72 protein-coding genes, 3 tRNA genes and 1 pseudogene are annotated in these 87,535 nt (G+C 34.9%); 39 read left to right on the top strand and 37 right to left on the bottom strand.

Annotation, left to right across the window (positions count from 1 at the left end):
- Positions 1-34 precede the first annotated feature (34 nt).
- From BKH43_RS05650 to BKH43_RS05620, 7 genes are all read right to left on the bottom strand, one after another.
- On the bottom strand, positions 35-430 hold the full coding sequence (locus BKH43_RS05650) for a hypothetical protein (protein ID WP_095229478.1): 396 nt from the start codon (positions 428-430) through the stop codon (positions 35-37).
- Between the two features lie 384 nt (positions 431-814).
- A complete protein-coding gene (locus tag BKH43_RS05645; RefSeq protein ID WP_095229476.1) occupies positions 815-2,368 on the bottom strand; it encodes a DNA recombination protein RecN in 1,554 nt (517 codons plus the stop codon).
- Positions 2,365-3,294, bottom strand: coding sequence for an NAD(+)/NADH kinase (locus BKH43_RS05640; protein ID WP_095229474.1), 930 nt, complete (start codon positions 3,292-3,294; stop codon positions 2,365-2,367). Before BKH43_RS05640 ends, BKH43_RS05645 begins: the two co-directional genes overlap by 4 nt.
- The gene (locus BKH43_RS05635; RefSeq protein ID WP_253248059.1) at positions 3,295-4,128 is read right to left on the bottom strand and encodes a J domain-containing protein; all 834 of its coding nucleotides are present in this window, start codon (positions 4,126-4,128) and stop codon (positions 3,295-3,297) included.
- A 10-nt stretch (positions 4,129-4,138) separates the two neighbouring features.
- Positions 4,139-5,524 (bottom strand): aminotransferase class V-fold PLP-dependent enzyme, encoded by a 1,386-nt coding sequence (locus tag BKH43_RS05630; RefSeq protein ID WP_095229472.1) that lies wholly within the window; start codon positions 5,522-5,524, stop codon positions 4,139-4,141.
- Positions 5,525-5,538: 14 nt separating this feature from the next.
- Positions 5,539-6,723, bottom strand: coding sequence for a cation:proton antiporter (locus BKH43_RS05625; protein WP_095229470.1), 1,185 nt, complete (start codon positions 6,721-6,723; stop codon positions 5,539-5,541).
- Positions 6,724-6,744: 21 nt separating this feature from the next.
- Entirely contained in the window at positions 6,745-7,587 is an 843-nt protein-coding gene (locus tag BKH43_RS05620; RefSeq protein ID WP_095229468.1) for a biotin synthase, read from the bottom strand.
- A 207-nt stretch (positions 7,588-7,794) separates the two neighbouring features.
- On the opposite strand from BKH43_RS05620, the gene BKH43_RS05615 reads away from it, so the two are divergent.
- Together BKH43_RS05615 and gmd are read left to right on the top strand one after the other, a co-directional pair.
- Complete coding sequence (locus BKH43_RS05615; RefSeq protein ID WP_095229492.1) at positions 7,795-8,391, top strand: endonuclease; 597 nt, start codon at positions 7,795-7,797, stop codon at positions 8,389-8,391.
- 95 nt (positions 8,392-8,486) lie between these two features.
- On the top strand, positions 8,487-9,599 hold the full coding sequence (gene gmd, locus BKH43_RS05610; RefSeq protein ID WP_095229466.1) for a GDP-mannose 4,6-dehydratase: 1,113 nt from the start codon (positions 8,487-8,489) through the stop codon (positions 9,597-9,599).
- 305 nt (positions 9,600-9,904) lie between these two features.
- Here the strand turns inward: gmd and rmuC are convergent, their stop codons facing one another.
- The 9 genes from rmuC to BKH43_RS05565 all read right to left on the bottom strand — a co-directional run bounded on the left by rmuC (position 9,905) and on the right by BKH43_RS05565 (position 24,510).
- Positions 9,905-11,323, bottom strand: a complete 1,419-nt coding sequence (rmuC, locus tag BKH43_RS05605) for a DNA recombination protein RmuC (RefSeq protein WP_095229464.1) — start codon at positions 11,321-11,323, stop codon at positions 9,905-9,907.
- Entirely contained in the window at positions 11,324-11,749 is a 426-nt protein-coding gene (locus BKH43_RS05600) for a PaaI family thioesterase (protein ID WP_253248058.1), read from the bottom strand.
- A gap of 18 nt (positions 11,750-11,767) precedes the next feature.
- Positions 11,768-12,655 (bottom strand): tRNA 5-methoxyuridine(34)/uridine 5-oxyacetic acid(34) synthase CmoB, encoded by an 888-nt coding sequence (gene cmoB / locus BKH43_RS05595; RefSeq protein ID WP_095229460.1) that lies wholly within the window; start codon positions 12,653-12,655, stop codon positions 11,768-11,770.
- A gap of 4 nt (positions 12,656-12,659) precedes the next feature.
- Entirely contained in the window at positions 12,660-13,664 is a 1,005-nt protein-coding gene (locus BKH43_RS05590; protein WP_095229458.1) for a hypothetical protein, read from the bottom strand.
- Positions 13,665-13,749: 85 nt separating this feature from the next.
- Positions 13,750-15,243, bottom strand: a complete 1,494-nt coding sequence (gene nhaA, locus BKH43_RS05585) for a Na+/H+ antiporter NhaA (RefSeq protein WP_095229456.1) — start codon at positions 15,241-15,243, stop codon at positions 13,750-13,752.
- Positions 15,240-18,272 carry a UvrD-helicase domain-containing protein gene (locus tag BKH43_RS05580; protein WP_095229454.1) on the bottom strand — a complete coding sequence of 1,011 codons (3,033 nt, stop codon included), beginning with the start codon at positions 18,270-18,272 and terminating at the stop codon, positions 15,240-15,242. Before BKH43_RS05580 ends, nhaA begins: the two co-directional genes overlap by 4 nt.
- Before the next feature lie 196 nt (positions 18,273-18,468).
- Complete coding sequence (locus tag BKH43_RS05575) at positions 18,469-22,737, bottom strand: S6 family peptidase (protein WP_095229452.1); 4,269 nt, start codon at positions 22,735-22,737, stop codon at positions 18,469-18,471.
- A gap of 202 nt (positions 22,738-22,939) precedes the next feature.
- A complete protein-coding gene (locus BKH43_RS05570) occupies positions 22,940-23,713 on the bottom strand; it encodes a hypothetical protein (RefSeq protein ID WP_095229448.1) in 774 nt (257 codons plus the stop codon).
- An 86-nt stretch (positions 23,714-23,799) separates the two neighbouring features.
- Positions 23,800-24,510: a hypothetical protein gene (locus BKH43_RS05565; protein ID WP_095229446.1), complete on the bottom strand. Its 711-nt coding sequence runs from the start codon at positions 24,508-24,510 to the stop codon at positions 23,800-23,802.
- Positions 24,511-24,661: 151 nt separating this feature from the next.
- On the opposite strand from BKH43_RS05565, the gene BKH43_RS05560 reads away from it, so the two are divergent.
- The 9 genes from BKH43_RS05560 to BKH43_RS05520 all read left to right on the top strand — a co-directional run bounded on the left by BKH43_RS05560 (position 24,662) and on the right by BKH43_RS05520 (position 36,378).
- The gene (locus tag BKH43_RS05560) at positions 24,662-26,191 is read left to right on the top strand and encodes a hypothetical protein (protein ID WP_095229444.1); all 1,530 of its coding nucleotides are present in this window, start codon (positions 24,662-24,664) and stop codon (positions 26,189-26,191) included.
- On the top strand, positions 26,178-26,906 hold the full coding sequence (locus tag BKH43_RS05555; RefSeq protein WP_095229442.1) for a lysophospholipid acyltransferase family protein: 729 nt from the start codon (positions 26,178-26,180) through the stop codon (positions 26,904-26,906). Before BKH43_RS05560 ends, BKH43_RS05555 begins: the two co-directional genes overlap by 14 nt.
- A gap of 180 nt (positions 26,907-27,086) precedes the next feature.
- Positions 27,087-27,821 carry a disulfide isomerase gene (locus tag BKH43_RS05550; RefSeq protein ID WP_095229440.1) on the top strand — a complete coding sequence of 245 codons (735 nt, stop codon included), beginning with the start codon at positions 27,087-27,089 and terminating at the stop codon, positions 27,819-27,821.
- Between the two features lies 1 nt (position 27,822).
- A complete protein-coding gene (hisH, locus tag BKH43_RS05545; RefSeq protein WP_095229438.1) occupies positions 27,823-28,449 on the top strand; it encodes an imidazole glycerol phosphate synthase subunit HisH in 627 nt (208 codons plus the stop codon).
- 42 nt (positions 28,450-28,491) lie between these two features.
- Complete coding sequence (locus BKH43_RS05540; protein WP_095229435.1) at positions 28,492-29,991, top strand: TolC family protein; 1,500 nt, start codon at positions 28,492-28,494, stop codon at positions 29,989-29,991.
- Positions 29,992-30,001: 10 nt separating this feature from the next.
- Positions 30,002-30,739 (top strand): HlyD family efflux transporter periplasmic adaptor subunit, encoded by a 738-nt coding sequence (locus BKH43_RS05535; RefSeq protein ID WP_095229433.1) that lies wholly within the window; start codon positions 30,002-30,004, stop codon positions 30,737-30,739.
- A 12-nt stretch (positions 30,740-30,751) separates the two neighbouring features.
- Positions 30,752-33,838 (top strand): efflux RND transporter permease subunit, encoded by a 3,087-nt coding sequence (locus tag BKH43_RS05530; RefSeq protein ID WP_095229431.1) that lies wholly within the window; start codon positions 30,752-30,754, stop codon positions 33,836-33,838.
- A 522-nt stretch (positions 33,839-34,360) separates the two neighbouring features.
- Positions 34,361-35,188, top strand: a complete 828-nt coding sequence (locus BKH43_RS05525; RefSeq protein WP_095229490.1) for a DUF5718 family protein — start codon at positions 34,361-34,363, stop codon at positions 35,186-35,188.
- Between the two features lie 863 nt (positions 35,189-36,051).
- The gene (locus tag BKH43_RS05520; protein WP_095229429.1) at positions 36,052-36,378 is read left to right on the top strand and encodes a hypothetical protein; all 327 of its coding nucleotides are present in this window, start codon (positions 36,052-36,054) and stop codon (positions 36,376-36,378) included.
- Here the strand turns inward: BKH43_RS05520 and BKH43_RS05515 are convergent.
- The 5 genes from BKH43_RS05515 to BKH43_RS05495 form a co-directional block, all read right to left on the bottom strand.
- The gene (locus tag BKH43_RS05515; RefSeq protein WP_095229427.1) at positions 36,375-36,827 is read right to left on the bottom strand and encodes a hypothetical protein; all 453 of its coding nucleotides are present in this window, start codon (positions 36,825-36,827) and stop codon (positions 36,375-36,377) included. The two genes, BKH43_RS05520 and BKH43_RS05515, sit on opposite strands and share 4 nt — an antisense overlap.
- Positions 36,828-36,951: 124 nt before the next feature.
- Positions 36,952-37,479 (bottom strand): BspA family leucine-rich repeat surface protein, encoded by a 528-nt coding sequence (locus BKH43_RS05510; RefSeq protein ID WP_216358496.1) that lies wholly within the window; start codon positions 37,477-37,479, stop codon positions 36,952-36,954.
- A 63-nt stretch (positions 37,480-37,542) separates the two neighbouring features.
- Entirely contained in the window at positions 37,543-38,619 is a 1,077-nt protein-coding gene (locus tag BKH43_RS05505; protein ID WP_095229424.1) for a HAMP domain-containing sensor histidine kinase, read from the bottom strand.
- Complete coding sequence (locus BKH43_RS05500; protein WP_172402325.1) at positions 38,619-38,933, bottom strand: hypothetical protein; 315 nt, start codon at positions 38,931-38,933, stop codon at positions 38,619-38,621. The genes BKH43_RS05505 and BKH43_RS05500 overlap by 1 nt, the downstream gene beginning before the upstream one ends.
- A gap of 14 nt (positions 38,934-38,947) precedes the next feature.
- Positions 38,948-39,967 (bottom strand): flagellar basal body P-ring protein FlgI, encoded by a 1,020-nt coding sequence (locus tag BKH43_RS05495; RefSeq protein ID WP_095229420.1) that lies wholly within the window; start codon positions 39,965-39,967, stop codon positions 38,948-38,950.
- Positions 39,968-40,105: 138 nt separating this feature from the next.
- Here BKH43_RS05495 and BKH43_RS05490 point away from each other — a divergent pair, with 138 nt between their 5' ends.
- Both BKH43_RS05490 and BKH43_RS05485 read left to right on the top strand, forming a co-directional pair.
- Positions 40,106-40,396, top strand: a complete 291-nt coding sequence (locus BKH43_RS05490) for a hypothetical protein (RefSeq protein WP_095229418.1) — start codon at positions 40,106-40,108, stop codon at positions 40,394-40,396.
- Positions 40,397-40,538: 142 nt separating this feature from the next.
- Positions 40,539-40,856 carry a hypothetical protein gene (locus BKH43_RS05485; protein ID WP_095229416.1) on the top strand — a complete coding sequence of 106 codons (318 nt, stop codon included), beginning with the start codon at positions 40,539-40,541 and terminating at the stop codon, positions 40,854-40,856.
- A gap of 430 nt (positions 40,857-41,286) precedes the next feature.
- Here BKH43_RS05485 and BKH43_RS05480 read toward each other — a convergent pair whose 3' ends face one another.
- Positions 41,287-41,490, bottom strand: a complete 204-nt coding sequence (locus BKH43_RS05480) for a hypothetical protein (RefSeq protein ID WP_095229414.1) — start codon at positions 41,488-41,490, stop codon at positions 41,287-41,289.
- Between the two features lie 474 nt (positions 41,491-41,964).
- Positions 41,965-42,039: transfer RNA gene (locus BKH43_RS05475), tRNA-Asn, on the bottom strand.
- 230 nt (positions 42,040-42,269) lie between these two features.
- On the opposite strand from BKH43_RS05475, the pseudogene BKH43_RS05470 reads away from it, so the two are divergent.
- From BKH43_RS05470 to rpmB, 10 genes and pseudogenes are all read left to right on the top strand, one after another.
- Positions 42,270-43,562: pseudogene (locus BKH43_RS05470) on the top strand (DEAD/DEAH box helicase); the annotation flags it as partial.
- Positions 43,563-43,799: 237 nt separating this feature from the next.
- Positions 43,800-44,615, top strand: a complete 816-nt coding sequence (locus BKH43_RS05465; protein ID WP_095229410.1) for a pseudouridine synthase — start codon at positions 43,800-43,802, stop codon at positions 44,613-44,615.
- 54 nt (positions 44,616-44,669) lie between these two features.
- Positions 44,670-44,744, top strand: a tRNA-Val gene (locus BKH43_RS05460).
- A 24-nt stretch (positions 44,745-44,768) separates the two neighbouring features.
- Positions 44,769-46,619: a threonine--tRNA ligase gene (thrS, locus tag BKH43_RS05455; protein ID WP_095229408.1), complete on the top strand. Its 1,851-nt coding sequence runs from the start codon at positions 44,769-44,771 to the stop codon at positions 46,617-46,619.
- Entirely contained in the window at positions 46,616-47,221 is a 606-nt protein-coding gene (gene infC, locus BKH43_RS05450) for a translation initiation factor IF-3 (protein ID WP_095229406.1), read from the top strand. Before thrS ends, infC begins: the two co-directional genes overlap by 4 nt.
- Positions 47,202-47,396, top strand: coding sequence for a 50S ribosomal protein L35 (rpmI, locus tag BKH43_RS05445; protein WP_095229404.1), 195 nt, complete (start codon positions 47,202-47,204; stop codon positions 47,394-47,396). The genes infC and rpmI overlap by 20 nt, the downstream gene beginning before the upstream one ends.
- Positions 47,397-47,506: 110 nt before the next feature.
- A complete protein-coding gene (gene rplT, locus BKH43_RS05440; protein WP_095229402.1) occupies positions 47,507-47,860 on the top strand; it encodes a 50S ribosomal protein L20 in 354 nt (117 codons plus the stop codon).
- Positions 47,861-48,701: 841 nt separating this feature from the next.
- Complete coding sequence (locus BKH43_RS05430) at positions 48,702-50,285, top strand: amidase (RefSeq protein WP_172402324.1); 1,584 nt, start codon at positions 48,702-48,704, stop codon at positions 50,283-50,285.
- A 185-nt stretch (positions 50,286-50,470) separates the two neighbouring features.
- The gene (gene def / locus BKH43_RS05425) at positions 50,471-51,001 is read left to right on the top strand and encodes a peptide deformylase (protein ID WP_095229396.1); all 531 of its coding nucleotides are present in this window, start codon (positions 50,471-50,473) and stop codon (positions 50,999-51,001) included.
- A gap of 51 nt (positions 51,002-51,052) precedes the next feature.
- Positions 51,053-51,250, top strand: coding sequence for a 50S ribosomal protein L28 (rpmB, locus tag BKH43_RS05420; RefSeq protein WP_095229394.1), 198 nt, complete (start codon positions 51,053-51,055; stop codon positions 51,248-51,250).
- A 272-nt stretch (positions 51,251-51,522) separates the two neighbouring features.
- Here the strand turns inward: rpmB and BKH43_RS05415 are convergent, their stop codons facing one another.
- Genes BKH43_RS05415 through BKH43_RS05405 form a run of 3 tightly spaced genes read right to left on the bottom strand, consistent with a single transcriptional unit; the run spans position 51,523 to position 52,423 of the window.
- The gene (locus BKH43_RS05415) at positions 51,523-51,948 is read right to left on the bottom strand and encodes a hypothetical protein (RefSeq protein WP_095229392.1); all 426 of its coding nucleotides are present in this window, start codon (positions 51,946-51,948) and stop codon (positions 51,523-51,525) included.
- Between the two features lie 23 nt (positions 51,949-51,971).
- Entirely contained in the window at positions 51,972-52,199 is a 228-nt protein-coding gene (locus BKH43_RS05410; RefSeq protein WP_095229390.1) for a flagellar biosynthesis anti-sigma factor FlgM, read from the bottom strand.
- Positions 52,200-52,243: 44 nt separating this feature from the next.
- The gene (locus BKH43_RS05405; protein WP_095229387.1) at positions 52,244-52,423 is read right to left on the bottom strand and encodes a hypothetical protein; all 180 of its coding nucleotides are present in this window, start codon (positions 52,421-52,423) and stop codon (positions 52,244-52,246) included.
- A 161-nt stretch (positions 52,424-52,584) separates the two neighbouring features.
- Between BKH43_RS05405 and BKH43_RS05400 the strand changes: the two genes are divergently transcribed.
- The 10 genes from BKH43_RS05400 to BKH43_RS05355 all read left to right on the top strand — a co-directional run bounded on the left by BKH43_RS05400 (position 52,585) and on the right by BKH43_RS05355 (position 67,399).
- On the top strand, positions 52,585-53,859 hold the full coding sequence (locus BKH43_RS05400; RefSeq protein WP_253248056.1) for a peptidoglycan DD-metalloendopeptidase family protein: 1,275 nt from the start codon (positions 52,585-52,587) through the stop codon (positions 53,857-53,859).
- A 20-nt stretch (positions 53,860-53,879) separates the two neighbouring features.
- Positions 53,880-54,500, top strand: a complete 621-nt coding sequence (locus BKH43_RS05395; RefSeq protein ID WP_095229384.1) for an NUDIX domain-containing protein — start codon at positions 53,880-53,882, stop codon at positions 54,498-54,500.
- Positions 54,501-54,528: 28 nt separating this feature from the next.
- Positions 54,529-55,326, top strand: a complete 798-nt coding sequence (locus BKH43_RS05390; RefSeq protein ID WP_095229381.1) for a plasminogen-binding N-terminal domain-containing protein — start codon at positions 54,529-54,531, stop codon at positions 55,324-55,326.
- A gap of 4 nt (positions 55,327-55,330) precedes the next feature.
- Positions 55,331-56,722, top strand: a complete 1,392-nt coding sequence (locus BKH43_RS05385) for an FAD-linked oxidase C-terminal domain-containing protein (protein WP_095229377.1) — start codon at positions 55,331-55,333, stop codon at positions 56,720-56,722.
- Positions 56,723-56,725: 3 nt separating this feature from the next.
- The gene (gene leuS, locus BKH43_RS05380) at positions 56,726-59,170 is read left to right on the top strand and encodes a leucine--tRNA ligase (RefSeq protein ID WP_095229373.1); all 2,445 of its coding nucleotides are present in this window, start codon (positions 56,726-56,728) and stop codon (positions 59,168-59,170) included.
- A gap of 79 nt (positions 59,171-59,249) precedes the next feature.
- Positions 59,250-62,081 carry an FAD-binding and (Fe-S)-binding domain-containing protein gene (locus BKH43_RS05375; RefSeq protein WP_095229371.1) on the top strand — a complete coding sequence of 944 codons (2,832 nt, stop codon included), beginning with the start codon at positions 59,250-59,252 and terminating at the stop codon, positions 62,079-62,081.
- 292 nt (positions 62,082-62,373) lie between these two features.
- Positions 62,374-63,411 carry an alpha-2,3-sialyltransferase gene (locus BKH43_RS05370; RefSeq protein WP_172402323.1) on the top strand — a complete coding sequence of 346 codons (1,038 nt, stop codon included), beginning with the start codon at positions 62,374-62,376 and terminating at the stop codon, positions 63,409-63,411.
- Positions 63,412-63,436: 25 nt separating this feature from the next.
- Positions 63,437-64,483, top strand: a complete 1,047-nt coding sequence (locus BKH43_RS05365; RefSeq protein WP_095229367.1) for an N-acetylneuraminate synthase family protein — start codon at positions 63,437-63,439, stop codon at positions 64,481-64,483.
- Positions 64,484-64,532: 49 nt separating this feature from the next.
- Positions 64,533-65,849, top strand: coding sequence for a histidine--tRNA ligase (gene hisS / locus BKH43_RS05360; protein WP_095229365.1), 1,317 nt, complete (start codon positions 64,533-64,535; stop codon positions 65,847-65,849).
- A gap of 20 nt (positions 65,850-65,869) precedes the next feature.
- Positions 65,870-67,399, top strand: a complete 1,530-nt coding sequence (locus BKH43_RS05355) for an ABC transporter ATP-binding protein (protein WP_253248055.1) — start codon at positions 65,870-65,872, stop codon at positions 67,397-67,399.
- A 3-nt stretch (positions 67,400-67,402) separates the two neighbouring features.
- Here the strand turns inward: BKH43_RS05355 and BKH43_RS05350 are convergent, their stop codons facing one another.
- Both BKH43_RS05350 and BKH43_RS05345 read right to left on the bottom strand, forming a co-directional pair.
- A complete protein-coding gene (locus tag BKH43_RS05350; RefSeq protein ID WP_095229363.1) occupies positions 67,403-67,597 on the bottom strand; it encodes a hypothetical protein in 195 nt (64 codons plus the stop codon).
- Between the two features lie 162 nt (positions 67,598-67,759).
- Positions 67,760-67,836: transfer RNA gene (locus tag BKH43_RS05345), tRNA-Met, on the bottom strand.
- A gap of 129 nt (positions 67,837-67,965) precedes the next feature.
- Between BKH43_RS05345 and uvrC the strand changes: the two genes are divergently transcribed.
- On the top strand, positions 67,966-69,636 hold the full coding sequence (gene uvrC, locus BKH43_RS05340) for an excinuclease ABC subunit UvrC (RefSeq protein ID WP_095229361.1): 1,671 nt from the start codon (positions 67,966-67,968) through the stop codon (positions 69,634-69,636).
- A gap of 186 nt (positions 69,637-69,822) precedes the next feature.
- Here uvrC and BKH43_RS05335 read toward each other — a convergent pair whose 3' ends face one another.
- The 4 genes from BKH43_RS05335 to BKH43_RS05320 form a co-directional block, all read right to left on the bottom strand.
- A complete protein-coding gene (locus BKH43_RS05335; protein ID WP_253248054.1) occupies positions 69,823-70,170 on the bottom strand; it encodes a TM2 domain-containing protein in 348 nt (115 codons plus the stop codon).
- A 387-nt stretch (positions 70,171-70,557) separates the two neighbouring features.
- The gene (locus BKH43_RS05330) at positions 70,558-71,469 is read right to left on the bottom strand and encodes an aldo/keto reductase (RefSeq protein ID WP_216358495.1); all 912 of its coding nucleotides are present in this window, start codon (positions 71,467-71,469) and stop codon (positions 70,558-70,560) included.
- A gap of 188 nt (positions 71,470-71,657) precedes the next feature.
- Positions 71,658-72,659, bottom strand: a complete 1,002-nt coding sequence (locus BKH43_RS05325; RefSeq protein WP_172402322.1) for a catalase — start codon at positions 72,657-72,659, stop codon at positions 71,658-71,660.
- A gap of 36 nt (positions 72,660-72,695) precedes the next feature.
- Positions 72,696-73,856, bottom strand: coding sequence for an FtsW/RodA/SpoVE family cell cycle protein (locus BKH43_RS05320; RefSeq protein ID WP_095229354.1), 1,161 nt, complete (start codon positions 73,854-73,856; stop codon positions 72,696-72,698).
- A 105-nt stretch (positions 73,857-73,961) separates the two neighbouring features.
- On the opposite strand from BKH43_RS05320, the gene topA reads away from it, so the two are divergent.
- Positions 73,962-76,319 carry a type I DNA topoisomerase gene (gene topA / locus BKH43_RS05315; RefSeq protein ID WP_095229352.1) on the top strand — a complete coding sequence of 786 codons (2,358 nt, stop codon included), beginning with the start codon at positions 73,962-73,964 and terminating at the stop codon, positions 76,317-76,319.
- Between the two features lie 46 nt (positions 76,320-76,365).
- Here the strand turns inward: topA and BKH43_RS05310 are convergent, their stop codons facing one another.
- Entirely contained in the window at positions 76,366-76,947 is a 582-nt protein-coding gene (locus tag BKH43_RS05310) for a hypothetical protein (protein WP_095229350.1), read from the bottom strand.
- A 111-nt stretch (positions 76,948-77,058) separates the two neighbouring features.
- Here BKH43_RS05310 and BKH43_RS05305 point away from each other — a divergent pair, with 111 nt between their 5' ends.
- From BKH43_RS05305 to BKH43_RS05295, 3 genes are all read left to right on the top strand, one after another.
- On the top strand, positions 77,059-77,808 hold the full coding sequence (locus tag BKH43_RS05305) for a glycosyltransferase family 25 protein (protein ID WP_095229347.1): 750 nt from the start codon (positions 77,059-77,061) through the stop codon (positions 77,806-77,808).
- Between the two features lie 171 nt (positions 77,809-77,979).
- Complete coding sequence (locus BKH43_RS05300) at positions 77,980-79,122, top strand: sulfite exporter TauE/SafE family protein (RefSeq protein WP_095229345.1); 1,143 nt, start codon at positions 77,980-77,982, stop codon at positions 79,120-79,122.
- A gap of 47 nt (positions 79,123-79,169) precedes the next feature.
- Entirely contained in the window at positions 79,170-80,516 is a 1,347-nt protein-coding gene (locus BKH43_RS05295; protein WP_095229343.1) for a ComEC/Rec2 family competence protein, read from the top strand.
- A 26-nt stretch (positions 80,517-80,542) separates the two neighbouring features.
- On the opposite strand, the gene lspA is transcribed toward BKH43_RS05295, so the two are convergent.
- Positions 80,543-81,058 carry a signal peptidase II gene (lspA, locus tag BKH43_RS05290; protein ID WP_095229341.1) on the bottom strand — a complete coding sequence of 172 codons (516 nt, stop codon included), beginning with the start codon at positions 81,056-81,058 and terminating at the stop codon, positions 80,543-80,545.
- Positions 81,059-81,149: 91 nt separating this feature from the next.
- Here lspA and carB point away from each other — a divergent pair, with 91 nt between their 5' ends.
- Positions 81,150-84,452, top strand: a complete 3,303-nt coding sequence (gene carB / locus BKH43_RS05285; protein ID WP_095229338.1) for a carbamoyl-phosphate synthase large subunit — start codon at positions 81,150-81,152, stop codon at positions 84,450-84,452.
- 41 nt (positions 84,453-84,493) lie between these two features.
- Here the strand turns inward: carB and BKH43_RS05280 are convergent, their stop codons facing one another.
- The 3 genes from BKH43_RS05280 to BKH43_RS05270 form a co-directional block, all read right to left on the bottom strand.
- Complete coding sequence (locus tag BKH43_RS05280) at positions 84,494-84,733, bottom strand: DUF2443 family protein (protein ID WP_095229336.1); 240 nt, start codon at positions 84,731-84,733, stop codon at positions 84,494-84,496.
- 147 nt (positions 84,734-84,880) lie between these two features.
- Positions 84,881-86,629 carry a pilus (MSHA type) biogenesis protein MshL gene (locus tag BKH43_RS05275; RefSeq protein WP_095229334.1) on the bottom strand — a complete coding sequence of 583 codons (1,749 nt, stop codon included), beginning with the start codon at positions 86,627-86,629 and terminating at the stop codon, positions 84,881-84,883.
- A 126-nt stretch (positions 86,630-86,755) separates the two neighbouring features.
- Positions 86,756-87,022, bottom strand: coding sequence for a ComEA family DNA-binding protein (locus BKH43_RS05270; protein WP_095229332.1), 267 nt, complete (start codon positions 87,020-87,022; stop codon positions 86,756-86,758).
- Positions 87,023-87,535 lie beyond the last annotated feature (513 nt).

Genomic DNA, 87,535 nt, shown 5'->3' with positions numbered 1-87,535 from the left:
CCCTTAAAACCTTTTTTGTTTAACTTTTTTATTTTTAATGGCCATTTTTCGCTTTTAAATAATTTTGGTTTTTTCCACCCAAGTCGGGTTGTCTTTGATATATTAGTGGGTTTGGATCTTTTTGTCCAAAATAATACCCTTCCCCCCCCCCCCCCCCCCCCCCAAGTCTGATATCATTGACGCCATTGATGGCTTTAGATATGAGGGCTAATTGATCTTTTTCATCCATACCTTTTACTAGACTACCTAGAGAATCTGCCATAGAATCTATAGTGGTTTTTAATGTCTTATCTGCGTTTTCATAATAGGCTTTAGTTAAACCATCTTGAAAAAGATTTATTTGATACTTGTTGTTGTAGAAGAAGAGTATAAAAACGACTATGAAGATTATAAATATAAAAGACATGAAAGATATAAGTTTTAATTTCATAAGTGGAAGTTCCTTTTCTTTGTAAGATAAAAATGGTCAAGACTTAGTTAAATATAGTTTAACTTATGAGACTGAGAAGTGTTATTTAAACATAAATACCACTCAAATGTAAAGTTTACTTGATGAATTAGTCACATTTTTATACATATAAGGTTTTAGTTTTTATGAAAAGTTGATGTAAAAAGCTTATGGTGGTTTTTATTATCTACATTATCACTATAAATGACTACTAAGTAAGTTATGTGGAAGTTGAAATGAGAAAAGATAGAATCTAAATTTTAACACTAGATTATCTTAGGCTACCTTACAACTTGCGCAAGGATATATGAAGAGATTCTAATAAGCCTCTTGCGGCTTACTTTTATAAACTCTTTCCCCGAACTCTTATTTCCCTAAACTTTTTCTTGCAAACTCAAGAGCTTCTTTGCTTGGAGTATCACCACTTATCATGCGCGCTATCTCATCTACTTTTCCTTCAAAGTCAAGCAATTTTATCTCTGAGTTATCTTTGTTTTTTAAGACTTTATAGTGGCTATCACTTAGTAAGGGCATATGAGGTTGGTGGGATATAGCAAAGATTTGATACTTAGTGCTTAGTGTTTTTAGTAAGGCTGCTACCCCTTGGCTTTCAACTCCACTTAAGTTAGCATCTATCTCGTCTAATACTAATACATGCTCGCCCTTATCAGCCTTGCTTTTATCTATGCTAGTAGAAGCACAAAGCATGCAAAGCCTTAGCCTGTTATACTCCCCACTACTTAAGTTTTGTTTATCAGTTTTATTTAGAAAGATATAAAGCATATCTTCACCTTGGGTGTTTAAGCTTGCTTTTTCTAGCCTTAGTTCTATCTTATCAAGATGCACACTTTTAGCATAGCTAGTAAGTAAGTCACTAAGACTAGGGAGGCTAGCCTTTCTTAGGGCGCTTATCTTGCTAGCTTTATCTTTTAAGGCCTTATCTAAAGTACTAAGTTTTTTTTGCATAGATTCTATATTAAAGCTTATGTTGTTATATTTATCTAAGTTTTGTTTTTGGATGTTTAGGTGGGAGAGGGCTTCTTCTATGCTTCCATAACGGCGTTTTAAGTCACCTAGGGCTTCAAGGCGAGTTAGAGTTTTTTCAGTATCAAGCTCTAAGTTTTCATACTCATCTATAGCTCTTTCTATCTCTACTCTTAACTCAGTAGCACTTTCTAAGAAAGCACTAGTTTCTATCCCTACGTTTTCACAAAACTTCACTACAGAATCTAGCCCATCTAAAGTATGTAAAACTGGCTGCGCGCTTGAAAGAATCTTATCTTTAAAAGAAAGCTTTTTTTTAAGACTTAAAAGCTCTTCATACTCGCCTACTTTTGGGTTTATGGCTTCTATCTTTTGTATCTCAAAGTTAGCAAACTCTTTTAAGTTGGCTATATTTTGTTCTTCTTCGCGTAAAACTTCTAGCTCTTTTAGTACTAACTTATAGTCTTTATAGTCTTGCTTGTAGTTTTCTAAAAGCATCTCATAGTCACTAGTTTTAGTAGCTATTAAAGAATCTAGTACATTTAGTGCGTGTTCGCTTTCTAGTTCGCTTGCATTTTTAGCACTTATATATTTAGCAAACTTTGAAGTAAGCTCATTTACTTTTTTCTTTGACACTGCTTGGTTGTTTATGAAGTAGCGCATACCATTAAGACGCTTTATGCTTATAGTTAGTAAGTCTTTATCTTCTGAGAGTATGCCTAGGCTTTCAAGCTCTTTATCTATATCTTTTATAGTTATATCTGCTTCAACCAAATCAGCATTTGGCTCTTTTAGCCCAAAGATAGCAAGGATAGATTCTAAAAAAACTGACTTACCACTCCCGCTAGCACCACTTATGACATTAAAGCCCATTTTTAAGTCTAGCTCTAGGCTTTTAAAGGTAGGAGAGTTTTTTATAAAGATCCTATCTATCATGCGCCCCAGCCAAACTTTTCTCTTAAGGTGTCAAAGTAGTTTTCACCTAGGTTTACAAGATAGGCTTTGTGTTTTGCACTATGGACTATAAAAACTTCTTCTTTTAAAACTTCTAGCCTTTCTTGACCATCACAAACCACGCAGCTATCTTTGTTAAACTTAAAAGCTAGGTAGAAACTATCATCAAGGATTAATGGGCGTTGGGTTAGTGAGTGGGCACAAACTGGAGTTAAAAGTATATTTTTGCAGTAAGGATACACGACACTTCCACCAGCTGAGATGTTATAAGCACTAGAGCCTGTAGGAGTAGCTACTAGTAAGGAATCTAATCTATACTCATTTATGAGCTTGCAAGAGCTATCTTTTTGAAAAAGTATGTCTTTTTTGCTACTGCTTATATAGGCTCTTATATCTGTCATGGAGTAGTCTTTTTTGCCTAGCAAGAACTCATTTAAGCAATAGACTTTTTTACTTTTTTTTATGATTTTCCCGTTGCTATCTACTCTAAGAACAAAGCCTTCTAACATCATATGTTCATTTAAGTCATATTCATTAGTCTTTAAACGCTTTGCCATCATCTCTATCTTATCTGGCAGGATAGTTGTTAGAAAGCCTAAGTGGCCTGTGTGTATACCAAGTATGGGTAGGTTGCTAGAGTAGCTTCTTCTAGCTAGGGATATAAGCGTGCCATCTCCCCCTATACTTATTAACAAGTCTGCTTCTTTAAGGATAGAATCTAAACTAACTCCATCTTTACTGCCTAGCATGTTAGCGCCGTCTTCTTCCAAAAAGGTTTTTATGCCAACTTTTGCTAAGGCATCTACTAGAGCATCATAGATAGGCTTTATAGAGGGGCTATTAGGCCTTAGGGATATGCCTACTTTTTTTATGGGTTTTTTAGTCTTACTAGACTTGGTGCTTTGCATCTAGCTTGCTACTTTACAAGAGTTTTTCACAACTTCATAAGCTTCTTTTATAGCTATAAAACGCGTTATATAAGCATCAACTATCTCTTTGTTTTTGCCATAAACCATATCTGGATGGTAGGTTCTAACTAGCTTTAAGTAGCGTGATTTAACAACTCCAAAGTCATCACCTATATTAGAATCTAAAAGCGAGTAGCTTCTTCTAAGCTCTCTTTCTTCTCTTGTTAAAAAGCTTTGAGCGCTAGCACTTTCAAACTTCTCTTTACTCATGAAGTCGTTAAACTCAAAAACTAGCATGACGTTGTGGATGATCTTAAAACTTATTAGATTAATGATCTTATCCCAAAACTCTTGACCTACTGCATTTAGATAGATCTCATTACCCTTATCGCTAAGGCAGTATTTTTGAAAAAAGAGCTTTATATATCTTTTTGCTACAAAATTTTCTTTTTCCATCTTTAAAAGCACACGGTTTATGCCTATAACGCTTGCTTTTATGCGGACTTGTTCTAATAAGTCATCTTCACTAGTTATCTTTATATGCAAAGGTAGGTGAGCACGATCTAGTGCTTCTTTGATTATAGAATCTAAGGCTTTAGTCTCAAGACTTGGCGCACTTGCATGTATACACCACTGCAGCAAGTACTCCTTCTTATAAGTTTCTCCATCATCTAAGATTAAAACTGATGAAGATAGTTTGATGTTTTGGCTAAAGTGTTTATTAGCGTAGTTTATAACCTTCCTTAAGAGAAGGGAGTTTTTTGGTAGTCTAACTTGTACGTATTTATCACAATATGAAATCATGCTAGGTTCTATGATCTGCCTCCTAATCAAGGTTCTTGCCTTAAGCCATTTTATTACGTAAGATTCTAACACTTTTAGTAAGAGAATCTAAAAAATAGTATATATTTTCCAAACTTTCACAAAAGTGAGGACTTACTCTTAACCAGCCTGGTTTTTCATCTAAGTCTTTAAAACTTTTAGCCTTTAGGCCTAAAAGCTCATGGCCATAAGGGCCTGCACAAGAGCAGCCTGCACGCGTTTGGATATTATACTCACTGCTTAGCATATAGCTTAGAGAGTAAGGTGAGATGCCTGCTACATTAAAGCTTATGCAAGCTGTTGCAGATTTGTAACTTTCTCCATAGATGCTAATAGCTGGGATATTTTTTAACTCGTAAAGTAAAACTTGTCTAAGTGCTTGTTCTTTTAGTTCTATATAACTAAAGCCTACCTCATCTACTAGCTGGAAGGCTAGGGCAGTTCTTACTAGGCCTAAGATATCTAAAGTGCCTGCTTCTTCCCTTCTTTCTATATCTAAGAAGTACTCTTGTGTAAGGCTATTAGCATATTTTATACTCCCGCCACCTGCAAAACTTGGAGGCAGTGTTGCATCATAAAGCCTTGTATCAAAAGCTAAAAGTGAGCTAGCACTAGCTGCACCTAGGAGTTTATGGCTTGCATAGCTTGCTATATCAAAGTATCTACCTTCTACTAGGAGGTGGGGCGCGCTTGCTGCTAGGTCATACATAACTATAAAGTCTTCTTTTCTTAAAAGAGGGCTAAGATCTTTAAAAGGGGCTATAAGGCCAGTGACGTTGCTTGCTAGATTAAAACTTGCTAGTTTTATCCCCTTTAAAGCACCCTTATTTTTAAGGGTATCAATCTTTGCTTGAGTGTTTTCTAAACTAAACTCTAAGTTAGTATCTAAACTTACTCCTTCACTTTTAAGTAGGCTTTCCCTCCATGAGATCTCATTAGAATGATGTTCAAATCCACCATGGAGGCATACACCTAGTGGTTTTGGATGCAGTATCTCTTTTAGTTTTGGTGGAATATAAACTCCTAGTATCTCTTGAGCCCTTTTTATAGCAGAGCTTGAGTTAGGGAAGTTACAAAGCAGGGCAAAGTTTGCTTCAAGTTTTAGAATCTTTTTTAATCTAGTCTTAGCTTCATCATAGATTAAACTCATAAGTTGTGCGTGAGTGCTTGAGTTTGAGTGGGTATTAGCAAGATAGGGCAGGAGTTCACGTATGCGTTTTTCTATAGGCCCAAAAGCTAAAGCGCTTGCTGAGTAGTCTAAGTAGACATGGCCTTTATTAAGGATGATATTTTCTCTTATATATTTAAGTGCGTCTGTGTAGTCAAGCCTTGCATCTAGCTTAGAGCTGCTTTTAAACTTTTGCAAAAATGGAGCATAAAGTCTACTTAGAATCTTATCTTGGGTCATGTTGTTTTTAGTCCTTAGGGTTTATCTTGTTTTATCTTGTGGCTTTTAAAGTTGTAGATAAACTTTATGGCCATATTAAAAAGTATACCTTCTAAAATCGCAGCTATTATAAAAGCATAGTAGGTTTTTTCATCTATGGCTTCTAGGGAGTAGCCTAGTGAAGCAGTAGCTACTAGAAAAGTTAAAGGCATACAGTCACTAAAGGCATAAAGCATAGTGTTTTTTACACTCTTAAAGTAGCTTTTAAAAACTATGGTAGCTGAAAGCATCCTTATAGCAAGCATGCCAAGTATGATTAAGATTCCATGTACTAAGACACTATAATCAGCAAAGACTTTAGTTAGATCTAGGGTTGAACCTACGTGTATGAAAAAAGCTGGTACAAAAAAGCCAAAGCCTACGTCATTAAGCTTGTGTATCATATCTGTCTTGTAGGCAAAAAAAGTTGCCACTATCATGCCTGCTAAAAATGCCCCTAAAACTAGCTCTAAACTTAAAAGCCCAACTACCATTATAAGCACGAAAAAAAGCATCATAGAAAAGCGTATATCTTGCGAGTTAGAATCACTAGGTGGCATAAACCAAAGTCTAAGTTTAGGCTTCCACCATATAGCTATCTTACCTACCCTAAAAAGCACAGCTATAACTACTATAAAGCCTATTAAGATGCCTAAAGTTTTATAAAGACTAAGGCTTGTAAGACCATAACTATAAACACCATTAACTATAACTAGTGCTACTATGCTTACAAGCTCGCCCACTATGCCAATTTTTAGGGCTATATTTAGCCACTCATTATCCTTGCCATAGGTTCTAATAAGCGTTATTATCACGCCTACACTCATAACTGGAAAAGTAGCTATATATAAAAAAGGTAGATTTAAGACTACTACTATAACTGTTGCAAAACCATAAAGTAATACAAAGTAAAAAAATGCACGTTTATAGAATCTTTTTCCAAGTTGTAAAAAGCCTCTTAAGTCTACTTCCATGCCCGCTAAAAACATTAGGTACAAAAAGCCAATTTGAGCAAGGATTTCTAACTCGTGAGAGTTTTTTAAGATCCCACTATAAAAAGCTAGTGCGCCTAGGACCATCTCAGAGACTATGATAGGTATCTTAAATAATCTACCTATATAAGGTGCTATAACTATGAGAAAGGCTAGGACTGCGAAGTTAACAAGGTTAAGCTCCTCCATATCACTTCTTAACTCAAGTTACTACATAGCATGGCAGCTAGTAGCTATATCTAAGTCATAAGACTTTAACATACCTATATCGCGTGCTGGAGAAGCCCCTTTAGTAGTTAGGTAGTTACCTAGTACTATGGCATTAACCCCATATCTAAAAAGATCTGCTTGATCTTCCCCAAAGACTGCTTCCCTCCCACCTGAAATCATCAAGCGTGAGTTAGGCAAAAACTCATGAGTTAAGACCACACACTCTAGGGCTTCTTTTTTGTCCATAACTTTAGTTTCTATGGGCAAGGCAGGATTAGGCATATAAAAGTTAAGTGAGATAGTGTGAGGGCTAAGCTCACGCAAGGCTTTTAAAAACTCTATCCTTTGAGAAAAACTCTCCCCTAGACCATAGATCCCACCACAACAAAGCCCAAGTCCAGCCCTAAGAGAATCTTCACAAGTTTGATATCTTTCTTCCCAAGTATGGGTTGAACAGATGCGAGGAAAAAAGCTTTGTGCAGTTTCTAAGTTATGGTTATAGCTATCTACACCATGTTCTTTTAAGTACTTTAAAGATTCTAAAGAAGCACTCCCACAACAAGCTATTAAGTGTAAATCTAAATCCTCTTTTTTTAAAGCATAACTTGCGCGTGCTATGTAGTCTAGCTTATCATCATCTAAGCTTCGTCCTGAAGTCACTAAACAAAAACCTAGCATGCCAAAACTTTTAAGATACTTTGCTTCTTTGATAATAGTTTCAATTGGCTTAAACTTATAAGTATCAACCTTAGTTTTATAGTGCACGCTTTGAGTGCAGTAAGCACAGTCTTCAGGGCAGTTACCACTACTTACATTTGATATAGAACAAAGAAATATAGACATGACACTTCTCCTTATAAGTTTGGCTGGGTGGTTATAATATGTCTTAATTTATATCATATACGCTTACTTAAAGCAAGCACTTAGAATCTAGGATAACTTTTAATGAAACTAAGACTTCTATCACTAATGTTTATTGCAAGCTTAAGCTTAGTTTTTGGAGCTTCAAGTACTAAGTCTCACTCACCTTTAAGCTCTTTTCCTCTTAATATGCATGCTTCAAACTTTGCAGAAGCTAAAAGGGAACTTACTAAATACTATGCTAGTTTACCTAAAGACAAAGAGATAGACTTTTACTGTCAAGTGCCATTTCATGCAGTTTATAAAGGCAAGCGTGTAAGTTTAGAGCTGCTTCCTAGTAGCAACTACACCCCGCGTAATAAGTACACAAAAAAAGGCAAGCTTAACTTAAGGGCTAGACGTATAGAGTGGGAACACATCATGCCAGCTTACAACTTTGGAAGGCACTTAGAATGCTGGAGGGAGGGCGGCAGAAAGGCATGCCAAAAAGATCCTACTTTTCAAAAGATGGAAGGTGATATGCATAATCTAGTGCCTGCAGTTGGCGAGATAAATGGAGATAGAAGTAACTTTAGATATGCACAAGCTCCAAAAGATTTGAAGTACACAGAGTATGGAAACTGCAAAGTTTATACAGACTTTAAGGCTAGAAAGTTTTACCCAGCTAACTACTCTAAAGGAAAGATTGGCAGGACTTATCTTTATATGAGCAAGACTTATCACATCAACCTAAACCCAAAAGAAAAAGCCATGATGGAAGAGTGGGCTAAAAAGTATCTAGACTAAATAAGTTTTTATATCATTTGGCTTTTTCATTTCTTGTAGATAAGAAGGTTGCACTTTGTTATAATCTCACTTAAGACAACACTTTAGGAAAGCACATGGAAAAAGTAGCATTAATCACAGGTATAACAGGGCAAGATGGCGCATACCTTGCAGAGTATTTATTAAATAAGGGCTATATGGTTTATGGCATCAAACGGAGAAGCTCACTTTTTAACACAGATAGGATAGACCACCTTTATAAAGACCCCCACGCTAAAGATTCTAAGTTTAAACTTTTTTATGGTGACTTGACAGATTCAACTAACCTTATACGTATAGTTCAAGAAACCAAACCTCATGAGATTTACAACCTTGCAGCTATGAGCCACGTTGCAGTTAGTTTTGATACACCAGAATATACGGCTAATGCTGACGCACTAGGCACTTTAAGATTGCTAGAGGCCATTAGAATCTTAAAGCTTGAAAGCCACACTAAGATTTATCAAGCAAGCACAAGCGAGCTTTATGGACTAGTGCAAGCTGTACCTCAAAGTGAAACTACTCCTTTTTATCCACGTAGTCCTTATGCTGTAGCTAAGCTTTACTCTTACTGGATAACAGTGAACTATAGAGAGGCTTATAATATTTTTGCGAGTAATGGAATCTTATTTAACCATGAAAGTCCTATAAGGGGGGAGACCTTTGTTACGCGTAAAATCACTCGCGGGGTGTCAAAAATCGCCCTAGGCCTTCAAGATAAACTCTACCTTGGGAATCTAAGCGCAAAAAGAGACTGGGGACATGCAAAAGACTATGTGCGCGCTATGTATCTAATACTCCAACAAGATACTCCAAGTGACTTTGTTATAGCTACGGGCGTTACTACTGAAGTTAGAGAGTTTGTAAGGTTAAGCTTTAAAGAGTTAGGGATAACAGTAGAGTTTAAGGGTGAAGGCATAAATGAAGTAGGAGTAGTTACAAAGTGTGAAGGAGACTACAAGATAAAGCCTGGCACTGAAGTAGTAGCAGTTGATAAACGCTACTTTAGACCAACAGAAGTTGAGCTTTTGCTAGGGGATCCAAGCAAGGCTAAAAACTTACTTAACTGGGAACCAGAGTATGACTTAAAGGCTTTAGTAAAAGATATGATGAAAAGTGATATTAAGCTAATGCAAAAAGATAAGTATCTTCAAGATGGCGGCTATAAGACTTTTTCGTATTTTGAGTAAAGGCATGAGTTAGCTTGGGCTTAAATTAAATACAAAACGATAAATAGTCTTACTTAAAAAGAAGGGGTGAAGTTTAAGCCTTGTGACTAAAGCTTAAACTAGGAGTTTTTAAGTGGAAGTAACTACTTTCTAAAGTGAAGTCTTATTGCAAGAACTATAGAGGTTTTGTTTACAAGGCAAGATGCAGTAGATCGTGAAAGCGTGCCATGAGATTAAGCCTTGCTTCAAAAGTGTAAGTGTTACTTAGTGCTTATGGTTTGACTGCTTTTATAAAGCTTTTTATCTTCTAGCTTAAAAACCTTTGCTTACTTTGAAAAATCTAAACTCATATCATCTTTAGAATCTGCTTTTATATCTACTAGTCCTTCACTAGTTTTAAGCTTTTTAAGCGTAGTGATACTACTTTTTATAGAGCCCTTGCCAGCTACTTTTATAAAGGCTTTTTCATACTCGCTTTTTGCCCTATCTAGATTTTTCCCAACAGCTTCTAAGTCATTTTCAAAGTTTTCAAACTTAGTTATGATGTTATTAACTTGCTTTATTATCTCATTAATATTTTTATCACGTGCTGCATCTTGCCAAATCTTAGCGATGATAGAAAGTATAGGCATAAGGGTACTGCTAGAAGCTAAAAGGATCTTTTTCTCATAAGCCTTTGCTATAAGGCTAGAATCTTTTCTAAGTGCTTCTATGTAGGCCCCTTCTACAGGGATAAACATGATGACATACTGGAAGCTACTTTGTTCTATCTTAAAGCCTAGTTTTTCTTTACTAAGAGTGTCATTATAGATATCTAAGTCTTGATAGCTTTTTTTAGAAAGTCCTTCTATATGGTTTTTTATACTAGAAAGATTCTCATCTAAAAAGCTTGCATCTTGTGTTTCACAGTAGTTTACATAAGCCTTTAGGCTAACTTTAGAATCTATAATCACTACTTTTTCATCAGGCAGTTTTATGATGACATCAGGACGCAAGTTATTACTAGCTTCATCTTTAATATTTGTCTGCACGAAAAACTCCCTATCTTTTTGAAGCCCACTTGCTTCAAGCATACGCTCTAGTATCATCTCTCCCCAGTCACCTTGTACCTTGCTATCCCCTTTTAAAGCCTTTGTTAGTGCTTTAGTCTCAGTGCTCATGGCAGCATGAAGCTCATTTAAATGTCTAAGACTAGTAGTAAGCTCGGTTTGCTTGGTGTGGGTTTCTTTAGTGGAGTTTAAAAGCTCAGTTTTAAAGTGTTCTATGGCTTGTTTTAGTGGATTTAAAGTTTGGATTTGTTTTTCTTCTAAGTCTTTTTCTCTTTTTTCTAAGATATTAGCACTTATACTTTCAAACTGTGCTTTTAGGTTTGCTTCATGCTCTTTTCTTTGGGAATCTAGTGCGGCTTTATTATCTTTTAAAGTTTGCTCATAGATAGCATGCTGCCTTTGCAACTCACCTTCAAAGCTTTTTTGCAAGGCAAGTTTTTCTTGCTTAAAGTTTAAAGCCTCACTTTCTAGTCTTTGTTTTAACTCATCTATTTGCTCTTCTTTTTGTGTCTTATAAGACTTATATATCTCATCTTGAGAAACTAGCTTAGAGGCTAGATCATTAAACTTTAACTCTAAGGCGTGCATCTTTTGAAAGTCTTGGGACTGAAGCTCTTTAAGAGCTTTGCTCTTAAAAGCTAAGAAGATAGAAAGTAGTATAAAAACTACGCAAAGTATGATTAAAGCTATAAGCATCTAGCTTTCTCCTTTTTTAAGCTTAAATATCCCCTTATCAAACACAGCTATATAAAACATGCCGTAAAAAACTTTAATATCAAGCAAGTAGCCTTCAACTTGCACTTCGATCTTTTTAGTGTCATCTTGTAAGGCATTAGCCTTAAAGTTTATAGTGTAGCCTAGTTCTATGGGTGCAAGGAACTTTATATCAGCGCCTATAACTAGGCTATTTTTCTTATTAACCGCAACTAGGGCACAAAAGCTAGCTGAGTTAAAGATAAAGCCACTGCTTATAAGTCTATTATCTAGCCTCATGTCTTCAGTTGGTGTAAAGTTAAGATGGGCTGTGCCTTGAGAGATATGTGTTAACTCACCTGCAAGCTTGGTGTTTATATCAAGGGCTATATTTCTTTCACTAAGACTGGTGTTTGTTATCTCATCCATGGTTATCCTTTTTAAGTTTTATCGTTTTAATATAAATATGGCGCGTTGTACTCTTGGCCTTATAGATTCTATGTTATCTCCTAGACTTTTAGAATCTATAAAAGGAGTGCTTCGTTGTTCCTTGCTAGTAGTATAGCTTTTATGCACTAAGTCACAATTTTTAAAGCCAGCATGAAGACTAAGATTAACTAAAGCGCTAGGGGAGAATAAAAAGTAGACATTTTTCATCCCTGCATAGGTTGGGTAGGGTGTGTAGCTAAGTGGAGATTTGGAGTTTATGATTAGCGTTTCTAAGATTAGTGCGCCATCTTTTTTAGTGATGTTAAAAAGCTCTTTTAAAGTGTTTAGTGGGTCTTTTCTATGATACAAAACACCTAAGCAAAGCACTAGATCAAAGCTTTTTTGTAGTAAGTGAGAATCTTCTATGCCTAAAAGTCTATAGTTTATATTTTTAAAGTTAGCTAGTAAGTTTATAAACTCAAACTGCTTGTAAAAGCGCCCACTTGGATCAAGACAAGTTATACTTTTTGCACCCTTTAATGCTAGCTCAAAAGCATAGTAGGCATTATTAGCCCCTATGTCTATGATGTCACTGTCTGCTAGGTTTATATCACTAGCTTTTACAACCTTTAAAAGAGCAGAAAGTTTTATAAAGCTTTGCCACTCAGAATCTATAAAGTAGCTATCTAGAAAAAAAGGCCCCTTACGCCAGGGCTTTAAAGCTAGGATATAGTCTTTTACTTCTTTGCTTAAAGGTGCATTTAGACTTAGATGTAGTCCATTTTTAGATTCTACTTTTAAGGCTTTTGGAAGACTTAAACTTTTAAGGTCTCTATCTAGTGCTAAGATATCTTTAGCTGCTAGTAGTTTTTTTTCTTTATCTAGTAGATTATGCACGTGTTCCATAGACTTAAAATAGTCCTTTTGAAGTGGTATCTTTTATAAAGCTTTGATGCAAAAAAGTAGTTTTTAAGCCATAAGTCAAGCATAGATTAAAATCTGAAAGCTTTATAGTTTTTATAAGACTATCTTTATCCTTGAAAATTTGGAAGTTAGTAAAGTCTTTAGAGCTAGTAAAAGTGCTTTTAAGATCTAGGGCTAAAAGCATAAGCTTTAAGTGCTTAGCTTCTTTTTCTAAGTAGTCTGCAAAAAGCATAAAGACGTCTTTGTTATTTATAAGCATGAGTGTTTTAAATGTTTCTTTTTCGCTTAAATAAAGAGTAGTATCTAGATAGAAAAACTCTATAAGTGCACTTTTTTTATAGTTTATCAAAGAGGGCTCTAAAGAGGCTATCTCGCAAGTTGCTAGTAAGGTTTCTAAGTAAGGTAAAAATACATAAGGCAAAGGCAAATTAAAAACTTTATCTTTATAGGTATATGTAGTTTCAAGTAGTGTGTGAGTAAGCAAGCCTAGTTTGCTAGTAACTTTTATCTTTGAAGATTTTAAAGTGTTAGGTAGTAAATCTTTTAGGCTTTTATCTTTAGTTAGCAAAAAAAAGCACTCTAAAGAACTTTTGTCATAGATAAACTCTATAAGCTTTTCTAAACCACTTTCTTCAAATATATATGCATCAAGCTCTAAGTCTTTAGCTAGTTCAAGCTCTAGGCTTTCAAGTATTACTAGTTTTATGTTTTGTGCACTTAGGATGTATCTTGTAAGTAGGTTTAAGGCTTCAAGGATAGAATCTACTTGTATCCATGCTATCTCATCATCTATAATCTCACACTTACCACAAAATACTATCCCATAAGCCCCTTTTTCTACAGCCTCTTTTATCTCTTCTTTATTCTTAGCAAAAAAAAGACTGCCAGTTTTTACGTGAGTTACATCGCAGGTTATGGAAAGAAAGGCGCTTATAAAGGGCGCGTTAACTAGCTTGCCATAAGTTGTATCTAAAACTTCAGTTATACGCATAGCCTTTAATTAGCCCTCCTTTTTTAATGCTTGCTTTTAAGCCTAGCTTGTGAGTAGTTTTTTTAAGCTCTTATTTTAGCTTTTTTTAAAGCTCCTCTTCTTTTATATTAGACTTTTTAGATGTGCTTAAAGTTAGCCCTATAACTCCAACTACAGCTGCTATGGCTGAGGCTATAAGTATGCTTATCTTGCTTAGATCTATAGCTTCAACGTTGGTTTTATAGGCTAGATTTGCCACAAACATAGACATAGTAAAGCCTATGCCAGCTAGCAAGCCAACTGAAAGTATGTGAGAGTTACTTAGGCCTTCAGGTCTTTTTGCAAGGCCGATTTTTTCACTAAAGATGGTGAACAAAAAGATCCCTATAGGCTTTCCTATAACAAGGCCCAAAATAGTTCCAAGTAAGATTCCATCTATATGGAAGTCTAGCCCTGCTCCAACTGTTACTCCAGCGTTTGCAAAGGCAAAAAGTGGTACGACAAAGTAGGCATTTAATGGTTGAAGGATGTACTCTATCCTAACTAGTGGATTTTGGGCGTATTTTGAATAGCGTGAGATAGTATCAAGTAGCTCTACTCTTTTATGCTCTTCATGCATATCTACTTCACGTTGAGCATCACTTTTTGGGCTTATAAAGTTTTTTATATTTTTATAAGCACCTTTAAAAAAGTCTCCTATGCCGAAAACTATACGTGCAAATATATTGCTTCTTTGAATCTCTAAGACATTAAAACTTTCAGCACTTGCACGCGTGCTAAAGTAGAGTTTGTTGTAGGCTTCTTTTAGTTTTAAGTAGCTATTTCTTGAGACTTGAGACTTACCTGGGATGATAAAGGCTACTAAAACTGCAGCTATTGTTGCATGTATCCCGCTAAAAAAGATAGCAAACCAGAGTATAACCCCTATAACAAGATAGGCTGAGATGTACTTTATATCAAGATAGTTAAAGATGATAAGTATAACTAGTAAGACTATGGCTACATAAATCCACTCCATATTTATAGCCTCAGTATAAAAAACAGCAATTACTATAATAGCCCCTAAGTCATCAGCCACAGCTAAGGTTACAAGAAAGATTTTTATAACTGGAGGGATACGCTTTCCTAAAAGTAAGATAACTCCCAAAGCAAAGGCTGTATCAGTACTCATAGCAACCCCAAAGCCTTCAGCACTAGGAGTTCCGTGGTTAAAAAAGATATAAATCACACTTGGTAAAACTAGCCCACCTATAGCCCCAAAGACACTAAAGCTAACTGCTTTAAATCCGGCTAATTCACCATATAAAACCTCTCGCTTCATCTCTAGCCCTACCATCAAGAAAAAAAGCGACATAAGCACGTCATTTATAAAATGTATGATGCTTATGTGAGCTAGGACTAAAGGCCCTACTTTAAAGTCTATATAGTGATGCCAGATATCAAAGTAGATATTTTTAAAATGAGAGTTTGCGATAACCATAGCTATAACAACACAGAAAAAAAGTAAGATCCCACCAAAAGATTCGTGGGCTATAAAGCCTTTTAAAGTTTGTCTTAGGCTAGTGCCATTTTCTATTTTGTCGTAGGTCTCTCCGCTCATGCGTCTCCTTTTTGTAGTAGAACTTTTTGTACTTTCATATCACTGCTTGTTATATAGACCAGTAAGCCTTTTAGTGAGTTAGGATTATAGTAGGTGTCTATAAAGTCTAGGTAGTCTTTAAGCTGTGCTTCATACTTGCTTGTAAGTGTAGGGTTAAAAGAGCTTTTAAACTCCAAGACTACAAAGTCATCTTTATTGTGTAAAAGCGCATCTATGCGTCTTAGTCTCTTGTTTGATAAAAAGGATACTTCAGAGCTTATCTTTTTGTCTTTAAAAGCATTATCTAAAGACTTATCTTTTATAAGACTTAAGGCTTTTATACTTAGGTCTTGAAGCATCTTTGCATCTAAGAAAAAGCCAAACTCACTAAGTAATATATCTTTTAAGTTTGGATTAACCTCAGTGTATCCTAGACTTAACTCTAAGCCCTTATGAAGTGCTAGCCCTTTAAGGCTAGAATCTTTTAAGCCTAGGGAATATAAAAGTGTGTGATTACTTTCTTCATCTTTTTTCAAAAACTTACTTTGAGTTTCAGGATGAAGCCCAAAGGTGTGAAACCTTCTAGTTTCTTTAGCTACTTTATGTTGCGAGTTTACTTCTAAAGGAGCCTTTATAAAACCAATCTCAAAAGGCGCTAGATTCAAAATAGTAGCTATATCTTTTTGTGAAACTTTAGGCTTAACTAAAGAGATATAAAGGCTTTCTCTTGCTCTTGTAAAAGCTACATAGAGGCGATTTAATCTATCTATAAAGTCTAAGTTGTCATTTTCTTCTTTTGCCTTAGCATAGCTTTCATCTATAAACTCTTTATTAGCACTTTTAAAAACTATCTGTTTTAAGTTTAAGTCTTTATAGTTATATATTAAAGCATCACTTTTTTGTGATGAGTTAGTATCTAAAAAGACAACATGTTTAAATTCTAGTCCCTTAGAGGCATGAACAGTTATAATCTGAAGGCTTGAAGTTTGTTGCAAGATAAACTTTACACTTTTAGCTTTTTCATAAAGCTCATCTATGGAAAGGACATTTTTACTCTCTAAGCTTAGTTCTAAAAACTGCAGTGCTTCATGTGAGTTTAAACTAAAAGCATCTATAACTTTTTTTATCTGTTTTGGAAGTGAGAGGTTTAAGTCTAAGTCTTGTGGTAAAGAGATATCTTCAAAGTAGCTTTTTCCTAAAAGCTTATCAAGCTTTTTTTGATAAAGCTTAGCTGTCTTTGTTTGAATGCTTTTAAGACTTAAATCTTTAGCTGCTTTTATACTTTCTTGTAAGTTTTTAAGTTTTAGTGCGTAAAAGATAATCTTTACGTGTTTGGTTTCATTTAAAGGCTCTTTGCCATCTATGCTAAAGTTAAGCTTAAATCCTTCTTCTTTGGCTACATTTATAAGGGATTCGCCTGTTTTTCTTTTCATAACCAAAACTACTATTTCTTTAGAATCTATACCCTTATCTAGCAAAAAGTTTATATGGTTTAAAGCACTAAGGCAAGCAGTATATGAAGGATCATCATCTTTTTCTACTTTTTGAGCTATAACAACTTTTACAAAGCCATCTTCTTTGCTTTTTGGAATCTGTGGCGTATAAGTTATAGGCGTGCTTTCAAAAGCTTTTTTAAAGGTGTCATTAACAAAATCTACTATGTTGATACTAGATCTGTAGTTATATTTTAAAAGCTTTTCTTTTGTGTAGGTTAGGGCGTGTTTGTATACTTCTGGATTAGCACCTCTAAAACGATAGATGCTTTGTTTATTATCCCCAACGAAAAATAGTTTTTTAGGCATCTCGCTTGTGCCCTTGCCACTTCTAAACTCTTCAAAAAGTGGTGAGAAAATCTTATACTGCATCATGCTAGTGTCTTGAAACTCATCTATAAGCATGTGAGAAAAGCTTCCATCAAGCCTAAAGTAGAAAAACTCACTATTAAACCCTTTTGCCTCCATAAGACTTTGCTTAAAGCTTGTATCACTATCTTTACTTTTTCCTAGCATAAGCTCAAAAACTTTTTGTTTTACTAGATCAAAACTTAGGCTATTAGTCCTTAGGCTTATGCGCAGTAAAGATCTTTCATAAATATCAATTATCTTTATAAGGTAGGAAAATCTTATCTTTTCATCTAAAGCTTCTTTTTGTCTTAAAAGCTCTTGGATTTTCTCTTGAAAGTCTTTTATGTTTTGTTTTTCTTCGTCCTTTAACTTAAAACTACTAAAGGCACCTTTTGCAAAAACATAGTCTAAGTCATAAAAAAGCCTTGAGTTTAGTAGGGACTTATTTTCAAAGCTATTAAATATACTTTTTATGTTTCTGTTATCAAAGTCAAGTTTTTTAGAGATAGATAAAGTGGTAAGAAAGTTTTTAAAGCTAGTAAGTGTCTCTTTAAGTAAGGCTTTTATTAAGGCTTGTTGCTTATTTGCTTCTTTTATATCTTGAGTGTCTTGTGGGTAGTGTTCAAACTCATAAAACTTATCATGTAAGGTCTCTAAAAGATCTAAGATATCATTTAGGTCTATTTTATTATTTAACTTCATAAGGCTTAAAAGTAAGTTTAACTCTTTATTATCTTTTAGAATCTGTTCTAAAAAAAGGCCTAAAAGCTCTCTCTTATCAGCAAAACCTACATCAAAATCACTTTTTATCCCCACAAAAAAGCTAAAACGCCTTAATATTTTGTTAAATAAAGAATCTATAGTGCCTATAAACGTACTACTTTTTAAGTAGTTAAGATAGATTTTTTGTATATGCTTTATAACAAAAGCTTCATCTATATCAAACTCACTTTTTAAGCCTTCTAGTAAGCTTATAGCTAAAGGATCTTTACTTAAGGTGTTTTTGTTTTGTGCGTAGTTTTTAAGTGTTTTTAAAAATTTTAATACACGCTCACTCATCTCAAGACTGGCTTTTTTTGTAAAAGTTATGGCAACTATTTGGGATGGTTCTGCTTGTTTTAGTAGTAGTGCTACATAGGTAAGGCAGAGGGCGAAAGTCTTTCCACTTCCGGCTGAGGCACTAAGTAAGATGTGATTTTCTTCCATACAGAATCTTTTTTTGTTTAATTTTACCTTAAGTTTTGATAATCAAAAGCTAAAAGCAGTGCACAAGGGGGATTTTATAAGTTTTAAGATCTAGGCTATATTTTAAGCATCACTAGATAAAAATTAAGGAAACTAAAAGTAGTATAAAGTCTTTTTTTGCTTAGGATTTTATGTAAAGCTAACAAGCAAAAAACTTTTACCATCTAAGCTTAAACTCTAGTGTGCCAAATAAGCTATCATCTTTAAAAACTAGCCCTTTTATATAGCCTACATTAGCACCTAAAGATACAAGGTCAAAAAGCTCTAGCTCACCTCCAAGCATGGCTTGTATGTAGGTGTTATTAGGAGTGTTAGATTTGTATACTAAGTTATCTGCTAGAACTAAACCGCTATCACCCAGTCCTAAAAGCTGTTTTAGACTAGGAATAAAGTAAAGATAAGATTTAGCACTAAAGTACTTTCTTAACTCTAAGCCTAGCTCACCATTTAAGTAGGCACTATTTTTTACATAGAGGTTGTTTAAAAAAGAGCTAGTAGTGCTTGGTTTGTGCTGAAGACCTAAGGTGTAGCCTAGTCCAAGAAAGGGTTTTAAGATTAAGGTGCTTGTTGCTTTAAAGTTAAGCCCATATCTTAGTCTAGTGTTTAGGTTTGTGCTTAGATAGTTTTGTTTTCTAGTTAGGAGGTTGTTTGTATCGCTGATGTTTAGCTGGTTATCCCCGATATTAAAAGAGGCTAGTAAGTCTAGCTCCCCACGTTTTAGCAAGACACCTAAAAGGTTGCCATAGATTCCAACTTCATAGTTTTGAGATCTATTGTCTAAAGATATGCTTTCAAAACTTCCATCTGTATTAGCAGTTGCATAGGTTCCATAAACTCCAAATATACCCTTTGAGTAAGTTCTATCATATCCTAGACTTACTCCATAGATATTTGCAAAAGCACCTTTTAGTGTTCGTCTAGCACCTATTAGATTTATCCAAGCGGCATTTTTCTTTTCATCTAACTCTAAGACATCAAGCACTGTTTTTAATACTAGATTGTTTGCATTTATATCACTTAGAGTTGTTTGTGAAAGATTATGCATGGTATTTATATTGCTAGCTAGGGCAGTTTTTGTATCTAGTTTTAAAGGCTTGTTAAAAGCTAGTGGATTATGGGCTTTTATCATCCTAGCACCTGATACTAGGGCTATGTTGTCTTGAAGTGTTTTGTTTACTTGCGTAGGTAGATTAAGTCTAGCTAGACCTTCAAGACTAGAATCTAGCCTTTTAGTTAGGCTATCAAACCTATCACCAACTAAGTTGCCTTTGTTTATCTGTCCATTAAACACAGCATCATCTTTTATCATAGCTTCTTTTAGCCTGCCTAATCTAGTATCACCCTTTAGCTTACCTAGCATCTCTTCTTTTAAAATCTCACCTACACTTTTTGGCTTATTTGAAGGAGGTAAGGTTGCAGTAGATTTTGTAAGTAGCTCTTTTGTCTTAGCCTCTGTTATATCTTGTGGTTTAGGCTTATTAGATTCTTTTTGTATTTCTTGTAAGACCTTTTCTTCTTTTTGCTTTTTTAAAAGCTCTTCTAGCCTAAGTTTTTCTTCTCTTTTAGCCTCTTCTTCCCTCCTAGCTTTTTCTTGCAACTCTTTTTGTTTTAGTTCTTCTTGTCTTTTAGCCTCAGCTTTTTCTTCTGCTAGATCTGCTTTAGATTTTATAGTATCTAATGTCTTGGGTGTAGTAGTTATCTTAAAACCTACATCCTTAGTAGTTAAAGTCTTTGTTATAAATGTAGTATCACTTAGTTGTCTTAGGCCTTTTGTAGTGTTAGTGTTAAAGTTGATATTATTTTTAAACTTAGTTTGAAGCTGCACATACTTAGTATCATTACTTGATATTTTAGTAGCTCCTTCAAGATAAGAGATACCTTCACTTGCATTTAAAAGAGTGTAGTTTTTATCTAAGTAGGTAGCAAAAAAGTTTAGCTCTGGTAAGGCTATATTTATATAAGACTGCATAGAAAAGCTAGCAGTGCTTACTTTTATAAAAGGTATATCTGGCGTAAGCTTTGTTATATTAAAGTTAAGGCTAGCACTAGCTACATTTAGTGCTTTTAGAGTGCTTGCTTTAGTAAAGTTTAGTGCGCTAAAGTTATCTAAGTTTAAGGTTCCTAGTTGCGCACTAGAGTTAGGATTTATACTTCCAGTAAAACTAGCACTATTAATATTAAAAGTAGAGTTAGTAGCTAGTGTGATATCACCGCGTAGTGAGGTAGGAAGCAAGTTAGGATCTAAGTAGCTTTCTTTATCAAGACCAAGCTTTAAGGCTTCACTTTTTAAATCTTGTGCGTAAAGCACTCCATAAAGCCTATCGACACTTACTAAGTCGCCATTTTTTATACCTAGGTTTAAAGTGGCATTTTTTCCTAAAGTAGCATCAGCCTTAACTTCAGCGTGATAACCAACATCTAAGCTTGCATTTTCTTTTAAGTGCATGCCTTCTTTAAAGATATAAGTGTTAGTTTCCCAGTCACTTTGTGAAGCACTAGGTTGGATGCCAAAAGATATAAGCGGGCTATTTCCTTGTGTGTCTGGAGCATCTATTAATATGCTTTTATTATAAGCGTGCAAGACTGGATTACCCTGCAAAGTTAGTCCACTAGTTTTAATATCTAGCCTGCCATTACTATCCACTCCACCATCAAAGATAAGCTTATGGCTTCCATTAGACTTATAAACTAAGTTAGCGTTACCAGAAAATCTCCCATGATAAGCCTGCATATGTGAGTTTTTAGAATCTGGAGCTTTTTTAAATGTAGGATTAGAATTTTCATTTTTATAAGGATTAATATCATCTCTAGTGTTATTTAGAGTTATAGTATTAAAGGTCACATTAGTATTAGTTATATTAGCGCCCTTATCATAGGCGTTAAACTGAGTTAGAGTTATATCATGCCCATTTAGATCTAACACTCCTCCATCACTTCCAAAGTAAAGCTTATCAAAGTCAAGTTGATTATCACTAAGTAGCTTAACTATAGCCCTCCCACTAACTATCTCTAACTTATCAAAAGCCTTGCCTTCACTTTGATTAAGCAAAACACTTCCATCACCAATAGATGCATCGCCTAGATTATCCCCACTTCCTTGTATTAAAAGCGTACCTTTGCCTACTTTATGAAGGCTATCTCCTTTTATGCCTTTTAGCGTCCAAGTGACTTTTTTACCTTCACTTATATCAAGTCCAGCGCCTACAAAGTAGGTATTAGCATCTTTGCCTTGAATAATATAGTTTCCTTCAAAGTAAAGGGCCCCTGCACCTAAGTTTATAGAATCTACTAAGTTGATATCTATACTTTCTTTACTTTCGCTTGTAAAAACTAAGTCTTTAGTAAGGCCACCAAGACGAAGTCTTCCAAGCTCATCTGGAGTTTTATTTCTATTCTCTTTATTCATACCTATATATTTGTAAGTTTTATCTCCTTGAGTTAATGTCCCTTCACCCTTATCATTATAAAGATTCCAAGCGATAGTTTCACTTCCTGTTAAGTTAGCACTTATAAAAGACTTTGTGTACTTAAAAGTATCACTTTGCATAATGTTTGCATTATGAGTGCTTCCTACTGCTGGAGTGCCATTAGGACCATTTCTAGAGCTATTAGAGTGGGCTGCAAAGAGATACCACTTATCATCACTCTTATCATAGATATAAAGTGGGCTTCCGCTATCACCACCATCTACATAGCGATAAAGAGGCTCTTTCTCATCAAAAGTATTTGTGGCTATGTAGCGATAGATTCCATTACTTCCAGTGTGAGTGGAGATAGTTATACCTCCTGTTTTATAGCCTAAAGCACCTGCTAGCATCACTACTTGTTTACTAGGAGCTATGCCAGACATCCTTCCAGCCCCTACACCAACTACGTCTCCAAACTTAGTTTTATCACCTGGAAAATCATCACTTCTTAACTCAACATCACTATATTTAGTAGCTATGCTTGACAAAGGTCTAGTGCTAGTTACTAGCTTATGGAAACGACCTACATAGTAGTCTTTTGGATTATCCCATTTACTTCTTTTTTCTGCTATTACATAGTAGCTTTTCTCTCCATTAAAAGTAACTCCACTGCCGCGTTCATATCCAGTAAAAGGCCCTTCTCCCTCCAAACTAGTTGATGCAAAGCCACTTGAAGTCATGTGCCCTACACTTACGCCATATCTCTCATTAAACATAGTGACATTCCCACGCACATCACTATTGCCTGAAAAATCTGGGATAGAATCTATATAGCCAGCTATACTTCCATCTTTTTTATAAACTGGCACATTAGTAGCGCCAGCTTTAAAACGACCTCTATTTTCCGCGTAGTCAAGGTACTGCTGAAAGTCTACATCTGTCCTTATCCCACCAGCAAAGCTAAAAGAGCCTAGAAAGATTCCAAGAGTTAGACTAAGTTTAAAGGTATGTCTTGTCATTTTAGGCCTCCTTATCTTTGCTTTTTGTGCTATCTGTTAGTTCTTTGAAGTCATTTTATCTTTTTAAATCTTAAGTATTTATGGAGAAATATTAACAAACTAATATATTAAGCGCTAACTAAATATACTAGTTTGTAGTTTTTTGATAGTAAAAAGTAGGCATCACAAAATAGATTCTATATAGAATCTATTTTTGTTACTTTTAGTTTTTAGCTTTTTCTGCGTCTTTGGTATCTTGTTTTATATCTTCTTGTTTCATCTTTTTAGCATCTTTAGGCTTTAAGAGTTTGATACTTGTATCATAGGTATCACTTCCTACTTTTAGTGTGACTTTTAAAGTTCCAGCTTTTAGCCTCTTATAAGGTATAAGCACAAAGCCTCCTTTTGCACTATCTTTTAATAGGGTACTTTTTCTAAGGTAGTTTTGATAGATTAGGGCATTGGCCTTATTGATAGCGTTTTGGTCTAGTTGGGCTTGGAGGGTTGAGCGTGCTATGGCGTAGTTGTAAAAGCCGTAGTTAAATCCAAAGCCATAGATTCCAAAAGGGACAAAAGGAGCATAAAAAGGTGCACTAAAATAGATATCACTTGGAGTTAAAGCTGTGCTTATCCTTGCTGGTTTTGTATAAACTCCATAGTCATAAGCAGCATCACTTAGATTTAAGTTAGCCCACCTTAACTCATCATAGCTTAGAGGATAGATTGGTTTTCCGTTCATATAAAAGCTGAGATTTGAAAGATCAAATATACTTGGGGTATTTTTGCTTTCTGCTGTTACGTATAAAACTAGTGGTGTAGTATCAAAACCACCAACTTTTTCTTGGCCAACTTCTAGTTGAATCTTAGAGTTAGGCTTAGAATCTTGATAGATCTTTATGCCATTATCATAGCTACTAACTTGGCTTGGCTGTAAGACTAGGCTAGTACAGCCTGTAAGAAAGACTACGCAAGTAAGGATGGTTAGATACAGTTTCATTTTAGTGCTCCTTATGAGTTATGTTTAAGATATAGCTTTTTTAGATTCTTAGGAAAATCATACATCAGTTTTTACTAACCTAGCTTCTACCTTGAAGCGTTTAAAAGCTTGATTTGCGTGCTATAAGCATCATCTCCTACTTTAACTATCACTCTTAAGATTCCAGGTTTTAGCTCTTTATAAGGTATAAGCACAAAGCCTCCTTGTATGCTACCTTTATATGGAGTGTCTTTTTTAAGATAGCTCTTATATATCAAAGCATTAGTCTTAGCTCTTGCATTTTGGTTAAGCCTAGCTTGTAAGTCTTGCTTTGAAGCGACATAGCTATTTGGCGCGTACTTAATGCTAAAGGCATGTATACCATGAGGTCTAAGTGGGACATAAGTTGGCTCACCTGAGTGAAGCTCATTTGCTATCATTATCTTATTTGCACTTTGTGGTTTTATATAGATTCCATAATCATAGGCTACATCACTTAGATCTAGGCTTTCTTTTTTTAGCTCGCTATAAGTTAGAGGAAAGACTTCTTTGTCATTCATATAAAAGCTTATATTAGACATATCAAAGGTATTTTGTGTATCTTTGCTTTCTGCTGTTATGTATAAAACTAAAGGGGTGGTGTTAAAACCGCCAACTTTTTCTTGGGCGAGTTCTATTTGTATCTTAGAAGTAGGCTTGGAATCTTGATAGATCTTTATGCCACTATCATAACTGCTAATCTTTGCTGGTTGCAAAGATAAACTAACACAGCCTGTTAGAAAAACTATGCAACCTATTATCATAATTACTAGCTTCATGACTTATCTCCTTGCCATATTTGGTCTTCTGATTATCATTTTATAACAAAAAAGAGAATCATATACTAATAAATGATAATTTTTATCCAATATCTCAGTGTGATATAATCGCCCAACACGTTTTTATAAACATTCTCAAGGATCTTGCATAATGGGCTTTTTTAAAAAATGTATATTTTTGTGCTGTATCTTTAGTATGGTTTATGTGCTTGCTAGTACGGAAGCTAATATAAATTTTGGTAGTAAAACCACTAACACTAACACAAGCTTAAATGTGCCAAAGATAGCCCAAACTAGCCCATCTCAAGCAGCTCCTATAACCATAACTAATAGCAATGAGCCTAGTATCTTAGGCACTATTCAAGGTGCTAATAAACCCATGCAATCTAGCACTCCAAATATAAGCACAGCTAATACTAAAAATGCATCAAATCCTACCAATGCACAAAGTGTTACGATTCCACCACCTGCTAATGCAAACGTGTTGCCAGCTACCACAAACTCATCTACTACATCTAATGTTTCAAATGGTATAAATATATTAGAAGGGAATGAGCCTTTACCTACTAATGCAACTGAAGTACTAGATGATCCAAACACAGCCATAGAAGAAAACCTTCCATCTAATACAAACCTACTGCCTAATACAAAAGATGGAACTCACACCATAGAATCTAAGATAGTGCATGTAAGTCTAGATACTAAACCAGATTCTATAAATCCAGATAATTTATATGTAGGAGGCCATGTAAGCATAAGCTATAGAGTGCTACTTTTTAATGATGCTAGGATAGTTCACGTTGAGTTTAATCCAGCCCTTGATAGCAGCAAGCTTGAAGTATCAAGCGTTACTCCTTTTATAAGACAAAGTGATGGAAGCTATCTAATAACTTATGTTTTTAAGATTAAGGCTTTAAAAGTTTATATACCGCCTTTAAATGTCGTCGTGCAAAATGCGATCTTGCAAGATAGTATGCAGTCTGATGGACTAAGCCTTCAAGCAAAAGATCTAAGTGAGAACAAAAAGTTTAGTGGCGTTATAGCAAGCTCTTTAAAGGTAAGTAACTTTCAAGTAGAAAGCTATGATGATACTTATAATATGGGAGTTTTAGAGTTAGAAAGCACTAAGTCTAACTTAGAAGATCTAAAAATACCCGGCATACAAACCCAAGAGTTTTCTCAAAACTCTACTTTTAGTTATCTTAACTCAGATGGCATAGTATTGCTTAAGTTTCCAAAGAGCTTAGATCATATAAGTTTTGAGTACTTTAACACTGATACAAACAGCTTTGAAACTATAAATCTAAGCACTAGCATACAAACCTTGCAAGCTGATAATGAGAATCTTAACCCAGTTAACAACAGCTTGTTTTTAGTTTATATCATAGTCGCAGTTTTAATAGTTATCTTTTTGATTTTAGCTTTTTGGAGAAAGTCTGTTATATCTTTAATAATAGCTATCTTGCTAATAGCTTATATAATCTATAAGATAGTATTTAACGTAACTAGCGTTACTAATCTCCCAGATGCAAAGGTCTTAATCTTGCCAACTTCATCTTCAACGGTTATGAGTGTAATAACTAAGCCTAAAAAGCTTGAAGTGCTAGGACAGACTAAAAATTACTATAAAGTTAACTTAGATTCTAAAGTAGGATGGATTAGAAAAGATGAAACTAAATAGCACCAAAAACTTAACTTCTAAGCCTAAAAAGCGTCGTTTTAAAGCCCTGCTTGCATCTTTAAGCATAGCTATAGGCTTACCTACAATAATTTGCTTTATTAAGTTTCAAAAAAACAATGGAAGAAAGGCTAGGCGGTATTGCTCTTTGTTTTTTCCAATATGTGGTTTTAAGTTAGATAAAAGAGGAGAGTATGACTTAGAGGCAAACTTGATAGTAGTTAATCACCAAAGCCTAGTAGATATTATCTGCCTTGAAGGAGATCATCCTAGGAATATATGTTGGGTGGCTAAAAAAGAGTTAGGAGATATCTTTTTATATGGACATGCTTTAAAAGCACCTGAGATGATACTTATAGATAGAGAAGATAAGAAAGGTTTACTTACACTTTTAAAGGTTGCTAAGGAGAAAGTCGCAGAAGGAAGACCACTAGTTATCTTTCCTGAAGGCACTAGAAGTAAAGGAGAAGCTAACCTTTTGCCTTTTAAACCAGGTGCGAAGATGCTAGCTGAAAAATTAAACCTAAAAGTTCAACCTATAATCTTAGTAAACACAAAAAAGCTTTATAACCCTAAGACTTTTTCAAGTCAAACAGATACTGTAAGGATGGTGATAATGCCTTCTTTTACCCCTACAGCTGGGAGTGACTGGTATGAAAAGTTAGAAAAAGATATGACTAGGGAGTACCAAAAAAACTATCATGAATTAAATGGCTAAAAAAGCACTCAAAACTACCTAAATAACCTGCACTAAGACAAGACTAGCCCTGCCTTAATGGATCAAAATATAGTTTAAGGAGTGCGGGCTTAAATTCTCAAGTAAGGGAGTATGTTGAAATTAAGTCTATATAATTAGTTATTCACAAAACTACAATATATCTCACTAAAAGGATCATATATGAAGCGACTTTTCAGCCTTCTTTTTATCTCTAGCGCACTTAGTGTTACCCTGTTTGCTTCACCAGTAGTGGATTTAGTAAAAAAACAAACCGGACTTAATGTGAAAGTTTTAGATTCTAAGCCTTTAAAAAGCGATAAAGACTTAAGTCTTATAACTTTAAAAGATGAGAAGTCTGGAACTAAAACTCTAGCTATAACTAATAAAGAGGGTAACTTACTATTTGGTGTGAATGATGTTGTTTTTAGCGTTGATAAAGATGATAGCAACCTTATATTAAGTAGTCTTGGAGCCTTAAAAGCTTATAATACTAATGTGATGGCACAAGCTGGCGTTAGAAATGTTATAGCATCTTTGCCTAAAAAGTACATTATAACTTTACCAACCACTAACAAAGCAGCTAGTCATACTGATATTTATATAGTTTCAGATCCTATGTGTCCTCACTGTCAAGCTGAACTAAAAGATATAAATAACAGGCTAAAAGAAGGCAATGTACATATGATCTTGATAGGTTGGCTAAGTGATCAATCAGCCTATAAAGCTAAAGAAATTTATGATTCTATAAACTCACTAAAAACTGAAAAGGAGAAAATCGCTCTTTTAGATAAGGTCTATAATCCAGCCTATAAAGCTAAGCAAAGTGATGTTGGCTTTATAGCTGATATGACTAAGAATCTAACAGGGCCTAATAAGGTTCAAGGCGTGCCTTACATAATAAAAGAGGATAATTAGTTTGAATATAGGCGTATTAGACTATAAAGTTGGCAATGTTGCAAATGTCTTGCGTTGCCTTAACTTCATAGATTCTAAAAGTAATGTTGCCTTAGCAAATGCTAATAATCTAAAAAGTTTTGATAAGTTAATCCTCCCAGGAGTTGGTTCTTTTCAAAAGGCTATGAGCAATCTTGCAGAGACTAATAGCTTAGAATCTGTTTTAGAGTTTGCTAAAAGTGGAAGATATATGCTTGGTATCTGCCTTGGTGCGCAGATCCTTTTTGAAAGAGGCTATGAGTTTGGAAGTCATGAAGGCTTAGGACTTTTAAAAGGTGAGGTAAAAGGTTTTAAATCCTTAAAAGCTTTTGAAGAAGGTAAGATAAAAGTTCCTCACATCGGATGGAATAAAAACTATAAAACTAGTGCCTCTCCTTTGCTTGATGGATTAGAAGATGAGTTTTATCTCTACTTTGATCATGGCTTTTATATGGAGTGTGAAAAAGACGCACTTTTGGCGAGATGTGAGTATGGCGTAACTTTTGCTTCTATAGTTGGGAAGGATAACATCTTTGGAATCCAACCTCACCCAGAAAAGTCTCATAACTCTGGCATGAAGATTCTAGAAAATTTTTTAGCACTAAAGTAAAAAGCCCAAAACCAAATGAGAGCTTTAATATAAGGAAAGTTTATGAACCCTATTAAGATACTTTTAATGGTTGCCACGGTTTGTCTTGGCCTAAATGCAAAGACCATGGCAGATAGCACAAAAAGCAAGGCTACACAAAAAAACACAGTAGATAAGCTAAAGCAAAGTGAGATTACTCCGGCTAACTCAGTTCAAAGTATCTTGGCACAAAGTATGCAATCACCAAATGCTTTATCGCCGAGTTCTTTATCAGATAGAGATACAGATCTTCAAGAGGCCGTGCAAGCAGATAATATAGATGAGAACTCTATACTTGAGACTTTTAAGAGTCAAAAAGATAGTCCAAATGCTATGTCTTTAAGAGACCTTTTAAAAGGTGTTGATAATAACTTATCCTTACAAGCAGATGATCTTTTAGTAAGACAAGCTAGCAAGGATAAGACAGTAGCCCAGTTAAGCTTTATCCCACGTGTTGATGTTGGCTACTCCTTTGATCAGCAAAATAAAGGCTCACTAAGCTATCAAACTCAAGCTGCTCAAGTAACTGCTTCGGTTAATATCTTCAATGGTTTTGCTGATATCAATAATGTTAGAGGTAAGGAGGCACTTTTACAAAAGTCAGTAGAAGATAGAAAGTATCTAAAAGAAAGCCTTTATCTTCAAGTTATACAACAATACTATGCCTACTTTACTAATCTCGCTAATGAGACATCCTTACAGCAAAAGCTAAAACAGATTAATGAAGATATAGATAGAGTTTCTAAGCTTTATGGCCAAGGGTTAAGTACCATTGATGACTTAGAATCTTTAAAGGCCCAAGCTAGTTTAACTGAGTATGACATACAAAATGCTGCTCTTTCAGTTGAGCAATCAAGACTAACTATTAAGTATCTTACTAACAAAGATATGAAAGGTGTTTATGTAGAGGCTATAAAAGATCCAATCTACAAAGTAGAACAAAGAGCAGACATCCAGTCTCTTATGTATCAAAACCAAAACCTTAGCTTTACTAACAAGCAGTTAAACTTTTATCCAACACTAGATTTATCAAACACTTATACTTTTAACATACAAGTTCCTAACTACATCACACCAGAACAGCTTGCAAACCCTATCTTTGGGGCAAACTTTGCTACTAACTTAAATACTCTAACGCTTACTTTAACCTATAAGCTTTTTGATAAGATAGGGCTAGGCATACAAAAACAGTCTTTAATGTATTCCTACCTAGCTACTCAAAAGCAGATAGATTACAAAAAGCTAGAACAAAACAAAGATGTAGAGTTTTATAGAAAAAGTATAGAGGTAGCCAGAAATCAGATCATTAGCTCAAGGGCAGGGTTAGAGAGTGCAAATATATCTTTTGAAAATATTAAGAAGAAATATGATTCTAACTTAATCACTTTTGCTGATTATTTACAAGCTCTTTCAACTAAGTACAGTGCAGAGGCTACTTATGTACAAAGTCTTAATAACTACGAGCTACAAAAGGCTAACTACATATTCTATAGCGGACAAGATCTAGAAGATTACATAAAATAAAGGAATCCCAATGCGAATTTTACTAATAACTTTAATGTGTGCAAGTTTGGCTATGGCTGATGAGGTTTATGCTATCTTTAATGTAGCAGCCCTTAGGGATTCTAACCTTGCTTTAAATAGCGCAGGCATAGTAGATAAGATAGATGTAGATGTAGGCTCTAAAGTTAAAAAAGGTGAAGTTTTATTAAGCCTTGCAAACCAAGATAAGCTTGCTAATGTAAATGGTGCTAAAAGTCAGTATGACTTTGCAAAAGCCCAATATGAAAGATATCAAAGAAGTGGTAGTGCTGTTGATAAAAATACTTTAGAGCAAAACTACTCAAACTATAAGAATCTTGAAAGTGCTTATAACTACAACATGGCACTTTATAATGACACTATATTAAAAGCACCATTTGATGGAGTAATAGCTTCTAAAAATACAGAACTTGGCAATGGTGTACAAGGTGTTTCAACTACTCTTTTTAGACTAGTAAGTGATAAGAAAAAGATGGTTATACAATTTGATTCTAAGTATATAAATGATGTAAAAGTTGGAGATATCTATAAGTACTCAGTAGATGGTGATGGTAAGTATCAAGAAGCAAAGATTTATAAGATCTACCCAACTATAGATGTAAACACTAGAAAAGTTACTGCTGAAGCAAGTATTAGTGATGATGCCCAACCTGGACTTTTTGGAGATGGCTATATACTCACTAAAGACACTAAACCACCAGTAGCTACAACTACAACAACTAAAAAGTAGAGTACCTAAACTATGTATAAACTAGCCATAACTCGCCCAGTTACCACTTTAATGTTTGCCATTGCCTTAGTGTTTTTTGGAATCCAGTCTTTAGAAAAGATTCCAAAAGCACTATTCCCAGATATAGATATACCTGTAGTTGTTGTTATAACTACTTATCCAGGCGCTAGTCCAGAGACTGTAGAAACTAAGGTTACAGATAGGATAGAACAAGCTGTTATGGGTATAGATGGCTTAAAAAGTGTTACTTCTAACTCAGCAAGAAACACTAGTATAGTAACCATACAGTTTCAGCTAGATAAGCCAATAGATGAAGCAGTTAATGACGTTAGAGATAAAGTTTCAACTGTTCAACTTGATAGTGATGTAAATTCTCCAACTATTAGAAAAGTTGATACTGGAAGTACACCTATAGTTTCAGTTTTTATGAGAAGTGATACCATCCCAGTAACTGAGATGATGAAACATGCTAATAACGTTATAGGCCCTATGCTTCAGCGCATTAGCGGGGTTGGTAACGTGCAGATGGCAGGTTATAGGGCTAGACAGATTAAAATCTATCCAGATCCAACTTTGATGAATAAGTATGGAATCACCTATCCTCAACTTGCAACTATCATAGGTAATCAAAACTTGGAGATAGATGGTGGAAGACTAGTTACATCTAAAAAAGAGTTCTCTGTTATCACAGATGCTAATGGTTACACAGTAAAAGATATAGAAAATATACGTGTTAAAGATGGCCTAAGGCTTAAAGATATAGCACAAGTTAAAGATGACTTACAAGAAGAAAAGACCTATGCATCTTTTGATAGAAAACAAGGCGTTATCTTTGAAGTACAAAAGATAACTGGGGCTAATGAGATAGCTATAGCTGATGCAGTTTATAAAGAGCTTCCAGCTATGAGAGAAGTAAGCCCAGGCTATGATATATCTATATTTAGAGATACTACAACTTTTACTAGAAGCTCTATAAAAGATGTTGAGTTTGACTTAGCACTTGGTGGATTGCTAGCTGTTATAGTTGTGTTTTTCTTCCTACGTGACTTTGGTATAACTATAGTTTCAGCTATATCTATACCAGTTTCTGTCTTAGCAGTCTTTATGCTTTTACGTATGGTAGGCTATAGCCTTAATATGATGACGCTTATTGCCATAACGCTTAGTATTGGTATCATTATAGATGACGCTATAGTTGTTATAGAAAACATACACAAAAAGCTAGAAAGCGGACTGCGGAAAAGGGAAGCTGCATATGAGGGGGTTAGAGAGATAGGCTTTGCTATCATTGCCATCTCTGCCATGCTTTTATCTGTGTTTATCCCAGTTGGAACTATGTCTGGGATAGTAGGGCGCTTTTTCCAAAGCTTTGGAGTAACTGTAGCCTTAGCAGTTGCTGTAAGTTATGTTGTAGCTACAACTGTTATACCTATGTTTTCTTCTATCATAGTTACCCCTAAGCCCTCTAAGTTTTATCATTGGAGTAAGCCCTTCTTTGATAAGATGGATGCGGGTTATAAAGCTATAGTTACTTGGATAGTTGCTACTAAAAAAAGCATGACTTTAGTGGTAGTGGTTATCTTTGGAATCTTTGGGGCTTCTTTATATGTAGCTAGCACTTTGGGTAATGAGTTTATGCTAAAAGAAGATAGAAGCCAGTTTATGATCTATATGAGAAATACTCCAGGCATATCAATAACTGATATGAAAAGAAAGGCCATGCTTTTTGAAAGCTTAATTAAGAAAAATCCTTATGTTAAATACGTCACAGTTGAAGTAGGACCTGGAACTATACAAAGCGTGTTTGTTGCTACCTTGTATGTGGCTTTAAAGCCTTATGAAGAAAGAAAGCATATAAAAGGTGCTGGTGAGTTTGAGATTATGGATCAAGTTGCAAAAGAGATAAGGGCCCAACCTGATGCAAAAAATATGCTTATAGCCCCAGCTGAGGTGCCTTTAGTTGGTGGAGGAAGTGATAACTCGCCTTTCCAAGTAGTAGTTTATGCACCTGTTGAAGCTGTCATGCAAAAAAGCGTTAAAAAGTTAAGTGAGTTTTTAAAGACTGATCCTGAACTTAAAGGTAAGTTAGAAAACTTCCACCTTTCTACTTCAGACTATCAACCTGAATATAGAATCCATGTTATTAAATCAATCGCTGCAAAGTATGGAATCACAGCTCAAGATATAGGACAAGCTATAGGAGCAGCTTTTTCTGGTGAAACACGTATTGCCTACTTTAAAGAAGATGGAAAAGAGTATGACATCACTATGAGAGTGCCTGATGATAAACGCTACACTCCTGAAGATATTAAACGTCTTCAAGTTAGAAGCAGTGATGGTAATTTAATATTCTTAGATGGGCTAGTAACCATAACTGAGCAAACTTCACCTAGTACTATTAATAGGTATGCTAGACAAAGAAGTATAACTGTAGCTGCAACTCCAGCACATGGCATGAGTTTAGGGCAAGTGATAGATATAGTTAATAAAAACAAAGATAAGTGGCTAGAACCAACTGCAGGCTATGCTTTCTTAGGACAAGCTGATAATCAGTCAGAAGCTTCACAAGCCTTTGGTACAGCTATAACTATGGCATTTATACTTATCTATCTAATCTTAGCTGCCCTTTATGAAAGCTTCTTACTGCCACTAGTTATTATGATAACTATGCCTTTAAGTTTTGCAGGAGCCTTCTTTGCTATCAAGCTTTCAGGAACTGCTATGAGTATGTTTTCTACCATGGGGCTAATCCTCCTCATAGGTATGGTTGGAAAGAACGCAACCTTACTAGTAGATATTGCTAATGAAAAGCGGAAGGAGGGTATGGATAGTAGGGAGGCTATAATCTTTGCAGGGAGTGAGCGTTTGCGGCCTATACTTATGACTACTATTGCCATGGTGGTAGGTATGCTGCCTCTTGCTATAGCTGGAGGGGATGGAAGTTCTATGAAGCAACCTATAGGTATATCTATGATAGGTGGGTTAATCTTAAGTATGCTTTTAAGTTTGCTTGTTATACCTGTATTTTATAGGGTTGTAGCACCACTTGATGATAAGCTTAAAAATTTATATAAACCTAAAAAAGAAGATAAGTTTTAAAAAAGCTAGGTTTTCTTTGCAAGCAAGTTTTAAGGGCTGCTTGCAAGGGCCTTTAACATTAAGATAGAATCTATACCTTAAAGTACTTAAAGTTTTTCTTGCCTTTTAAAGATTTTTCTTACTGTAATATCTTTTAAAGACTCTTATTTTTAGAATCTGCATTCTTTTTACTTTGTTTATATGGCTATAAGCACTTTTTTCCCATTTTTTAGATTCTTTTTGCATTGCATTGTTGTAATATCTTTACAGTTTTAGCATTGTCTATTTTTATAGCCTTATTTTAGTTACTTTAAGTTACTTTATACTATTTAAAATGTATGGATTCTATACGCATTAGTTTTTATTTTTATTTTTTTTAAGAGGCTTAAAAATATAAAATGTAACTTTTTTCTACTAGAAATAAAATAAATATTTTTTATTTGTGTTTTTTATACGCATATTAAAAAATTTTGATAAATATATCATTTTTAGTTTTGCCATCAAACGTAGGAGTTTATTATGATTGAAGAAAATAGTTGTGACATAAAACAATGTATGTGTTTTGGCGTAGCAGGAAACTTTGCTGGCCATTTAGAACAAGCTGGGGAAGCAAGTGACTTTCATAACGTCAAAGCAGATGAAGAGGGTGCGCCTAAGGGGATCTTTCCTTTTTATATACCTGGCTCAAAAGATTTTCTAGGAAGATACTGCATAGATAACTCTAAAGTCGTACTACCACAAGACCCAAAAGCTGAAGTACAAGCTGAACCAGAGATAGCCTTAGAGTGTGAAGTAGTTTATAAAGATGGCAAGATAGAAACATTACTGCCTAAGTACTTCATGGCCTTTGATGATACTTCAGTTAGGAATGATAAAAGTGCCACAAAGATCTCCCAAAAGAAGAATTTTTCTATAGCTTCAAAGGGTATGGGCAACAAAAAGATAAAGATAGATAAGTTTAGTAAGGGTGGGATTTGTGATAAGTACTCTATAACTGCATTTTTGCTAAGTGATGGAGAGGTGTATGAGTATGGAGAAAACTCTGAGATAGCAAGCTATAGTTACTTTTATGAGAAGTTAATAGAGTGGATAGTTAAAAAACTAAACACTCAACAAGACTTTTCAGTACTAGAAAACTTAAATGAGATCATAAATAATGCCTCTTGCCCAGGACACATACTTATAGCAATAGGTGCTACACGCTACACTCATCTAGGTGAAACAAGATTTTTAAAAGATGGTGATGAGATAGTTATAATCACTTATGATCACACTAAAAATACTTTTGAAGATATAAAGTCTAAGATCAAAGATAAAAACTTTGACTTGCCTGATGCATCCATAGTTAGACAAAAAATACTAAAGGCCTAACTTTTTACTTAACAAGCTTTTAGTAAAGAGGCTTTTTGGCCTCAAACTTTACTTAGTCTTATCTCTTCCCCACACCTACTTCAATTTATCTTATGTAGCTTATAACTATCTTTTTTGTTACTAAAATAGAGACTATAAAGAGTTATAGCGTTTTTAAATTTTTGCGTTTAAAAAAAACTTGATTCGCTTATAGCCTATGTAGGTAGGCTAAGTGGCTATGCACATAGGCTTACTTAGAATCTATTTTAGAACATATATAAAATGATGGTTATTACCCAGACTTTTGCACTAAACTCACTCACTAGGTAGTCTAAAGGCTAGAGAAAAAAGTGGGTGTGAGTTAGTAGGCAGGTGTTTTAAAAAAAAGATTTATTAAAACTTAGGCTAGTCATCTAACAAACTAGGAAGGTTGTGTCTATATCGATAAGATGACTATACTCTCATCATTAATCTCAAAGATAACAACATAGCCTTTATAGATTAGGTCTCTTACATTATTTCTATTAAGTATCTGATTTTTTAAAGCGATAAGGCATGTAGGGTATGCTTTGTATTTTCGCAAACAACTCGTTATTAAATCTGTCTGCGCTTTTAAAGGTTGTTTCAGAATCTAGTTTTAATATCAAGTCTTTTATAGCTTTAAGGTTTTTTCACTTAGGCTTGTTATGATAAGTGTCATGCTTGTACTTCTTTATAACTTTTGTTTATATTATGCCAATAAATGACTATATGTGGTCTTACAATGATCTTACGTGTAAAGATGGTGTAAGTGATTTGTTTTTATAAACATATATTGACAATTTATGTGTATTTTGTTTTAATGTAGTGAGTTAAACTAAAATTCTAAGCAAAGGAGCAGATTTATGATTGCTATAGCGTTTCTTGTAGGCATATTCATGATTAGTGGCATTTTTAAAATACTTAATTTTTTTGTAAATGGTGGTGGTGAAAAAATAGCTAATGGTTTTAACTCCTTTGAAAAAAGCTTAGATGACTACGCTAAAAAACAAAAACTAAAAAGAAAAATGCCTATAGATAAAAACGCTCCTTTACAATGGAAAGACTTTAATGATGTTGGTACAAGGACAGGAAGACTAGCAATGAAAGTATTGCCTTGTATATTTGTGTTTATTATAACACTGCCTCTAACTGTAGCTTTTTTAAGATGGTCTCTTGGATATCTTGATTAATCACTATAAGTAGCTACAGCCCTTACTACTTCTTTAGGATCAGCTCCTGTAACTATAGTTATAGTATTAGCATTAGTAACACTAGAGTTAGTAGAAGTAGTTGCAGTAGGTTTACTAACTGCTAGGTTTTGTAGTTCAGCTGCCTTTGGTGGGGCCTTAGTTTTACTTAACTCTACTGTAGTATTAAGTCCTAGTTTATCTCCTATACTAGCTATAAAGTTTCTTGTATCAGTAAAAAAGCCACTTATCTTTCCTATGATGCCACTTATAAAATCAAAAAGATTAGAAAACACTTCACCTACAAACTTACCTACTCTTTCACCTGTACTACTAAAGTCTTCTAAGGCTCCAGTTGATTTTTGTAAGTTACCAAAGAGGGCATTAAAGATTAAAGCTATAGGAGCAAAGACTATCTTTACCATATCCCATATACCTTTTAGTAGTGGCATAAGAGGTCTTGCAGCTTCACTAAAACCTTTAAAGAAACCTTTAAAAAAAGTACTTATTTAGTGGTTAAATAGTATTTAATAAGATAAAGACTTTAAGTATATTTATTAGCACCATTTTTTAAGATTAAGGCCTAGTAAAAAGTAAGTTTTTATCTTTAAGATGCCAGATATCTAGGTTTTGCTTAAAGGCACTGGCTTTGTAAAACATGGATTTATAGTATTTTAGATTTTTTAGATTCCAAGAATCTAAAGGCTGATTAAACTTTACTGCATTATTAAACATATTAGCCATGTTTATGACTTTACTTACATCCCATGTTTCTATGCCACTAAAATCTACTCTTTTGCTGCCTTCAAAGAGATGGGCCATATTAGTTATTAAGCTAGTGTCTATCTCGCCAAGATTTATATTTGGGTTATTTACTAACTTTTTTAATTCTTCATAAGTGGTTGGTTTGTAGAGTTTTGGTTTGCCTTGTTGTTTCATAGACTTAGTTTTAAGTAAGCAGCCTTTTGTTAAAACTAAAGGCTGCTTACAGTTTTTGGAGGTTTTGCATTTATCAAGTTTATCTTGTAAGGCTTTATTTATGTCTAGTGTGTTTGGCACGCTGTAGTGGACTTGGGCTTTGAAGTTATTAATATGATCAAACATCCCTGCACTTCCTTTGTGTGTAAAACTTTATAAGGCTAGGATATCTAAAAAGTAGTATTTGCTCTAGTGTGGTAGTGGTTTGGTTGGGACTTTTAACTCGAAGTACTTAGATTCTATATTGTTAGCATTTAAAAAGCCATTATGTGCTTTAAGTATCTGCTCACTTAAAGCAAGCCCTAGCCCATGACCCTTTAGCTTAGTAGTTTTAAAGGCTTCAAAGAGGGAGGATATATCTTCTATGTCTTTTCCGTTATCATAGATTCTAAATACATAAAAACCTTCTTCTTCAAAAAGCTCTATTTTAACCTTGCCTTTTTCTAAGTCTTCACACTCTTCTATGGCATCTATCGCGTTACAGATTAGATTCTGCAAGGCTATCTCAAAAAGTGAGATATCAACATAGATAGAATCTATACTGTTTAGATTAAAACTAAAGTCTATATCTTTACCATAAGCATACTCATTAATGATAGTTTGCATCTGAGCTTGTAAGTCTTTGATGGCACAAAGTTTAATGTTTGCTTGCACACCTTTTGAAAAAAGTAGCGTACTTTTTATGATGCGCTCAACCCTCCATATAGACTTTTTCATCTCTTCTACTATCTTAGCGCTATTGCTATCTACCCTTTTTTCTAGTACGCTTGCTAAAAGAGAGATAGAACCTATAGGATTTCTTATCTCATGAGCAAGGTGGGCACTTACTTGCCCCATGCTAGCTAGTCTTTCTTGGCGTTTTTGTTCTGTGATATTAGTGGCGGTGATTATAGTTTTATTAGAAACGTGTGAACTTTGTAAAAGGTAGATGTTAGTTTCTAGTCTTATCTCACTTTCAGATTCTAGATTAAAGTTCACATCTAAAAGTTGTGGCAAGCTAGCTGCTTTTTTGTTTTGATAAAACAAGCTTCCATCATCTTCATTAAACACTAGCACAGCTTGAGGGATCATCTCTAGTACTAGCTCTATTAAGGCTTTAAAGTCCTTAAACTCCTTTTCTACTTTATAGCTTTGAAGTATAAACTCATTTAAAAGTTTCAAAAGAGACTGGGTGTCTCCAAGATCTAGTTTTGCAAGATCTGAGAGAGGAGAGTTTGTAGTGTCTTCTTTTGGATTAGAAGTTAAGTCTTGCTTTTTATCTGGCATTAGCTAAGTTTTTCTTTAGCTTTTAAGAAGTTAAAAAGTAGCTCGCTATAGCCAAAGTGCCCGCTTAGTTCACCTGCTAGCTGGTCTTTAAACATAGATTCATAGATCTCATTACCAGGTTGTTTTGGATAGAGGGGATTATCTAGTTTTAAAGATATATCAAGTAGGTTTTTTATAAAAAGGGCTTCAAACTTATCAGTTTGGGCTCTTAGCGCTTTATCATTTTCGCTTAGTTTTTTTGACTTTAGGTTATCAAGTAGCTCTTTGCTTTTTGCAGATGCTAGTGAGTTTAGTGCGTTTGTTTTATCTATCATCATATTTTATCCTTTTAAAGTACTTCTATGTTGGCTGCTATGGCGCCACTTTTTTTCATAGTTTCTAGTATGCTTATAATATTAGCCGGAGTTGCACCCATCTTTTGTAAGGCCCTAACTACACTTGATACGGTTGGATTAAGACCATTACCACTAAGGGTTTTTGTCTCAGTGTTTAGATTTGTAGAATCTACTGGCTCACCACCACTTTTTGCAAAGTCTTTTGTTATCTTTAAAGTGAGATTACCATGGGTTAAAACTATAGGTTGGACATAGATATCAAGCCCTGCGATTATGGTGCCTGATTTTTCATCAACTACGATTTTTTCACGTGTTGTATAGTCTATGTTTATCTCTTGTACTAGGGCTAAAAACTCAACCATACTTAGGTTTTTAGGTTTTATAAGTTTGATAGTTCTAGAATCTAAGGCAGTTGCAGTATTAGGACTAAATGTCTTATTGATTATGTCTTGGATTCTGATAGCGTTTTGAAAGTTAGCTGCATTTAAACTTAAAGTAGCTTCAGTTTTATTACTCAAGCTATAAGGCACTTCTCTTTCAACTGTGGCTCCACCTACTATAGTTCCACTTAAAGAGTTATCGCCTTCACCTACAGTTACACTTCCTTGGGCTAGGGCATAGATCTGGCCATCTACAGCACTAAGTGGGGTCATTATAAGTGTTCCTCCACTTAAAGACTTAGCATCACCTATGCTAGAGACTTTAACATCTATCTTATCGCCTTCTCTTGCAAAGCTATTAAGATTAGCAGTTAGCATAACAGCAGCTACGTTTTTAGACTTGATATCATTAGGATTAACCTTAACGCTCATATTTTCTAACATGTTAGAAATAGACTGCATAGTGAACTTTGAACCACTTTTATCACCTGTGCCATTTAGCCCTATAACTAGTCCATAGCCTATAAGCTGGTTACCTCTAACGCCTACTATATTGGCTATATCGCCTATCTTATCAGCTTTTAAGAAGCTTAAAGCCACCAAGATGGCAAATAAAACTTTGAATATTTTCATGACTTAAATCCTTTTAAATCTCACAACTAATCCAACCAAGTGCTTTAAGTAGCTATGAAGCAAAAGGCATTCCAGAGTGCTAGGATGTTTGTGTTAGAAGTGCGTTTCATGATATAGTAGAAGAGATAGGAGGCTTGTATGTTTAAGTTTAGAAAAACTAGCACTAAGCACGCGTGGGAATCTTGTGCGAAAATCTTTGGACTTTTTATACTAGCTTGTATTTTGTTTTTATCTATCATATTTATCGTTAGTCTTTTTGATAAAAGCTTTAGCCCCTTGTTTAAAGCTATATTTACTCACTTTATAGCTATGCTTTTAGTGTGTGTTGTAGTGATTATACTAGTAGTATCCTTGCAGTATTTGCAAGTTTGTATCCAGCTTTTATGTCTTTACTTATTAGCTTGTTTAAGTTTTTATTTAGTAGGTTAGTTTGCTTTTTAGATGAAGATAGGTATGAAACTTATGTGAAAAAAAGAATGCAACTACGCGCGTGTAGAAAAAGAGTGTAGAAGAAAAATTAGCTTATTTTTACAGACTATTTGATAAAACACCTGGCAAAAAGCACTCAGAGTTGCGCGCATACATATATACTTTTGTAGTTGGCCTCTTTGCTTTTGTGATAGGAGTAGTTATATCAAAGATGGGGCATCCTACCTATGGTCTTGTAGTTGGCATAGTAGGTAGTGTGCTATCTATATCTAGTTTGATGGTTGTATGTTTTAGGTTGGTTTGTGATGTGCCTATAGGTATATGCTGTAAGCAAAGTAGGTTTGGAAGGAAGCATCACAGTTTTTATGGGTATTTTCTTACTTTTGTAGTAGGGCTTTGCATGGTGCTTGTTGGGGCTAGCTTGCATGAAAGGGAGATAGATTCTTTAGCTACTTATTAGAGCTTTTTGGGCTTAGTTTAATACTTATCTTTATATGCATCATAGTTTATAAGGCTATAGCTAAAATATACAGGTACATAAAAGGATCATATATTATAGGCAACATTATCTTTTTTTTATAATCTTTGTAAATTTATCATTGTGAAGGGCGCTAGCACCATTGTGATAAGTCTAGTGTGTTACAAGCACTTAAGCCCTTTAGCCCAAAATCTACTTTTTAAAAATCTTTATCCCTCTTCCCTAACGCCCATAGTCTTTTACATGCTTGTTTTTTTGTTAATGTAAAAATCCAAAGGTGAGAGTGCCTTTGGCTTAAAAAATTATAATTATTGAAGATTTTATTGTTATAGAGATGGCTGCTTGCTAAAAACGACTAGTTTTTATAAAGCTACTTAAATATAGAATCTTTTTAGATTCTATATGTGGGCTTTTATGAGTTACTTGATACGCCTATCCAGTAGATTATAGAAAGTATTAAAAACACAAAGAAAAGATTCTTGGCTCTCATAAATTGCTTGCTTCTAGGCGTTGTAATATTTTGCTTTTTTCTAATTATCGCAGTTGCAACCCAGTATATAAAAAAGAGCACTAAGCATACAACTACAAGCACTGCTACTATAGTCCAAAGTTCCATTTTCATCCTTCATATAGCCTATCAAGCATTAACCTAGAGTCCTTGCTAGCTTAAGGCTATGTTGATGCATGTGCTTGCCAAGGCGTGCATTTAGAGGTTGTGACGTGATAAGTGTGTAAAAATTAAAAGTGAGATTATAAGATATTTTGCCTCTTAGGAGTGTTAAGATACATCTAAATTCTAAGGGCTTAGATGTAAGATAAACTTTTTATGTTTGTTTAGAATCTTGTTTGCCAAAAAGCTCTTTTCTGTATTTATAAAATACAAAAGGCACCATTGCAATCCTCTTTAAAATGGTAGTTTGTTTTTGTTTTTTCTTGTATTTTTGCTTAAATAGAGATTAGAGCTAGAATCTAAGCTTTAGTACCTATTGCACTATACCAAAAAATGATTTGTTGTAACTTTTGTTATAACTAGGGATGGTTCGTAAAATGATTGTTTGGGAGAAATTTAAGTTTAAAGGGGATTTTATACTGGCTCTGGATGTAGGATTCGAACCTACGACCAAGTGGTTAACAGCCACCTACTCTACCGCTGAGCTAATCCAGAATGAATTTTTGTTGATTAAAAGTGGAGATTGTATAAAAAAAATCCACCCATGTCAATAGAAAAATGCATTTTTATCTCATAACTTCATAAAGTTTATATGATTTATGTCAATCTAGGTTATAATCTTATGCAAATCCAGAAATTACAAGAGAGAATATATGTCAAATCAAGATCTACTAGAGAGTAGTACGATAGGCTCAAGTGAGAGCAATCTAGAAGCATTTAAAGCATTAGGTTTAAAAGAGCAAGTTATAAATGGTGTGAAAGAAGCAGGGTTTAGCACACCTTCTCCCGTCCAAGAAAAAGCCATACCACCTATATTAGAAGGAAAAGATGTTATAGCTCAAGCTCAAACAGGTACTGGTAAAACCGCAGCCTTTGCCCTTCCTATATTAAATATGCTAGAAGGAAACTGCGGCATAGAAGCTTTAGTTATCACTCCAACTAGAGAGCTTGCCATGCAAATAAGCGATGAAGTTTTCAAGCTTGGAAAGTTTTTAAGAACTAAAACAGTTTGTGTTTATGGTGGACAAAGTATAAGAAGACAAGTTGAGCTTATAGAAAAAAATCCACAAGTTATGATAGCAACACCAGGTAGGCTACTAGATCACTTAAAACATGGCCATATCAAGAACTTTAATCCTAAAATCATCGTCTTAGATGAAAGTGATGAGATGTTAGATATGGGATTTATAGATGATATAGAAGAGATATTTAGTTATATACCTAATAGCATACAAACTTTACTTTTTAGTGCGACTATGCCAAGTCGTATAAAGCAGCTTGCAGATAAGATTTTATGTGAGCCTGTGTTAGTTAAGATAACTTCAACTAATGTTACTAATACTGATATATCCCAACGCTACTACATCATAAATGATAATGAGAGAAATGACGCTTTAACTAGACTTATAGACACTGAAGCCCCAGGCAAGAGCTTAGTGTTTATAAGAACTAAAAGAGAAGCAGATGAGGTAAATGGCTATTTGCAAAACAAAGGTTATAAGTCTGTAGCGCTTCATGGTGATATGGATCAGCGTGCTAGGAGATCTGCTATAGAATCTTTTAAAAGAAATGATAGTGATATCTTAGTGGCTACAGATGTTGCAGCACGTGGGCTTGATATAAGCGATATAAGCCATGTTTTTAACTACCATATGCCACTAAACATAGAATCTTATGTGCATAGGATAGGTCGTACTGGAAGGGCAGGTAAAAAAGGCGTTGCTATAACTCTTGCCACACCTTTAGAGTATAAAGAGTTAAAAAGAATCCAAGCTGAGATTAGTTCTACTTTAGAGCTTTATGAAATCCCAGCAGTTAGTAATGATGAGCTTATAAATAAGATTCTATCTGCTAAAGTAACTGATGATGCCATCCTTTGTTATGAAAGCATAAAAGATAAGATAGATAACGCCCAGCTTATACTTAGACTTTTAAGCCTTAACTTTTCTAATAGCGCAAAAATTGGCATGAGTAAAAAAGACTTTGAAGCAAGCTTCGTAAAAGACCTTAAAAAAAGAGGCGACTTTAAGTCTCATGATAGAAGAGGCAGTGGAGGCAGTGGCAGACGCTTTGGAAGTGGAGGCGGAAGCAGTGGAGGTAGAAGTGATAGGAGAAGTGATAGAGGTGGCGAAAGAAGTGAACGAAGTGGGGATAGAGACTTTAAAAAAAGTAGCGGTAGGAAGGAGTTCCAAAAAGGCGAAAGCTTTAGTAGGGGAGCTTCAAGATCTAAAAAGTACTAGTTTTATCTCTAAAATATGCGACTAAATAAGTACATAGCCAATAATTCTAACTACTCTAGAAAGACTGCAGACTTACTTTTAAGTGAAGGCAGGGTTAAGATTAATGGGATAGTAGTTACTCCAACTACTCCCTTGCCAACTGGCAAGTTTAAGCTAACGATTAATAATAAGCCTATATTTGATATCACAAACTACACGGTCATAGTCTATAACAAGCCAAAAGGGGAGATAGTAAGCAAAACTGACCCACAAGGTAGAAAGACTATCTTTCATTCTCTTAGTTCAAGATATAAGTTTTTTACACCAGTTGGAAGGCTTGATTATGCAAGTGAGGGGCTTTTACTGCTAAGTGATTCTAAGCGAGTAGCTAGCAAGTTAATGGAATCTAGTCTTATTAGAAAGTACATTATAAAAATAGATTCTAAGATAAGTAAAGAGATCATTGAAGGGCTAAATATCGCAGTAAGTGATGGCTTAGATATAGAAGATGCACGTGCTGGTGGGCATGAAAAAAGCCTTATAACTTCTATGCATTTTAAGTTTGATGGTTATGAGATAACTAAAAGTAGTGATAATTTTTCAAGACTAAAAGTAAGTTTAAGTGAAGGTAAAAATAGAGAGTTAAGACGCTTTTTTGCCTACTTTAAGGCTAATGTTTTAGATTTAAAACGCGTAAGCTATGGCTTTATTAGCCTTAATAATTTGCCAGTTGGAAAAACTCGCTTTTTAACTAAGGAAGAGTATAAAGATTTGCATGAGTTTTTGGGAGATGGGAAGGATCTAGCTAAAAGTAAGGGTTTTAGGAGAAGGGAATTTAACGAAGATGATTAGCAAAAATCTAATTGCTAATATATATTTTGGTTATAATGTGACTTTTTCTAAAGTGATCGCGTAGCTCAGTGGTAGAGCACTACCTTGACATGGTAGGGGTCGCTAGTTCAATCCTAGTCGTGATCACCACTTAATTAATTGAGGAAGAATTCATTGCAAAAAGAAGTTATAGGCTATATTAATAAAAACAATGAAATTATAGATACACAAAGTTATAACCCAACTGCACAAAATGACTTAAAAACTTTATATTTTGATAATTCAATACATTCTTTAAATATTATAAGGCATACCTGCGCACATTTAATGGCACAAGCTATAAAAGCTCTTTATCCAGATGCTGAATTTTTCGTAGGGCCTAATGTGGATGAAGGGTTTTATTATGACTTTAAAACTAAAGAAAAGATAACTGAAGCAGACTTAGCAAAAATAGAATCTAAAATGAAAGACATAGCCAAAAAAGGCGGTCCTATAATCAAAAAAGAGCTAACTCGCACCCAGGCTGAAGAAAGATTTAAGGGAGATTCCTTAAAGCAAGCTGTTATGAAAAATATTAAGGGTGATGAGTTAAGTATCTATGTCCAAGAGAGTGCTGAAGGTGAGTTTGAAGACTTATGCCGTGGTCCTCACTTGCCTAACTTAAAACTACTTCAAGCCTTTAAACTTATAAAACTTTCTGGTGCCTACTTAAATGGGGATGAAAAAGAAGAGATGCTAACTCGTATTTATGGCATAGCTTTTGCGGATAAAGAAAGTTTAAAAGAGCATCTTCATATGTTAGAAGAGGCTAAAAAAAGAGACCATAGAAAGCTAGGAGTTGAACTAAAACTTTTTACCTTTGATGATGATATAGGTGCTGGCCTTCCTATATGGCTGCCTAATGGCTCTCGCCTAAGAAAACGCCTTGAAGACTTACTAACTAAATCTTTGCTGCTAAATGGTTATGAGCCAGTTCGTGGACCTGAGATTTTAAAAAGTGAAGCTTGGACTATAAGTGGGCACTATCAAAACTATGGTGAAAATATGTACTTTACTCAGATTGATGAAGTGGAGTATGGCATTAAGCCTATGAACTGTGTAGGGCACATAAAAGTTTATCAATCAAGCATTAGAAGTTATAAAGAGTTGCCTTTAAGATTTTACGAGTATGGTGTAGTACATAGGCATGAAAAAAGTGGTGTTTTACATGGACTTTTAAGGGTTAGAGAGTTCACTCAAGATGATGCACATATCTTTTGCACACCAGATCAAATAGAATCTGAAGTAACTAATATTTTAGAGCTAGCTAAAAATATCATGGAATCTTTTGGTTTTAGCTATGAGATGCAGCTTGCTACTAAACCAGAAAAGGCTATAGGTGAAGATAGTGTTTGGGAAAAAGCCACTGAAGCCTTAAGGATAGCACTAGAAAAAAATGGTATACCTTATGAGATAGATGAGGGCGGTGGGGCATTTTATGGGCCAAAAATTGACATAAAGATAACAGATTCTATAAAAAGAAAGTGGCAGTGTGGTACTATACAGATAGATATGAACTTGCCAGAGCGGTTTAATCTAAGCTATGTAAGTAGTGATAATAAAGAAGAACAACCCGTCATGATACATAGGGCCTTGCTTGGAAGTTTTGAGCGCTTTATCGGCATCTTAACTGAACACTTTGGCGGAGAGTTTCCTTTCTTTATAGCACCAACACAAGTGCAAATTATCCCTATAGGGAGTGAGCAGTTAGACTATGCACAGAAGTTAGAATCTGAACTTAAAAAGCTTGGAATCTATGCTTATGTAACAACTAAGGATGAAAGTTTAAACAAGAAAATAAGAACTGCTGAAAAGCAAAAAATCCCACTACTTGTTATCTTAGGTGAGAAAGAGGTAACAGAGGATTTGCTATCTATTAGAGATAGGACAGAAAAAAATGAAAAAGGAGAAAGTCTGCAGTACACACTAAGCAAAAAAGACTTTTTAGAAAAAATAGTAAAATTAAATAGCGAGGTTACTTTTTGAAAGAAGAAGCATTAATAAATGAAGATATAAGATTCGAGCAAGTTAGATGCATAGACGAAAATGGCACACCAAAAGGTCTTATAAGCTCTTATGAGGCTTTAAAGCTTGCAAGGGAAGCAGGACTTGACTTGGTTTGTATATCTGCTAATGCTAAACCACCAGTATGCAAGATCATGAACTATGGTAAATTTAAGTATCAAGCAGAAAAAAAGCAAAAAGAAGCCAGGAAAAAACAAAAGCAAATTGAAGTAAAAGAGATTAAACTTTCAACCCATATAGCACAAAATGATATTAACTACAAAGTTAAACATGCCATAGAGTTTTTAAATGATGGAAAGCATGTTAAGTTTAAAGTCTTTTTGCGTGGACGGGAGATGGGTGATCCAAGTGCTGGCTTTGCTGTGATAAGAAAAGTTATAGCCCTAGTAGAAGATATCTCTCACATGGACAAAGAGCCCAAAGTTGAAGGGCGCTATGTTAATGTCTTAATGCTTCCAAATAAAGAGCAAAAAGAATCTAAAAAAGAAGAAAAAAAGAGCGAAGAAGCTTTTAATAGCATCCAACTTACGAAAGGAGAAGACAATGCCAAAGATGAAAACTAACAGAGGCGCTGCGAAACGCTTTAAGGTCAAAAAAAATCTTATTAAGCGTGGTAGTGCTTTCAAAAGTCATATCTTGACTAAAAAAAGTCATAAGCGTAAAGCTAACTTAAATGCACCGCATTACGTAGATAAGACAAATCTAGATTCTGTAAAAAATCTACTCTGTATGAGATAGATTAAACACTTAAACTAGTGTAAGGCCACCTACCCTTTTTAATAAAGGAAAGTTTGTGCTTTTATAAGCACTTCACCTAGTATCACTATAAGGTAAAGAAAGGAAACGAAATGAGAGTAAAGACAGGCGTTGTCAGAAGAAGACGACATAAGAAGATCTTAAAGCTTGCTAGAGGTTTTTTTAGCGGAAGAAGAAAGCACTTTAGAAAGGCAAAAGAACAGCTTGAAAGAAGTATGTACTATGCCTTCCGTGATAGAAAACAAAAGAAAAGAAACTTTAGATCTCTTTGGATTACAAGGATTAATGCAGCTTGCAAGATGAATGACATAAACTACTCAAGATTTATGCACGCCTTAAAGCTAGCAAATATCGAGTTAGACAGGAAAGTATTAGCTGATATGGCTATGAATGACCCAGCACTTTTTGCAAGCATCGTAGCAAAGGCTAAGGCTGCTATAAAATAAAGCGTTTTTTATAACACTATAAGATGAAAAGACTGCGTTCAAAGCGTAGTCTTTTTACAAAAGCTTTTTAAACGGCTTAAGATTAGCCCCTCCGCCCCATTTTTTAAACATTCTACTTTTACTTTTTTCACATCACATTACTTATTTTGATAGCAGTTTTTAAACTAATAAGATTGATTTCTTATAGGATCGTTTTTGATAGCTATCTATATACAATTAAACCTTCAATAATTATAATTTTTTAAGCCAAAGGTATTCTCGCTTTGTTTCGTGGTGATAAAAATCATGAAAAAAAAGAAGCAGTAGTGCGAGCGCGTGATTTTTCAAGGAAACTTCGTTTTCAAGGAAGCTTATACTTTCGCAGGCTTTGCGGGAGTGAGGAGGGGATAATCCCCCCTCCCTCTTCAAGGAAGCTTGCACTTTGCTTAAAAAGCACACAAATAATAAACAGTGCGAAAAAGAAAGCGTTGGGATAAAAGCTAGCTAATAGTATAAAGAAATTGGAACTGCCTATTGGAAATGATTGTATAGCATAGGCAGTATTACTTTTTCTTGTAATCTTTGCAATCTGTCATTGCCACAAGACTTTACCTTTTGCCATGACAGCACTGCGTGTTATTGTTTGGTTTGTGTATATTAACTGGTGAAAAACTACAAGGCACTACGCATCTAGTATCAAGCCAAAACCTTAGCTTTCTTGAAAATATAATCTTTTCTAGACAGTCTTTTTAAAAATCTAAAAGCTTAAGAACTTTTTATATAAACTCCACAGAATCTAAACACTAAAAGATTACACTAGTACATACATCTTGCCCAAAAGGGTGATGGTAAAAGGATGATTATGGATAGACGTGGATTTATAAAACTAGGATCACTTGGAGTAGGTGCTTCATTGCTTGCAAGTACCGCTTTTGCTAAGGATTTAAACTCTTCATCAAGTGCCACTAAAATGTCAAGCATGACTAGCAAAGATTCTACTAGGTCTATGGGAGAAGCTAAGCTAGAACTGCCTAGTACTCCTATGTGGCAGTGGGATGCTTACCAAGTAGCCTATGCTATTAGAAATAAGAAGGTATCAAGCGTTGAAGTGACAAAAAGCGTGATTGAACGCATAAAGGTGGCTAATAAAAAGTATAACTCTTTAGCCTTTGTTTTAGAAAAAGAAGCCCTTGCTAATGCGCGTTATGCAGATGAGTTATTAGCAAAAGGAATCTATCTTTCTCCACTTCATGGCGTGCCTATTAGCATTAAAAATAACACTGATGTAAAAGGAGTTGCTAACACAGATGGCATAGTGGCTTTTAAAAATAACATCTCAAAACATAATGCAGCCCTAGTGGAAAACGTAGTAAGAGATGGTGCGATAATAGTTGGAGTATCTAATGTTCCTGAGTTTACTTTCCGCTGGTTTACAGAAAATCCCCTCTTTGGCAAGACACTCAACCCTTGGAATAAAGCTATAACTTGTGGGGGCTCAAGTGGTGGGGCAGCTTCAGCTACAACAAGTGGCATGGGCTTTATCGCTCATGGTAATGACATAGCAGGCTCTATACGCTATCCAGCTTATGCTTGTGGTTGTGTGGGTTTGCGTACAACGCCAGGTCGCGTGCCTAGATTTAACCCTTCAAGTCCAGATCAAAAGACTTTCTCAGCACAGTTTTTTACTGTAGATGGCCCACTAGCTAGAAGTGTGAGGGACTGTGAGATGGGATTTAGAGGATTAGCAAAAGCAAGTGTGTTTGATCCTAATAGTGTAGATGTTGCTTTTAAGGAAAAAGACTTTAAGGTTGACACTAAGATAATAGGTGTGCTTATGGATTATCCGGGTTTAAAAATGGATTCTGCTATTAAAGATAACCTTAAAAAAACTGCCACTTGGCTTAGTAAAGAAGGCTACATCATAGAGCCTATCTCCTTACCATTTTTAACAGAAGCTATGGATATATGGGCTAGGGTAGTTATGAATGAAGTTAGTCTTTTTATGCTTCCTGAAGTTAAAAAAGTGGGCTCTAAAGAAGTGTTAAGTGCTGTTAAATCTATGATAGCTAACACTCCAAAAACAGATATGGGTCAGTACATGATGGCTATAGCAAACAGAGAGACTTTACGTAGAAATATGCGTGTGCTTTTTGAAAAGTATCACGCTTTGATGCTGCCTGTCTCTTTAGAAGATCCTATGCTTTGGGGAGAAGATACAAAAGGTCCTAGTGTTATGAAACACATTATGGAGATACAGTCCCCACTAATGGCAACAACTACACTAGGTCTTCCTATAATGAGTGTGCCTACAGGCCTGCGCAAAGGTAGTCTAGGTAATATCCCTGAAGGTGTGCAGATAGTTGCAGATGAGTTTAGAGAGGATATATGTTTTGAAGTAGGTGAAGTTATAGAGCGTAATGCAAAAATGCCTTTTGTGTTTAGTTAAGTATTGCTAGCTATAAAGTCTTATAAGTAAGGCTTTATAGCCTTAAGAGTTTGCATAATTAAGCCTTAATAGATACATAAATGATAATTTTTATCACTAACTTAGCTTAAAGTCTTGTATTAGTTTTATAATATACCTTAAAATACGAAGTTAAAAAGCTTTAAGTTAAAGGTGAAGGTTTAAAAATGATACTAGATATAGTCAAATATCCAGATACTAGATTAAGACAGAAGTCAAAAGAGGTTGAGAAGTTTGATAGTGAATTACATGAATTTTTAGATTCTATGTATGAGACTATGATAGCTAAAAAAGGTGTGGGGCTTGCGGCTATACAAGTAGCAAAGCCTCTAAAAATCTTTATAGTTAATCTACCAAGACCTAGTGAGAATGAAGATGAAGACGACATACAATATAAAGAAGACTTGCTAGAGTTTATAAATCCAGTCTTTATAGATAAGCAAGGTGAGATCATGTGGAATGAAGGTTGCCTATCAGTGCCTGGTTTTTATGAAGAGATAAAAAGATATGAAAGTGTAGTTTTAGAATATAGCGATAGATTTGGTGAGCGAAAGAGGATGGAAGCTAAAGATTTTTTAGCAGTAGCCTTGCAGCATGAAAACGACCACTTAGAAGGTATACTCTTTGTAGATAAGCTTTCTATCATAAAGCGGAAAAAGTTTGAAAAAGAGTTAAAGAGACTGCAAAGTAAGGCATAGTTTTGATATAATAGAAGCTTTTAGAGTTAAACAAACAGCAAAGGACGCACAATGGCAAGAAGATGTGATTTAAGTGGCAAGGGTGTTTTAAGTGGAAACAACGTAAGCCACGCCAATAACAAGACCAAGAAAAGAAGCCTTCCTAATCTTAGGACAGTACGTATCATGACAGATGATGGCACAAGAATTAAGATAAAAGTTGCAGCTTCAACTTTAAGAACTTACAAAAGAAAGATAGGCAGCAAATAATCTTTTTGTAAGTTAGGTAAGTTTTAAGTATAGCTAGTTTAACTAGCTAGCTTTTCTGACTATCTTTTTTAAGCTTTCTTTACTTCATTTTTTATTATCTACTTTTTATTTTTCTGTATATTTTTTAAAGCTTTTGTATAGTCTATTAGTATGCGTACTTTTATGAAATAAGAGAATAAAGTTTTAGATAAAGGATTTTTATAAATGTTTAAAAAGAGTTGGAATCTAAAAAGATTCCAAGTTTTTGTAATATTAAAAAGTGATCTATAAACTTAGGCTTGAAGGCTTAAAAGACTACTTTGTACCATACTGCCTTTATAGTCTGCTTTTTCTTTTGGGAAAAGTTGTTCTACTAAAGATGTATAAAACTCACTTACTGCAAAGACCATCCTGGCATATCTTGTGTTGATGTCTTTTAGGGCTTCAAGGTTTTGCCTCATAGAGACTAAAAGAGTGCTTATCTCTGGGGTTATTAACTCACTTAGTGGTTTGTCTGGATTAGTCTGCATGAGTAGCACCATCTGGTCATCTATAAGACTTTTTTTAGTTTCGAACTCTTTTATGAGAGAGGATTTTATAATGTTGCGTTCAAATATACTATGGTTGTTTGCAACTTTTATGTCTTCTATATCTTCATAAGTGTAGCTTATAAGATTTTGCAAGTCTTTAATCGCGCCTTCAAGATAGTTTTTTAGCATAAGTTTTCCTTAAGTTTGATAACTTAAGAAAGCAAACTTTGTGCCATCTTATCAGCTGTGGCATCCATATCAACTTTATAGGTACCATTTTTTATAGCTTCTTTTATATCACTTACTTTGTTGCTTGCAACTTCATCACTAGCTTTTTTTGCAGCGATATGTTCATCAACTTTAGTGTTTTCTACTTTTTTATCTTGTGGTTTTGTTAAGCCTTCGTTAAATACGCCATTTGCGCTGTGTCCTACTCTCATTGTTCATCCTTAGATTCTATAAACTGTACATATATCGGCATATTCTAATTTATCTTAAGTTGTTTTATTAACTCATTTTGTAAATCTTTTACATTTACCGTGCCAGTGCTGTTGTTAATAAAAGTTGGTGGGGTTGGAGCGGTTTTATAGGTGTAAATTAGCATGAAGGCTAAGACGTATAAGAATATTATAAATATGATAGTTGGGTATATAAAGTCTTTCATATGAGTTTATACTCCTTTTTAAGTTGTAAGGATGTAAGCATTATTAAAGTATAATCCTAAATCCACAAAAATGTGCAATACTTAAGACCTGTAATTTAACATTAATTGTATATGAAATTAATGTTAATCGTGCGTCTATTTAACAGGTTAAGGATGATTATATGTTTAAAAAAATGTTGTTTATACTGTTTTTAACCTGTGCTTTAGGCCTACAAGCTAGTGTTACTAGCCCCAAGACTAGCCAAAAAAGTACCAGCGTAGATACAGATAAGACAGACTTTTTTAACAAGGCCTCTTTAGATATAGATAGCAATGGCAAATATAAGTTTATATCCACAGTTGGCACTCGTGCTAAATGGGATGATGGTATAAGCTTACTTAACTTTCTTGATAGATATCAGATTCCACAGTCTCTCTACTACAACCTACCAGTTGAAGATAAAGAGCTTGTAGCTGAGATTTATGCAGGGGCTAACTACTATATGCTAAAAGATAGTAGTGGAAAGCTTATCCAAGCCTTTATACCTATAAGCGAAAACGCACAAATCTACATAAACTATAGCGATGGCTCTTATAAACTTTCTATTATCCCTATAAACTACATAGTAAAAGATGAAGTTATAGCCCTAAAAGTACAGCACACACCTTATCAAGACTTATTAGACGCAACAGGCGATAAAGCCTTAGCTGGAGAGTTTATAAGTGCTTATAAAAACAACGTTAATTTTAAAAAGTACATAGCCAAAGATGATGTACTAGCAGTTATATATGAAAGAAAATATAGACTAGGAAGGCAGTTTGGCCAGCCTAATATCAAAATAGCCATGATGGAAACAAACAAGCAGCCAAACTACTTAATAAACTTTCATGATAAGTACTACAACTTGCAAGGCAAGGAGATGACTAACTTCTTGCTTATCACACCAGTTAAGTATAGACGTATAAGCTCAAAGTTTTCTTATGGCAGAAGACATCCAATCTTAGGGATTATAAGGCCTCATTATGGAGTTGATTTTGCGGCAAATGTTGGTACGCCAATCCACGCTGCAGCTGATGGGCGTGTGATTTTTGCTGGGGTTAAAGGCGGATATGGGAATGTTGTAGAAATAGCCCATAATGATGGTATAAAGACTTTATATGCTCATATGCATAAGATTCTAACTAGAGCTGGGCGCTATGTAAAACAAGGCACTATAATTGGCACAGTTGGTTCTACTGGTCTTAGCACTGGGCCTCATCTACATTTTGGAGTTTATAAAAATGGCGTTCCAGTAGACCCACTAGGCCGTATTAAAACAGCTAGAGTTGAGCTTAATAAAAAGCAAAAAGCTGAGTTTAACAAGCTAGCTAAGAAATTAAAAGCAGAGTTAGATTCTGAGGTATTAAAGATAGATAGTAGTAATCTTTTCATGAAAAAGATAGTTCAAAATATGTAAAACGGATTAAAAGGCTAAATATGATTTATTATGAAGGTAAAACTGCCACCTTACATAAGCCAAAAATGCCAAAAGTGCTAGGGAGTGAGCCAGTAAGTAGCTCTAAGTATCTACAGATTGAAAGAGTTAGCTATGAAGAAAAGGGTTTAATAAAAACTTGGGATATCGTAAAAAGCATGGATAGCGTTGGCATAGTTATATATCATAAAGAAAAAGATGGTTTTATCTACGTTAGACAGTTTAGGCTACCGGTATTTTTAAAAAATCAAGATGGTTTTATGTATGAACTTTGTGCAGGGCTTTTAGATAAAAACAAATCTCCCAAACAAACTGCTATAGAAGAGATTCAAGAAGAGTGTGGTTACTTTGTAGAATCTAAAGATATGTATCCTTTGTTTAACTTTTTTTCTGGGGTTGGCACAAGTGGGGCTTATCAGCATCTTTTTTACACAGAAGTTACTGAAAGTATGAAAAAGACTGAAGGCGGTGGGAATGCTAGTGAGTTAGAAAATATAGATGTTATATTTGTCCCAAGAAAGTTAGTTTATGAGTTTTTAAATGACACTAGATGCTCTAAAAGCATCTCACTTGCTTTTGGGACTACTTGGTTTTTAACTCAAGTTAATACAAAACACCATTAAGCTATATATAAAAAAAAGGATTTCGTTTATGAAGACTATTAAGATGATTTGCATTTTGCTATTTTTATCGCAAGGGGCTTTTGCTTTTGATCTAGCCAGCCTGACTACTCCAATAGTTGCTAAGGTGGTAAGCTATGATAAGAAAGATTCCACCATTATCTTAAGCTCGCCTAAAGAGCTTTTAAAAGGAGAAGATGGACTTATACAAAGAGGGCTTGATAGTTATACGGCCATAGTTGATATGGCCATTATAGAATCTCCAGTTAGTAAAGATAGCTTAAAAGGTATCCCAAGCACAGATGACACAAACTTTTTTTATAAAGCTAAGGTTAAAAAGTTTGACGAGATGAATCAAGTCTACCTTCCTAATCCTCAACTAAGCCCTAAGACTAATGACACCATATCCTTTCACCTTCTAAATCAAAAAGCCTTTTTAATAGCACCTAATCAAGAAAGTTTTGATGCCTTAAAAACAAAAGTTAAAGATGTGGAGTTTTTAAGCCCTGACTTATTGATGGGATATATAGCTCAAGATGGCAAGTATGACCCAACTCCAAAGGCTCTAAAAGAGGCTTGTGATGTTTATGGCGTAGGACTAGTTTTTGTGATAGGCAGTAAAGAGTATGGTGTTTTAGAGTGTCAAACTCACACCTTGTTATATAAAGAAGCTTTTAATACTAATACAAATAAGCCCCTAACTCCATTTTTTACTCGTGTTTCTTTTCCAAGCAGCGGCTCACTTTTTAGTCTTTTTGCAAGCAAAAAAAGTAAGGGTGACTACTTTAAGTACTATGATGCACTGTTAAGTAAAAAAATAGGAGAGTGAGAGTATGGAAGATGTTCATGTCAAATATTTTGAAGGATTATTAGGAAAAGAAAACACCCATAGTGATGAAATGCACAAAATGGCCTATAGCTATGATGCTACAAGGGAAAAATATAAGCCAGATTTAGTTTTATTTCCTAGAGATGAAACAGATGTGTCTAATATCTTAAAGTACTGTAATGCTAAAAAGATTAACATCTTGCCACGTGGGGCAGGTAGTGGTTTTACTGGAGGTAGCCTGCCAGTAGATGGCGGCATAGTTTTAGCACTTGATAAGTACATGGATAAGATTTTAGAGATAGATACTAAAAATCTTGTAGCCAGAGTACAGCCTGGCGTTATTAATAAGCACTTTCAAGAAGAAGTAGAAAAGCTAGGTCTTTTTTATCCACCAGACCCAGCCAGTCAAGACCAAAGCACTTTAGGGGGTAATGTCAGTGAAAATGCAGGTGGCATGAGGGCCGCAAAATATGGAATCACAAAAGACTATGTTATGGCACTGCGCGCTGTGCTTCCTAATGGAGAGATTATAAGGGCAGGTAAAAAGACTATAAAAGATGTGGCAGGCTACAACATAGTAGGCACTTTGATAGCTAGTGAAGGAACCCTAGCAGTTATAACTGAGATAACTTTAAGACTTATAGCAAAGCCTAAGTTTGCAAAGTCAGCCATGGGAGTTTTTCCAAGTATAGAACAAGCGATGAATGCAGTTTATAAAAGTATGGCCAGTGGCATAACCCCAGTTGCTATGGAGTTTTTAGATAACCTAACTATAAAAGCAGTTGAAGAAAGATTCCATAAAGGCTTACCAGTTGATGCTGGGGCTATCTTAATAACCCAAGTTGATGGCAACTTAGAATCTGAACTAAACTATCAACTAGAAGCACTTAAAGATAAGTTTTTAGAAAATGGTGCAACTGAGTTTAAGATAGCACAAAATGCAGATGAAGAAGCTGCCCTTTGGTTTGCAAGACGTAATGCTTCTCAAAGCATCACAGTTTATGGCAAAAAAAAGCTAAACGAAGATATAACAGTCCCAAGATCTCGCCTCCCTGAACTATTAGAAGGCATAAGAGAGATAAGTGAAAAGTACAAAGTTACAACGCCTTGTTTTGGTCACACTGGTGATGGAAATGTACACACTAATGTTATGATTAAAAACCCAGAAAATGAAGAAGAGCTAAAAGCTGGCCATGACGCTATAGCTGAGATATTTAAACTTACAGTTAAACTAGAAGGCACACTTAGTGGAGAACATGGGATCGGTCTTTCAAAGGCACCTTTTATGAGGCTAGCTTTTAGTGAAGCTGAAATGGAGCTTTTTGCCTCTTTAAAAAAAGCTTTTGATCCAAATAATATTTTAAATCCCGGCAAGATGGGCTTAAAGGTGAAGTGAAGAATGGAAAGATATAACCCTAGTATTGAACAAAAGTGGCAAAAGATTTGGGCTAAGGAAGGCTACTATGAACCAAAGAGTGATTTAAGTCTTCCTAAAAAGTACATCCTTTCGATGTTTCCTTACCCTAGTGGGGCGCTTCATATGGGACATGTGCGTAATTACTGCATAAGCGATGCTATGGCACGCTTTTATAGGATGCAAGGGTTTAATGTACTTCACCCTATAGGTTATGATGCCTTTGGTATGCCTGCAGAAAATGCCGCTATAAAACATAAGGTTCATCCTAAAAAGTGGACTTATGAAAACATGGATGTTATGAGTAAAGAGCTTGATGTTTTAGGGCTTAGCTTTTCTAAAACTAGAGCTTTAGCTACTTGTGATCCAGAGTATACAAAGTTTGAACAAGAGTTTTTTATAAAGATGTGGGAGAAGGGCTTAGTTTATAGAAAAAAAGCCTATCTTAACTGGTGTCCTAATGACCAAACTGTGCTTGCTAATGAGCAGGTGATAGAAAAAAAATGCTGGCGTTGTGATACAGAAGTTGTGCAAAAAGAGATGTATCAGTACTACTTAAAGATAACTGACTATGCAGAAGAGCTTTTAGCTGATCTTGATACTTTAGAAGGCAAGTGGCCTAATCAAGTGATTTTGATGCAAAAAAACTGGATAGGAAAGTCTAAAGGACTAGAGTTTAACTTTAAGTTAGATGAAGATTCTAAAAGTCTTTTGGGCGATAATATAGAATCTTTTAGTGTTTATACCACTCGCCCAGATACGATTTTTGGAGTAAGCTACTGCGCACTAGCTAGCACTCACCCTATAGTCAAAAAACTTTTAGAAGTAAACGCTTTAGATGCTAAAACTAAAGACTTCATAACTGATATGCAAAATCTTTCAGCAAAAGATTCTCAAAAAGAAGAAAAGTTAGGCTGTGCCTTGCCTCTTTTTGCCTTGCATCCTTTAACGGGGGAAAAGCTTCCTATCTGGGTTGCAAACTTTGTTTTAATGGATTATGGTAGTGGAGCTGTTATGAGTGTTCCAGCCCATGATGAGCGCGATTATGAGTTTGCTTTAAAATATAATCTGCCTATAAAAAAAGTGATTTTAGATCCTAAAACTAAAGATTACGCTAGTGGAGTTTTTACAGAAGATGGAATCTTAACTGATAGTAAAAGCTTTAGTGGATTAGATAGTGCTACTGCTAGGGCTAAGATTATAAGCTACTTTGAAAAAGAAAATCTTGGTAAAGGTGTCACAAACTATAGACTTAAAGACTGGGGGATCTCAAGGCAGCGCTACTGGGGGGCACCTATACCACTAGTGCACTGTGAAAAATGTGGGGTAGTAAGTGAAACTAGACTGCCTGTCACTTTGCCTGATGATGTAGTCATTGATGGTGAAGGCAATCCTTTAGATAAACATCCAACTTGGAAGTTTACAACCTGTCCAAAGTGCGGTGGTAAAGCAGTTAGAGAAACTGACACTATGGATACATTTGTAGAATCTAGTTGGTATTTTTTAAGATATACAACTCCACCTGAAAAAAGAGCTAAGGCAGCTTTTGATGAAGAAAGCCTTAAGTACTGGATGGATGTTGATGAGTACATCGGTGGGATAGAACACGCCATACTCCACTTACTTTATGCAAGATTCTTTACTAAGGTTTTAAGAGACTTAGGCTATGTTGAAAGTAGCGAGCCTTTTTCTCATCTACTAACTCAAGGCATGGTCTTAAAAGAAGGCGCTAAGATGAGCAAGTCTAAGGGCAACATAGTTGAGCCAAACTTGCTAATAGAGCAGTACTCAGCTGATACGGCTAGACTTTTTACCCTCTTTGCAGCGCCTCCAACTTATGCCTTAGAGTGGAATGATGATGGGGTAAATGGAAGCTTTAAGTTTTTAAATAGACTTTGGGATAAAAGCGTAAGAGTAAAACATAAAACTTTGCCAAAGATAGATCAAAAAAGCTTAAGCAAGGAAGCAAAGCTAGCACGTTTAAAAGTTTATGAAGCCTTATCAAAGCAACTTGGAATCTTTAATAAAGAGATAGCTGGCTATCCATTTAACGTAGTAATCGCAGCTTGCATGGAAGCCCATAACGCTTTAAATGCACAAGAAAATGATGAAGTTTATAGTGAGGGCTACTATGTGCTTTTAAATATATTAGAGCCGTTTGTGCCTCATATAGCTTGGGAGCTTAGTCAAAGGCTTTTTGACTTAAAAAACCTTTCTAAGTTAGAAGTTTGCAAAGAGGCTTTAGAAAAAGATTCCATAACTTATGCCATTAGCATTAATGGTAAACAGAGAGGAACTTTAGATAAACCCAAAGGAAGCCCAAAAGATGAAGTTTTAAAAGATGCTAAAGAAGTCGTTGCAAAATGGTTAACTAATGAGATCAAAAAGGAGATTTTTGTACAAGATAAGATTGTAAATTTTGTCGTTTAAATCAATTAATGGTATCATGGATGCGGCCTTATATTTAGCAGCTATTTGTCGTGTGTATAAGTAGGAGAAAGGAAGATATATGTCACAAAATAAGTACGAATTGTTTTACGAAGAAGCTAAAACTTTTTTAGACGACAGAATCTATAATGATTATTTACGTCGTTTTGCTTATGGCACTGATGCATCTGGTTATAGATATGTACCAGAGTTAGTTATAAAAGCCATTAGTGAAGATGAGATTAAAAAGATTTTTGCTTTAAGTACGAAATATGGACTAGGTGTAACTTTCAAAGCATCAGGAAGTTCACTAAGTGGGCAAACTTGTACAGATAAGATACTAGTACTAGTTTCTCACGCTCACAACTGGCAGGGTATAGATATAAAAGATGATCACATACATCTAGCTTGTGGCGTTATAGGAAGTGATGCAAATGATGCATTAAAACATTTGAGAAAAAAAATTGGTCCAGATCCAGCAACCATTGCAACAGCAAGAATTGGTGGGATAGTAAACAACAACTCTAGTGGAATGTGCTGTGGTGTTAAGCAAAATAGCTATCACACTGTAAAGTCAGTAAGGGTTATCTTGCAAGATGGCACCTTAGTGGATACTGGAGATGAGGCAAGCTTTAAAAGCTTTTTATACTCCCATAAAGATATGGTAGATGCTATCTTAGATCTGCGCAAAAAAGTTATGGCTAACCCTGAGTTAGTAGAGCTTATAAAAAGAAAATACAAGATTAAAAATACTACAGGTTATGCTATTAATGCACTAGTTGATTTTAGTGATATTAGAGATATATTTAACCATCTAATAGTTGGTAATGAAGGAACACTAGGCTTTTTAAGCTCGGTTAAATTAGAGATAGTAGATGACTTTGAACATAAAGTATGTGGGCTTTTGTTTTATCCAAACATAGCTGAGGCTTCAAAAGCAGTTAAGATTCTAGCAAGTCATGATGATATTATAAATAGTGCTGAGATTATGGACTACTACTCACTTAAGTCTGTAGAAAACATAGACGGTATGCCAAGTTTCATAAAAGATGTAAAGCAAGATACTGCTTGTATATTAATCCAACTTGATGCTAGAGATAAAGAAACACTAGATAAAAACCTTGCAAAGATAAAAGCAGAGTTAAGCTCTACAAAAATGTCTGAGGATTTAGAAGCACAGTATAGTACTGATCCTAAAGTGTATGACCAGTGGTGGAAGGTAAGAAAAGGACTTTTACCATTTGCTGGTGCAACAAGGGCGCCTAATACTACAGTGGTTATAGAAGATGTTTGCTTTGAAATAGATACTTTTGGTGAAGGAGTAGCCTTCATACAAAGCCTATTTGTCAAATATGGTTTTATAGGTATTATCTTTGGTCATGTTCTAGCTGGAAATATCCACTTTGTTATCACTCCAAATCTAACTGATGAAAAGCAAAAAACTGCTTATGGGGCCTTGATAGATGAGATGGCCCATGGAGTAGTTAAGCTGCATGGAAGTATAAAAGCAGAACATGGTACAGGTAGGATGGTCGCACCTTTTGTTGAGTTAGAGTGGGGTAAAGATGCTTATGAGATAAACAAACTTATAAAAGCTATCTTTGATCCTAAGACTTTACTAAATCCAGATGTTATGATCTGTGATGATCCAAATATCTATATGAAAAATCTTAAAGAGATGTATAGCATACAAGAGTATGTTGATAAGTGCATGGAGTGTGGGGTTTGTGAAAAAATCTGTCCAAGTAGAGATTTAACCCTAACTCCAAGAGAGCGCATAACTGTAACTAGAGAGATAGCAAGACTAGAATCTAAAAGTGATGCTGAGAGCCTAGAGTTAGCCCGTCAACTAAAAAAAGACTATGAGTACCTAGGTGAGATAACTTGTGCAGCTTGTTCTCAATGTGAGTCTTTATGTCCACTAGAGATAGATACAGCACAAATAGCCTTGCATTTACGTCAAGAAAAAGATAAAAAGAATGCCAAAATTGCCGCAGCGGTACTGCGCAACATGGATACAACTATCAAGTTTATGCGTTTTGGTTTAAAAGCTACAAGGGCACTAACGGCTGTTTTTAGTCAAAAGTTTATGTCAGAAACTAGCTTGAAGGTAAAAGGTACTTTCTCTATGATGCCTTATATACCAAATTATATGCCTCTAGCTAATAACTTTGATCCAGAAAATGCTCATAGCGTGGTTTCAGATTCTAAAGTCATCTACTTTACTACTTGTATCAATCGTGGCTTTAAGCCTTCAAACTTACAGCATGATAAAAGAAGCATACAAGAAGTCTTTATCTCACTATGCAATAAAGCAGGAGTTGAAATAGTTTACCCACCAGAGTTAGAAAATATGTGTTGTGGTAAGCCTTTTGTAAGTTATCCAGAACTACATGCTAAAAACACTAAACGTCTTACAGAGATGCTTTTAAAACTAAGTGATAACGGAAAGATTCCAGTAGTACTAGATCACAGTGCTTGCTCTGCTCACTTACTATCAGAAGTAAAACACACTAAACTTAAAATCTATGACCTACCATTTTTCATATATCAAGAGTTAAGTCCTAAGTTAGAGTTTAGGCCAACTACTGAAGATATAGGAGTTTATTCCATGTGTTCTTTGAAGAAAAATAAAGCACAAAACAAGATGGTTGAGCTTGCTAAACTTTGCACAACTGGTAAGATTATAGTTAAGCCTGATCTTGGCTGCTGTGGCTTTGCTGGAGACAAGGGTTTTAACACTCCAGAGTTAAATAAATCTTCGCTAACTGGATTTAAAAAGTTCTATGAAGGAAGGATTAAAAGAGGCTTTGGTTCATCTTCAACTTGCGAGATAGGACTAAGTGCAGCTAGTGAGGTAAGCTGGCAAAGCATAGCCTATCTTGTAGATGAAGTAACCCATCTTAAATCTTAACTAGAATCTAAGCTAGATTCTAACAGTAAGCACGGCTTTAAGTAGTGCTTACTGCCTTTAACTCCATACAAACTTTTAGCTTTTCTATTCTTAATTAATATAAAAAATAAGCCATAAATTCAAAAAAAAAAAAAACAGAATATAATCTAAAAAATCAACAAATCTTAATCTTTATAAAGTGACAAGGTTTTAAACGCTTTTAAAAAGAAGCAAACTAAAAATGTTTAAAAAAGCATATTAGGATAAAAACTAGCATTATTTAAAGAGAAGGATTTAAAGGTAAAGGCTGCACTTGGAGTACAAAAGAAAAAGTGATAGTGTTGTTATCTTAGGTAATGGGGCTAGCACAAGGCAAATAGATTATAGTTTACTACCAAAAGACTATGATGTTTTTCGCGTTAATCAGTTCTTCTTAGAAGCACGTTACTGCCTTGGTAAAAAGATAGACTTAGTATTTTTTGCAGCTACGCATCTATCTCCTATATTACTTGAGATATATGAAAGACTAAACAAAAGACGTGAGTACATTATAGAAGGCTTTATGAAGTGTATGCCTTATGAAGATACCTACTTAGAACATTATATGGCTGAAAAAGATAACAAAGACTACTTACTTTTTTATGACTTAATAAAGCAAATGCCTTATTTATTAGAGCACGCTAAGCACAACATCACTACTTATAATAAGAGAGTTACTAGTGGGATTTGCATGATAAATACAGCTATATACTATGGCTATAAGCATATATATGTAGGCGGTATAGACTTATATCAAGGTAAAGAGTTATACTCTTTTGCCCCTACAGAAAATCTTCTCCTCCATCTCCCAGAGATCTCAAATAATGCTTCAACTATGCATACAAGCTATTTAGATTTAGAAGGCTTAAAGTTATGTTGTGACTACTTTAATCAAGATTTTAACTTGCCAGAGTGTGAGCAAAAGACTAAGTTTTTAGAGTTTAACAAAGACTATAAGGCAAAGTATCTAAAAGAGATTCCAAACCACTTAAAAGGAGGTGGGATATATAGTATATGTCCAACTTCAAGTCTTCATGCCTACTTACCACTTCCGCCAGATAGCTTAAGGATAAAACCTTTTAAAGATTATAAGGATAGTCTAAATTACAAAAAGCCCTTAAATAGGATAAGAGATGTTCCTAGGCCTAGTTATATTGATAGTCATTTTAAAAAGGTATTCTATAAGATTAAAAGTGGGCTTTATGGTAGCTTTACAAAAAGAGTGCTAGGTCTTTTTCTTAAACTTCGATATAGCGATAAAAGCCCTTTTAAGAAACTAGCAAAGTTTATGGCCAAAAAGTTTAAAAGTTAAAAAAGCAACTAAAAAAAGGATATGCATGCTAACCCTAAAAACCCCATACAAAACTAGAGAGATAAGCAAGGATGTAGTGCCCTTAGTTATAGCAGAACTAGGTATTAATCATAATGGAAGCTTAGAGCTAGCAAAACTTATGGTTGATAGCGCTAAGCGAGCAGGCATAGAAGTACTTAAACATCAAACTCATGTTATAGATGATGAGATGAGCAAAGAAGCCACTAAAGTAGTTCCAGGTAATAGTGATAAAAGCATATATGAGATAATGAAATCTTGCGCTTTAAGTTTTAATGATGAGAGGACTTTAAAGGAGTATGTAGAATCTAAGGGTATGATCTTTATCTCAACTCCTTTTAGTCGCGCTGCTGCTAATAGACTAGAAGATATGGGAGTTTGTGCCTATAAGATAGGAAGTGGCGAGATGAATAACTACCCACTTATAAAACACATCGCTAGTTTTTCTAAACCTATGATAGTTTCTACTGGGATGAATGACTTAGATTCCATAGCTAAGTGTGTTGATATCATAGAATCTAAAAAGGTACCCCTAGCTTTGATGCACACTACTAATCTTTACCCAACCCCTCCTAACCTTGTGCGTCTTGGTGCCATGCAAGAGATGATGAAAGCCTTTCCTAACTTGCCTATAGGTCTAAGTGATCACACACTTAATAATAACGCCTGTATAGCAGCCTTTGCCTTAGGGGCTAGTTTAGTTGAAAGACACTTTACAGATATCATGGATAGAGTAGGGCCTGATATAGTTTGTTCTATGGATGAAAAAAGTGCTAGGGCTTTGATAGAAGCTAGTAAAGAAGTGTTTGCTATGAGAGGTGGAAGTAAGGTTGCTACTTTAGAAGAGCAAGTAACTATAGACTTTGCTTTTGCAACTTGTGTGTGCATCAAAGATATAAAAAAAGGTGAAGTTTTTAGTATGGATAATATTTGGGTTAAGCGACCACGCGTAAAAGGCGCACTAAGTGCTAGTGAGTTTGAAGGCTTGCTAGGCAAAAAGGCTAAAGTTGATATCACAAAAGATACACATATATCGAAAGATTTAGTTTTATAAAGATAGAATCTAGTTTTATTAAAATATCGCGATACTTAAAAGGAGTGTGATGTTAGTAACACCTAGAATCTTAAGTGGCTTTAAAGATAGACTGCCAAATGAAGCACTTATCAAAATGCAACTTCTTGAGCGCTTAAGCTCAGTTTTTCTAAGCTATGGGCTTATGCCTATAGAAACGCCACATCTTGAGTACTCTGAAGTTTTATTAGGGCTTAGTAGTGAAGAGATAGAAAAAGAGCTTTATAGATTTAAAGATCATGGAGGGCGTGATGTAGCACTACGTTTTGATCAAACTGTGCCACTAGCTAGGTTTATAACCCAGCATAGAAATGAGCTTCAACTACCCTTTAAGCGCTTTGCTATAGGCAATGTTTTTAGGGGTGAGCGCGCGCAAAAAGGGCGTTATAGAGAGTTTACGCAGTGTGACTTTGACATAGTAGGAAGTGAAAGCTTTTCAAGTGATGCTGAGATAATAGAGATAATCTTTTCTACCATGCACGCATTAAACTTAGAAGAGTTTACTATATGGATAAATCATAGAGAGATACTAAATGGTATCTTTGAGTATCTAGATATAGCTGAAGTAAACACCGCCCTTAGAATCATAGACAAACTTGATAAGATAGGGCTTGAAGGCGTAAAGGCTGAGCTTGGTAAAGAGCTTAATATAAATGATGCTAAGGTTGAAAGGCTTTTAGAGTTAGTTAATATAAAACAAATTAGTGGATATGAAGAGTTTTTTAAGCAGATAGAGCATTTAAAGGGCTATAACAAAAAGCTTTGCCATGGTATAGAAACTTTAGAAAAGGTCTTTTTCTTACTTTCTCATCTTGATATAGAGATCTCTTTATGTCGTATAAACTTTTCTATAGCTAGAGGCTTAGGCTACTATACAGGTATAGTTTATGAAACTACTTTAGATAGGATAAAAAGTATAGGAAGTGTTTGTTCAGGTGGACGGTATGATAATCTTACTAATCGCTTCAGTAAAGAAAGGCTAAGTGGAGTAGGTGCAAGCATAGGTATAGATAGGTTAATAGCCGCACTTTTAGAACTAGATACACTGCAGATGCAAGGCACTTTTGCACGTATACTAATCTGTGTTACTAATGAAGCTTATCTAGGCTTTGCACATAAACTAGCACGTGCTTTTAGGCTAAGCGAGATTCCAGTTGAAGTCTTTCCAAATGCAGCTAAGATTCAGAAGTCTTTATCTTATGCTAATCATAAAGGCCATGAGTTTGCAGCTATAATAGGCGAGAGTGAGTTTAGCTCTAAGTCTTTAACTTTAAAAAATATGACCTCAGGTCATCAGATAGAAAATATAAGTTTTTTAACAGCCCTTTCTATAGTTAAAGAAAGCTAAGGCTTGTAGGATCATAAAAGTTGCAAGATGTCATCTTAGAAGTAAAGAACTTAAATGCAAGCAATGGCTTTGCTTTAAAAGATATAAACTTAAGTCTTAAAAAGGGTGAAAGGCTAGGGCTAGTAGGTAAAAGTGGAAGTGGGAAAAGCCTGCTTTCAAGGCTTATAACAAGGTTAGAATCTAACTTTACTATACAAAGTGGTGAGATAGATTTTTTAGGCACTAACCTCTTAAAGTTAAAAAGCGTGCGTAGTCTTCTTGGTAAAGATTTAGTCTATATACCTCAAGAGCCACTTTCTGCCCTTAATCCACTCCATAAGATAAAAAAGCAGATTCTAGAGCCCTTAAAGATACATCATACTAAAAATAACGATTTAGATTCCTTACTAAAAAGGCTAGATCTAGATAAAAGCCTGCTTAATAGATATCCACATGAGTTAAGTGGTGGGCAAAGACAAAGAGTCTTGCTAGCTATTGGTCTTATAAACTTTCCAAAGTTAATTATCTGTGATGAGCCTACAACTGCCCTTGATGCAAGCTTAAGCCTAGAAATCATCAAACTTTTAAAAGAGATATGTGAAGAAAGAGAGATAGCCACACTTTTTATAACCCATGACTTAAAGCTGCTTTCTCACTTCACTTCAAAAGTATGCATAATGAAAGATGGAGAGATAGTAGAAAAAGTAGATTCTATAGATAGTTTAAAGACAGAGTATGGAAGGCTTTTATATGAGGCTTCTAATCTTTCCTTGCGTAAAGAAAGAACTATGCAAGATAAAAAGATAGTCTTAGAGGCTAAAGACTTTAGCGTAGGAGTTATAAATCACTTCTTTTTTCAAAAACGTTTTAAAAGCATCATAAGTGATATAGATATGAGCCTAGATGAAGGAAGCACTTTAGGCGTAGTTGGCCAAAGTGGGAGCGGGAAAAGCACTCTTGCTTTAGGGCTTAATATACTTATGAACTCTCTTGGTACTTTAAAAGTTTTTGATAAAACTTTGGTGCAAGATGGCAAGGTAGATAAGCTTTATCTAAAAGAGATAAGAAAAAAGATGCAGATAATCTTTCAAGACCCTTTTAGCTCTCTAAATCCACGCCTTAGAGTAAAAGATATAGTAAGTGAAGGGCTTTTTAACTCTAAGCTTACTAAGGATGAAAAGCTTCAAACTGTAGTGCGCACTTTAAGTCTTTTAGAACTAGATTCTAACCTTTTAAATCGCTTCCCTAGCGAGTTAAGTGGGGGAGAAAGACAAAGGGTTAGCATAGCGCGTGCATTAGCAGTGGGTGCTAAGATCTTAGTGCTTGATGAGCCTACTTCTGCCCTTGATAAGGTAGTGCAAAAAACTACCTTAAATCTACTTAACTCTTTACAAGAAAAACTAAGTCTAAGTTATATTTTAATAACTCATGATTTGCAGGTCTTAGCACATATGTGTGATTATGTGGCAGTTGTTTATAAGGGAAGATGCATAGAGCAAGGACGGTTAAAAGATGTGCTTGATAGTCCAAAGAGTGAGTATACAAAAGAGCTTTTTAAAGATGCTTTTTAGTAATTATGCTAGATAGATAACACAAAGCACTATAAATACAAAAAAGACTATCCTTAGTATCTTAAAGCACTTGCTTCTTGGGGGGTGCTTTTTGTGTACATCTCTTGATATAGTGCTAAATATCCAGTAGGTTGCAAATAAAGCACAATATAAAAGTAAGAGACCAAAGACAAAATGTACAACTGAAGCTATGCTCATAGTTAAACCCTTCTTTAAGTGATTAAGACGCTATTTAAGGTTAGTTAAATTTGCTATTTCAAGGTTATAAAAGTGCTTATTATAGCCTTACATCATAATTAAAGCAGTGCTTGTAAGCTTTTAGATGAAGTTAAAAAATGGAAGGGATGTGAGTTTTAGTTTTGGTGTCAAGGGGGAGACTTGAACTCCCGACCTCCGGCTTATGAGACCAGCGCTCTAACCAGCTGAGCTACCCTGACAAGAAGAGTGATATATGATTTAAAAAGACCAGATTCTACTTTAAAAGGTAGTTTTTGTCAACATAGCAAGACTTAAAGTTGGCTAGACTTTTAGTGTTAATACTAGCCATTAAAAGGAGGGTTTAAGTTTTGGGTTTACTAGAAGATGTAAAAGACTTGCCAACTTTACCAGGAATCTACCAGTACTTTAATGAGTTTAATGAGCTACTTTACGTAGGAAAGGCTAAAAACCTAAAAGCACGCGTAAAAAGCTATTTTAACTTTAGTAGTGATAAAAGCGCCCTTTTACCAAACCCTGCTAACTCTCTTAGAATCCAAAAGATGATAAAAGAAGCACGCACTCTAAGATACACCATAGTAGATAGCGAGCAAGAAGCCTTAATCTTAGAAAACAGCTTCATAAAGTCTCAAAATCCAAAGTACAACATACTGCTTAGAGATGATAAAACCTACCCCTATATCATGCTAGATATGAGCGTCCGCTATCCGCGCCCAGTTATCACAAGAAAAATGAGCAAGAAAAAAAATATCTTTTACTTTGGCCCTTTTACTAGAGGGGCAAGCTTAGTTTTAAGCGCACTTTATACGCTTTTGCCATTAGTTCAAAGTGCGAGTTGTGCTAAAGGGAAGCAAGTTTGTCTTTATTATCAATTAGGTAAGTGTCTTGGAGTGTGTGAGTTTGAAAGGGAAGAAGAGTATAAAAAGATAGCTAGTGAAGCTTTAATGTATCTGCAAAATCCTCACAAGCTAAAACAGGCTTTAAAGTCTTACATGCTAGTTTGTTCTCAAAAACTTTTATATGAAGAAGCCCTTGCTTGTAAGCAGGCCTATGAAGTGCTTGATGATGTAAGGCTTTATTCAAAACTAGATTCTAAAAGCAAGCAAAATCTTGATATTTTAGGGTTTGAAAGTGATGAGACAAATGGAATCTTATTTAAACTTTTTATGAGAGAAGGGCGCGTTATAAGCAGTGATAAGCTAGTTTTTAAGGCTAAAAGTGAAGATAAGCTAGCAGTTTATAAGCAAGCTATCTTAAATCTAAAACATGTTGATAATCTAGACTATGAGATAGTTTTAGCTAGTCTTAGTGATAAAGACTTTGAGAGTTTAAGTGAAGACTTAAGCACGCTTAATCTAACTTTGAGTAATCCTAAAAAAGGCTTCAAAAAAGCCCTTTGTGAGTTAGCTTGTGCAAATGCAAAAAATACCTTGCTTAATAAGACTTCAAAAACTGCGCAAGTTTTAAGTGAGCTAGCCACACTTTTAGATTCTAAAAGGATAGAAAAGATAGAAGTTTTTGATACTAGCCATCACGCTGGAACTTACTGTGTAGGCGCAAAAGTAGCCTTTTTAGGCGAAGGGTTTGATAGCTCTAGCTATAGGCGCTATAAACTAGAAGGTAAAGATGAGATAAGTCAAACTACTGAGATGTTAACTAGGAGGGCTAAAAGTTTTGTAAGTGACTTTCCGCCTGATTTGTGGGTGCTTGATGGTGGGGCTGTGCAACTTAAGATTGCTAAAAAGGCACTAGATTGTGTAGGGGCTAATGTTGCCCTCTTAAGTATCTCTAAAGAAAAAAGGGATGCTAAGGCTTACCGTGCTAAAGGAGGGGCAAAAGATATCTTGCGTTACTTTGCTAAGGATAGTGATCATGTGCTAGAGTTAAGACTAGATATGAAAAATCCCATGCTTCAGTTTTTGCAAAAACTCCGTGATGAAGCCCATAGATTTGCCATAACTTTTCACAGAGAAAGGAAGGTTAAAGGCCTTACAGGCGCTAAAGGCGTAAGGGGCGAGTAAGGGTTTGGTTTGGCACTAAGGGAGATTTCTTTAGTGCCTTTTGAGTTATGGTTTTAGTAGTTTTGTTTGCTAAAGTGTCTTGCCTCAAAACTAGCAAAGATAAAGCTATCCATTTTACTTTTTTTGTGATAGATTTTATATACCTTGAGATTTTGCTAAATAACTCTTTATTCACCAAAAAAGTGGCTATGATGTGAGCAAGAGGACATTGCTTATCTTTTCAAGATTATCTTTCTTGATGCCTTTATACACTAAAAACAAGTCAACTATTGGCCATATGCCAAGTGTGAGCCAACCTATAAAAAGCTTTACTACGCCTAGTACTATGTCTCCTTTATAGAATCTATCCACACCAAATAATCCAAAAAAGAGGCCTAGCACTAGGCCTACTATAGGACTTTTTAGATTTAAAGATAAAAGCGCACTCATCTTATCATCTTGCATCTTTTTTAATCTTTCAGTTAGTAACACGTAGCTATCAGCTGGTATCCTATCATTCCAAGTTGCCAGTAATGTCATAGCTTGCTGACCCATATTAACTCCTTTTTTTGCTAATAGTGTGAATCAAACTAAGTGCTATCTGATTGTTAGGAAGCTTGCTTTCTACATTCATCAACACCGCATTTGAATCTATTTTTTCTTATTTACTAAGTGCTTGGTAAGTATAGAATCAAAAAAAAAAAAACAAGTGCTAGCGCATAAAAGTGTAGGTTTAAGTGCGATTTTTTATAAAACTAGGAGATATGTTTGTAGATTAGATATTAATTTTTAAAGGCCTTACTTAATAAAGGGAGGGGTTAAAAGATGGCATGGAATCTAAGATTCCATATTCTTATACTTGAAGGGCTAGTGTTTAAAAAATATAGGCTAGTAGCATTAAAGGCTAAAAGTTTTCTCTTTACTTGTTAGCAACTTAAGACTTTAATACCAGCCAAAAAGAGATTTATTTGTTTCAAGTTTAGCTATGCTTGCCATATCTTCACTATCAAGTTTAAAGTCAAAAATATCTATGTTTTCTATCATCCTTTTTTTATGAGTAGTTTTTGGTATGGCTACTATGTTGTTTTGTATTAGGAATCTTAGGCCAACTTGCGCGATAGTTTTATGATGCTTTTTTGCTATGCTCTCTAAAACTGGCTTAGCAAAAAATCCATTTTTCCCTTGTGCAAAGGGACTCCAACCTTCTAAAACAGTATCTTTCATAACTTTTCTAAGTTCTTGTTGCATGTAAAATACATGAGCTTCCATCTGATTTACCATAGGGATAACTTTAACTTGCTTTATAAAGCTTGTGTATTTTTGTGCTTTAAAGTTTGAGATACCTATAGCCTTTAAAACTCCTTTAGCATAAAGTTCTTCCATAGCCTTGTACATATGTACTGAGTTTGGATATGCCATATGGATTAAAAGTAAGTCTAGGTAGTCAACTTGAAGATTTTTAAGTGCAAGATTAACTGCCTTAAAAGTTTCTTTATAACTCATATCATGAGATAGCTTGGTAGTGACAAAAAGCTCTTTTCTAGGTACACCACTTTGTGTTAGTCCCACTCCTATCTCACTTTCATTTTTATAAAGCTCGGCTGTATCTAGTAGTCTATAACCAACTTCTAAGGCTTCAAGCGTGCATCTTGTAGCTATCTTTGGGCTTATCTGATAGGTACCATATCCAAGGATAGGCATCTCTACGCCATTATTTAGCCTTATATTTGGCACCTTAGTCTTATCATCTTTAAAGGCTAGTTTAGCCGCTTTAGTGCCAAAGGCAGTTGTCCCCATAAGGCTTAACCCACCAGCCATAGCCACGGTACTTAGTATAAACTTTCTTCTATGCATGGTTTTTCCTTTTTTTTGTTTGTAAGAGTGAAATCTCTTTTAGATTCTACTATGAGACTTATTATTAGTATATATAGTGGAGGATTATTTGATGATATTTTGATTTTAAGTGTTAAAAAGAGGAAAGATTGCAGTCATGCTTTAGGGCATGACTAGTTTTTATAGAATCTAGATTCTATAAAAAAGGCTTATTGTCTCTCACTGAAAGTTATCCCATAAACATGGTTTCTAAGTTCAAAAAGTGCGTCTTTTGGAGCACCTACACCTTTAGGCATAACACCTGGGATAAATACATCTTGAGCAAATTTATGGCCTTCATATTTTGTAACATTTAAAGTTCCTACATAGATCTTAGCGTGCAAGTCATCCCAAGGCATAGATGTATCATCTATAACATCATCAGCTCTTGCTGGGATAATATACATGTAGTACTTAATGCTGCCAGCTTTTAGGTCTTTTTTAAAGGTATCTTCAAGGTAGTTATCTTTAGTTTTAGCTAGCTCTTCTTTGCTTAAAGTCCTTTCTCCGCGTGCTGGGACAAAGACAAATCTAGCAGGTTGCATCTTGCCATCAGCGGTTTTAAACATATATGCATGAAGACTGTAATAAGCGACATTTGATACAGATCTTGATATGCCTCTTATCTTGTTGTAGGCTAAAAATCTTTGAGCTGGTTTTGAAGTTTTAACAAACTCTTCAAACTTTTTAGGATCTACTTTTCCATCTTTATCTGGGAATCTTGACTGTAAAAAGCCTAGAAACTGCTCTTTAGTCTTAGCAAAGTTTATAGGTGCGCTAGCTAGGGCCATATCCCACTCACTTCCATTGCCTTTTAGTTTTATGCCTAGGCCAAGTCCTGGAGTTTTATCACTTCCGTGAGGGTTAGGGCCTCCTACTGAGTATCTAACCTCTGCATCTATCTTTCCTTTGCCTGTTAGCATAGGTATATCATAAAAGTCTTTTAAGTTTTTAGCGCTCTTAAAAGTACCTATGGCAGAAAAGCCCTTAGTGTGATTAATCTTATGTTTTCCATCAAACTTACCTGCTACTATGTGGAATGCATTAGCAAAGTCTTGTGCACTTGGATCTGCCTTAGAAGGAGCTGACGCGCCAGGCTCTGCTGCATTTACAAAGGGGCTAAAGCCTAAAAGCAAGGCACTTAGTATACAAACTTTAGAAATGTTTTTCATTAAAATATCCTTTTTGATTTTGAGTGTCATTTTATTCTACCTAAAAAGGTTATTTTTTCTTTTGATTATAGATCCTATCTTTCCAAAAAGATTATTGTTGTTACTGTCTGGATTATAAGAAAGCTCAAAGCGAAACACCTTCGCATTTTCAAGCATGGCTAAAAGCACTATAAAGGTTATAAAACTAGATCCTCCATAGCTAAAAAGAGGCAAGGGGATACCAACTACGGGTGCTAGTTCTATAGTCATACCTATATTAACTATCACATAGATAAAAAATAGTAACGCCACACAACTTGCAATCACCCGCATAAAGTAGTCTTTTTTCTCTATAAAACAAAAAGAAAAGATGTGCACCACTATAGACATATAAAGGATTATAAGGATAAGAGAGCCTATAAAACCAAAGCGTTCTGCAAAGTGGGCAAATATAAAGTCACTTGTAGCAATTGGTAAAAACTTAAGATTAGACTGGGTTGAATCTTCTTTACTCTTGCCAGTTAACCCACCACTTCCTACAGCAATTAGGCTTTGATAGACTTGAGCCTTTGGCTTACCACTTATTAGAGTTTGGATTCTATCTATTTGATATTTTTTTAAAACTATCTCAAATTTATAAGCTATAGGCACAAAGATAGCTATGGCTAAGATGATGCTTATCCATATTTTTTTATTAACCCCTATGATAAAAAGCATGCCATAGCCCATGATCAAAACTACTAGGGCAGTTCCAAGATCAGGTTCTTTTAGTATGAGTAAAAAAGGCAAAAGTATAAAAAAGCTTATCTTGCAAAACTCTAAGATTCCATAGCCTTCTTTTGGGGGAGGGTTATGGTGGATGTAGTGGGCTAAAAGCAAGATAATGGCGATTTTAACTGGCTCGCTAGGCTGTAAAGAAAAGCCTCCTATGCTTATCCAGCGTTGGGCACCTAGCTTAGTTGTACCTATTAGATCTACTGCTATTAAAAGTAGTATGCAGATAACATAAAAGGCTATAACGCTTTTATAGAGGTATCTAAACGGTATAAAAAAAACAAAGACAAAAACAAAGATTCCTAAAAATGCATAGCTTAACTGTCTATACATAAGGGCAGTCGAGGTTTCGCTTAGTAAAAATGTGCTTACAAATATAAGAGGAATTATGAGTAGGATTAAAACATAATCAAAGTGGGTTGATATGCGGCGTCCAATAAACAATGACAATCCTTGCGGTAAATAAAGTTCTTGATTATAAATTACATTTACTTAAGTTAGAATAATTAAAGCTTTAATACTACTTTTTTATCAAACACAAGGATAAATATGCCAAATGCTAACTCTAAGACAAAAGATTCTTCTACAACCACTAAAGATACAAAAACTACCAAGGCTACAACTAAAGCCAAAACTACTAAAACTGTAACTAAGACCACAACTAAAACTAGCACTAAGAAAAAAGAAACCAGCACAAAATCTAGTGTTGCATCTAAACCTAAGGTTAAAACTTTAAAGAATCTTATCATCGTAGAGTCCCCAGCTAAGGCAAAAACTATAAAAAATTTCCTAGGTAAAGACTATGAAGTTATAGCTTCTAAAGGGCATATAAGAGATCTTCCCAAGTCACGCTTTGGTATAACAATTAAGCCTAATAGCTTTACTCCAACCTATGAGTTAGCTAAAGATCATCAAGATGTGGTTGCTAAGATAAAGGCCTTTCATGATATAGCTGAGACTACTTATATCGCAACTGATGAAGATAGAGAAGGAGAGGCCATAGGCTTTCATATCATAGAGGCCTTAAAAGAAAATGTAGAAGGTTTCCCTCGCATAGTCTTTCATGAGATAACTAAGCAAGCTATAACTAACTCACTAGAAAACCCTCGCAATATAGATATGGATAAAGTTAATGCCCAGCAAGCAAGAAGACTGCTTGATAGGATAGTGGGTTTTAAACTTTCAGGCCTTTTGGCTAAAAAGATTAACAGAGGGCTTAGTGCAGGACGTGTGCAAAGTAGTGTTTTAAAAATATTAGTTGATAGGGAAAAAGAGATAAGAGACTTTAAGCCAATAGACTACTATCTAATAAATGCTTATGATAAAGATATAAGCTTTGACTTACTCTACTATAGAGGCGATAAGATAGAAAAGCTTAGCTTTTTAGAAAAAGAAAAAGTAGATGCTGCATTAACAGTGCTGCGAAGTGAAAGCTATAAAATCTCTAGTATAGAAAAAAAGCAAAGGGTTACTAACCCAAGTCCACCTTTTATGACTTCTAGCCTTCAGCAAAGTGCAAGTAGTGTTTTAGGTTTTAGCCCAACTAGGACTATGAGTATAGCCCAAAGGCTTTATGAAGGAGTACAGACTAATAGGGGCTTAGAGGGCGTTATAACCTATATGAGAACAGATAGTTTAAATATAACCAAAGAAGCAGTGAGTGCTTTGAGAGGTTATATAAAAGAAAAGTATGGCGATAAGTATCTAGTATCAAGTCCAAGAAGCTTTGTCTCAAAAGCAAAAGGTGCCCAAGAAGCCCACGAAGCCATACGTCCAACTAATATAGATTTCACGCCAGGCATAGCTAAAGACTACTTAAAAGAAGAGGAGTTAAAGCTTTATACACTAATCTTTAATCGCTTTGTAGCAACGCAGATGAGTAGTGCAGTCTTTGATACTTTAAGTGTGCTAGCAAGTAGTGAAAGCGCTACTTTTAAAACTACTGGAAGAAGTTTAATCTTTGAAGGATTCTATAAAGTTATGGGCAATGAAGATAAAGATAAGCTTTTACCAAGCTATAAAGAAGGTGAGGCTATAAACTTTGACCCTATAAAAGAAACTCTTAAAACTACTGAGCCTCCAGCTAGGTACTCAGAAGCAAGCCTTATAAAAACTATGGAATCTTTAGGCATAGGTCGTCCAAGCACTTATGCGCCAACTATAAAATTACTAAGTGATAGAAACTATATAGCTATAGAAAAAAAGCAAATCCATACTCAAGAGATAGCCTTTACTGTGACTGATATGTTAGAAAATAACTTCAATGAGATAGTAGATGCTAACTTTTCAGCAGCCTTAGAATCTAAACTAGATTCTATAGCTAGCCATTCTACTAACTGGGAAGAAGTGCTTTGGGACTTTTATGAAGGGTTTAGCGCTAAGCTTGAAGATGGAGAGAAAAATATAGCTTCACTTAAAAAGCATGAGTTAACTGGTGAGATGTGCCCAGAGTGCGGGGAGCCTTTAGTTTTACGTAGTGGAAGGTATGGCGATTTTGTAGGTTGTTCTAACTATCCAAAATGCCACTATATAAAAAAAGATAAAAAAGATACTAGCGAAACTAACGCCACGCCTACATCTGAAGTATGCGAAAAGTGTGGCGCTCCTATGGTGATAAAACAAGGAAGAAATGGCGAGTTTTTAGCATGCTCTAACTATCCAAAGTGCAAAAATACCAAGTCTTTAAAAAGTGATGCCTTAGATGTAGCTTGTCCAGAGTGTGGTGGAGAGATAGTAGCAAAGCGTGCAAGGAGTGTGTTTTATGGCTGTTCTAACTATCCAAAGTGCAACTTTATATCAAGCACTAAGCCTATAAATAAGCACTGTGAAAAGTGTGGCTACTTAATGCGCCAAAAAGGTAAAAATAAAGCAGTTTGCATAAAGTGCAAACATGAAGAAGATATTTAAGCTTAGGGATAAAGGGTTAAAAACTTAAGATTTACTTAGACCTAGCTTAAAAAGTATAGGTGTAGCTAAAAGTGTAAAGTGGCATAGCCTTTGGCAAAGGTCTAAAAGTAGTGTTGTTAAGTGGGATTCTAGCAAGTAGCTCAAGTCTATTATGGCCGCCATCAAAGTTAAAGCTAACTCCAGCGTTAACTTGACTTATGTAGCCTTCTTCTTTGTTTTGAAAGGCTATGTAGCCATTACTACTACCTGCTATTATCCCAAAACCTAGCTTTTCTCCTTGAAATATGTCATAGATTAAGTCTATATTAAGCCCACCATAGTAGTCGCTTGGAAGTCTTTCATAGTTTAGATACATCCTTATACCTAGGTATTTATTAAAAAACTGCGTATAACCTAGTAGTAAAGTACCACTTACTTTAGTTATCTTAAACTCATGTGTTGCAGCGCCTATACCAACAAAAATACCACTTTTCTCAGCTATATGATTTATATGTGTGTTTTGGGTGCTTATACCTAGTGAGTTTAAAAGTGAGCTTTCACTTAATGATGTTTCACTTTCGGCATAAATTGGTGCACTAAAAGCAAGCAAGGCTGATAATGTGGTTAAAAGGACAAATTTTAGTTTCATAGCGACGACTTCTTCATACATAAGTTGTAAGTTTGTTATCTGTTATTTTAATATTAAAAGTGATAACATTTCGCTTATATAGAAATAAAAAATAGGAGAATTTGTAAAAAAATGGATGTTTTTATCATTAATCTAAAAAGAAGTACGCAAAGAAAAGAGGCTATGGAATCTAATATATTAGATTTTAAAGCCTCTTACCCTTCTTCGCCCATAACTTTTCATTTCTTTGATGCACAAACTCCAGAATCTATAAAGGCAAATGGCTTTATAAAAAGGCATGATAAGTTTTTAAACAAGCTTTGGCGCCAGCCAGAAACTAGTGAAACTGAAATAGCTTGCTTTGCATCTCATTACTTTTTATGGGAAAAATGCATAGAGTTAAATAAACCCATAGTCATCTTAGAAGATGACTGTAAGTTTGCTTGCTACTTTGATAAAGGGATAAGGGAGTGCTTTGGTTCGCCTTATGAATATGTAAAGCTTCATCTTTCAAGTTTTAACACCATGAAACTAGTTGGTAGAAACTTTGCTTACTCGCCTAAGCTAGTACTAAGTGCAGTTTGTTACTACATAACGCCAAGTGCTGCTAGAAAGTTTATAAAGCACGCTAAAAAAGTATATATACCAGTTGATAACTATATGAGTAACTCTTTTTTAAATGGGGTAGTTGAGATGGTTTATATCCCAGAGCTAGTTTTATCTAATGAACATAATCAGTGCAGCACTATCACTATGAGTACAAAACAAAATATAGGGGCTTTTAAAGTAGTAAAAGAAGTTTTTAGATTCTATAGGCAAGGACGTGAGCTTTTATTTCATCTAAGACATGTTTTATTCATAAAAAAGTATCTTTCAAAGTAGATAACCTTCTAAGCCCTTTTATGCTTAAAAAAGCTTCGAAACTACAATTCCACTATGTAATAAATATGAGACTTAAAGTTAATAAAAGATTCTAGATAGTAAGCTTAAAGGTAGGATAGCTGCAGGTGGATTTTTATCAAGCAAAGAGAATTTTAAACTTAAAGGAAGTTGATGGAAGCAATACTAGGTATATTTATAGCGGCCTTTTTGGGTGCGTGGGGACACTGTGTGGGTATGTGTGGCGGTATAGTTTTAGGGCTTAATACCGCTAAGTCTATAGATAACACTAAAACTAGGATAGCTTTAGGAAACTTTGTATATTTTTTAGGGAGGCTTACGTCTTATATCATAGTGGGGATAATTTTTGCCCTAATTGGCAAAAGCTTTATAGATAACTTTCATAGGGGCATAGTTTTTATAGTTATAGGTGTCCTTATCATCATCACAGCCTTGCTTTTTAACTTTTACCCTAAGGCACTAGGCTATATCACGCCATCTGCTAACTCATCTTGGTATAAAAGAGCTTTTAAGTATGCCTTGCAGTCTAAAAGTTTTTATAGCTACTACGTTCTTGGAGTGTTAAATGGCTTTTTGCCTTGTGGCTTTGTGTATACCTTTGCTTTAGTTGCTGCTGGCTTTAACTCCATACCTATGAGTATTTTAGGCATGATAGCTTTTGGTATAGGGACATTTTTACCTTTGTTTTTATTAGGAACTAGTTTAGGAAGTCTTATAAGGGGAGGATTTAGAGCGAGATTTAGCACTTGGCTTTTAAGAATCTCCATGCTTTTAATGCTTTATTTTGGACTTGGTAATATATTTATGGGTTATGGGATGATGACTGGACATATGTATATGTTACCAGGCATGCATATGGGCATGAAGGGTATGCATGGGATGCATGGCATGGGTGGTATGGATATGGGTCATGGGATGCACGGCATGAAAATGCAAGATATGAAAATGGATGGTATGAAAATGGATCATGGCCATATGAACATGGACGATATGAAGGGTAGCACTCATCAAGACATGGATATGAAGTCTCATAACATGGGTAATATGGAATCTGTGCATATGGATTCTAAAGATGGCATGAAAGATATGGATATGCATAAAGATATGCAAAACATGCAAAACATGAAAGATATGAGCCCTAACTCTACTCATATGGATATGCAAAATATGGGTGATATGAAGATGGATTCTAAAGATGGAATGAAAGGCATGCATATGGACCATAACTCTCATAATGCCGATATGAAAAACATGGATATGAAAAATATGCACGATATGCATATGGATTCTAAGTAGGCTTAAAAATTCTAAGTGTGTAACTTAAGAGGGGAGAAGTTAGAGTAGTGGGCATAGCAAAGCGCTATAAACAAACTATAGCTACTATGAAGCATCTACTTAAGCACTTTTGGCTTTTTGAAAGCAGACATGTTAAAGATAGTTCTTTTAGTCTTCCTTTATTTAAAGGGCGTGAGTTTATAGCCTTAGTTGTCATGCTTTTGTGCTTGCTAGCTATAAATCTTGGACTAAGATATAAAAACTTTCTAGCCTTGCAAGATGCTAAGTCTATAGAGGCTAAAGTAGCATTGCAGTATGCAAAAGATAATAAGACTATATTTAAACTAAAAACTAAAGATGGTTTTAATCTTTATACTATAGAGCACACACCAAACTCCGCATTAAAAGATTTGCAAAATAAAGATGTGAGAGTTCTAGGCAAGGCACAAAAATGCACTTTTTTAGATTCTTTTAAATCTTGCTTTTTTATTAATATGGGCATGGCACTTTTGCCTTCAAGCACTACTTTACTTGACCTAATAGTAGCCCAGCATGAAAACGCCCTTTTAAGCAACCTCTACTCAGCCCTTTTTTTAGGCACTAGTTTAGATCCTAACTTAAGGCATGTATCAAACTCCCTAGGGCTTGCTCATATCATAGCAATTAGTGGCTTTCACTTAGGCATACTTAGCCTTTTACTTTACATCATCTTAATGCCACTTTATAGAATCTTCCAAAGACACTACTTTCCTTATCGTAATGCTTACTTTGATATTGGAGTGTTGATACTAGCTTGCATGGGAGGCTACCTAGTTTTACTTGACTTTCAGCCTTCATTTTTTAGAGCCTTTTTAATGGCAGCCTTAGCTTTTTTCTTACTTTACTCAGGCTTAAAACTTATAAGCTTTGTAAGTTTAAGTCTTTGCGTGCTTTTTGCTTTAAGCTTGGATTTAAGCCTAGCCTTTAACATAGGCTTTTTGCTTTCAGTTGCAGGAGTGTTTTATATATTTTTATTTATAAAGTATGTTAAAACTAAAAGCATGCTTTTGACTGTTGTGCTTTTTAATCTTTTGCTATTTTTACAAATGATGCCTATAGTGCACTACTTTTTTCCCTACTTTTCACCCTTTCAGCTAGTCTCTATACCAGTTGGCTTAGCCTTTGTAGTCTTTTTCCCACTTAGTTTACTTTTGCATATTTTTGGGTTTGGAGGGAGTATAGATTTTTTATTGCTTCCATTTTTGGATATGAAGTTTCATTTAAGTGAGGTTTACACACCTCTTTTTTTACTTGGAATCTACATCGTTTTTAGTCTTGCAAGCATCTTTTCTAAAAAGGCTTACTATCTTCTTTGTGCTTTTGGAATCTGCTTTTATGCTTTTAATCTTTGGGTTTATATAAAAAGCTTAGTTTAAGCTTTTAGAACTTATAGGATAAAAAATTATCTGGCATTACGTCTTTTTATAAGCATGGTTATTATCATTATGATTATCCCAAGATTTATACTCATATCTGCAAGGTTAAATATCGCAAAGTTAAATTGATAGTGCCAGTAGATGTAATCAACCACGCCTTTATATAAGAATCTATCTATGATGTTGCTTATCCCACCACCAAAAATAAAGCCAAAACCTATAAAGTAGTCTTCAAAGAAGCGTCTTTGTTGGATAAAAAATATAATAATAATTAGAATTAAAAGCAGTTGTATATACTTAAGATTATCGCCTAAAAAGGTTAAAAAGCTAAAAGCAACACCTTTGTTAAAAACTAAGGCTATGTCTATAATCTCGCTTCTAAAAAGATAGCTTATAGAATCTATATTTATACTTCCATATTTTTGCAAAGCGATTTGCAAGATCTCATGTTTTAAGATTTGGTCTATTATAAGTACGACTATAAGAATGGCTAAGAAGATGTAGAGTTTATATCTAAGTCTTTTTGGAGTAGATGAAGTCAAAATTTTCCCTTATATTTGGTTTTATAAAGATGTAAGCACAAGGTATAATTTAGCACATTATTTCCAACTTCATTAATCTTTAAGGACACACATGCAAGATAACAGTTTTAAAAACATACTTCTTATTGGCTCAGGTCCAATAGTCATAGGGCAGGCCTGCGAGTTTGACTACTCCGGCACTCAAGCTGTCAAGACTTTAAAGGAGCTAGGCTATAAAGTGGTATTAATAAACTCTAATCCTGCGACTATCATGACAGATCCAGACTTTGCGGATAAAACTTATATAGAACCCATTTCTGAAGAGATAATCCTAGATATCATTAAAAAAGAAAATATTGATGCTATTTTGCCTACTATGGGTGGGCAAACTGCACTAAATGTCGCTATGAGTATGTATGAAAAAGGCCTTTTAGAAGGAGTTAGATTCCTTGGGGCTAGACCAGATGCTATAAAAAAAGGTGAAGATAGACAGGCTTTTAAAGAGGCCATGCTTAAAATCGGTATGGATATACCAAAGTCAATGTATGCTTATAATGAAGATGAAGCCTTGCTAGCTGCACAAGAGATAGGATTCCCACTAATTATAAGGGCGTCTTTTACGCTAGCTGGTGGAGGTAGCGGGGTAGCTTATAACATAGATGAGTTTAAAACCCTAGCTAAAATCGGTCTTGATGCAAGCCCAGTCCATGAGATACTAATAGAAGAATCTTTGCTTGGCTGGAAAGAGTATGAGATGGAAGTTATAAGAGATAATAAAGATAACTGCATCATAGTTTGTAGCATAGAAAACTTAGATCCTATGGGTGTGCACACAGGAGATTCTATAACTATAGCACCAGCTTTAACTTTGACTGACAAAGAGTATCAGCGTATGCGTGATGCCTCTTTTAAAATACTCCGCGAGATAGGCGTAGATACAGGAGGAAGTAACGTACAGTTTGCTATCAATCCAGAAACGGGGCGTATGACTGTAATTGAGATGAACCCGCGTGTTAGTAGAAGTAGTGCTTTAGCTTCAAAGGCTACAGGTTATCCTATAGCAAAAGTTGCGACACTTTTAGCCGTTGGATTTAGCCTAGATGAGATAAAAAATGACATAACTGGAACGCCTGCTAGCTTTGAGCCAAGTATAGATTATATAGTTACTAAGATTCCGAGATTTACCTTTGAAAAGTTTCCTATGGCAAACTCAAGTCTTACAACATCCATGAAAAGTATAGGCGAAGTTATGGCAATAGGCGGGAGTTTTAAAGAAAGCCTTCAAAAAGCTATATGCTCACTAGAACAGGGCTTTTATGGCTTTAATCGCATAAGTACAGATTCTATCTTAATCAAAAAAGAGATAAGGCGTCCTAATGCAAATCGTATACTTTATATAGCTGAAGGCTTTGGACTAGGCCTTAGCGTAGATGAAGTTTATGAGCTAAGTAAGATAGATAGATGGTTTTTAAATGAGATAAAAGAGCTAGTAGACTATGAACAAAAGATAACTACTGATATCTTAACTAACAAAGAGCTTATGAGAGAGGCTAAAAGCTATGGTTTTAGTGATAAAAACATAAGCCACTGGCTAAAAGAAAATGAAGGCTTAGATATAACTGAGGCTGAAGTTTATCAAGCTAGGCTTGCTTTAGGAGTTAAGCATAAATATAACGAAGTAGATACTTGTGCTGCTGAGTTTGCTTGTAAAAGTAACTATCTTTACTCAAGCATTGGGGACTATGAGTGCGTGCCTAATGAGTATCAAGATGAAAACTTAGAATCTTGTAATCCTAGTAAAGATTCCACAAAACTAAAAAAAGTTTTAATCATAGGTGGAGGCCCAAACCGCATAGGACAGGGTATAGAGTTTGACTACTGCTGTGTGCACGCAAGCTTTGCTTTAAAAGATATGGGCATAAAAAGCATAATGTATAACTGCAACCCAGAAACTGTTAGTACAGACTATGATACAAGTGATAAGCTTTACTTTGAACCTATAGACTTTGAGCACGTAAGAAGCGTTATAGAAGAAGAGCAAGTTGATGGAATCATAGTGCATTTTGGAGGTCAAACGCCACTAAAGCTAGCTAATCTCTTAAGCAAGATTAACGCCAAAATCATAGGTACTAAGCCAAAAGCCATAGACAAAGCAGAAGATAGAGAAAAATTTGCAAAATTTATAACTGAGCTTGGATTTAACCAACCAGAAAATGGCATAGCCTTAACTAAAGAGCAAGCCCACTCAGTTGCTAGGACTATAGGATTCCCAGTGCTAGTTCGTCCAAGTTACGTGCTAGGCGGGCGCGCTATGCGTATAGTTTATGATGACTTCGAGCTTAAAAAATATATGGATGAGGTCATAGCCGTTAGTGAATCTAATCCAATCTTAATAGATAAGTTTTTAGACAAGGCAATTGAGCTTGATTTAGATTGCATAAGTGATGGCAAGGATGTTTATATAGGTGCTATTATGCAGCACATTGAAGAAGCAGGAATACATAGTGGTGATAGTGCTTCTTACCTCCCAACTACTAGCATAGATAAAAGTTTGCTAGAAAAGATTTATAAGATAAGCAAGGAGATAGCCTTAAAGCTTGAAGTTAAGGGGCTAATGAACGTGCAGTATGCCATTTATAAAAATGAAGTTTTTATCATAGAAGTTAACCCTCGCGCCTCTCGCACTGTGCCTTTTGCCTCTAAGGCTACAGGACTTCCATTAGCTAAAGTTGCAACTCGCGTTATGTGTGATGAGCCACTTTTAGATGCGATTAGTTTCTATGATAGATATAATGTTTTAGAAAAACTAGAAGATAATCTATACACTCATAAGCCCTTAAAACACTTTAGTGTTAAAGAATCTGTTTTTCCATTTAACAAACTTCCAGGAGCTGATTTGCTTTTAGGTCCTGAGATGAAAAGTACAGGTGAGGTTATGGGCATAGCTAGTAGCCCAGGGATAGCCTTTTTTAAATCCCAAGTTGCTTGCAAAAACCCTCTTCCACTAAGTGGCACAGTTTTTATCTCCTTGCAAGATAGCGATAAGATTTACGCCCTAGAGCTAGCTAAAAGCTTTAGTGATATGGGCTTTAAGATAGTAGCAACTACTGGGACTTTTAAGATTCTAAAAGAAGCAGGCGTTGAGGTAAAACAAGTGCTTAAGATTAGCGAAGGTAGGCCAAATATCAACGACTTACTGGTTAATAATGAGATAGATTTGGTTGTAAACACTAGTGATGAAAAGGCCAAAGAAGACGCAAGGCTTATAAGGGCTACAGTTTTAAAGATGAATATACCTTACTTTACTACAGTCTCAGGCGCTTTAAGTGCGATTAAAGCTATCAAAAAAGAAACTAGTAGTAATGAAGGCTTTAAAGCTTGCTCGCTTCAAGAGTATTTAAACAGGGCTTATTAGTTTTTATACTTTTAGATTCTATTAGAATCTAAAAGCAGGGTTTAAAAGATTAGCATCTCTCGTTTTATCTTATTAAGAAGGTCTATTTGCTTTTTTAACTTGTCCACTTCTTCATCTATATCTGCTAACATGCCCATACTTAGACCCTCTGGCATATCTTTAGATCCTCTTTTTATAAGTATGTAGTCTATTAGATCAATCTTTGCCATGTTTAAAAGTATGGTTATCTCATCTCTTAGATTTTCAATATTTCTTATTATCTCTTCAATTTTTTCAAACATAAAAACCTCCATCACGCTAGTTATTTTACTTAAAAACCAAGGCTTTTTTTGCTTAGTTTATATCATCATAAGGCTTTAAAACTAAAGCTTGTGTTGTCTTATAAGATATTGTTTTAACAAAAATGTTTGCAAGTTAACTTATATAACTTAGTCTATAACAGTTGGAGTGATGATGATAACTATCTCTTCACTTCTATTAAGCTTTTTTGTATTAGAAAATATACCTTTTACCCTTCTTAGACCTATGATTCCATTTTCATTAGTTTCTGCGTGGTTACTTATAAGTCCACCTATGATGACTTTTTCTCCATTTTTTAGCCTAACTATTGAAGAAAGTTGATTAGTACTTAGGTTTGGTGGGCTAGATAGGGCAGTGGCACTGTTTTCTATCACTGCATTTTTTGCCCTTGTGATTGAAGGGTTTATACGTAGTATTATCTCATCTTCGCTTATTGAAGGAGTTATATCAAGCAAGATTCCAATAAAGACACTAGGGTACTGCACGCTTTGATTTTGTATAGTGTTGTTTGTGTTGCTAGTTTGGAAGATAAGGTTTTGTGAGTATCTAAGCACTGAGCCAACACTTATGATGGCTGGTTGATTATTAAGCGCGCTCACTCTTGGGTTAGAAAGCGATTTTACACTACCTTGACTTTCAAGAAAGCCTAGTATGCTGCTTAGAGACACACTTGGATTAAGTATATTTAGCGAGTAATCAAGATTAAACGTATTTGCATTTCCACTTAGATTCAAACTACCACTTGCGGCTGGGACTGAGAAGATAGAAGCAAGATTACTCCAATCTATCCCTGCATTTGTTGCCTTGGTATGAGTTATATTTAGAATCTCTACATTTAAAAATATCTGTGCCCTCATCTTTGTGTGCATGTTTTCAAGCAGGTTAGAAACCTGTCTCATGTGGGATTTATTAGCCATAACGCTTACAAGACCTGCGTTTTTATCTATGCTAAATCTTGTATTAGTATTTGCTTGCGCCTTAGATGCATCTTGGCCAAAGGTAGGCTCTTTAAGTAAAAAACTAAGCTCTTTTTCTAAGCCATCCCAAAAGTTTAGTTCATCCATAGAGTAGATCTTAGTGCCACTACTACTTGGTCTGTTGTTTAGTGATCCTTCAAAGGCATTATTTAGCGTGTAGGGGTTGTTAGTTAAGTTTGGCTGAAAGATGCCATAGTTATAGTTGCTACTATAAGCGTTTTGATTTTGTTCTTGGGATAGGGTGACAGAAGTGTTAGAAAGAGTGGTGCGAACACTTGCTATGTAGTTTATATCAAATGTTTCAAACGCTAGCCCATAGATTCTAAGTAAAAAAGGCGAGACTTCATAGTAGTAGTTTTTTAAGGCTATGTTTAAAAGATCTTTTAAGGGCCTTTTATCAAGATGTAAGGCTAAAGTATCATTTTCAACCCAGTTTATGTACTCTATACTGAACCCACACTCTGAAGCTAGCGCACTTAGTATCTCAGAAAGTTTTTCTTCTTTAGGCTTTGTTAGTGTGTGTAAGGTGCTAGCACAAGAAGGTGCAAGTATATTTACATCAATGTCTTCATCTTCAAATATCTTCTTATGCCCCAAAGGAAAGGACTTTAGTTTGCGTGGGCTTTTAGTAGTTGTTTGATTTGTAGCACTTGTAATCATAGGTGCATTAGTCATATCTTTTAGATCTTGTAGGTTTTTAGAATCTAAAAGATTTGTAGTGCTTGCTTTATCTTGCTTGATAGAGTTAGTATTTTTTTCATACTCTATTTTGGATTCTAAGATGTTTTTAGATTCTAAAGCGCTTGGTTTTATATCTTCTTTTGCAGATAGATTTAAAAAACTAGCGATAAAAAGGTAGATAAAGGGCTTTGCAAAAAGGCTTTTAAAGTAAACACTCATTTTGAACCTCTTTTTTAGAGTATCTTATATATTAACTTGTGAGATTTGTTGTGTATGCGTTAAGTTGCGAGCTAGGAGTTTTATAAGATTCTGCATCATAGAATCTTATAAGGTAGTTTTTAAGAGCTATTTTTCAGCCTTGCTATCTTTTTTATCTGTTGTGACTTCTATGTCATTTTTTATCTTGTTAAATAACTTTTGATTAACACCTTTTACTTTTTTGATATCTTCTATAGCCTTAAAAGGTTGTTTGCTTCTATATTCAACTATGCTCATAGCTTTTTTTGGTCCTATGCCTGGAAGTTTTTCTAACTCTTTTTGTGAGGCTGTATTTATATTTACCGCAGCGAATAGAAAACTAAAAAACATTGCCATTATTGTTAAAAATTTCATTTTTATGTGACCTTTAAAAATTTTATTTAAGATGAATTAATGCGCGTATAGTCAATTTTAAATGAGTAAAACTTAAATTTAACTTAATATTTATCAAGATTAATAGATATTTTAGAGATGCTATCTTAACTTTAAGAGTATTTTGAAGGTTATTTTTCATTCTATATATAGTTAGACTTTAAAGCCTAGTATTAAATTTTGGATATTCTTTTTAGGTTTGCTTATAAATGTTGTTTTTGACATCTTTTAGAGAAACTTTCAAAATCTAGGTATTTTATATTTATAGGGATTATTTAGGCTGTCATATATTTGTGAGCTGCTTTGTGTGTAGCGTTGCTGTGGTGGCTTTTAGGTTTTTTAGATATAAAATTTTAAAAATCTTCTACTTCCCCCCTTCCTCTAAGCTAACCTTAAGCTTCACTTCACTATAGTTTCATTTCTCAAGCGATTAAGGCTTACTTTTCTTGTTTTGATTAGTTTAATTTTTTAAGTTTTTTAAAGTTTTTTTAATAA

The organism is Helicobacter sp. 13S00401-1 (assembly GCF_002272925.1).
Lineage (GTDB): Bacteria > Campylobacterota > Campylobacteria > Campylobacterales > Helicobacteraceae > Helicobacter_I.
The sequence above is the reverse complement of the archived record's forward strand: the minus strand, read 5'-3'. Positions and strand labels throughout refer to the sequence as shown.

Coding starts and splice junctions, on each gene's coding strand:
- BKH43_RS05650 (WP_095229478.1), bottom strand. CDS start 430: ATGAAATTAAAACTTATATCTTTCATGTCTTTTATATTTATAATCTTC.
- BKH43_RS05645 (WP_095229476.1), bottom strand. CDS start 2,368: ATGATAGATAGGATCTTTATAAAAAACTCTCCTACCTTTAAAAGCCTA.
- BKH43_RS05640 (WP_095229474.1), bottom strand. CDS start 3,294: ATGCAAAGCACCAAGTCTAGTAAGACTAAAAAACCCATAAAAAAAGTA.
- BKH43_RS05630 (WP_095229472.1), bottom strand. CDS start 5,524: ATGACCCAAGATAAGATTCTAAGTAGACTTTATGCTCCATTTTTGCAA.
- BKH43_RS05625 (WP_095229470.1), bottom strand. CDS start 6,723: ATGGAGGAGCTTAACCTTGTTAACTTCGCAGTCCTAGCCTTTCTCATA.
- BKH43_RS05620 (WP_095229468.1), bottom strand. CDS start 7,587: ATGTCTATATTTCTTTGTTCTATATCAAATGTAAGTAGTGGTAACTGC.
- BKH43_RS05615 (WP_095229492.1), top strand. CDS start 7,795: ATGCATGCTTCAAACTTTGCAGAAGCTAAAAGGGAACTTACTAAATAC.
- gmd (WP_095229466.1), top strand. CDS start 8,487: ATGGAAAAAGTAGCATTAATCACAGGTATAACAGGGCAAGATGGCGCA.
- rmuC (WP_095229464.1), bottom strand. CDS start 11,323: ATGCTTATAGCTTTAATCATACTTTGCGTAGTTTTTATACTACTTTCT.
- BKH43_RS05600 (WP_253248058.1), bottom strand. CDS start 11,749: ATGGATGAGATAACAAACACCAGTCTTAGTGAAAGAAATATAGCCCTT.
- cmoB (WP_095229460.1), bottom strand. CDS start 12,655: ATGGAACACGTGCATAATCTACTAGATAAAGAAAAAAAACTACTAGCA.
- BKH43_RS05590 (WP_095229458.1), bottom strand. CDS start 13,664: ATGCGTATAACTGAAGTTTTAGATACAACTTATGGCAAGCTAGTTAAC.
- nhaA (WP_095229456.1), bottom strand. CDS start 15,243: ATGAGCGGAGAGACCTACGACAAAATAGAAAATGGCACTAGCCTAAGA.
- BKH43_RS05580 (WP_095229454.1), bottom strand. CDS start 18,272: ATGGAAGAAAATCACATCTTACTTAGTGCCTCAGCCGGAAGTGGAAAG.
- BKH43_RS05575 (WP_095229452.1), bottom strand. CDS start 22,737: ATGACAAGACATACCTTTAAACTTAGTCTAACTCTTGGAATCTTTCTA.
- BKH43_RS05570 (WP_095229448.1), bottom strand. CDS start 23,713: ATGAAACTGTATCTAACCATCCTTACTTGCGTAGTCTTTCTTACAGGC.
- BKH43_RS05565 (WP_095229446.1), bottom strand. CDS start 24,510: ATGAAGCTAGTAATTATGATAATAGGTTGCATAGTTTTTCTAACAGGC.
- BKH43_RS05560 (WP_095229444.1), top strand. CDS start 24,662: ATGGGCTTTTTTAAAAAATGTATATTTTTGTGCTGTATCTTTAGTATG.
- BKH43_RS05555 (WP_095229442.1), top strand. CDS start 26,178: ATGAAACTAAATAGCACCAAAAACTTAACTTCTAAGCCTAAAAAGCGT.
- BKH43_RS05550 (WP_095229440.1), top strand. CDS start 27,087: ATGAAGCGACTTTTCAGCCTTCTTTTTATCTCTAGCGCACTTAGTGTT.
- BKH43_RS05540 (WP_095229435.1), top strand. CDS start 28,492: ATGAACCCTATTAAGATACTTTTAATGGTTGCCACGGTTTGTCTTGGC.
- BKH43_RS05535 (WP_095229433.1), top strand. CDS start 30,002: ATGCGAATTTTACTAATAACTTTAATGTGTGCAAGTTTGGCTATGGCT.
- BKH43_RS05530 (WP_095229431.1), top strand. CDS start 30,752: ATGTATAAACTAGCCATAACTCGCCCAGTTACCACTTTAATGTTTGCC.
- BKH43_RS05520 (WP_095229429.1), top strand. CDS start 36,052: ATGATTGCTATAGCGTTTCTTGTAGGCATATTCATGATTAGTGGCATT.
- BKH43_RS05515 (WP_095229427.1), bottom strand. CDS start 36,827: ATGCCACTACTAAAAGGTATATGGGATATGGTAAAGATAGTCTTTGCT.
- BKH43_RS05510 (WP_216358496.1), bottom strand. CDS start 37,479: ATGTTTGATCATATTAATAACTTCAAAGCCCAAGTCCACTACAGCGTG.
- BKH43_RS05505 (WP_095229424.1), bottom strand. CDS start 38,619: ATGCCAGATAAAAAGCAAGACTTAACTTCTAATCCAAAAGAAGACACT.
- BKH43_RS05500 (WP_172402325.1), bottom strand. CDS start 38,933: ATGATAGATAAAACAAACGCACTAAACTCACTAGCATCTGCAAAAAGC.
- BKH43_RS05495 (WP_095229420.1), bottom strand. CDS start 39,967: ATGAAAATATTCAAAGTTTTATTTGCCATCTTGGTGGCTTTAAGCTTC.
- BKH43_RS05490 (WP_095229418.1), top strand. CDS start 40,106: ATGTTTAAGTTTAGAAAAACTAGCACTAAGCACGCGTGGGAATCTTGT.
- BKH43_RS05480 (WP_095229414.1), bottom strand. CDS start 41,490: ATGGAACTTTGGACTATAGTAGCAGTGCTTGTAGTTGTATGCTTAGTG.
- BKH43_RS05465 (WP_095229410.1), top strand. CDS start 43,800: ATGCGACTAAATAAGTACATAGCCAATAATTCTAACTACTCTAGAAAG.
- rpmI (WP_095229404.1), top strand. CDS start 47,202: ATGCCAAAGATGAAAACTAACAGAGGCGCTGCGAAACGCTTTAAGGTC.
- rplT (WP_095229402.1), top strand. CDS start 47,507: ATGAGAGTAAAGACAGGCGTTGTCAGAAGAAGACGACATAAGAAGATC.
- BKH43_RS05430 (WP_172402324.1), top strand. CDS start 48,702: ATGGATAGACGTGGATTTATAAAACTAGGATCACTTGGAGTAGGTGCT.
- def (WP_095229396.1), top strand. CDS start 50,471: ATGATACTAGATATAGTCAAATATCCAGATACTAGATTAAGACAGAAG.
- rpmB (WP_095229394.1), top strand. CDS start 51,053: ATGGCAAGAAGATGTGATTTAAGTGGCAAGGGTGTTTTAAGTGGAAAC.
- BKH43_RS05415 (WP_095229392.1), bottom strand. CDS start 51,948: ATGCTAAAAAACTATCTTGAAGGCGCGATTAAAGACTTGCAAAATCTT.
- BKH43_RS05410 (WP_095229390.1), bottom strand. CDS start 52,199: ATGAGAGTAGGACACAGCGCAAATGGCGTATTTAACGAAGGCTTAACA.
- BKH43_RS05405 (WP_095229387.1), bottom strand. CDS start 52,423: ATGAAAGACTTTATATACCCAACTATCATATTTATAATATTCTTATAC.
- BKH43_RS05400 (WP_253248056.1), top strand. CDS start 52,585: ATGTTTAAAAAAATGTTGTTTATACTGTTTTTAACCTGTGCTTTAGGC.
- BKH43_RS05395 (WP_095229384.1), top strand. CDS start 53,880: ATGATTTATTATGAAGGTAAAACTGCCACCTTACATAAGCCAAAAATG.
- BKH43_RS05390 (WP_095229381.1), top strand. CDS start 54,529: ATGAAGACTATTAAGATGATTTGCATTTTGCTATTTTTATCGCAAGGG.
- BKH43_RS05385 (WP_095229377.1), top strand. CDS start 55,331: ATGGAAGATGTTCATGTCAAATATTTTGAAGGATTATTAGGAAAAGAA.
- leuS (WP_095229373.1), top strand. CDS start 56,726: ATGGAAAGATATAACCCTAGTATTGAACAAAAGTGGCAAAAGATTTGG.
- BKH43_RS05375 (WP_095229371.1), top strand. CDS start 59,250: ATGTCACAAAATAAGTACGAATTGTTTTACGAAGAAGCTAAAACTTTT.
- BKH43_RS05365 (WP_095229367.1), top strand. CDS start 63,437: ATGCTAACCCTAAAAACCCCATACAAAACTAGAGAGATAAGCAAGGAT.
- hisS (WP_095229365.1), top strand. CDS start 64,533: ATGTTAGTAACACCTAGAATCTTAAGTGGCTTTAAAGATAGACTGCCA.
- BKH43_RS05350 (WP_095229363.1), bottom strand. CDS start 67,597: ATGAGCATAGCTTCAGTTGTACATTTTGTCTTTGGTCTCTTACTTTTA.
- BKH43_RS05335 (WP_253248054.1), bottom strand. CDS start 70,170: ATGGGTCAGCAAGCTATGACATTACTGGCAACTTGGAATGATAGGATA.
- BKH43_RS05330 (WP_216358495.1), bottom strand. CDS start 71,469: ATGCATAGAAGAAAGTTTATACTAAGTACCGTGGCTATGGCTGGTGGG.
- BKH43_RS05325 (WP_172402322.1), bottom strand. CDS start 72,659: ATGAAAAACATTTCTAAAGTTTGTATACTAAGTGCCTTGCTTTTAGGC.
- topA (WP_095229352.1), top strand. CDS start 73,962: ATGCCAAATGCTAACTCTAAGACAAAAGATTCTTCTACAACCACTAAA.
- BKH43_RS05310 (WP_095229350.1), bottom strand. CDS start 76,947: ATGAAACTAAAATTTGTCCTTTTAACCACATTATCAGCCTTGCTTGCT.
- BKH43_RS05305 (WP_095229347.1), top strand. CDS start 77,059: ATGGATGTTTTTATCATTAATCTAAAAAGAAGTACGCAAAGAAAAGAG.
- BKH43_RS05300 (WP_095229345.1), top strand. CDS start 77,980: ATGGAAGCAATACTAGGTATATTTATAGCGGCCTTTTTGGGTGCGTGG.
- carB (WP_095229338.1), top strand. CDS start 81,150: ATGCAAGATAACAGTTTTAAAAACATACTTCTTATTGGCTCAGGTCCA.
- BKH43_RS05280 (WP_095229336.1), bottom strand. CDS start 84,733: ATGTTTGAAAAAATTGAAGAGATAATAAGAAATATTGAAAATCTAAGA.
- BKH43_RS05275 (WP_095229334.1), bottom strand. CDS start 86,629: ATGAGTGTTTACTTTAAAAGCCTTTTTGCAAAGCCCTTTATCTACCTT.
- BKH43_RS05270 (WP_095229332.1), bottom strand. CDS start 87,022: ATGAAATTTTTAACAATAATGGCAATGTTTTTTAGTTTTCTATTCGCT.